This window comes from Proteiniclasticum ruminis DSM 24773, assembly GCF_000701905.1.
Taxonomy (GTDB): domain Bacteria; phylum Bacillota; class Clostridia; order Clostridiales; family Clostridiaceae; genus Proteiniclasticum; species Proteiniclasticum ruminis.
The window spans coordinates 57,672-147,148 of sequence record NZ_JNKC01000007.1; the positions used below are offsets into that span (position 1 = coordinate 57,672).

Genomic DNA, 89,477 nt, shown 5'->3' on the forward strand with positions numbered 1-89,477 from the left:
TGAGAAATGGCAGTGGTGAGAAATACGGAGGATGCGCCATCCCGGATTTTCCGGTCCGCCTCTCGTCTTAAAATTCCTCGAGCCCTTAGGATATCCTCCAGAATATACTCGTCCTCTCCAAAGACAAACCCAGATTCAAGAAGCGCTGGATTTTTTATCATCCTTTCTTTCAGATGAAGAAGATATCTTTTGTATTCTTCCCCTTCTGAGCTTTCCGGAAACTGAGGTTTTCTTTTCAGAGAAAGAAAGAGAGAAAATGGAACGCCCAGAAGAACCCCAAAGAGGAGAATCACAAGGACCAAAGCAGTGTATCCAATATAGGGGTGTATGCTGTATGCATTCCGGTAAAGCGTTCCCGTTTCATTGAAAAGGACCAAGAGAAAAAGAAGAAAAAGCGCAAGCGAAAGGAAGGTCAGTCCTTTTTTCAAACTGCTCCACAAGTCTTCCAATGTATCACATCCTCACTATTTTCTTTCAGTATAATCTAATCTCTGCCTTTTTCACAATAAATGTAAAAACAAGAAGAAGATCCCCAAAAAAGAAGAAGGATGAACGTGCCATCCTCCTTTTCTTAAGCCTTATAAACTACATCTTCTCATATTCTTTTTCAAAGGTTTTGGTGCTTCTCACAGTATCCAGCGGCCTTACAAGACCCTCAATCTCTTCTCTCTGCCCCTCAAAGTAAGGTGGAAGCGACAGCTTTTCTCCTACGGTTTCATAAGGCTCATCCTGCATAAAGCCAGGACCGTCTGTGGCCAGCTCAAAGAGAATACCACGATCCACATTGGCATAAAGAGAACCAAAATAGAATCTCTCCACAAAACCGGAGTTTCTGAGTCCAAATCCCTGGTACCGCTCAATCCATTGTTCCAGCTCTTTTTTGTCCTCTACTCTGAATGCCACATGGTGCACTGTACCATAGCCTTGTCTTGCAAAACCTGATTTCTGATCTTCTTCTACAATGACGCTGGCTCCGTTTCCGCCTTCTCCCATCTCAAAGAGGTGGAAGGCATTTTCAGACGCGGTTTCTCTCATCATGTACACCTGTTCCAGAACCTTTTTGAAATAGCTGTACTCCGGAATTCTAATGAAGATCGGTCCAAGTCCTGTGATGGCATACTCCAGTGGAATGGGTCCTTTTTCCCAGGGTGTTCCTGATGCGACTCCTTCATTCTTCTCATCAGATATGAGCATATACTTCTGATCATCAAAATCCGAGAAATAGAGGACTTTTTTGCCAAAGAACTCCGTGATGCCTTCCTGAGAAATGTTCAACCTGCTGAAGCGGGCTTCCCAGTATCTTAAAGCTTCATCTGTTGGTACGCGGAAAGATGTTCTTGCAATCTCATTGGTCCCATGGGTACCTTTCGAGATGCCAGGAAAATCAAAGAACGTCATGTCGGTTCCTGCACTCCCCTTATCGTCTGCAAAAAACAGATGGTAAGTCTGGATGTCATCCTGATTCACTGTTTTCTTTACAAGTCGAAGCCCTAAGGTGTAGGTAAAAAACTCATAGATTTTTTCTGCGCTGCTGGTGATGGCGGTGACGTGGTGTATTCCTTTTAACTGATTCATTGTTCATTCCTCCAAATTTTCATTTTTATCACATATTGTCATATTTTTTTACTCTGGCCTTTCCAAATGGATCGTCTCTCCCAAAGTGCTGTAGTTTGCTCCTGCAAGCCTCGCAACAGGATCAAACGCATCCATTCGGATTCTTCCTTCGTCATGGATCTCCTCAGAAAGATGCGCATAAACCACTTTACCAAGAAGAAAATCTGCAGTGGTTTTTCCATCTTCTTTTATCTCCAGATGGTCATAGAGTATACATTCCATCCGGACCTTGGCCTCCGAAACTCCTGGCACAGAAATTTTCGTGCTCTTCTTGATACTGAGACCTGTTTTCTCGATCTCGCTTTCTTCCGGCGGCAGAGAAGCGGCGCTCCCATTCACTGCAGTGAGATTCGTCTTATCCACACCATGAACCACAAACTCTTTCTGGCACAGAATATTTCTGGCCGTATCCTTCATGACTCCGTTTTTTCGTTGAATGGAAAGAGAAATCAAAGGCGGCACCGTGGATACAATACTGAAATAGCTGAAAGGTGCTCCGTTAAGCACTCCTTTCTCCGATAGGGAAGTCACAAAAGCAATGGGTCTAGGCACTATGGTGCCTGTGAATAGCTTGTATACCTCCCGCTCCGATAGAGTGCTCAAGTCTTTTTCAATCATTTTGTTACCTTCTCTCTCAGCGGTATGAGGTGTTTCGTGAGCTCTTCTCTTCTTTTCTCATACTGTACTGGCAGTTTCAGAGTCTCGCCCAGAAAGGAAAGAGGTTCATCCACTGAAAAACCAGGGGTATCTGTGGCAATCTCAAATAGGATTCCTCCCCCTTCTCTAAAATAGATGGCGTTGAAGTAGTTTCTGTCCTTCACTTCGGTCACATAATGCCCCTTATCCGCCACATGACTTTGCCAGGAAAGATGGTCCTCGTCGTCCTGGGCTCGAAAGGCGATGTGATGCACTGTCCCCACGGAGAACTCTCCCCGCTCATAACTTCTCTTGTCCACATCGATAATGTTTCCAAGATCCGCTTCACTTCTGAACCTCACATAGATCTCATCTTCTTCACCTTTCTCATACCCCATGGTTTCTGAAAGGGCTCTCATGGTCTTCTCTGGGGCTACGGATAAAAGCACAGCACCTGAAAACCCGAGAATCCCTACACTGGCATCCTGTGATCTCTGAGGTAGCTTTTTTTCCGTTAACTCCAGATGGAGTCCATGAACATCCTGAAATCCAAGATACCGTTCGCCAAATCTTTCGGTATAGTCAGAAGAGATCCCAAATGCTTTCAGTCTTTCTTCCCAGTAGGATAAGGATCCTTCGGGCACCGCATAGACCGTGGTTCCGACCTGTCCCCCACCTTTTCTTCCTTTTCTAGCACCAGGCCAGGGGAAGAAGGTGATGATGGTGCCTGGATCTGCGGTCTCATTGCCAAAATAAAGATGATATGTACCAGGATCATCAAAGTTCACCGTCTGCTTCACCAGTCTAAGGCCCAGCACCGTCTCATAAAAGTGAAGATTCTCCCTGGGGTCCCCAACGATGGCGGTGATGTGATGGATTCCTTTTGTTTTTTTCATAGTGCTCACTCCATTAATTCAAACTCGTATATCTCTAATTCGAGATATTATGGTAAATTTTTTAAACTTCTTTTGCATGAAAACCAAGCTTTTTCAGTTGGGTTAACAGCACTTCCTTCTCTTCCAGCGGAAGACCTCCCATGATTCTTGCAATAGTTTCCTGATGCTGTGGAAATATCTCATCCATAAACCTCTTTCCTTCCTCCGTGATTGACGCGAAGGTAATTCTTCGGTCTTCTGGTGAAGGCACTCGCTTTAAGAAATTCTTCTTCTCCAGCTTATCCACCACATAAGTGATGCTGCTGCTGGAAATAAGAACTTTCTCTCCTATCTTCTGAATGGGCTGCTCGCCTTTGCTGTAGATAAACTCCAATACTGCAAACTCCGTGGTGTTCAGTCCATAACTTCTTATGTCTTTCTCCACACTTTTCTTGATGGCATCCAGGGTTCTTGTGAGTACCACAAAGAGTTTCATGGATATCTCTTCCTCTTTTCTTGTCACTATGCCCATATGGATCCCCCTTTTTTATCTTCAATTCATTTATCTTTGATTCGAGATAATTGTACCCAATTTGATAGATTCTGTCAAGCGTTTTTTCTCAGTGAAAAAATGAAGTAAAAAAGAGCTCAGTAAAGGCCAAGCTCTTCTTTCTTACTAGTGTTGATCACTGAGCAGCGTATTCTGTTTATTTCGCAAGTTTCATGAGGTTTTCGTCTTCTCCCACGCTGTCCATACCATAAATACAAAGTACCCGGTCAAATCCATTTTCTTCCAGATAATCAGAAAGAGGCAGATTGAAGTAGCGAAGATCCAGATAATGGACTTCCTTGAAGGTATCCACCAGAAATGGCGACATAGCATTGGCATTGCTGTCTTTGAGCACCAGCACCTTCTCGTCATAAAGCGCATCCTCATTTCTGATTTCAATGAGGGGATCATTTCCGTTTAAGTAAGCCGCATATTTATCTCTGGTGCTGAGCCTTTCCTCAAAGATGATCCGGTCCTCCTGGATTTCTGTAGCCGGATAATACACCTTCAGGTCAGCTGCCTCTGCTTCATAATAGATAAAGAGTTCGCTGCCTGCGATGTTTCCTCTGAACTTGGAATAAAAAGTCCCTTGGAATCCGTCCACCAGCACAGGATCATAGGAATCAAGCTTTACAGGCTGAAGGTCCATGCTGTCCATGAGCGCTTTGTACCCTTCATAGGCTCCACTCTGTGTCCAGTGGTGGTCTGTTCTGAAATATATTCCCTCTTCCCGGTGGGGCGACAGCACTTCTATGCCGTGGGGTGCACCTGTGGGCTTCAGTGTCTTCATGATCTCCTCGTAATACTTTTCCTCCTTCAAAGGGGTGTAATATTTGGGAAGATTCTCAGTCAGCACCAGCTGGGATGGAGGAACAATGAAGATGCCGATGGGCAGACTGCTTTCATCGCTTAAGGTGATCAGGGCGTCTAAATTCTTCCTGAAGATGGTTTCCTGATAGTTTTTTGGCTTACCAAAAAGATATCCGCCTTTTCCGTAGTAGATGCCATTATTCTCTTTTTTCTGAAGCAGAACCTCAACATCCGACTTCAGATTGATGAAGTTCTCCCTCAGTGGAAACTGGTCTTGCACAAAGGCTTCCAGACGCTCTGCCAGTACTCCGGATTTCAGAAGTTCTTTATCAATTTTCACAGTAGATGTTAAATATCTGTTTTCAAGATCCGAGAATATCCTTCTCTCCAGCAGCACATTGCTAAGAAGGGGCACAAACAGAAGACCTAACAGGATGATGAGATATATTCTTTTGTTTTTTATCATAGCAGTCTCCTAAAACCTGAAATATAAGAACGGATTATATGCGCCATCTACGATGTAAGCCAAACAAAGAATAAAAAGAACGCCTTCCAGTGCTGCAAAAATCACATGGCTTCCTTTTTTCATCTTAAGTCTCCGATAGGTTCTGTAGGGGTAAGGGGTTGAAGCCACAGCAAGAAGTAAAAACAGCAGACTGTATCGGGACGTATAAAAAGGAAACAGGCTGTCGCTGAAGGCATTCTGGAAAAGCATCGCTTTCAGGTACCCGAAAAGGTGAGAAAGGTCTTCCAGAGCAAACACTGCAAAACTGAGCCCCAGAATGGTCAGTGTATAGAAGCGCCTTACAGCTGAATTTGTTTTGGACAGCAGCTCTAGAAGAAATGTCTTCTCAAAAAGAAGAACAACAGCAAAAACAGCTCCCCACAACAGATAGTTCCAGGCAGCGCCATGCCAGAATCCTGTCAGGAGCCAGACAATGGCGATGTTTCTAAGCGTCTTCACCTTTCCTTTCCGGTTTCCTCCCAAAGGGATATAAACATACTCCCGGAACCAGCTGCCAAGGCTCATGTGCCATCTGCGCCAAAACTCAGTGATACTTTGGGATGTAAGGGGATAATTGAAATTCTCCAGAAAATCAAACCCAAAGATCTTTCCAAGCCCGATGGCCATGTCGGAATAGCCGCTGAAATCAAAATAGATCTGAAAGATAAAGGCCGCCACGCCAAGCCAGGCAGTGACAAAGGACAGATCCCCCACGGGAAGTGACCTCACCTCTTCCCATAACAGTCCGATGCTGTTTGCAAGAAGAACCTTTTTTCCGAGCCCCAAAATAAAGCGTTCAATGCCTTCTCTAAGCGTGCTCTCTGTGATCTCCCTGTTCATGAGCTGCTTTTCCACGTCCTTATAAATGACGATGGGACCTGCGATGAGCTGGGGAAACATGGACACATAAGCGCCAAAGGTGATGAGATTCTTCTGGGCTTTTGTGTTGCCGCGATAGACATCAATGCTGTAGGACATGGTCTGGAACGTGAAGAAAGAGATGCCCACAGGAAGGGCGACTCTCAAAAGCGGGATCTCCCACCCAAATACAGCATTCATGTTGGTCAGGAAAAAATCTCCATACTTAAAAAAGCCCAAAAGCCCCAGATTCAGCGCTATGGAAAGGATAAGAAATAATCTGGTCAGCATCTTATTTTCTCGGAACTTCTCAATGAGCAGTCCATTGGTGTAATCAATAAGGATGGACAGAATCATCATAGTTATGTAGATGGGTTCTCCAAAACCGTAGAAGATGAGACTGACCAGAAGCAGCAGACCATTTCTTGCTTTCTTCGGTACTGTATAATACAGCAGTATGGTGATGGGCAGAAAGTAAAAAATAAAAGTGATACTGGAAAAAACCATCAGGAGCTCCTCATTTCCGTGAAAAAAAGCTTATACTCACATATAAGCTTTTTTCTTCATGCATTTTTTATTTCTTATGTTTTATTTGAAAAAATTCTGGAAAATTTCTTTTGCATCCGCTGAGTTCTCATGGATGATGAAAATAGCATACTTGCCGTTGGATTCCGCATAGTAATTTTTTGCGTTCTCATACTGGTCTGGAAGATACTGCTCAAAGCTTTTCTGAACATCTCCAGCTCGTTTTTCAATTGCAGCCATGACTTTCTCCATGTCTTTCGCATCTTTCACTTTAAAAACTGAATGTTCTTGTGTCGTGACGTTCATCATCGGCACATTGGCATCATATTCTTCCAGAATGGATGCATCCAGTCCATAAAACTGCTGAAGGGTTTCAGCATCCAGCTTGATCATAGCGCCGAACTCCAACTTTTCTGTGACCTTCTGGGTGATTTCCTCCACCTTCACGTTCACATCTTCATTCCCAGGTGTTTCTTCTGCTTTTTCTCCGCAGGCTGTCAGCCCAAGTACCATTATACTGGCTAAAGCCAGCCCCAGTAATTTCTTTTTCATATAATCCTCCATAATTCATAATTCATTTATTGTTCGTGATACAAGAAGTATTATACGGCGTCTTCTTCCATCCAAGGGTTACAATGCCGTAACATCAGAGTGACAAAATTCTTTCTAGAAAAAGAAACCATCTCTTTCTCAAAATAATCCATGAGCTATGTTATACTATTTTCATAGTATAACAGATAAGGGGTGCATAAGGGTGAAAGTTGGTTTTATTGGTCTTGGTATCATGGGAAAACCCATGGCGATGAATCTCATGAAGGCAGGTCACACTCTCAAGGTCTACAACAGGTCTAAGGGTGCCGTGAAAGAGCTTGTGGCCTTGGGTGCCGAAGAAGCAATATCCCATGGAGATGCAGCGGTAGGTGTGGATGCCCTCATCACAATGCTTCCAGACTCTCCAGATGTCCGCTCTGTCATGATCGGCGAAGAGGGGGTCATAAAGTACGCAAAAGAAGGACTTCTTTATATTGATATGAGTTCTATCCTTCCGGAGGTTTCCAGAGAAGTAGGCAATGCTCTGAAAGAAAAGGGGATCGATATGCTGGATGCTCCAGTATCCGGAGGCGATCTTGGCGCCATTGCCGGAACCTTGGCCATCATGGCAGGCGGAGAAGAAAGCGCCTTTCAAAGAGCCCTGCCACTTTTTAAGGCCATGGGCAGCTCCTATGTCCTGGTGGGACCTCTTGGCAGCGGAAACACCGCAAAACTCACAAATAATATGATTGTAGCCGGAAACATAGCCATCCTTTCAGAGGCTCTGATGCTGTGCAAAGAGTCCGGTACAGACCTTACGAAAGTGCTGGATGCCATCAGGGGAGGATCTGCTGGTTCTGCTGTTCTTGAAACAAAATCTCCGAAGATTTTGAAAGAAGACTATAAGCCGGGCTTTAAGATTGACCTTCATATCAAGGACCTGAAAAACGCACAGATTACCGGTGGAAAACTGGGACTTCATATGCCCATTACAGACCTCACCTCTTCCATGTATGAGGCGCTCAGCAAGGAAGGACTCGGTGATATGGACCACAGCGCTCTCTTTACCTATTTTGAGAAAAACCATCATGAGAAAAATTCCTGATTCCTGGAAGAAAACGGTGAGTTCCAAGAATAATGCAGTGATGTTTCTGCTGCTTCTGGGATTCTTCGTCGGTATCAGCTTTCTCTCCGAACTCTACGGAACGGGCAGCATCTGTCTTATTTATAACACCACAGGTGTTCCATGTCCTACCTGTGGCATGACCAGGTCTTATCTTGGGCTCTTTCGAGGGGATCTAAACAGTGCACTTCTGTTCCATCCTTTGTTTTTTCTGGTGCCTGTTCTCTTCTATGCGTTTCTATTCCAGAAAAAGAAACTGATGGTTGGCCTCTTTATCCTATTTCTTCTTGTATACATATACCGTATGATTGTTTATTTCCCGCATACAGAGCCAATGATCTATCAAAGGCACTCCTTGTGGGGACGAATCATAAACTTAATGGGGAAGGTGTTTTAAATTGAAAAGAAATGTCGTCACATCTATTATTTTGAGTATTCTTACCTGCGGAATCTATTCCATCATCTGGACTGTTTCTCTGAACAACGAAGTGCAGAGAATGAATGGGGATGAGGAAGACGGGCTTTCGGTGCTTCTACTCAGTATTCTCACCTGTGGAATCTACTTCCTCATCTGGAACTACCGAATGGGGCAGCGGATCGAGAAAGCAGGAGGAAGAAATGAAGGCATCATCTATCTGCTTTTGGCCGTATTTCAGCTGAGTATTGTTTCTCTTGCTCTCATGCAGGTGGCCTATAATGACCTTCTGGACAGAGGTGCTGGAGCCAGCGGAAGTTACTAAAAAAAAAGCGTGGAGGGATTCTCCGCGCTTTTCTCAATGTATGAAAAGGAGATTATTATGCGAATCTTTATTGATGCGGATGGATGTCCTGTGGTGCATGAAACCATTGACCTGGCACAAAAAATGAACATCCCTGTTACAATTGTGAAAAATTACGCCCATGAGCTTCAAAACGACTATGCGGAGATTGTCACCGTAGATATCTCAAGGGATGCAGCGGATTTCTACATCGCCAACCATCTGAAACATGAGGATGTGCTGATTACCCAGGATTATGGTCTAGCGGCTCTTGCTTTATCCAAAAAATGCAGAATCCTGACTCAGAATGGTCTCCTCATCACTGACCACAATATTATGAGGCTTCTGGATGCCAGGCATGTGAACCAAAAAATGAGGCAGACCAAAAAGATTTATACAAAACATAAAAAAAGAACGGCTGAAGATGATGAACTCTTCAAAGCCGCTCTGTTAAAGCTTCTTAAGGAAGTCTAATTGCCTAAATTACAGCTGAGGTTGATGTCCACCCTAAGATTATCATGGCCCAAAAGCTCACTGAACCGGTCGAAGAGAGCTCTTCTTAAGGGTTCATCCTCCTCCTGATTCACATGGGCTTTATCATAGAAAATCCCCGTAATCTTATCATTTCGGATATCCACACTGAATTTCCCTTGAAAATCCTTGTAGGTTTCCCGCATGTTATTCAGCACATCTTCAATAGCGTACTTCAGATAGCGTTCCATCTGATAGGGTTTGATCTCTTCTTCGTGGATGTGATTCTCTTTCAGAAACCTGAAGTACCCTTCCTTGAACAGATCATTCATCGGTATTTCCAGAAGATAGTTTATTTTTACAACTGTACTCAATATTCTCACCTCATCTATAATTTTAGCACGGAAATCTGAATGCTTCATGAATGAGCTTTGAACCCTTTGTTTAGTTTTTTATCAATCTTATATTGAAAGGACTGAGTTTTATGATACGTTTTGGAACTGTTGGCACAGGTTTTATCACCGAAGCCTTCATTAAAGGCGCACACAAAAGCGGAGCCATGGAGCTTACTGCCCTCTACTCCAGGGATGAGGAAAAAGCGCAGCAGTTTCTTCATTCCATGGGTCTGAAGGTACCAGTCTTTACCTCTCTGGAGGAGATGGCCTCCTCCCAGCTCATTGACGCAGCTTATATTGCAAGCCCCAATGCCATGCACAGCCCACAGGCGAAGGTCTTTCTTACACATGGAAAGCATGTACTGGTGGAAAAGGCAGCTGCATCCAACAAGAACGAACTGCAGGAAGTTCTGGACCTGGCTGAAAAAAATCATCTGGTCTTCATGGAAGCCATGAAATCGCTGACTATGCCAGCCTATGTGCTCCTGAAAGAGCTTCTGCCAGAAATTGGACAGGTTCGGAAGTACATCGGCAACTACTGCCAGTACTCCTCCAGATATGACAGGCATAAGGCCGGTGAATTTGTGAACACCTTTCAGAAAGAGTTTTCCAATGGTTCCCTTCTGGATATTGGGATCTATCCTCTTTATATTGCAGTGGACCTATTCGGAAAACCTGAGAAGATTTCTGCCCAGGCCACAATTCTTCCGGAAGGAGGGGTGGATGGTTCCGGTTCCATTTTGCTGTCTTATAACGATATGGAAGCGGTGATCCTGCACTCCAAGATCAGTCATTCCTATCTTCCTTCTGAAATCCAAGGGGAAAAAGGCAGTATCCTCATCGACCGTATTGGAAGTCCCACAGAACTGACCCTCATCAGACGGTCCGGAGAAAAAGAAGTATTCCGGCCTGAAACTTTCGAAGAGGATATGGCCTATGAGGCACTGGAGTTTTCTGAAACCATCCGAAGGGGAGCATCCTTCTCCCCAGTGAACAACAAGGCCTTGGCGCTGACAGTCCACGAAATCATGGACGAAGCAAGAAATCAGATTGGTCTTGTGTATCCCAGGGATTTGATCTGATCCAAACAAAAAAATCCCTGTCAGAAAATGAAGTTCTCATTTTCTCATAGGGATTTTTCTGATTTCATAATTATACAAGAATAGCTGCAAAGACAGAGCCCAGCATACCCAGAAGGATTACTGCCGCAATGATCTTTGCCATAAGATCTCTTTTTTTGTACATTCTGTTCCACCTCTTTTCTTAGTCTATAAAGGTCACATTGGGTCTTCTATAATAAACAAACTGAGTGGAGGGCGCCGATGGAGAAAACTTTTTTCCGTTGAGATCTCTATTGTTCCTCTTCAGAATATTATTAAATGAAATCACAACTCTCCCTTCTGGAAGTCCTTCTGCTTTATATTGAACGCCTCCTGCATGGATAAACACCTTATCCCCTTCTATTTCCCCGAGATAGATTCCAATATTATTTACTTTGCTTCCCTCAGGAATGATGGTAAAGCCTAAATCTCCAGGTTGAAGCTCATTCTCCATAATAGAAGTGGAATTCTCCCAGATTTTTGTTGCCAGAGGACCTGTACTGTTGCTGCCCGCACTGAGTGCTTTTCCGCTGAGGTTATAATATACCCAGTCCACAAAAGCAGCAGAGCCTAAGGGACCTTCTGGTTTTCCATGATTCAGCGACTCCAGTCCCAAAGAATAAGGATGATTGATCAGAGTTTGCGAAAGGGCCACAAGGCCTTTTCTTGAAACAGTTCCATCGTCACTAAGAACCTCCACATACTCGGTGCTCCCCTCGTACTGTACACGATGATCAAAGAAAAGTTCAAAAAGACCCTTCTGGTCCATCATGAAAATTATCGCTACCAAAAGCGCCATAACGAAAAATCCCACCCACAATCTGCGTTTGCGGCGGTTCCTCTTCCGTACTTCCTGTATTCTTTTCACCCGCTCGTTCCCATGAAATTTCAGACGGTCTTCCACTCTCTTCACCTGTACCTTATTTTACCACTTGATCCTATTAGACAAAATTAAAAAACCTGATTGCTCAGGTTCTATTCTACAGAGGATTTATTAACTTGTCTTTAAACTACTCTTGTGAACTTTTGAATTTTGGTCTAAAAATAATCATCCAGAGGACAACCATGACAAGGAGTGTGCTGAGAGCGGCAAGTAAAGCCTGAATATACACTTCTTGGGAGCCAAAAGAATCCTGCTCCAATTCTTCAAAAGATATGGCCATCTGAGAGGAAGCTTCAACTGAGCTAAGCAGTATTCCTGATATATATGCAATCCATCCCAAGGGGCTCACCTCCGTTTCTTGTTCCCATCTTAGCAAAATTTTTCTGCTTTTTTGTTAACGAAGGTTAAACATTCACAAAACGCCCCATAAACATTATAAGAACAAAATTCTTCTGTTCGAACAGATCGAGCCGCTGGTCTTTGGTTTTTTCCGGTTCTTTGTAGCTGCAAGATAGTATTCCACCTGACAAAAAAGCCTCTTTTTTGAGCTTTTGTTCATCAGCACTGCATCAGCGTGACGATCCTGAAAGGCTTCCCCATTCTTTCTGTAAATCACCATCCGCTTCCTTATGCTCTCCTTAGTATCTCCCCTATGCGCCATTCGTTTTCGAAGATCCCTGGGACTGCTGGCAATGTAGAAGATCTTCACCTTTTCCCCGTAGAGCTTCTTGAACGCAAGTGCTCCATGGATCTCAATCACTGCAAACACATCTCCCAGCTTTGTTTTATCTTCCACTTCTTTTTTAGATACCCCATACCAGTTCCCCGCATAGGCGCTCGCTTCTACCTTCTTGGTCTGCTGAAAAGTAATTTCATCCACAAAATGATAAGAACCCCCCTGGACTTCACCTGGACGGGGAAGTCTTGTGGTGTGGGAAACCAGTTCCTTCATGCCTTTTTCCTTCAGGTACTCCCCCACCAGTGTTTTCCCTGAACCTGAAGGCCCCATGACAATATAAATCATAATTTCTCCCCCTTAATGAAACCACAATGATCCTAAACAGGTACAGTTCCTGATGACTGGGATACAAAGACTATTTTTATTTTCCAGCGGTTTTTGCTATAATGTGTTATTAAGAACTAGTATATCAAATTTTAAAAAAATAGGAGTTGATTTTTTTGGACCCGAGTTCGTGGCAGATTATTTTATTGGTAACTCTTGTGATTTTATCCGCATTCTTTTCCTCAGCTGAAACTGCCTTTACCGCAGCAAACCGTCTGAAACTAAGGCATATGGCAGAAGAAGGAAGCAAGAGTGCAAAAAGGACGCTGAGACTGATTGAAAATCCTTCCAAGCTCATCAGCGCACTGCTTATCGGTAACAATATCGTGAATATTTTTGCCTCCTCTCTGGCAACTCTTGTAGCCATTGATTTGTACGGCATAAGTGCCACTGGTATTGCCACCTCTATCTTGACTATTATCATCATCATATTCGGTGAAATCACACCAAAATCATTTGCTACACAACATGCAGAAAAAGTTTCCATGATGTTCTCTAAACCAGTAGGCATTCTCATGACCCTTCTTACTCCTTTTGTCATTACTTTTTACAGCATCTCCTCCTGGATCATCAAGCTCTTTGGTGGAGATATCAGCCATAGTCATCCTCTGGTCACAGAAGAAGAGCTGAAAACCATGGTGGATGTGGGCAGCGAAGAAGGCGTTTTTGAACAGGAAGAAAAGGAAATGCTTCATAATATCTTCGACTTTGGAGACCTTCAGGTCCGGGATATCATGGTTCAGAGAGTGGACATCACGGCTCTGGATGTGGATGCTACCTACGAAGAAGTTCTGGAGATTGTCAAGGATGAACAGTTTTCAAGATTTCCGGTTTATCGGGAGGATATTGATGACATCATCGGTATTCTCAATGTGAAGGATCTTCTGTTCCTCACCGAAGTAGAGAAACAAGGGTTCAAACTCGAAAATTACATCAGAGAACCTTACTTTGCTTATGAGTTCAAAAGAATCACAGATCTTTTCAAAGAACTGAAAAAGACCCGTACACATATCTCCATCATACTGGATGAGTATGGCGGTACGGTCGGCATCGTCACCATCGAAGATCTTCTGGAGGAGATTGTCGGTGAGATTGATGATGAATATGACGACGATAAGGAAACAGATATCGAAACCATCCGGAAGAATGAGTATATGGTATCCGGATCCTACCGATTGGATGAACTCAATGAACTCATCGGAACCGATATCGAATCGGAGGAATTTGACTCTATCGGAGGTTACCTCATCGGAATCCTCGGCACTTTCCCCGCCAGCGGAGAAGTCATTGAAGCAGATGGAATCCGCTTTGTGGTGGATGAAGTGGACAAAAACAGAATCAAAAAAATCCGTATGATTCTTAAGCCCAAACAAACTGAATTCTAAAGATAAAAGGAAGCCACACCGGCTTCCTTTTCATTTGAGCTGTAACGGTTTTTTGAACTTTCAAACTTTTTTATGTAAACGTATTGACAAACTTATACGTACAGGTTATATTCGAAGTGACTCAACTTGTACGTATAAGTTAAAAATAAGGAGGATTACAATGGGAAAGTACACTGAAGATGCTAAAAAAATGCTCGAACTCATCGGTGGCAAAGAAAACATTTCAGCAGTCTCACACTGTGTGACCAGAATGAGATTTGTTCTGGTGGATCCATCCAAAGCGGATATCAAAGGGATTGAAGCCCTGAAAAGTGTAAAGGGAAGCTTCACCCAGGCTGGACAGTTCCAAGTGATTGTCGGCAATGATGTCGCAAACTTCTACAACGATTTTGCAGCGGTATCCGGCGTGGAAGGCGTGTCAAAAGACGCAGCGAAGCAGGCGGCCAAAGGCAACATGAACTTAGCACAGAGGCTCCTTGCGAATCTGGCTGAAATATTTGCCCCTCTCATTCCTGCACTGGTGGTCGGCGGTCTTATTTTAGGTTTTAGAAATTTTCTGGAAGCAGTGCCCATTCTTAATAATGGTCAAGACACCATCGTATCCCAGTATCAGTTCTGGTCCGGTGTGAATCACTTCTTGTGGATCATCGGTGAAGCCATTTTCCACTTCCTGCCTGTAGGCATTACCTGGTCCGTAGCGAGAAAATTCGGTACGACTCAGATTCTAGGTATTGTATTAGGTATTACCCTGGTATCTCCACAGCTTCTGAACGCCTATGGCGTTGCTGGCGGAGCAGAGATTCCTCAATGGGACTTTGGATTCTTCCAGATAGATATGATCGGGTACCAAGCCCAAGTTATTCCAGCCATGCTGGCCGGATTCACTCTGGTGTATCTGGAGAAATTCTTCAAGAAAATTGTGCCTGAATATCTTTCCATGATTCTCGTTCCTTTCTTTGCCCTCATTCCAACGGTACTTCTTGCACACGTAGTGCTTGGCCCCATCGGCTGGGTCATCGGAGATGCTATTTCATCTGTAGTCTATGGTGGGCTCACATCCGCCTTCGGATGGCTATTCGCCAGCGTATTCGGATTCCTCTATGCGCCACTGGTCATCACAGGACTCCATCATATGACCAATGCCATCGATCTTCAGCTTATGAACGAGTTTGGTGGAACCAACCTCTGGCCGATGATTGCTCTTTCGAACATCGCTCAAGGGTCTGCAGTTCTTGCCATCATCTTCCTGCATAGTGGAGACAAAGAAGAGCAGCAGATATCCATCCCTGCAGCCATATCCTGCTACATGGGAGTTACAGAACCTGCCATGTTTGGTATCAACATCAAATACATCTATCCCTTTGTTGCTGCCATGATTGGATCGTCACTTGCTGCCATCGTTTCTGTCAGCTCCGGCGTAATGGCGAACTCCATCGGTGTGGGTGGTCTTCCTGGAATCCTATCCATTCAGCCTAAATATATGTTTATGTTCGGCATTGCTATGTTAATCGCGTTTGTAGTTCCAATCATACTGACCATCCTCTTCCACAAGAAGGGCATTCTCAAAGGCAAAGGAATGGACCTGAAACTGAAGTATTTCTAAAGAACAAAAGGAGTGAACTCTCTTGATGAATTTTAACGACAAGGTCATCTATCAGATTTATGTGAAATCCTTTATGGATTCCAATGGAGATGGTCTTGGCGATATCGCTGGGATCACCAGCAGACTGAGCTATCTGGAGAAGCTGGGGGTAGATTACCTCTGGCTCACTCCCGTTTTTATCTCCCCCATGAATGACAACGGCTACGATGTGGCGGACTACAGAAAAATCGATCCATCCTTCGGTACCATGGAGGATCTGGAAGAGCTCATAGAAGAAGCAAAAAAACGAGGCATGGGTATCATGCTGGACATGGTTTTCAATCATACTTCCACCGCCCATGAATGGTTTCAGAAGGCTCTTTTGGGAGACCCAAAGTATAAAGACTACTATATCTTCAAAAAAGGGGCAGACGGTGCTCCTCCCACAAACTGGGAGTCTAAATTCGGCGGGAACGCCTGGGAATATGTGCCTCAGTTTGATGAGTACTATCTCCATCTCTTCGACAAGACCCAGGCAGATCTCAACTGGGAAAATGAGGAAGTCCGGAAAGAGCTTTATGATATTGTGAACTTCTGGCTGGACAAAGGTGTCAGCGGATTCCGGTTTGATGTGGTGAATCTCATTTCGAAACCGGAGACTTATGAAAATGATGACCTGGGTGATGGCAGACGTTTCTACACCGATGGACCTAAAATCCATCAGTATCTGAAGGAGCTGAACCGGAAAAGTTTTGGCCAGAAAGAAGACTCTTTAACCGTTGGTGAAATGTCTTCCACGTCTCTGGAAAACTGTGTGAGATATTCGAACCCTTCCGAGAAGGAGCTCAGCATGGTGTTCAATTTCCATCATCTCAAAGTGGATTATGAAAAAGGTGACAAGTGGTCACTGAAGCCCTTTGATTTTCAGGAGCTGAAAGAGATCTTCGACCACTGGCAGACCGGCATGCAGAAGCATCAGGGAAATATGGCCCTCTTTTACAACAATCATGACCAGCCCAGAGTGGTTTCAAGATTTGGCAATGACAAGAAGTATCATAAGGAATCCGCAAAAATGCTGGCCACCTCCATCCATATGCTCCGGGGTATTCCCTATATTTATCAAGGGGAGGAATTCGGCATGACCAATGCCTATTTCACTTCCATTCATGAATACCGGGATGTGGAAAGCACCAACTACTATGAAATCCTCCGAAAAGAAAGGCTTCCTGAAGAGCAGATTCTAGAAATTCTGCAGGCTAAATCAAGGGACAACGGTAGAACCCCTGTATTGTGGAATGACGAGGAAGGACGTGGCTTTACGCATGGCACTCCTTGGATTCCTTTCGCAAAGGGTCCTTCTGTCAGTGCAGAGAAAGATCTGAAAGAAGAGGACTCTATCTTCTCTTATTATCAGAAGCTCATAAAACTCCGAAAATCCAACCCTGTAATACAGGAAGGCACCTATGAGATCCTCGAGAAAGACCATCCATCCCTCTTCTGCTATGTAAGAGCCCTGGGGGAGAAAAAGGTCCTGGTGCTGAATAATTTCTATGACAAGGAAGAAGAATTCTCTCTCATAAATCACGGTTTTCCTCCAGTAGATGAAAGAAACGTACGTCTTCTACTGACAAACTACAATGAACTCTGCACAAAAGATGAAAAAATCTGTCTGAGACCCTATGAATCTGTGATTATTAGCGTTGAGCCTTAATACCTGAAGTGGTATGATGGATTGGGTGATATGTATGGCAAAGTATTCCATATTGTACAATAAAATACAGAAGGATATTGAAGATGGACGCTTGAAACCAGGAGAACAGCTTCCTTCCGAAAAAGAACTGATGGATGAGTATGACCTGTCCAGGGACACGGTGAGAAAATCTCTCAGTCTTCTTGTCACGAACAATTACATCAGAAAGATCAAGGGAAAAGGCTCTTTTGTCCTGGAGATGAATAAGTTTGATTTCCCTGTGGCAGGGCTTATCAGCTTCAAGGAAATGGCGGCGAAAACTGGAATGACCAGTTATTCGACAGCAGTCATTCGGCTTCAGCTGCAGAAATCTGCCACCTTTCCCACAAAAGCGCTGGATGCTCAGGAGATCCGCTCCATTTGGGAGGTGATCCGGGTCAGGACCATAAACGGCAGGAGAGTCATACTGGATAAGGATTATTTTTATCAGGATGTGGTTCCAGAGCTGACAGAAGAAATCTCTTCCAACTCTATCTATGAGTATCTGGAGCAGAATCTGGGGCTTAAGATCGGCTTTGCGCAAAAGGAAATTGTCATGGAAAAAGCCACTGCAGAAGACCGCCTTCTATTGGATCTTCATGATTATGACATGGTCGCTGTGGTCAATACACTGGTCTACCTTGTGAATGGAAAACTGTTTCAGTTTACCCAATCCAGACACTGTCCGGATAAATTCAAGTTCATAGATGTGGCCAGAAGAAACACACCATAACTGAAAATAGAGAATAAAACGACCAGGACCGGCATTTTATGAATGCCGGTTTTTTCTAGACCACAGGCAGAAGATACACTACAATAAGAACTATACAAAAGGAAAGGAGCTGCAGAATGGATGCCTTTTATGAAGAAGCTTTAAAAGAAGCCCAAAAGTCCTACAGCCTCAGGGAAGTGCCCGTAGGTTGTATCATTGTAAAAGATGCTCAGGTCATCGGACGAGGGCATAATACCATGGAAAAAGACCATGACCCTTCCTGCCATGCTGAACTCCACGCCATCAGAGATGCGGCTAAATCCTTAAAGAACTGGCGCCTTACCGGCTGCACCCTTTATGTGACCTTGGAGCCCTGCCTCATGTGCGCAGCAGCCATTAAGAAATCCAAAATCAGGAAGGTGGTCATCGGCGCCATTGAGCCCCGGGAAGGTGCTTTTGGCAGTGTACTTTCCATTAATGATCTGCCCCCTTACTATCATCATGTGGACTGTGTATTCCTTCACGATGATGCATCACAAAAGCTCATCAAAAATTTCTTCAAGGAGCTTCGAAATGATTCAGCTATATGACAGAACAACAAAAAAACTGGAAGAAGAAAACGTCCTGGGGGGTCGGTTTCTGTCTCTTCTCTATGAAAAACCCTATGGAAAACCCCTTCTATTCTTTGTGAAAAGAAAGTTCTTTTCTGCATTTTACGGTAAACTCATGGACACCAGATGGTCCAAGAAACTGATCCCCTCCTTCATGGAAAACAACGGAGTGAAGTCTTCAGAGCTTCTCGAGCCCCTTTCTTCATTCCAGTCCTTTAATGAGTTCTTCGCCCGAAAACTGAAAAAAACTGCACGGCCCTTTGATGCAGCTGGTGACATCCTCATCAGCCCTGCAGATGCCAGACTACTTGTATTTGAAAATCTCAGAAAAGATGCTGTCCTCCAGGTGAAGGGCCTTACTTATGAACTGGAGGACCTCTTAAAAGACAAAGACCTCGCAGATCTTTTCGACGGTGGGACAGTTCTTGTATTCAGGCTCAATCCTCTGGATTACCACAGGTTTCATTTCATGGACAGCGGTACGGCAAAAGAGACGAAGTCCATCCATGGGCTATACTACTCGGTGAATCCTGTGGCACTGAAATCCATACCGAGGCTGTATATTGAAAACAAGCGGGCTTTGACACTTTTTGAGAGTAATCACTTTGGCCCTGTTCTATATGTGGAAGTGGGCGCTACCAATGTAGGCAGCATCATTGAGACCTATGCTCCTGATGTCCCTGTGGAGAAAGGTGCTGAAAAAGGATACTTCAAATTCGGTGGTTCCACTGTGATTTTATTTTTTACAAAAGATACAGTGATGGTAGACCAGGATATTCTGGACTTTTCCCTTGAGGGAATCGAAACCCGAGTACTCTTTGGAGAGACCATCGGAAAAAGAAAAAATTAAAGAACTGTTCATTTACTTTTTTTCTTTCTGATAGAAGTTAAGGCTAGAATTGAACTAAAAAGGTGGGATTGCTTATGTATGGACTGGCTCTTGGCGGAGGTGGCTCCCGAGGTTCTTATGAAATCGGAGTTCTAAAAGCCTTAAAAGAACTGAATATAGAAATCGGCGCCATTACTGGCACATCCATAGGCGCCATCAATGCTGCGGCTTATCTGATGAATGACTTTACACTGATGGAAGAGATCTGGATGTCTCTCAACAGAGATACTCTCATTAAATTTGAGTCACAGCTGGTTCCCGAAGTGATCCGGCAAAGAGGCTTTGATTTTGAAATTCTTCTCTCTCTTCTCCATGAGATTCTTGATGAGGAGACCATTCGGAATCATCCCACGGATTTGGGGATTGTGACGTACAATCTGACAGCCCGGAAACCTGTGGTGCTCTTTAAAGAGGAGATCCCCCAGGGAAAACTCATCGATTATGTGGCAGCCAGCGCAAATCACCCCAGTTTCCAGAGGCTTCTCATTGATGGGGATGCTTATATTGATGGAGCGGTTTTTGACAACATCCCTGTACGTCCACTTTACGATAAGGGCTATACAGAGATCATCGCAGTGAATCTCCATACTTTTGGAGACCGCCGAAATCTAAGCGGACCTTATCACCTCATAGAAATCGAGTCTGACAATCCTTTGGGATCCATTCTCTTTCCTGATCCGGAAACCATCCGTAATAATATGACCTACGGCTATCTCGATACGCTCCGTGCTTTCAAAAAGCTTTATGGTGCTACGTATTACTTTGAACGTCTCGATGATTTTGCTCTTCTTTCCTCTCTCAATGCGGAAGAAGTCAAAGCCCTCAAAGAAACCATTCATCCATTTTTCCTCAATAAAACCTTGGAGAAATATCAGAAACTACTCTTTACAGACTATTCTCTGGCTCAGGCAGCGCTGGAGATCACTGCAGAAGCACTTGAGATCAGCCCGCTTAAAGTATATAGACATCAGGGCGAGCTTCTGGATGCGATCTTCGGTAAAATCCAGGAAATGGTCCAGGGAGAAGACAAAATCCCATGGAAGGAAAGAGCTGTTTTCAGGGATCTGGACCCTGCAGCACTCACAGCCTTAGCTGTAACAAACCCAAAACTTGCCATTGCCAATCTGTTTATCAAAATGATCCAAAATAGAATCTTAGGAGGTTCCTAGTGAAATTCATTGATTTGAGAAGTGATACCGTCACCCATCCCACCGAAAAAATGCGTCAGCTCATGGCATCAGCACCAGTAGGCGATGATGTCTACGGAGATGATGAGACTGTTATAAAACTGGAAGAAGAAACAGCACGGATCCTTGGGAAGGAAGCCGCTCTTTTCGTTCCATCTGGTGTCTTTGGCAACCAGCTCTCCATCCTGACCCATACTGAAAGAACCAACGAAATCATTCTTGGTGAGAACTCCCATATCATTGCCCATGAGGCAGGCTCTGTGGCACTGATTTCAAACGTCCAGACCAGAACGCTGAAGGATGATCTGGGGGAACTGGATCCGAAAGAAGTGCAGAAAGCTGTCCGAAAAGGAGAAGACATTCATTTCCCAAAAACCGGACTCATTTGTGTGGAAACAGCACACTCCACCGGAAATGTCGCCTCACTGGAAAATCTGAAGAGCATCTCTGAGATAGCAAAGACCTATGAGATACCCGTTCATCTGGATGGCGCAAGACTCTTTAATGCGGCAGTGCATCTTAAGGTGGATGCAAAGGAAATCGCCCAGTATGCAGACAGCATTTCTCTCTGTCTTTCAAAAGGTCTGTGTGCACCTGTGGGCTCTGTGGTTTCGGGTTCAAAAGAATTCATTGCCAACGCCAGGAAAAACCGGAAGATTTTAGGTGGAGGTATGAGACAGGTGGGTATTCTCGCCGCTGCAGGTCTGGAGGCTCTGGAAATGAGGCATAGACTGGATGAGGATCATGAAAACGCCAGATATTTCGGCGAAGAGCTTCATAAAATCCCCGGAATCTCTGTACGGCTCGATGAGATCAAAATCAATATGATTTTCTTCACCATAGAAAAAGAAGGTTTCCAGGAGTCAGATCTTGTAGCACATATGAAAGAGCACGGGATTCTTATGAACGGCAGTGATGAGGGTGTTTTCCGCTTTGTGACCCATTACTATGTCACAAGAGAGAGGATAAACCAGGTTCTTCAGATCCTTCGTGAATATTTTCAATAGAACTGTTTGAAAAGAAGGCTCAGTTATGGTATTATAATTGAGTCATGCAGTGGTAGCTCAGCTGGATAGAGTAACCGGCTACGAACCGGTCGGCCGGGGGTTCGAATCCCTCTCACTGCACCATAGAATCCATGAAGTATTATCTTCATGGATTTTTTTGTTTCCTTAAATCTGTTTTCTAAACATCATTTCCTGTACTTTAAATGAGTAAGAAGAACGTCCCCCTGTGGTAGAATACTCTCTAGTAGAATGATATGAAAAAGGAAGAAGTATATTGAATAAATTATGGACTAAGGACTTTAAAATCATCACCATCGGGTCCATCATCTCCATGCTGGGAAATTCTGTAGCTGGTTTTGCCATTGGACTCCTGGTTCTGGATCTGACAGACTCCACGCTCTTATTCTCACTTTTTATGGTGGTTTATAACCTGCCTAAAATCGTGGCCCCACTTTTTGCTGGCCCCTATCTGGACCGGTTCTCCAGAAAGAAAATGATTTACACACTGGATTTTATGTCCGCCTTCATTTATGTGATCATGTTCTTTTTGCTTTATGTGAAGTGGTTCAATTACCCTGTGTTTCTATTCATCGTGCTTCTCATCGGAACCATTGACGGTATCTATTCAGTAGCCTATGAAAGCTTTTATCCCAATCTTGTTTCGGAAGGGAATTTTTCCAAAGCATATTCCATTTCTAGCATGATTTATCCACTGGCAAGCTTGATGCTTCCCATCGCTTCCATTGTTTATGAGAGCTCAGGATCAGCTGCTCCACTTTTTGCTTTCAATGCAGTAACTTTTTTCCTGGCTGCAATCTTTGAAACGCAAATCGGATATAAAGAGAACCACATCAAAGAAAATACAGAAGACGCCAAAAAAGGCTTTTCTCTTATCTCCTACAAGACTGATTTCAAAGAAGGTCTGGATTACATGCGTGCAGAAAAGGGACTTTTGGTCATCACCATCTACTTCTGCATCACCATGTTTGCTGGAGGTGGCCTCCATGTGCTCCATCTTCCATTCTTCAAGAACAATCCGGAGCTTTTTTCAAACATCCCTCTGGTAAACTCCGTAACCCTCTATACCATCATCAGCAGTTTCGGTGTTCTGGGGCGGCTCATTGGAGGAATGATCCATTATAAGTACCACTATCCGGTACCCAAGAAATTTTTGATTGCCCTATGCGTGTATACGAGCATTGCCTTTCTGGAAGCGTTCCAGCTCTACTTCCCAGTGGTGCTCATGGCAGTGAGTTTCTTCCTCATCGGGATTATGGGTGTCACCTCCTTTAATATCAGGATTTCTGCCACCCAGTCATATGTTCCGGATGATAAAAGAGGCCGCTTCAACGGAACATTCCAGATGATTGTATCCGCTGGTAACATCTTAGGACAGCTTCTGGCTGGTTTTCTCGGAGAAATCTACCCCGAGCGCCATGTCATTATTGGCCTCATGAGCATCAATATGCTGGCCATCTATTTCATTATGTACAGGAAACGGGAATACGTAAAAAAAATCTACAACAGAAGAGTCTGATCTTCTGCTGTAGATTTTTTCCTTTATGGCTTCTTTCTCTCTTTCAGTTCTTTTTCAATCCTTACGATGTACTCATTCATCTTCTTCAGATCCTCTTGAAGTTCCACGGAATTCACAACAGGCATCCCATCATGATCCACCTCACCATAGACCTCAATGTCTATCATGGCTGTCAGGAGCTCTTCTGTCTGGTCTTTTGCCGCCCTCAGATATTTTAGAAGATCAGCGATCTCATGTTCTTCGAAATACACTCTTTTTCCCTCGTTTCTTTTTGATTCTATTCTAGCACGATTTTCTCAGGGAATCCTTCTTAGAAATATTTTAACGATGAACGAGAGCGTTTTGTGGTATATTGAAAGAAGCGATATCGATTTTTATCGTATGGCGAAGCAATTATATTAACATCATAAAGGAGGACTTCTGGAAACAAGAAATCCAGAGATAACAGCGATGAATAAATTTAAGATTTTAACTGATTCCGCATGTGACCTACCCTTTGAACTACTGGAGCAAAATGACGTGGATGTCATCGGTCTTATTGTGAATTATAATGGGAAAGAATATGTGGAGGACAACTGGAAAAGTGTCGACATAAGCAGCTACTATACCTCTTTGAAAGAAGGCGCTACCCCTACCACAAGCCAGATTACGCCAAACCGTTTTTATGACTATTTCAAGCCTTACCTGGAAAAAGGCATGGACATCCTCTATGTAGGATTCTCTTCCTCTCTCAGTGGTACATACAGCGCTGCTAATGTAGCTAAGAGTATGCTTCAGGAAGAATTTCCAGATAGAGAGATTCTACTCATTGATTCCATGTGCGCTTCCGCTGGTTTTGGTCTTCTGGTGCTAAAAGCAGCAGAGCTCAAAAGAGAAGGCTATGCCCCAACAGAGATTGCTCAAAAATTGGAAGCGTTGAAATATAACGTCAATCATATTTTTACTGTGGACGATCTCAACCATCTGAAGCGGGGTGGAAGAATATCAGGCTTCTCTGCTACCATGGGCACCATGCTTTCCATAAAGCCCATTCTCTACATGAGCAAAGAAGGGAAGCTTCTGAATATTGATAAGGTAAAAGGAAGAAAAAAATCCATCCATGCACTGGCCGATTATCTGGAAAAAGGAAAAACAGAGGGTCTGACAAAAACAGTGCTCATTGCTCATGGAAACTGTGAAGATGATGCAGCTCTTCTTCGGAATCTCATTCTGGAAAAGAAGCTTTCCGAAGACGTCACCTTGGTTCCACTTGGTATGGTCATCGGTGCCCATACCGGCGCCAATGTCATCAATATGGTCTTTTTTGGTAAAGACCGCGAAGAAACGATAAAGAAATCATAGAATAACCCCTGGAGCTCCAACGGAATGTGCTGGAACTCCAGGGGTTTTTTATCTTCCGAACTTATACTTCTTCTGCGTATATGCTGATGAGGTTCTTCAGAACCGCCACCGCTTTCTCCATGGATTCTACAGAAATAAACTCAAATCTTCCGTGATAATTTTCTCCACCTGTAAAAAGGTTCGGACATGGAAGTCCCATATAAGAAAGCTGAGCTCCATCGGTACCTCCGCGGATGGGCTTTATAATAGGTTCTACGCCAGCCATCTCCATGGCCTTTTTTGCATGTTCAATGAGATACATATGAGGCTCCACCATGGTTCTCATATTCTTGTACTGATCTTTGATTTCTACAGTAACAGTTCCCTCTCCATATTTCTCATTGAGTGCAGATGCAGCTTCCATCATCTGCACCTTTCTTCCTTCGAAGGTATCCTCAAAGAAATCACGGATGATGTAGTACAAAGAAGTCTCCTCCACATCCCCTTCAATATCGTTCAGGTGGAAGAATCCTTCATACCCTTCCGTATGTTCAGGTGTGTCCTTCCGGTCGAAAGAATCCGCATATTCCATGGCCACAAAAATTGAGTTCTTCATCTTGTCTTTTGCTGTTCCAGGATGCACATTTCTGCCCTTCACCGTCACCTTGGCTGAAGCCGCGTTGAAGTTCTCATACTCCAGCTCGCCCACAGGCCCACCATCCATGGTATAGGCAATCTCCGCGCCAAAGGCTTCCACATCAAAATGATGTGGACCTCGGCCAATCTCTTCATCCGGTGTGAATGCCACATGAAGATCTCCATGAGGCACTTCAGGGTTATGGAACAGATATTCCAGAACTTCCATGATTTCTGCAACTCCTGCTTTATCATCTGCTCCAAGAAGTGTAGTTCCATCTGTCAAAAGAAGGTTCTCCCCCACATAGCCTTTCAGCTGAGGAAAATCAGATTCTTTCATGACGATCTGAAGCTCCTCGTTCAGCACAATATCTCCACCTTCATAGGCAAGAATCCGAGGATTCACATTCTTTCCGCTCATATCCGGTGAGGTGTCCACATGAGCCAGCAGCCCAAGCTTCTTTAGGTTCTTACCGGTATTGTTTCTTAAAAACCCAAAGAGATACCCGTTGTCATCCAAAGCAGTCTCCAGCCCCAAGGCCTCCAGTTCTCTCTTCAGCTCTTCCACGAGGACTCTCTGTCCCTCGGTGGAAGGTACAGTTACACTGTTTTCGTCGGATGTGGTTTCATACTTCACATACTTAATCAGCTTGTCTACAACACTCATTTTAATCCCTCTTTCTCATATATTCTTCTTATAGTAGGACAGATTCCTTTTACTGGTCTAGAACGTCGGTTTGTAGATTCTGCGTCTGTCCAGAGAGAAAATACTCTCGGATATGGCGCCAGGCTCCAAATCCCGAACCGCTAGAGTGAAATCAAACACCCGGGCATCGATCATATCAATATGGTGAAGAAGTTCTGCTTCGAGAAACATCGGTTTCACAGGACTTCCATATTCAGGCTCATAGTGGTGGGAAAGAATCATATGCTGCAGAAGCATCCTTTTCTCTTCCGGTGTATTCAGACGGTCACAGATTCTGTCCACATTCTTGACTCCAAGGCTGATATGGCCCAGAAGATTTCCTTCCAAAGTGTACTCCTTCACGATGCCAAGCTCAGAAGAATCCATCTCATTGATTTTTTCAAGATCATGAAGAATGATCCCTGCAAAGAGAAGGTCTGTGTTTACTGCTGGATACACCTTCGAAATCTGATCTCCAAGTTTCAGCATGGTCAGGACGTGGTAAAGCAGCCCCGATCTGATGGCATGATGATTCCTTTTTGCCGCCGGATAGAACATCAGCTTCTCCTTCTTTTCTTCAAGGGCCATACGAACCACCTGATGAATATCCTGATCTTCAATCCTTTGAAGATATCCTTCAATATCCCGGAGCATATCGGTATTCTTAAGCGGAGCGGATTCCACAAAATCTTCCGGTATCACGCCGTCTTCGTCTGAAGCTTTTCTGATCCTGTCCACTTTGAACTGATTGTTGTTCATATAGCTCGTTACAGTACCCCGAACTTTTACCAGGTCCCCTTCTGTAAAATATGTTTCTACATCTTGGGGAACTTCCCAAAGTTTTCCGGAGATTTCACCTGTCTTATCTCCAAATATAAAGTCCAGATACTTTTTGTCGTTTGAGTTTGTAGTCTTCAGATCTACTCTTTTAATGATAAAATAACAATCTACACGATCGCCTACAGCTAAATCGCGGATTTTCTTGCTGCTAAATTCCATTTATTTCTCCTTCAATTAAAATTAGGGTATAATTTAAGTATACACGAAACACTGGCCGAAAACGAAAGAATCTTAACCAAATCTTTATCGATGAAAGGTAGGCGGTAACATGGACATCAACCTGCCAAAGGGCGTCCGATACATTCTGAAAGAGCTCAGCACTCATGGCCATGAGGGTTATGTAGTGGGGGGCTGTATTCGTGATGTCCTCATCGGTATCGCGCCTAAAGACTATGATGTAACCACTTCTGCCACACCTGAGGAAGTCATGTCCCTATTCAAAAAAACTGTCCCAACGGGTCTGAAGCACGGTACCGTGGAAGTACATACCCATGACGGTGCTTATGATGTGACCACCTACCGTATGGACGGTGAGTATGAAGCTCACAGATACCCCAAAAATGTCATCTTTGTAGATGATCTAGTGGAGGACCTGAGAAGAAGAGACATCACCATCAACGCCATTGCCTATAATCCCGAAAAAGGTATTATAGACCCTTTCAACGGTACTGAAGACATCCATCATAAGATTATTCGGGCAGTAGGAAATCCAATCCTTCGTTTTAAGGAAGATGCCCTTCGCATCTTAAGGGCAGTGAGGCTCTCCACCACCCTGAATTTCAACATAGAAGAAAACACCCTGAAGGCCATGGTGGAAACCATGGATGGCCTCAGGTTCATCAGCGAGGAAAGAATCCGGGAGGAGCTGAATAATATCCTTCTTTCAAAGAATCCTGCCCGAGGAATCCGTATGCTCTTTGATTTGGGGATCATGAAATATGTCCTTCCCGAACTCATGACCATGTCCGGATTTCTTCAGCATAATCCCCATCATGATAAGGATGTTCTAGGACATACCCTGGAGGTTTTAACTCATGTGCCTGCAGATCTTCCAGTGCGTCTTGCCGCTCTTTTCCATGACAGCGGAAAGCCTTCCACTTTCACCATGGATGAGAAGGGCATCGGACACTTCTACGGCCATGAGAAGCGGTCAAGAGACATCGCTCATGAAGTGCTGATGCGGCTGAAATATGATCATAAAACCATCCGTAAAGTTGAAACCCTGGTTTACTTTCATATGACCAGCACCGATATGAAAAATGAAGTGAAGCTGAAGAAATTCATAACCAAACTGGGGTCGGAGAATCTCAACGGTCTCATTGATCTTAAGATTGCTGATTTCATTGGAAAGCCTGAAGGAAGCGATGATAAACTCTTTGAAATCAACAGCTTCAGAAATAGGATTGAACACATCATAAACCGTGGCGATCCTCTCACTGTGAGAGATCTTGCGGTGAACGGAAAGGATGTTCTGGCGCTTGGTATCCGTGAAGGACAGGAAGTAGGGCGCATCCTGGAAGCACTTCTTGAAAAGGTCCTGAAAAACCCTGATGACAATCATAAAGAAATACTACTTGAATATGCTCGTAAGGAGATTTACCGATGACAACAAATGTTACAAATACTGTTTTAACCATGCTGATTCTGGGTGTGCTGGGTTTTATCCTGAAGAAAACCAAGGTTACCGATAAAAGAACAGATAAATTTATCTCTGTTCTACTCGTAAACTTCTGTACCCCTGCCCTGATGATTCACATCACACTGACAAATTTTTCCTTATCCTTTTTTAGAGAATCTTACCTTGGAATTCTACTTGCCATGTTGACCATGATTCTGATGAACATCATTGCCTGGGGAGTATCAAAGGCTCTATCACTGAAAGGAGTAGAGCAGGGTGCATTTGTTTCCATGTCTACCTTCTCCAATACAATTTTTGTAGGACTGCCGCTCATTACAGGAATATTTGGGGACTCCGCTGTTCCATATCTGATGCTGTACTATATCGCAAATACGCTGACTTTTTGGACCCTTGGCATCTATCAGATCGTGAAAAGCAATGGAAGTTCCTTCAGCAGCAAAAATATCCTGAAAATACTCAATCCCCCCATTCTTGGATTCATTGCGGGCATGGCGCTCCTTTACTATAACGTTACTGTCCCCACTTATCTCTTTAGCAGCATCGAGTATCTGAAAATACTCCTGACGCCTCTATCTCTCCTTTTCATGGGCAGTGTCATAGGAGACTTGAGTCTTAGGAATGCTGGAAGTCCAGTAGCCTCTGTCCTCATCCTCATCATGAGGTTTATTCTGTCTCCTGTCATCAGTCTGCTTCTTCTGAAGGCTTTTCAGATGCCTGTGGAGCTCATTAAAGTGTTCATTGTCTGTGCCGGTCTTCCTGTGATGCAGAACATTTCCATTGCTGTAGGTCGTTATGGTGGAGATCCTTCCTACTCTTCTTTCATGACCGCACTCTCTTCTGCAGTCTTCATTTTTATTATTCCATTTTTCCTGAAATTATTCACTTTCATTTAGGATGAGTACCTCATCCTTTTTTTTTGCACCCAAAAAGAACGTATGTTGTTTTTTATTGCCCAGAAAGAACGTATGTGCTATAATTTACTCAAATGTTAGGAGGGGTATGTATGGAACTTCTAGAAAAAATTAGAATTCTTGCAGATTCAGCGAAATATGATGTATCCTGTTCCTCCAGTGGAAGCAGCCGTTCTGCAATACCTGGCGGTGTAGGCAACGCTGCTGCTGCAGGTATATGTCATAGTTTCACTTCAGACGGAAGGTGCATCTCCCTATTGAAAATACTTATGACCAACTACTGTATTTACGACTGTGCCTATTGCCAGAACCGGATCTCCAATGATGTGGAACGCGCCGCCTTTGAACCGGAAGAACTGATTCAGCTGACCATGGGATTCTACAGGCGAAACTACATCGAAGGACTCTTTCTCAGTTCAGGGGTAATTATGAGCCCCGATCATACTATGGAAAGAATGATTCGCATCATAAAAACCCTTCGGCAGCGGGAGCGATTCAACGGTTATATTCATATCAAGCTTATCCCTGGAGCCAGTCCCCACCTCATCCATGAAGCCGGGCTTTATGCGGACCGAGTCAGTGTCAATATTGAGCTGCCTGAAGAAGAAAGTTATAAAAGCATCACACCTCAGAAAAACAGAATTGAGATTCTAAAACCTATGAAGCAAATCGCCACGAATATCCTTGCAAATAACGAGGAAAAGAGAATCTTACATAGAACTGAGGACTTTGTTCCAGCAGGACAAAGCACTCAGCTCATCATTGGTGCTACACCGGCCAGCGATGGTAAAATCCTTTCACTCAGCCAGAATCTCTACAAGAGCTTTCAGCTGAAAAGAGTCTATTACTCCGCCTATGTGCCTGTCAGTACCCACGCGCTTATGCCGAAGCTTTCCAATCCTCCCCTTCTCCGAGAACATAGAATTTATCAGGCAGACTGGCTGCTCCGGTTTTACCGGTTCTCTGCAGAGGAACTCTTGTCAGACGGAGAGAATTTTGATACGAATGTGGATCCAAAAACCCAATGGGCTCTTTCTAATATGGCTCTATTCCCCATGGAGATCAATCGGGTCAGCTATGAAATGCTGCTACGTATCCCAGGAATCGGACTCACCTCTGCAAAGCGGATTCTTCGGGCTAGGAAGCTTTCTCCCATTACCTATGACGGACTCAAAAAAATGGGTGCTGTGATCTCAAGGGCTAAGCACTTTATTCTGATTTCTGGAAAATACTATGGAAACTTCTCTCTTAGACCAGATCTCATATATGAAGCCATCAGTGAGAAAAAAGACCAGATCCAGATGAACTTATTTGGAGAAATCGATGAATCCCTTGGACTCCACAACCCTGAAGAAAACCGAGTATTTACAGAGAAAGATAAGATCAAAAAGCTTCTTCTGGAAAAGACCATCATCAAAAACTCTTTGGCAGGTGGATTATGATGGATGTCATGTTGTTTGATGGTTCAATGGAAGAGCTTCTGGTGGCCGTTTACAAAGTTTATGTTGATAAACTTCCACCAGTTCTCTTTCGGGAAGATCAGTTTACCCCCAATCTCATTGATCATCCTCTAAAGATCCAGTTTCTGGAGGAAGAATTTGAGAGAGTCCGAAGATCCATGCTTGAGAAGTTCTCCGAAGAAGCTTTGGATATCATCACCTACGGATTAAACCACAGTTCTGTTCAAGCTCCAACGATGATTCTGAAATTCATCATCAAGTGTTTTGAAAATCCCAAAAATGCCTTCCGTTATCAGGACTCTTTTATCATGGAATGCACTAAGCTTTCTCGGCAAGTTTCCTTGGAAAGTCATCGTTTCAAGGGATTTGTCAGATTCAATCAGTTCGGAACGGTTTTCATGGCGAAAATCAATCCAGATCATCATATCCTTCCCTTCATCGCAGACCATTTTGCAGAAAGATTTGGTGATATGAACTTCATCATCTATGATGAGAAAAAGCAGGAAGCCCTATTATGTCAAGATGGCAGATGGATCATCCAGAAAAATTTAGCCCTGAACGAAAATCTCTTTCAAATAGACACTACCACTGAAGCATGGCAAATCTATTTTAAAAATATCACTATTTCCGCCAGAGAAAATCCTGCTCAGCAAAAACGATCTATGCCCGTTCGATATTGGGTAAATCTACCAGAGACAGAATCCCCTTAACTGTTTTTTTTTGAGACCTTCTATACAAATCCATTGAACTTATTCATCAAAACCTCTTTCTGAATATTTTCGCGTTTTTTATGATTTAATTATAACTCATTAAAAATTATCAGTAAATTTCACAAATTTCGCATCAGCAGGGTATGCGTACATGTACAGTCATACACTTTGTTCAAATGGGATTAGAGAAAATCACTTAAATATCACGTTGAAACACCTTAATCGTTTAAGGCGTTTTGAAAGGTTTTGTTAAACATTAAACTATTCCTTGAAAATAATAAAAAACAAAGAAAAATCCAGAGCCGGGAAGTCGCTCCCGCTCTGGATTTTCCTTAGTCTCGTTCGCTTTCGGTTCGTTTCTCGGAACTAATCAGCAAATTCAATATGTAATTATTGAGTGAGCGATTATCACCTTTAGCCTCAGAAGTTAGTTCTTCTTTGAGATCCTGAGGCAGAGTCAGAAGTATCCGAGTTTTATCTTTACCAACAGCCATATAAAAACACCCCTATCTTTATTGCGTGATAAATTATAATCTTATTATACTTCAAATTAAAAAAATATTAAAGAAAATGTTTTTAGTTTATACATATTTCTTTAGAATTTTCGACGGAGTAGAGATAACTCTCTTTTACTTTTAGACCAGTTATGGACATTAATGCTTCACTGTAATAGTCCAACTGCTCTTTATACCGGTCAGTTAGAACCTTTGCAGCATCTTTATCTATCACACGGTCTGTCTTGTAGTCCACGATAACAAGCTCATTATTTTCTCGGAAATAGCTGTCAATGACTCCCACAACCATAACTTCACTCTCGTCGAAATATAATATAAATTTCTGTTCTCTATACAAATTTCCTTCAAGTTCCGCTTTCTGCATCCTTTTTCCAAGATCGCTTTCAAGCAATTGCAGGATCTTCCAAGGATTCACTGCAGAGACTTCCTCTTCTGTCATGAGCTCTCGAAGGACGAGACCCTGCAGATCATTTTTGATTTCTTCCACTGAGCCGCTCTGAAGGGAGATATACTGCATGGCCTTATGAAATGCGGTTCCTCTTTCAGTCGCCTTTAGTCCTTTATCTTTCATCAGGAATCTGGGCCTTTCCAAAAACTCATCCTTAATGATGGGCTGCGTATTCTCTGTCTCTTCTCCAAGAGCCCTCAATTTCTTCAGCTCGGTCACAGAAATCTTTGATCCCCTCTTTGTGTCTTTTTCAAACTTATACTGGAAGGCAAGCCTTTGCTGTACCAGAAATGCCGATGCTGGATCCCTGGTCTCGTGAAGTGTGAAAACTCCTTCTTCCGTTCCTTCCTCCTCAATCTGGTCCAGCATTACACCTTCTTTCGTGTGAACAAAGAGCTGCAATGCTACATCCTTACCAAAGGAGTATCTCTCCCCGTCTGCTCTGTTTTCGGAAAGCGCATGATGCTTTAAGAAAATACTCATCATCCAATCCAGATAGGAAGACCCTTTTTCCACTTTTTCGGAAGACAGTCTGAACCCTTCTCCCTGGGATAGCGTGGTCCATTTTTCCATACTCTTTTCAAGACTCTTGACTTGGCCTGTAATAATGAGCTTCTCTTTTGCTCTTGTGAGTGCAACATAAAGTATTCTCATCTCTTCCGAGAGACTTTCCAAGAGCCTCTTTCGTTTGATCCTCTCTCTGATGAATGTGGTGTTTTTGATGTTTCTTTCCATATCCACATAACTTGGACCAAATCCTAGGGACTCATGAAGAATCATAGATTTATTCAGATCCATTTTATTGAATCTTTTTGATGTATGTACCAGAAAGACTACCGGAAATTCAAGCCCCTTCGATTTATGAATGGACATGATTCTCACCAGGTTCTCATTCTCTCCCAGCATCTTTGCAGCACCATAGTCACCTGAGCTCTTCTTTAGCTTATCGATGAATCGGATGAAGTTAAAGAGCCCTTTCAGAGTTGTCTCCTCAAACTGCTTGGCACGCTGGAACAGCAGCTTCAGGTTTGCTTGTCTCTCCAGACCATCGGGCATGGCAGACACGTAATCCAGATAGGATGTATCCGTATAAAGGTACCAAATGAACTCATCCAGCTTCATAAAGCGTGACTTCAACCGGTATAGTTCCAGTTTTATCTTGAACTGATCCACTTTTTCTGAGAGCGCTTTTTCAAAAGATCCACTTTTCAGATTATGGAACAAGAATTCATCCTTATGAACTTTTCTGATTTCCACAAGCTCTTCCTCACTAAAGGAAAACAGTGGACTTCTTAACACGGAGAGAAGGGGAATATCCTGCAAAGGATTATCAATCACTTTCAAAAGTGAAAGCATGGTTCTGATTTCAATGGTGTCAAAGTATCCCGTAGAGCTGTCACTGTAGGAAGGAATATTATTCTCATGCAGTGCCTCCAAAAAGATATTGGCGGTTCTGGATGTCGCTCTCATGAGTATGACGATATCCCTGTACGTTACTGGCCTTTTACCCTTGATCTCTTTATCAAAAACGAGAAATCCGCTTTTTATGAGCTCATTGATTCTTCCAGCCACAAGCCTAGCTTCCACTTCAATGGACTTATACGCAGATAAATCCAGTTCACCTTCCTCCTCTGCATCATCTTCTGAATCCTCCAGAGCGCTCTTTTCCTCTAAAATCAACAGCTCCACAGGTTCTGCCTCTTTTACCGCAATCCCGTCTCCCTCAGCTTCCTCATAATAGGTAGCTCCATAGATGAGCGCTTCCTCCTTCGTGTACTCCAGCTCTCCAACCTTCTCACTCATGAGCCCTTCAAAGATGAAATTCACCAGAGAAAGAATGTTGTTCTGGCTTCTGAAGTTCTTATATAGAAGAATCTTCTTGCCTCTATCATTTCCATCTTCACTGTAGGCTTTATACTTTTCCATGAAAAGCTCAGGTTTCGCCTGACGGAAGCGGTAGATACTCTGTTTCACGTCACCCACCATAAACACATTGGGATTCTCTTCCTCTTTACGGGAGACCATGGTGATCAGCACTTCCTGAACTTCATTGGAGTCCTGATATTCATCCACCAGCACATCTTCATACTTTTCTTTGTAAAATTTGGCCACATCAGAAGGCCCTACTCCGCCATCTTCTTCCACGGTCAGTATCTTCAGTGCCAGATGTTCCAGGTCTGAAAAGTCGAGAAGACTCTTCTCGCGCTTCTTTCGGCTGTACTTCTTCATAAAAAGCTCCGTAAGGGACTTCAACGCTTGAAGATGAGGGTAGATGACCTTCAGCATCGCAAGATGCTCTTCTTCCGTTTCCGCAAAGTAATTCGCCTTCAGACCTTTGACGGCATCTTTGACTTCTTCACGAAGACCTTTGACCATTTCAGCCAGAACTTTATCATACCCCTTCTTTCCACGCTTCAGCATTGACCACTTAAACCCTTCCAGATGATCTTTGATTTCATTGAAAGAAGGTTTATTTTGCAATATGGAAAGAAGCTCTTCCAGAAGGATTCGGTCCTCCCTCAGGGTTTCAGCATAGGGAAAAAGTAGCGCATCATCTTCTGTTAAAGAAATACCTTTATCAATATGGTTCAGATAAGGTTTAAGGGTTTCCTGGAGTTCTTCCATAAACTCTGCCACCAAAGGAATTTCTGTAAAAGATTTGCCTGATACATCGAATAAAGCGACCTTCTCCTCCAGCCACTCATATGGCCACGGATGACTCATGATGAAATGATAGAGATTAAGGACCAGTTCTCCAAGCTCTTTGTCATCCCGTTTTCCGCCATAGGCGTCCACGAGAGAAATGAACTCTTTGCTGCCGATCTCATAGGATTCTTCCAGAGCCTCTTCCAGAGCTTCTTCTCTCATGATGGCCCCTTCTGTTTCATCTGCAATTCTAAAGCCAGGGTCAAGTCCGATTTCATGAAAATGGCTTCGAATCACTTCCAGGCAAAAAGAATGGATGGTCATGATGCTGCTTCGGTTTAATAAAGTCAGCTGCCTTTCAAGATTTCTGTTGCCCGAATCTTCTTCCAAAGCTTTGATCACCGCTTCACCAATCCGCTCTCTCATTTCCGCAGCTGCTGCATTGGTAAAAGTCATCACAAGAAGCGCATCAATATCCACCTGATCTTTAGTGATTCTCTGGATGATTCGTTCTACTAGAACCGCTGTCTTCCCTGAGCCGGCCGCTGCAGAAACAAGAAGGTTTGTATTTCTTGTTTCAATGGCACTTAACTGTTCTTTCGTCCACTGGTTACTCAACGGCATTCTCCCCTTTCTTCATTTTCTCCCATAGTTCTTCAATGGTCAGCGCCTTCAGATTTCTGTACTGATTCGCTTTTATTTTCCCGTCAAACTGGCAAATACTCTTATAGGTGCAATAGGTGCATGGTATTTTATCCTTATCCTTATAGGGTTGAATGGAGATATTCCCATCAAAGAGTTCTTTCAGAATTCTTCCAATGGTTTCCAGCACGTACTCACGTAGCACATCAAATTCCTGCTCTGTAAGAATAATCTCCTCATTCTTCTCTTTCCTGTTGGAGGAAGAAACCACTTCTCCCTCTTTGTTGATCTTCGCAGGTACCACCAATGAAAATGTATCAATATCCTCATCCATGGAGCGGATCACTTTGGCATCTTTAAGTAGAAGGCCCTTGAGTCTTAAGTTCTCCAAAACCTTTCTTTCAATTTCCTCATCGGTCATTCTTACATTTCCGGAAATCACTGGGTTATCCATTTTAAAATAAAGAACCGCACCTGGTACCGCCTTTTGGGACTGCAGACTCTCCCAGTTTCTGAGAACTACATCCAGGTAAACCAGCAGCTGCAGCTGCAGACCATAAAATACATCCTGGAGGGAAACATCTTTCGCAGAAGACTTATAGTCAATGATTCTGATATAAGCTTTCCCGTCCATTTCCATGACATCGATACGGTCAATTCTTCCACGCAGCAGTGCATCCTCTCCAGTATCAGGGATTTCGATGGATAATGCCGGCAGTTTTTCTCCGTCTTTACCGAATCCAAGTTCATTGAACATGGGCACAAACTTTCCCTTCGCTATCTGAGCCGTGATGGTTTCTACGGACCGGTTTATGATTTTCTTCACTTTTTCTCCCATATGTTTGTACCTGGGAGAACTCTTGTAGATCGCATTTGTTTTTTCTATCGCCTCATCAACAAGGCGGTCCACAGCATTTCTGATATAGGTTTTGTCCACCGTAGACAGATCCCTCTCCATCCCTCTCAGATCTTCCGTAAACTGATCGATGACTTCATGCATCAGGGTACCCACATCAGGCGCTGTTACCTCATGCATGACTCTATCTTTTGCCTTCAGCCCGTATTGGATATAATACGCAAAAGGACAGGAGGTGTAACGCTCAAGTCTTGAAACACTTAAGTACAGCTGTTCCCCATAGAGTTCTTTCACAGAGGTCCTGGAAAGCTTCTCCGTTACATTGGTGTAGGAAAGTCCTTCTCTTGAAATTTTCAGACGCCCGCTGAACTCCTCATGATTTTGAAACCACTGGTACACCTCACCCCAAAGAGGATTCACTTCATCCCCTTGGTAGTTTCTTCTCATCTCTTTAATGAGTTCATTAAAAGTAGCTGTTTTACTTTCCACCTCTTCTAGCGTGCCGCTTTTTCTGTCCATTGGATTCACGTAAGCATTCTCCATAAGTTTTGGAAAAAGCTTCTTCAAGCGTCCAATGACCAAGGATGGTCTTTGGGACTTGCCATCCAGATCTGATCCCGGATAGGAAATGGACAGAAAATCTCTTGGTATGGAAAATGCAGTGTAGACTAAAAACTGCTCATATATCGAACGGAGTTTAGAATCCACAAGAAAGTTCAAACCTTCCGCTTTCAGTTTTTCCAGATCATGGTCGGTAATGATTCCTTCATCAGAAACCGTTTTGGGGAATATTCCATCATTCACACCAAGAATGTATAGTCCTCTTATGTTGTCACTTTTCACTCTAGCCACATCTCCAAGGATCACCTGGTCCAAAGTCAGGGGAATGAGCGCAATCTTATGACTGACCATGGCCTGCTGAAGAATGTCTCCATAGACCTCCAGAGACAGCTTTTCTTTTCCAAGCACCTCTACCAGATCATCAAAGATGGTGATGATTCCCTTCAGGGTCTCTTCATGCTCTTTCAGAACCTCCAAATCCTCAAGGGTTGAAACAAAACTTAGGGAGCGGCTTAAAACGCCATGGGCCTCCAGATGCTCATAAAGAGCTGCAGAAATATCTTCTGCAGTGGACGCATTCTCCAGCTGAACTCTCAAAGGCTGATACACAGAAGCTATTTTTTCTCTGATTTCGTTGGTCTTTTCCAGATACTCCGCTTTCATCTCTTCAGGCACAATATTCGGATAAGGATAAACAAAAGGTTTTTCATATGTTCCACCTTTTATTCCGTTCGCGAGAACATAATTTTCTAAAAGATCCACTTCTTCTTTCTCCAAATGGGAGAGTCCAGTTTTAAGCATCTTGAAAAGCGCATCATAAGTAAACCCTTCTTTTGCAATATCCACCAGGGCAAGAATATATTGAGAAATAGGACTTCCGTCCATTTCCCTTCTCTTATCTAGAAATACGGGAATCTCATGTTCACGGAAAACGGAGATCAGTATACTCTCATACGCATCAATATTTCTGCAAAGAATCGCTAAATCACGGTATCTCAGTGTATCATCCTCCCGGACTCTTCTGCGGATGTCCAGCGCGATCTTCTCCACCTCATCATAGCTGTTCTGGGCTTTGTAGATGGATACAGAATGAGGCACCTCATTGTAGGTTTTATTGGGATATCTGAAATACTCCCGCTCCAGATGAGCCAGTTCAGTATTTCCATTAAATCTCAATGGCACCTCATCAGAAAGAATCAGGGGTTTCTCGATGGAGACCTGAGCTCTTTCAGCAACCTGAAACAGTTTATCTTCCGTATCTTTTGTAATTTGAAATACATCTCCCGTTTCCCCTTCCTTATCCAGGGTCAGCGTCATCACAACCCGCCGCACATTCCTCATAAGATGTTCAATAAAATTCAGCTGCACAAGAGAGAAATCATTGAACTCATCAATGAATACCTCTGCATTCTTCAGAAAATCTGCCTTCTCCATGCGCTCTCCAGCAAAAGTCATTTCATCCATAGAATCCACATGACCTTTATGGACTTCTTTTTCATATGCTTCAAAAAAAAGCAGGATATCGCCAAACTTCTGACTGAGTTCTGCATCTCCTGATGCTTCCACAGCCTCTCTCAGTTTCTCTGGATCCAGATTGTTACGTTTCATCTCATCTGCAAGATTCTTAGCCAGTTCCACAAATCCAGGCTTCCTTGCCACGTTGCGGAAAAGAACAAGATCTTCCTCCACATCTGTCAAGGTCTTGGTCATGAGCATGCTCTTTCCCAGATCTGAAATCAGATCATGGGTAGCGCCACCTGCATTCTGGAGTATTTTACGGATCATGGTGGAAAAGCTGTAGACGGTGACATGAAACACATTTTCCTTGCCAAGTTCTTTCAAAAGCTTCTGCTCCGCACGAAACGTATACTGATCCGGTACCAGAAGAATCATACTTCTTTCAGGGACCTCTTTCCTTCTTCTCTTAATTTCTTCGTATATTTCTCTGGTTTTGCCACTTCCTCCACGTCCATAGATCAGTTTAAAACTCACAAAACCACCCCTTTCTCACATTTTTGCCATCAAGTCCATTATACTATAAGAGGTATCCCAAAATACGTACACAAATACACCTGATTGGAATACATTTTCATACTGATATTTTCCTTTCATCTCCTCATCCTCATTCAGATCCACCTCGGAGGCGTCGGAGAAACACAGAATAGGCAATTTCTATTGACAGTTTGTCCTTTGCCTTGTTATAATGTGTTTTGTGGTAATTGAATATTAGATTGCTTCAGTTGTGGAGAACTACTCAAGTGGCCGAAGAGGCGCCCCTGCTAAGGGCGTAGGTCGGGTAACCGGCGCGAGGGTTCAAATCCCTCGTTCTCCGCCATAAAACCATCTCGTTATGAGATGGTTTTTTTGTTTCTTTCTCCAGAAGCAATCCATACTGAAAACAGAAAAACCTTGAAAGGCAAATTCCAGGGAAAAGAAATCGACCCAAGCTGACTTATATATTTTATCTGCAGCCAGACAGAATCATTCTTGTCCTGAGGGAGCACCCTTAAGATCTGTATAAGAGAATCAATTCCAGATTATCCTATAAAAAAGCCACCTGCATGGAGTATCACTCCTCAGGTGGCTTTCAGCTTATCAGTTTATTTCTGAGCGCTCAAGAAAGCTTCAATTTCTTCCTTCGTAGGAAGCGATGGCTGTGCTCCAAGCTTTGTACAGGTAAGAGCTCCAGCAGCATTGGCAACTCTTGCCGCCTCTCTAAGATCCTTTGTTTCCACAAAAGCTTTGGCAAGAACACCTGTGAAGGCATCTCCGGCAGCAGTTGGATCTACTGCATTGATCTTGAATGGAGGGACGATTTCATCATATTCTTCCCCATACAAATATGACCCATTTGCACCCATCTTTAGCACAATATACTTGGCTCCGTTTCTTTCTTTTAGAAGCTTTGCCGCCTCTCGTGCACTTTCATGGTCTTTAGGGTAAATACCAACTAAAGCTTCTGTTTCTGTCTCATTTGGTGAAAGGATTGTTACTGGTGGGAGACTTTCCAGGTCATACTTCTGGGCAGGTCCTGCATCAAGAACCGTGATTATCCCCTTCTCATTGGCAATTTCTATTGCTCTCCTGTTTGTTTCAAATGGGATCTCGAACTGCAGAAGTACTGCATCAAAAGGATCTCTGAATGCTTCTTCCAGCTGATCTGGAGGTGTATTCATATTAGCACCAGGGAAAATAATCAATCTGTTCTGGCCGCTGTCTTCCAAAGTGATGGCAACAAATCCGGTATTAGCTCCTTCTCTTTCAATGACGTAGTCTGTTTTTATGCCGGCTTCTTTCCACTTGTCCAGAAGATACTGTCCATTGGCATCTTTTCCTACCGTTGAGTAGCAGGCAACCTCTGCTCCTGCTCTTCTTGCTGCCACTGCAGCATTACTGCCTTTACCACCAGGTGCATTGCTGTAATCATGGCCCAGAACACTCTCACTTGGCTTAGGGGCCCTTTCACAGCGCAAAATCAGATCCATCATGACACTTCCAACCATCAGTATACGTGCAGACATTTTCCTACCTCCTAATAAATAAATTCACTTTGGCTTTACAGTATCATAATGAGAAATTTCCGTCAATTTGCACTCTCCTCTCAGATGAAGGTGCACCACAATTTGAAAACACGTTCTCTCATTGAGACACAAGCATTTTAGAACTACAAATCTTCTCTTGTGATCTGCTTCCAGGGTTTGGACACAGAAATTTTATATATTGCTGTGCCGATTGCTTCCTTATTCGATGAATCATAGGAGTTTGAAATTTTTCATGCAACAATTTGCGATATGACGCCATTTGAAAACCTTTTTATTTTTCAAAATGGTAATTTAAAATAAAATACTTGCATTATTTTTTTAGGCATTGTAAGATGACAACAATAATTTAACTGCATTGAAAAGAAATAGTATCTTATGCAAAACTATCAGAGAGTTTTTGGTTGGTGTGAAAAAACAGTGGCGCATTTGGGAACACATCTTTGAGCTGTACCTGCAAAATTTCCAGAAAAGTAGTGGGTACCGGGAATCCTTGTCATCCGTTATCAAGACTAGAGTATGATTGTACTCGATGAGGTCAGGCACCGTGAGGTGTTTGATGAAATAAGGTGGAACCACGAAGAGATATCGTCCTTAGTCAATTTTGACTAAGGGCTTTTTTTTATTTCAAAGAAGTTAAATCAATAAAAAGGAGGACACTATCATGAAAAAACTAATTCCAATTCTACTCGGACTCTTACTTCTCGCAGGTTGTGCAGGAGGCGCAAAAGACGAGGATACCTTTGATGCTTTGATGGAGAAAGGTGAAATTATTGTAGGGCTTGATGATACTTTTGTACCCATGGGGTTCAGAAACCCTCAAGGTGAGCTCGTTGGGTTCGATGTGGATCTGGCTAGAGAAATCTTCACGAGAATCGGTCTGACGCCTAAATTCCAGCCCATTGACTGGTCACTTAAAGAAAGTGAACTGAACAGCGGAAACATTGATGTGATTTTCAATGGATACACCATCACCGATGCCCGCAAGGAAAAGGTCAACTTCTCCACTCCCTATATGGAGAACACACAAATCATCATCACCTTGGCCAGCTCCGATATCAACACCAAAGAAGATCTCAAAGGAAAAGCTGTCTCAGTTCAGAAAGAGTCCAGCGCCTACGATGCGGTTTCAAAGGAAACTGACATCTACGAGTACCTGAAAAATGGTGAACTAATTACTTTTGACTCCAATCTGGACCTGTTTCTTGATCTTGAAGCAGGAAGAAGCGATGCCATTGTTCTAGATGAGGTCTTTGCAAGATACGTTCTTCTCAGTAAGAATATTGAAGACTACAGAATTCTTGAAGATAATTTTGGAGAAGAAGAGTATGGCATCGGCTTCAGAAAGTCTGATAAGACCCTTCTTGAAAAGACCAATGAAACTCTAGCGGAACTCATAGAAGACGGAACCTTCGATGAGATTAAAAAGGTGTATATCAATGATTGATATGATCATAACGAGTTATCCTTTGCTTTTGGAGGGTCTTTCCCAGACCCTCTTCTACTTCATCACCACCATGATCACATCCGGACTTCTTGGACTTCTCGTGGCGTATCTTTATACCCTGAAGCCCCTGAAACCAGTGCTGTCCTTCTATATCTCCGTGGTACGAGGAACTCCGCTCCTTCTTCAGCTGATTTTTATCTATTTCGGTCTTCCTTACTTCGGTATCACACTAAGCAGAATGAATGCGGCTCTTCTCGGGTTCACCTTCAACTATACCGGCTATATTGCTGAAATTCTTCGGGGTGGAATGGAGAGTATACCGAAAGACCAGAAGGATGTGGCTTTTGTTCTTGGATTCAGCAGAAGATACACTTTTTTCCGGATTCTTCTGCCTTTAGGGATCCGAAACAGTTTCCCTTCTTTAGCCAATGAAGTGCTGGTGCTCCTGAAGGACACTGCACTGATCTATGCTCTCGGGCTCAGTGAACTGATCAAAGTCTCAAGAACCCTGGCCAACATTTATGTTTCAGGTACCCCTTTCCTCATTGTAGGGCTGATCTATTTTACTTTAAGCTTCTTCTTGGAGAAAGGACTCAAGAAACTTGAAAAACGAATGAGGAGGGTTACATTATGATATTCCAGGCAAAAAACATCAAAAAAACCTATGGCGATCTCACCGTACTTGAAAATCTGTCCTTTGAGGTGGACAAGAATGAGATTGCTGCGATTCTGGGCCCTTCAGGAATCGGAAAATCAACCCTCTTGAAATGTATTGTTCAGCTGGAGTCCATTGACAGCGGATCTTTCATCCTCAATGGAGAAACACTCACAGAGAAAAACAGGACTCAAGTGGGCCTGGTCTTTCAGTCTTCCTCTCTCTTTCAGCACAAAAATGTGCTGGAAAACCTTCTGATGGCACCACGCTATCATAAACTGTATGACGATAAAGAACTGCTTTCCATGGCAGACAGCTATCTGCAGGATTTTGGCCTGCTCGATAAAAAGTTTGCATACCCCTCAGAGCTTTCAGGGGGACAGAAGCAAAGAATCGCCATCATCAGAGCCCTTCTTTTGAAGCCCCTTCTACTGTGTTTTGATGAACCCACCAGCAGTCTGGACCAGGAGAATAAAATGCTTCTTCTGGACATTCTGCAAAAAATCAAAAAAGATCATGCGATCCTCATTGTCTCCCATGATGAGGACTTCATCGAGAAGATTGCGGACACAAAGATTCAGCTTCGTTAGTTTTTTTACATATTTTTAAGAAAATCAGCTATACTTGAAATAGAGAACACTCTATAAGGACGTGATGTATGTGACTTTGATTGCTTATTTTCTCTATTTCATTATTTATAGTTTTCTAGGATGGCTTTATGAATCTATTTTATGTTCCATCACTGGAAAAAAGCTTGTGAACAGAGGTTTTCTCAACGGTCCCGTCTGTCCTGTCTATGGATTTGGTGCACTATTGATTGTACTGGTTTTCTACGGAAAAGAGACCAGCCTCCTTCCACTTTTTCTCTCCAGTATGGTTCTGACCAGTGTCGTGGAGTATTTTACTGCCGTTCTATTGGAAAAACTCTTCCATGCCCGGTGGTGGGATTATTCCGGACGTCCTTTTAATATCCATGGCAGGGTTTATCTGACTGGAGCTTTGGTTTTTGCTACCTTATCTGTGTTCATCATAAGATTCCTCCATCCTTTTGTGGAGTCCATGATTGGAACCTTATCCACTGGTTCAAAAACCACCATCTCGTTTACTCTTTTCCTCATTCTTCTGATCGATCTTTTCATCACCGTCAGGCATCTTCTTCTCCTGCGTCTTCGCATCAGCGCTGTACGGGATGAGTTTGACAGACTGGTGAAAGAAGGAGAGCTGAAACTGGATGAACTGCGGCAGATCCTTCAGACCAAATTGGAAGGCACAGTGCTGTATACCGATCGGGTAAAAGCTCTGTTTCAGAAAGGCCGCTATCAGAACAGGCGAATTTTCAATGCCTTTCCAAACCTTACCGCTTTAAAGAACAATGAGATATTCAGCAAGCTCAAAAGCAGTTTTCTGGAAAACAAGAAAAAACTGGATGACAAGATCCGAAATTTCAATAATCATCTGTGAGAAGCTCCATCGGGGCTTCTCTTTTTCTTTTGGTTTCCGACCTCCAACCCCATAGAAGTCAAAGGATCCATGAACTTTGTTACAAATAAATGAACAATATACAGATTGACCGTAAATTTAATTGTATGCTATTGAATTTTGTGTTCGGTTAGTTTATAGTAAAGACATACAGTTAATAACCGCTCCCACTACAGGGAGTTTTCTAGATAATAAATAATCGTTGAAAACAAAATTGGAGGAATGAAAGAATGAAACATGAATTACCAAAACTACCTTATGAGTACAGTGCACTGGAGCCTTATGTGGATGCAGAGACCATGGAGATCCATTACAGCAAGCATCATCAGGCTTATGTGAATAATCTGAATGCAGCTCTTGAGAAGTATCCAGAGCTACAGGAAAAGGACATCAAGGATCTCGTTGCAGATCTTAATGCAGTTCCAGAAGATATCAGAGGCGCTGTAAGAAATAATGGTGGCGGACACCTCAATCACTCCATGTTCTGGAAGATGATGAAGAAAGCAGAAGGACAGGCTCCAGAAGGAGAGCTCCTGACAGCGATCAATGAGAAGTTCGGAAGCTTTGATGAATTTAAGAGCGTATTCGCAAAGGCTGGCGCAACAAGATTTGGATCAGGTTGGGCATGGCTGGTAGTAAAGGATGGAAAGCTTGATGTGGTATCCACACCAAACCAGGACAATCCGATTACAGACGGACTTACACCAATCCTGGGACTTGATGTATGGGAGCATGCATACTATCTGAAGTATCAGAACAGAAGACCTGAATACATTGAAAACTGGTTCAACGTAGTGAACTGGGACGAAGTTGCAAAACTTTACAGCGAAGCAAAATAAGTAACCCCTCAAATTGATATATATTTTAACTGGCCTATGATGAAAAATCCTGCTGTTCCCCCGGCAGGATTTTTTTTTGCCTTATTTTTTGGGCTGTTCCCTCACAGAATCCCTCTGAGGAAGAAGATTCCAAAATCACAGAAAATGCATGAAATGAAATACAGAATATGAGACGAAAATACAGATGTTCCTTTCCTTTCAAAACCTTCTGTCAATTTTACGGTAAGATAAGGATAACTAATGATTTCTGGAGGAGTATATGAGAAAGATTACACTAGATGAGTTTAAAAATTATACCTTTCTGTCTGGGATAGACCATGCCCCAGGCGGTAAATTTGCCGCATTTGCAGTGCACAAAGTGGACCTGGATGGCAACAAATATCTTTCCAACCTTCATCTCTACGATGCGGAAAAAAACGCAGTCAGAAAACTGACTTCTTTCAATAAAGAGTCTGCTTTTAAATGGCTGAACGAAGAAGAGATTGTTTTTTCGGCCATCCGTGAGGAGAAGGATCAGGAAGACAGTGAGTCCCTCAAAGAATTCACCCAGGTTTATAAAATACATATACATGGTGGTGAAGCGGATAAATTCATCCGTTTCAACAAGAGAGTCTCCAGCTATGAGTTTTTGCAAAACGGCATGATTCTGGCATCTGTCTACTTTGACAACAATGCCAAGGATCAGCTGAGCCTGGATGAGAAAGAGCTCTCTATAGAGCTGAAGAGACTTAAAGAAGAAAAGGATTATGAAGTGCTGGAAGAGATTCCTTACTGGTCCAATGGAGGAGGTTTCACATCCAAAAAAAGAAACAGACTCGCTTTATTTGACCATGAAGGAAATTTCCAGAAGTACCTTTCTTCTGAATATACTGATGTAGAACTGATTAAACTCAGCAAGGACAAAAGCCATGCTGTGATCCTGTCCTCTACATTCACAGATAAAATGCCTCTGTATAATGAACTGTCCATTTTTGATGGTGCCAATGTGCTGCCTCTAGAAACCAAAGGACTTTCCCTGTCCTATGCTGATTTTCTAAGTGATACAACACTGATTCTCACCGCTACTGATATGAAATATCTGGGCATCAATGAAAATGGAAAGTTCTACAAATATGATCTGGAAAAAGGAGAACTCACACTGCTCACAGAAGACCTGGATATGTCCCTTTACAGCTCCATAGGCAGTGATGCACGATACGGTGGGGGAAAACAGCGTGGAGTTTATAACGGAGAGCTTTACTTCACAACAACAAAGGGAACAGATTCCCATCTGATGAAAGTGAATGGAGAGGGAGAACTTACAGAAGTGCTGGCAGAGGAGGGTTCTGTGGACTCCTTCAGCATTGAAGAAGGACATCTTCTCTATATCGGCATGAAGAATACTTCTCTTCAAGCGCTTTACGCTTTAGAAGACAGCTCCTCCAGGAAGATCACAACCTTTAATGATTGGATCCATGAAGAACTGAAACTTTCCATCCCTGAAACACTCTCTCATCCCCTAGAGGATGGCAGAACCATCGATGGTTTTATTCTGAAACCTGCTGAGTATGAAAAAGGGAAGAAATATCCTGTGCTTCTTGAAATCCACGGTGGTCCAAAAACGGTCTATGGATCGGTCTTCTATCATGAACTTCAGTATTTTGCCAGTGAAGGATACTTTGTTATTTTCTGCAATCCAAGAGGAAGCGATGGAAAAGGAAATGACTTCTCCGACATCAGAGGGCTCTACGGTGCCATTGATTACGAAGATCTCATGAACTTCACAGACCTCTCTTTAGAAACCTATGAGGATATGGATCCGTCCAATCTGTTTGTCACTGGAGGTTCTTATGGTGGCTTCATGACCAACTGGATCATCGGACATACCCACAGATTCAAGGCTGCAGCTTCCCAAAGAAGCATCTCCAACTGGATCTCCATGTTCAACACCACAGACATTGGATACTACTTTGCAGATGATCAGACTGCTTCTTCTCCATGGGAAAACCACGAGAAGATGTGGGACCAGTCTCCGCTGAAATATGCAGATCAGGTAAAAACACCGACCCTGTTCATTCATTCAGAAGAAGACTACAGATGCTGGCTCACGGAAGGTCTCCAGATGTTCACCGCGCTCAAATATCACGGCGTGGAATCAAGACTTTGTATGTTCCGGGGTGAGAACCATGAACTCAGCCGCTCTGGAAAACCAAAGCATAGAGTCCGAAGGCTTACGGAGATTGATGAATGGTTCAAAAAGTTCCAGCCTAAAGAAAGCTAACGACGCATATCTCTAACACTCCTATATAGTTGAACTGGCTTCCCGGCCAGTTCATTTTTTTCATCATTGACAAACCGATCTCATTTCCCCTATAGTAATAAAAATCAGATAATTAAAGACAGGTGGTGGAGTTCTTGAATAAAAACAAGTTTCGTAACCTTCTCAGAAGTGCTGATGCCAGCATCCCTTGTGATACAGTGTTTACAGGTGGAAAAGTGCTCAGCGTATTCAGTGGAGTTCTGGAAGATGTTACATTTGCAGTAACCGATGGGATGATTGTGGGTTTTGGCGAAAGCTATGAATCCAATCACGTGGTGGACCTGAACGGAAAAATTGTTGTGCCCGGTCTCATCGATTCTCATATCCATATTGAATCCACTTTGGCTACCCCAAAGGAGTTTTCAAAAGCCGCCATCAGACATGGCATCACAACCGTCATCATGGACCCTCATGAGATCGGAAACGTTCTTGGCACCAAGGGTTTGGATTTTATGCTGGAGTCCTCGGAAAATCTTCCTGTTACTTTTCAGATGATGCTGCCCTCCTGTGTTCCCGCAACCATTCATGAAACTTCAGGTGCCATCCTTCGTGCAGAGGATCTGGCTCCTTACTATCAGAATCATCGTGTATCGGGGCTTGCAGAAATGATGGATCTTACTGGAGTAAAAACCACTCGAGATGATATCCTTCATAAACTAATGGATGCTAAAAAGCACCGGAAAACCCTGGATGGTCATGGGGCAGGTCTTACTCCCATGGACAATAACCTTTACCGGGTGGCAGGCATTTCAACAGATCACGAATGCACTACGGTAGTAGAAGCCAAAGACAGACTTTCCAAAGGGTTCTATGTCCATATCAGAGAAGGCTCCGTGGCGAAGAACTTTGATACTCTTTTGCCTGTAGTAAATAAAAACAATCATCACCGCTTCACCTTCTGTACCGATGACATCTATATTGATGATCTTTATGAAAACGGCAGTATTGACGCCATGATACGGAAAGCCATTTCATCCGGACTGGATCCCATAGATGCAATAAAAATGGCTACCCTCAATCCAGCCACCTGCTATCACCTCCAGGACTTGGGTGCAGTGGCACCAGGATACCAGGCGGATTTTGTAGTTCTGGAGAATCTGGAAAGCTTCCTTATTCACTCTGTGTATCAGAAGGGCCACTGTGTGTTTCAAGAAGAAGAGGTGATCTTCCCTTATGAAAACCACCCATTGCCAGCTCTTCCCCGCACAGTCACATTAAAAAAACTGACTCTGGAGGATCTTTCCATGGTATCAGGTACAGGAGTCCTGCATGTGATTGAAATATTATCCAACAGCCTTCTTACAAACCATCTGGTGCTGGAAACGCCAATAAACCAGGAGGTGTCCGTAGGCCCTGCAAACGATCTGGCAAAACTCTTTGTCATGGAACGTCATGGAAACCACGGCAATATGGGAAAAGGCATTGTCAAAGGATTCAAAATGAAAAGTGGTGCAGTAGCCACCACCATCGCCCACGATTCCCATAATCTAGTAGCTTTGGGTGTCAATGACGAAGATCTTCTCCTTGCCGTCCGAAGGATCGAGGAAATCGGTGGTGGACTGGTTCTTGTGAAGAATAAAAGAATACTGGCTGAACTCCCCCTTGAAATCGGCGGTCTCATGTCCAGTGCTCCCTTAGAGGAAATCACAGAAAAGCTTCATAAAGTCCGAGAAATGGAGAGGGTGCTCTTTGATAATCTGGACTTCAACCCCTTCCTGACTCTGTCCTTCCTCACACTCCCGGTAATCCCCACATTAAAAATTACGGACAAAGGACTTTTTGACACAGATCAGCAGACTTTCATCACCTTTGATGAAGATTTACAGTAAAAACTAAAGTGGATATGAGAAAAGACCTGGCACGCCAGGTCTTTTCTTTCTATAATATCCTTATTCTTTCAAATAACTGAGATCTTCTATTGGTATCTCTCTTTCCATAGACTCCGGATCTTCCATCCAGAGAAACAGCTCCTTTTCCAAAAAGCTGTAAAAGCGATCCCAGGATATGACTTTAAAGTTATGTGGAACATCCACAAGAGATATGGCCGAAAACTCATCTTTTCCATCTGTTTTACGAAGCATCAGTTCTACACCTTTATAGTCCAGAACCAGTATTCTTTGGGAGCTCATATCTTTGTGATCGAGAATTCCATGTTCGTTGCAGAACTTACAAAGATATTCAATGAGAGTCTCTCCCATACTGTCGATGCTGGTGACAGAGTATCGTCCGGCAATCCATCTGTACCATACATCATGGAGATTGATGAAATTAAAAAACTCATCATGATGGCTCAGCAGCCGCTTTAACGCTTTGATTTCCATCATTCTTTTTTCTTTTATCAGTTCTCTTCTTTTGTTCTCTTGAACTTCCATTTCTTTCACCTCAGGCCATTTTTAATATTCTAAAAATTCTCATACCTAAGTATATCATACTTCATGAAAGATAATAATAAAAACACGATAACATTATGTGAAAGTATTGTTTCAACCTCGATCTTATATATGAATGTCGAAGGAATCAAAGTTTTATAAAAAAAGAAGGACGAGAAATCAAATCCTGTCCTTTCTGTACACAAAATATCTATAATTTTTTCGCAAGTTCAACTTTTAGGGACTTCCCTTTGATCTTCCTCTCCTGGAGTCCTTTTAAAGCTAGGGTTCCCTTCGCATTCAGAATATCAATATAGGACCCTTGGTCCTCCACGGTGATGATTCCAATATCCTCTTTGGAAATACCCTCTATGGAGCATAGTGTTCCCACAATATCAATGGCTCTGATTTTCTTTTTCTTCCCACCATTGATGTAGATCTTTGTAATATCCTCATGGATGCTTTTCTTCTTTGGTCTTGATCTTCTGAGGTTCTTCTGGAACTCCCTGAATCCATCTTTTTCTTCCCGGAAGGGTTTATAGTCCATTTCCTTGGGCTCATCAAAACGGTATCCTACAAACTCCTCCACTTCATGCACTTTTCTTTCATCATATTCAGTGACAAAGTAGATGGCTTGCCCCTCTTTGAAATGCCTTCCCACTCTTCCCTTCCGATGCACATAGCTTTCTTTTTCAACCGGAAAGTCATAACTGAGTGAGATTTCAAGAAAGGACACATCAATGCCTCTTGCTGCCACATCGGTGGCAACCATATAAGGCACTTCCTTCTGTTTGAATCTTTTCATAGCCAGCTCCCGATCTTTCTGAAGCATGCCTCCATGAATCTTCAGCGCATCCACATTGGCCTCTTCCAGCTTTTTATGGAGTTTTCCACACTGTTCCTTGGTGTTGACGAATATAATCATTCCTTGGGGCTTTCTTCCATAAAGCAGTGAAAGAAGTGCCTTGAATTTATCCTTTTCTTCTACTTTATAATGGGTTTCCGTGATTTTCAGCTCTTCATCGGTGGTAGCCACAATGGTTTTATAATTGGGCGCTACAGATTCTGCCAAGGATTTGACTTCTTCTGTGATGGTTGCCGAAAACATCATGGTCTGCTTAACCCTCGGCAGATGTCCTATGATCTCCATCATTTCATCGTTAAATCCTTTATCCAGAAGCTCATCCACCTCGTCAATGATGAGGGTGTCGATTCGCTCACGGTCTATGGTTCCTCTTTTTAAGTGATCCAGCACTCTTCCGGGCGTCCCGCTGATGGCCTGATATCTGCTCTTCATATCCAGAAGCTGCTCTTTCATGGGCTGTTTTCCGTAAAGTGCCACACAGCGGAGCTTCTTGTATCTGCCCAGTGCATCATACTCATTCTTGATCTGAATGGCCAATTCTCTGGAGGGTGCCAGAATCAATGTATTGGCCTTCTGCTCTTCCCAGTCTGTTCTCTCGAGAACAGGCATAAGAAAGGCTATGGTCTTTCCACTTCCTGTGGAAGAAGCGCCCAGAATGTTCTCTCCTGCCAAAGCCAGCGGCGCCACTTTTTCCTGAATTTCCGTAAGCTTCAGAAATCCCAGAGTATTGACCGCCCTTAAAATCTCCTCGTCCATTTTTATGTCTTTAAATTCCATTTATTTTTATCTCCTATAGCCGCCTCATGCAGCTCCATATTACCTTTCAATCTTGTATCAAAAAAGCATCCCTTCATTATATGCAATTCTACGTTACATTGCAAATTTCTTTTCACTCACCGCTTTTGCTTTTCGATTGACTTTCAATTAGTTTCCAGTTTATATCTCCATCAGGATCCCTTCCTCAGAGACGAAATTTCAGAAAGAATTCAATCTAATTATACTGAATAAATGTTATACTATTAACTGTGTATTTTAAGTAATTGCACCCATTTTTAACTATCGAGGTATAATTTATGAAAAATAATAATCAGTTATTTACCATCCTAAAAGGTATCGTCATAGGGATTGCTAATATCATTCCGGGAGTCAGTGGAGGTACTATGGCTATTTCTATTGGTGCTTATGATGAACTTATCGGTGCTGTAAATAACATGCGTAAAGACTGGAAAAAGAGCTTTTTTACACTTCTTCCGTATGGAATTGGTATGGTTCTTGGAATTGGGCTTCTGTCTTTTGTCATAGAGAGTGCAATGAAAAATTATCCTTTTGTGACAGCCAGTCTGTTCCTTGGATTAATACTCGGAGGCGTTCCGATGCTTGTAAATAAAGCTAAAGCCTACCAGGTTAGAGTACCAGAGGTTCTGTCATTCGTTCTGATGGCAGGCTTGATTGTTCTTATGACTTTCACTAAAACCTCCGATGCGGTATCCGGTCCATTTTCGCTGGATCCTATTTCCCTGTTCCTGCTCTTCGTGGTAGGAATCATCGCTGCCGCCACCATGGTCATTCCTGGAGTCAGTGGGTCTATGGTCCTTATTCTTCTAGGATACTACAACAGGATTCTGGAAACTCTTTCCAATTTCATACGAGGACTGCTCTCCTTAAATATTAACGTAATACTGGACAATTTTATTCCGCTCTTTCCCTTCGGTATTGGCGTGCTCATTGGTATAGCATTGGTGGCAAAGCTCATTGAATGGCTTTTTGAAAACTATCCTTCCCTTACTTACGCGGGAATCATTGGTCTGGTTGCTGCATCCCCTGTTGCCATATTTAGTGAAATCAGTTTTTCCTCCCTTGGAATTTTTACTGTTGCAGCCTCCATCCTTGCCCTTGCTTCTGGTTTTTATATAGCTATGAAACTCGGAGAGAAGTGATCCGTTGATGTGAACTCCCCTAGTCAAGAAATGAGAGCCTCGTCGGTAATTTCGTAAAATGCAAAGGATTTGAAACATAATAAAAAAACACCCCGGAAGCTCCGCTTCTGGGGTGTTCTGCTATGAGGGTTATCAAAAAAGTATCAAGTCACCTAGGCCAGACGACTTTATCCTTCTCTAATCCATATGGGATCCGCCATTGATGTCAATGTCTTCACCAGTAATATAGGATGCTTCCGAACTGGCGAGGAACGTAATCGTTGAAGCAATCTCCTTGGTTTCACCAGGTCTTCCTATAGGAATGCCTTCTATGACCTTCTGAGCCATCTCTTCTGGCATGGACTTCCAGATATCTGTATTTACAAGGCCAGGAGCCACACAGTTCACTGTAATGCCATCCTTTGCCACTTCTCTTGCGAGATTTTTGGAGAATCCAAGAACTGCTGCTTTAGAAGCTGAGTAATGGGCTCCGCCGAAGACACCGCCACCTCTTTTTCCTGAGACGGAAGACAGATTGATGATTCTTCCCCATCCCTTTTCCTTCATTGGTTTCATCGCTGCCTGTGTCATGAGGAAAAGTCCAAACATATTCACATTGAAAATTCTTTTCATATCTTCCAGTGTCATATCTTCCACTGTTACTTTTTGGGAAATGCCTGCATTATTCACCAGAATATCCAAGCTTCCGAAAGTCTCCAGTGTTTTCTCCACCAACGCATTGACAGAAACTTCGTCTGTGACATTGAGGATGGCGCCCATAGCATTTCCACCAGCAGATCTGATTTCTGCTACGACTTCATCAATACCTTCCTGGTTCATATCTGCAATGACAATGGAAGCTCCCTGCTTTGAAAGTGACATGGCGATTTCTCGGCCAATTCCTCTTTTTGATCCGCTGCCTGTAACAACAGCAACTTTACCTGTTAAATCAAACATCTTTTGTTCTCCTTTACTTCTTTAGAAGTTCTTTTGCTTTTTGGACAATATTTTCTACGGTAATACCATTCATTTCGAGAAGCACCTCGTAAGGTGCAGACTGGCCAAACTGATCCATGACACCGATTCTTCTGACTGTTGCTCCACCTTCTTCAGCCACAACCTCAGACACTGCGGATCCTAGGCCATTGATGATGTTGTGGTCTTCAACGGTAATGATCTTACCTGTTTTTACAGCTTCCAGAACCGCATCACGGTCTAAAGGCTTAATGGTGTGCATATCAAACAGTTTTGCAGAGATCCCCTCTTCCTGAAGCTGCTTCCAAGCAGAAAGCGCCAGATGAACTGTATCTCCATTGGCGATGATGGCCAAATCTTCACCATCCTTCAGCTTCTTGGCCTTTCCAATCTCAAAGGTCTCATTTTCATCGTAAATTACTGGAACCGCATCTCTTGTAAATCTCAGATATACAGGACCATAAATCTTCGCAGCCTGTTCCACCAGTTTCTTGGTGGAGTAGAAATCTGCTCCCATGATCACAGTCATGTTGGGGAAAGTTCTGAGAACACCCATATCTTCTATAGCCTGATGGCTTGCACCGTCATTTGCCGGTGTCAGCCCCCCATGGGAGCAGGCGATCTTCACATTCAGATTCGGATAGCAGATGGTCTGACGGATCTGTTCTCCCATTCTTAATGAACCAAATACAGCGTATGTGGTGACAAAAGGGATTTTCCCGGCTGTTGCCAGTCCAGCTGCAAGTCCAGCAGCATTCTGCTCTGCTATACCAACATTCAGGTGCTGGTCTGGGAGTTCATTCATGAAAGCTGTGGTCTTGCAGGAGTTTCCGATATCCGCATCGATCACAACGATATTGTTATGTGCTTTTCCAAGCTTCAGTATTTCTTCACCAAAAGCTTCTCTTGTTGCTCTTTTCATCACTTCCATCTTAAAATCCTCCCTCAACTTCCTGAATCGCCTGTTCATACTGCTCTTTATTCGGCGCTTTTCCATGCCATCCCACAACATCTTCCATGAAGGAGACACCCTTGCCTTTTACAGTATCAAGAACAATACACTTCGGTTTGCCATTCTTATTTTCACGGATGCTGTCAAACATGTCCACCAGCGCTTCCATATTATGTCCATCGATTCTCTGGGTCTCAAAGCCAAAGGACTCAAATTTTTTCTCCAGATCCTGAGTCGGCATGATGTCTTCACAGACACCGTCACACTGAAGTCTGTTGTCGTCCACAAATACCACCAGATTATCCAGCTGATACTTTACTGCGGTTTGTGCTGCTTCCCATATTTGACCTTCCTGGCATTCTCCGTCTCCCAAGAGGACGTAAGTCCTATACCCTTTTTTATCCATTTTTCCTGCCAGCGCCATACCCACACCTGCGGAAAGTCCTTGTCCTAAGGATCCTGTAGAGATGTCTATTCCAGGAGTTCTCTTCATATCCGGATGCCCCTGGAGAATGGATCCCTCCTTTCTCAGCGTATAAATCTCTTCATAGGGGAAGAATCCCTTATGAGCCAGAGCACTGTACTGAATTGGGCATACATGACCCTTGGACAGGATAAAACGGTCTCTATCTGCCCACTTTGGATTCTTTGGATCTACCTGCATTTCTCTGAAATAGAGTGCAGCCATGAGATCCGCAGCAGAGAGGGATCCACCCGGATGTCCGGATTGTGCTGTATATATCATTTCCAAAGATGTTTTTCTCAGTGATTTCGCAATATTCTTCAGTTCTTCTACAGATGGCTTCATCATTATTATTCCTCCTTAGGAATTTTCATTTGTTCGTTTCAGTAATCTACATGAGGTTCGTCAGAAATAAGGATACTTGTGGTACATAAGTAACAAGAATAAGTATGAGGAGCGACATAAGGATCAACGGAATCGCCGCTTTCGATATCTTCGCTAAGTTCACTTTTCCGATACCGCAGGCCACATAAAGGTTCACCCCAACAGGAGGCGTCACAAGTCCAATAGCCAGGTTCACGATCATCACCACACCCAGATGAATCAGATTCACGCCCAGCGCGTTTGCCACAGGCAGAAACAGTGGTGTGAAGATATAGAGTGCAGAAGTGGAATCCAGAAATGCGCCTGCAATGAGAAGGATGATGTTCACGATGATGAAGAAAATTACTGTACTTCCTCCTGTGAAACTAATGAACATAGTGCTGATGGCGTTTCCTATTCCAGATACAGTAATCACCCAGGCAAAGAGACTTGCGGTTGCGGTGATCAGCATAACTACAGAGGTTTGTGAAGCAGAATCTACAAGAAGTCCATACACATCCTTCAGATTGATGCTCTTATAGATGAAGATGCCCACGACAAGTCCATAGACTGCTGAAACTGCAGCAGCTTCAGTTGGTGTGAAGATTCCGCCATAGATTCCACCTAAGATGATGACTGGCATGAGCAGACCCCAAAAAGCGTCTTTAAAAGCGAGCCATCTGTCTCTTCCTGATGTTTTTGGCAGCGTCTTCAGCTGAAGTTTTCTGCCTACTAGAAGAGCTACAATCGCCAGGCCCAGTCCCATCAGTATTCCTGGAATAACACCTGCGATAAAAAGAGTACCAATGGATGCTCCAGCAATGGATCCGTACACCACAAAGGTGATGGACGGTGGAATGATTACACCGATGGCACCTGCTGAAGCCATAAGAGCTGAGGAGAATTCTGTGGAGTATCCGGTCTTCGCCATGGCCGGAATGAGGATCATGCCAAGGGCTGCAACGGTTGCAGGACCCGATCCTGATATGGCTGCAAAGAAGCACGCTACGATGACCACCACCATGGCCATACCACCCTTTAGATGTCCAACAAATGCTTCTGCAAGGTCTATGAGTCTCTTGGAGATTCCGGCTTTTTCCATGATATTTCCACCTAGAATAAAGAATGGAATCGCCAGAAGCACAAACTTACTAGATGCCGCATACACGTTCATGGGTACTACAATAAAATCTATATTCTCAACGATGAGTGCAGCTAGAGAGGATAATCCTAAGGTTATGGCAATCGGCACATTCATGAGGAGAAGTACAACAAAGGTTGCAAATAATACTACTGTTGTCATTTTCTATACTTCCTCCTTTACCGCTTCAATGGTTTTTTGGATAAATCTCAGAAGAAGAAGAATTCCTCCGAATGGTACAAATGCACCAAAGATCCACTCGGGCAGCTGCATTCCGGCAGTGAGCTGTTCCAGGCGATACTCGTTATATGCCATAATGACACCAAAATATACAAGAATACCCGTGAAAAGAACGCCCAGCAGGTTCGCAACAATGTTCAAGCTCTTCTGCCATTTTGCTGATAGATTATCCGTCACAAGGTTCAGTCCAAGGTGCGCATTGCGCTTTGCGGCAAGAGATGCACCCGCTAGAGTCAGGAGAACAAAGAGGTTTGTTGTAATCTCATCTGTAAAGGACAGAGATGCTTTGAAGACAAATCTGGAGATTACATTGACAAACGCAAGGATGGTCATCGCCAGGAGACACCCCGCTGATAGAATTTCTTCAAAATGATCTAGTATCTTTTTCATCTGGTTCTCCCTCCTATTCCATCAGGCCAAAAGCTGCTGCTGCTTCTTCGCCGTATTTATCAACAAAATACTTCTGAAGATCTGAAATCTTCTCTTTGAAGGGCACAAGTTCTTCGCTGGATAGCTCAGTCACTTCCATACCAAAGGATCTGAACTTTTCAATCAGTTCCCGTTCCTCTTTCTCCACCATATCTCTTCCCCATTCGCAGGCTTCCAGGGCTTTTTCATGAAGAAGTTTCTGCGTCTCTTCAGGCAGCTCATTGAATTTCTTTGTGTTCATCACAAAAAGATAATTTTCATAGGTATAATTCCAAACAGTCATATACTTCTGTATCTCATACATATTCGCTGAATTGGTCACACTGAATCCATTTTCCTGACCGTCGATGGTTCCCTGCTGAAGGGCTGTGAACACTTCGCTCCAGCTCATGGCCACTGGATCTGCACCGAAGGCTCTCCAGAAATTCATATACACTTCTCCACCAGGAACTCTGACCTTCAGCTTTGCCACGTCATCCGGTGTTTTAACCGGTCTTTTGCTGTTAGTGATCTGTCTGAATCCATTATGTACAGATCCCATATAAGTAAGCCCTTTATCTTCCAGAAGCTTTCCATAATACTCTCCGCCTGAAGCGTCAATCACTTGTCTTGCCTGTGAGTAGTCATCGAATATCCATGGAATTGTACCTACGAGCAGCTTCTGATCAAGAACTGCCATGGCACTGGAAGCGTATGCGGCTATTTCAGTAGCGCCCTGGGCAACCATTTCCACGCCTTTCGTTCCATTACCTCCCGCAAGCTGGTCATTGGTAAATACTTTGATTTCAATATTTCCGCCTGATGCTTCTTTGACAAGTTCAGAAAACTTTATTGCTGTTTTTGTATCGGTGGCAATATCTGTTCCATTGACTGTCATTCTTAATGTCATTTTAGGATATAGCTTCTCATCTCCAGTCCCGTTATTATCAGATGCGCCAACGCATCCGCTGAACAGTGGTAACGAAACGAGAAGCATCAGCGCGAGTGCGCTTATCTTCTTTTTCATATCATGTATCCCCCTAAACATTTATACTCTTTTCAGGCTATATGCCTCTTTTGATTTTTCATTGTTCTTCGAGTAATTCTCAAAGTCCTTTGCTAGAATCCCCAGCTGCAGTACACCAATAACACACAGCTCACTGATTCTTGCAGCAGGCACGTCACTTAGAGATAGTGTTTCCCTAGATGTTGAGAAAAGAAGAATGTCCGCTTCATCAGACATGGGTGTCTTCTGATAGCCTGTGATGCATATGATTTTTGCTCCATTTCTTCTTGCCTGCCGCATTGAATCCAGCGTATTTTTCGTTCGTCCACTATGGATGATGGCGATGACCACATCCTCTTCTGTTAAATGTGTAGCTGCCATAACCTGCAAGAATGCATCGGTTTCCACAACACAAGGCAAACCCAGCTGCAGCAGCAGATTATAAGTACTGAAACAGATGGATCCCGATCCACCTTCGCCGATGATTAAGATCCGTCTGGCAGATGTTATGGCATCGATGGCTTTTTCCATCTCCTGATTGTCTATCATCTGCATGGTGTCATCGATGATCATCTGATTGATCTTTGCGAACTTCTGTTTTATTTTTGCAATATCATCTTCTTCATCGATGGCTTGTTCTATTCCATAGGAAGAGAGAATCTGATTCTCCATATAATATTTGAGTTCGTTATATCCTCTAAAGCCTATGGCCTTACTGAAACGGATGATAGAAGCGGGACTTGTTTCACATCTTTCAGATAGCTCCACTGTTGTTAGTCCTGCAATCTCATCCTGATGACTCAGAATATAATCCGCAATTCTTTTTTCTACTGCACTATAGGAATTATAGTATGCAATAATGCGATCAATGGTTTCAGTGTTGTTTCCCCGGGTATCAAACTTATTCATCGGCTTCTCCTCAAAGTATACTTTGTAATTTATTTCATGAAATATCGCGCTTACAGGAAATGTTTTTCCTAGCCACAATTTATATCGTTTTCATAACTCTGTCAATTTTTGTTATTTATTTAACAATTCATAAATCGGAGTAACATCAGATATTCTGAATTCATTTACACTTTTGTTTCCTATTCATTTTATGGATTTATCATTAAACAGCACTGCTATTTCGAAAGTTGAATTATTAGACATTATGGTTGCGATTTTTATATACTTCTTGAAAACCATTACCTCTCTATTTCATTGTCATTTCTTGACATGAAACGTTTCACGCATTTTCTTATAAAATAAAAATAGAAATAGAAATACAGCAAAAAATTGAGCACCTATCGTCCCAGATCCTCATGATTGGGTCAACCTGACGATGAAACGTTTCATGATTCAGGTCCGATCTCTTTCCGGAACGAATGATGCTTGTGGCAAAAATATCGAAAAATCCCCTTCTCACTAATAAGGATTGATAATAATTTATCAATCCTTATTTCAGTTTATTTCATTATCAGTGACATGTATTTCTCTTTATTCAAGCCATCCGCTTTATTTTACCCACAAAAAACTGCGTCTGTATTTCAGCTTCGTTTCACTGAAGCAATCAGACGCAGTTTTTAAGATACTATTTCATTTTAGGTAAAGTAGAAACTTTTTGATCTTGGAGACACTTCTCAGATCCTCCATACAATAATCTTTTCGATCGATTCTCCTTCCAAGCCGAACCTCAAGATACATAATCAGATTCACCATGGATAGGGAATCTAAAAGACCGTTATCCAGTAGATCCATGTCCTCTTCCAGCTCCATTATATCCAACCCAAAAATCTCAAGCAGTGCATCAGTTGCGATTTCATTTCGTTCCACGTTCTTCCCCCCTCGTTGTTTACTTACCGTAAGAATATAACGCCTCATGATGAAGTCTCATGGCAAAACGGTCAATTTTACCGCTGCTGTTTTGGGGAAAGACATCCATTCCTATAATTTTCTGTGGAATCATATACGATGGAAGTCTCTCTTTCAAGCCTTTCCTGATGTCCAGAAACAGCTTTGACCGGTTCTCATAAGTTGAAGTGAGGGTCACATAGGCCACAAGAAACTTCACAGTACCTTCCTTATCCACAACAGGCCTAACCACGCTCTGATGTATCCATTCTTCCTCATTGAGTGCGCTCTCCACTTCCTCCAGCTCCACACGGTTCCCGCCAATTTTGACTCTGTTGTCCAATCTGCCCAGATAATAATAGAGGCCTTCTTTTTTTATCATAAGGTCTTTGGTCCGAAAACCTCTCCTGCCAGAATCCGTGACAAAAAAGGTGCGCTTTGTTTCCTCTTCCAGTTTATAGTAGCCATCACAGAGTCTTCTTGAAAAAATAACCAGTTCACCTTTTTCTCCTTCAGGTACCAGGTTTCCTTCTTCATCCACAAGGACTGCATCTATAGAAGGAACTGCTTTACCTAGAGGAATCCTCTCTTCAATAAGCTCATCTACCGCGTCCTTTGTCAGTGTGCAGCCAATGGCGACCGTGGTCAGTTCTGTAGACGCATACTGAATCTTCACTGTGATCTTTGGAAACCTTCTAAAGACTTCCTTCACAAGCTCTTTTCCGCAGACCTCTCCTGCTAAAGCGATGGATTTCAGCTGAGGAAGATGAGATGCAGAGAACCTCTCATCCATGAGGAGCATACTGCAGGAAGTGGCAATGAGCCCCAGATACTCCGGTTGAATCTTAAGATATTGATTCAGAAGCTTTTCAGGGTCTTTCTGATACTCTGACGGGACCGCATAAAGCGTTGATCCCATGAGAACCATGGTTCGATAGACATGCTGCATATGAGCTGAAAACATATAGGAGAAGTTGTTCATAACCTTTTCTTGATGTCCCCCTATATAAAACTCCTCCGATGCAAGAAAAAGATTTTCCAGATCACCCAGCGCATTCATCACGCCTTTAGGATTTCCGGTACTCCCGGAAGTATAGAGCAGCGCCATCATTCCCTCATAAGAAAGCCAGGACTCTTCGGAAACCTTCTCCTTCCTGTACTCATATATAATCTCCAGAAGTTCTGATTCTTTTATCACAGGGACTTCTTTTTGACCGAGATCCCCATCCGAAAATGAAATCACTAAGGAAGCTTCTGAATCTTTCAAGATAAATAGAGCTCTTTCCTTTGGTAAGGATGATGTAAGAGGCACATAAGCTCTTCCCGATTTCAGGCAGGCAAACATCACCGTGAGATACTCATTCTCCTTATCGCCAAGAATCATAACCTTTGCCTTTGGCTCCAGTGTTTTTAAAAAATATGAAGCCAAGGCATCCGAACGCTCATGGAGCATTTTAAAAGTCATCCTATTACCATGGATATCCACAGCACATACATCACTGGACTGTGCTCTTTTTCTCAGCATCTCCAAGATCATAAGAAATCCCCTCCCTATCCACAAAGAACTCCTTCATCCGGCAGTCTGAACGTTCCAGCACCTCCCGGACGAGGTAACGATAAGATACCAGAAGACTTTTGATGTCCTCCTCCTGGAATCTTTTTTTCTGATACCGGAGTTCAAAAGAGATCTCTTTGTTTTTCGGCATATCAAATATTGCTGCATAAAACTGAGAGACATTGGTATTGGACCAGAACATTCTTCCCTTGGGATAGCTTTCCTGGAACACCGCTTCATAATCCATATAGGAGAACAGAATCCAATTGAAATTAAAGTTGAGACCATGAGAAAGGCATAGCCCATAAGATAGAGGGGTCACATCCAGTGTGCTGAACCTTATATGGCGGAGCATCTCCAGATTCTCTTCATAGTTTCTTTTCGCAAAGGACTCAAATGTTTCCTCCGGATTCACTTCAATGAGAAGCGGCGGAGAGTTCATCATGCACCCCATGGTCTGCCTGCTTCTGCCATCCATTCTTCCATAGTTCAATGTACCTAAAGTGAAGGTGGTGTTCCCTTGAATCCTATATATAAGAAGTGCTGCCATAGACTCCAAAAGACTCGGCATAGAAACCTGCAGCTCTTTATGAAGAGCAGTGAGCCCTTCATAAAGGTCTCCCCTTAGAAGAATAGATTTTGAAACGCAGTCAATCTTCATGGATCTTTTTCCTCCTGGAAAAGAAAAATCCCGTCTCATTCTGAGCTTTTCTTTCCAGTAGGTCTGATCTTCCTTAAATGCTTTGCTTCTTCTATACTCTTTTTCTTTCTCTACAAACTCTCTGTAAGAACCGCTTATTGTAGGAGGCACCGGCTGATTCTCCTCATAACACCGGTTCAGCATGCGGATTTCTTTCGCCAGAAGCTTCATACTGTAGCCATCGGTGAGGAAGTGATGCATCTGAATCCATAAAGTCAGATCCCCTGAAGCTCTTCTCAGCACCTTTATCGAGTAGAGCTGATCTTTCAGAAGCCGGATTCCCCGGTCCTTTTCTTTTTGAAGCCAGTTCTCATACTCTTCGTCCGTATAGAAAGGCAACACTTCAAATTTCTCCGTCTGAAAAGATCGGATGTACTGCCGCCAGCGCCATGGGAAACGGTACACAGGTACCAGGCGGAAACAGTCATTTCTCGAAATAAGATCATTCCCGATCCTCTGAAGTCTCTCTACAGTGCCTCCTTCCCATTCAAAAGCACAGGTCAGCGTATTCAGTTTCGACAGATTCTTAAAATCAGTCTGGGAGATCATCCCTAAAATCAGTGTGTATTGTGCCATAGAAAGTGAAAACAGATCTTCCATAACTTTGTTTCCCCCTAGATAAACAGAAAAGCAATCGGAACCCAAAGAGCAAGGAGTATGGCCCAGATGGTGGATACAACAGTTCCCGCTGTAAAGAGCTCTTTCATTGTATAGGATCCTTTGGTATAGGAAACCATGACTACAGGATCAAAAGGAATCAGGAGAACACAGCTGGCCATGGCTGCCACAATAAAACTGATCATTCTGGGATCATATCCATAGGATTCTGAAAGCGCTGCAAAGCTTGAAGCATAAAGAACCACAATGGCCGATGCGGTGGGTATAAGAAGATGTGTCCAGTTCACCAGTAGAGCGATGATTAAGAGAAAAACCAGAAGCACTGTATTGGTGAAATACGGCGATATGGCCGTCACAAGAAAAGCAGTCACCCCTGTTTCCACTAGAGCTGCACCTACAGACAATATGGCGCTGCAGATGAGAATGGTGTCCCATCCGCATTCCCTGGAATACTCCTTCCACGTGAGCATATCCAAACCAGGAAGAAAAAAGACTGTGAGTGTCAGTACCGAAACCATCGTCACATTTAGCCATGGGACCCAGGAAGTCATTACCCAGAGAACAAATGTCACAAGTAGAATCATCAAGGCTTTTCTATCGTATCTCGAGAGCTTCTCGTGATTGTGCATCTCCCTAAGAACTTTCTGCATGGTGTCCTCTTCCACAGGTTTCACCTTGAAAAGCAGAGTCAGAATTGGTACAGAAAGGAAAATTAGGATCAGAGCCAGGGGAATTCCCAGCAGCATCCATTCTGTAAATAGAACCTTCTGTCCCGTGGCTTCCTCCACCAAACTAATGGACAGTACATTCAGTGAACTTCCGGCAGGCGTCATCATTCCTCCAAAAACAGCGCCAAAAGGCACGGACATCATCATTGCTTTTCCTAAAGGACTCTTTCCCATATCCTCTCCCATCGAATGAAGCACTCTGGCTGCAAGTCCTGTCATAATAACTGCACAGGGCACATTGGAAACCACAGAGGAAATGAGCGCAGTGCCCAGCATAAAGGCACCCACCACATAAAGGGGGCGGCCATGAGACTTTGCCAGGAGAAAAACAGCAAGCCTTTCTGGGATAGAAGACTTCAGTAGAACCATGGAGATGCCATAACAGGCCATCAGAAAAAGAAAAAGTGTGGTCATGGAACTCTTCAAAGCCTGATCAAAGGTGACCACACCAAGAAGTGGAAGCAGAACCAGGACCAGCGGCGCAACGATTCCAGGAGGGATGGGTTCTGTAATGAGCATAAGAAGAGCTGCGGCAAGGATGGCAATACCTCGGAAAGACTCCATAGAAAGAGCACCTGTATCAGAAACAAGAAGCGCAGTGACTAAAATGAGGACAGTTCCAATGACTCCGATAACTCTTTTCTTTTCTGCTTTCATAAGATCCCGCCTACAGTTTATTCTTCGAATGGAAAAATATTATATCTTGTAAGAAAATTTTACGTTTTATGTCGTATAATGTCAAATATTTAACGACTAATAAACAATGGAAGATATTAATTTTAAATTAAAATAAATATCTTTGTATTCACAAATTATTCAGTTGTGAATATTTGTGATTCCATAAGATTCATGGCGTTTTTTTCTTGTAGCTATTCTATTCTCTTCAACTGTATAATAAATTATCAAACACTATAAAGGAGATCTGCCATGAAGGCATTACTTCGTAAAGTAATTCTTCTCATTCTATTAAGTCTAATGATGATTCCCCTGTCATCCAATGCATCCGGAGAGACGAGGAAAAAGGTGGGAACAGTACAGGAATACACGGAAGCTTTCCCCAAAGCGGCTGTCTTTTCCGGGTCCTTCTTGTCCGCTGAAGCCTCCAGGGTTAATCCCGGGATGTATAAGGAGGCTGATTATCAGAAAATCAAAAGCCGGTTTCTTCAAGCTGTGACGGCTTATGAAGACACTATTGCATTAGAGGAGTTTCATCTTACCAGCAGCCAGGCTTTTGAAATCTACTACAGACTTTATAATGAAACACCTCATTTTTTCTATCTCAGCTACAGCACCTCAGCTCTGATCAGTGAGCACAATGAAGTTCTTCAGCTGAACCTGGATTATTATTATCCCAAGTCCATGATTCCTGATATGAAACGGAAGCTGGAGGAAAAGATTACCTTGTTTCTTTCAGATCTTGATGAAACCTGGACCGATTTTGAGAAGGCGCTCTATGTCTATGACAAGCTGATTCTGGAAACCAGTTATACCGCAGGGGAAAAGGACTCCCTTTATACTGTATATGGTGTATTTACAGAAAACCAAGCAGTTTGCCAAGGGTATGCGTCCGCATATACGCTCATCATGAGAGATTATCTCGGAATCGAGACCCACTACATCTATTCAAAAGAGATGAATCACGCCTGGAACCTGATCCGTTTGAACGGACAGTACTATCATGTGGATGCCACCTGGGGAGATCCCCAGCCCGATGAGCCAGGAAGAGTGAATCACAGGTTCTTTCTTCTTAGTGATGACGCCATGAGAAAGACAGAGCCCGCTCATAAAAACTGGAACGCTCCCTACCTATCCACTGACACCACGTATGATGAATCTTCCTATAAAGCCATCCAAACGGGTTTGATTCCAACAGATCAGGGGTGGATCGGCATTGATGGAGATGGCGCTCTATATTTCTATAATTTTAAAAGAGGTGTTTTCCGTTATGGAAATCATCTGACCAGATTGTGGTCTCCGATAAAGGATGAAACAGTGTACTATACCAAAAATTACAGCACACTTCTGAAATCTCAGAACACCATCTATTTTCATGATCACGACTCCATATATTCCATGGATCCCATCACAAATAAAACCCTAAAGATCTTCACCAAGAGCCCACAGGATGGTTTCATCTACGGGATGTCAGCCAAGGGCTCTGATCTGACCTACTATCTGAAAAAAGAACTGGATCAGCAGGAGTATCTCTTGAAAACTCTGGATCTAAGACCATTTTCTTTCACCATGGGCATAGAAAAACAGCACTCTTTGAGACTTCAGTGGATGTCAAGGTCTCTTCTCATAAACTGATGGATCTTCTGATTTATAAAAGAAAAAAACGCCAGTGAAAATTCACTGACGTTTTTTTCTTTGGAGCTACTAGCCGGAATCGAACCGGCGACCTGCTGATTACGAATCAGCTGCTCTACCGACTGAGCCATAGTAGCAAACCCGTATCATCGATACCTATATATCTTAAGGGATTCAGAAAAATTTTGCAATGGTCTGAAGAAAAAAGCATGCTGTAAACCAGAGATATCTGATCACAGCATGCACTTCTTCTAATCTAACTCAACTTCCACAAGGTTCAGCCTGTTCATGAGCTCCTTCGTTTCCATCATAGAAACCGCATCATGTACATAGGTCTTGAACGTGCGGATGCCTTCTCTTTCCTTCATTCTTTCTTCTGCCATCTCAGAGGCTACGCCCATGACAGCGCACCCAACAGTAGCACTTAAGAAGTAGTCCTTTGTGAGACCTGAATAGGTCGCCATGATGGCAGCCACAGAAGATCCAGCTCCGCAGATTTTCTTCAGTTTGGCATCTCCATTGGATACTTTGGCCATTCTCTTTCCATCGGTGATGATATCTGTTTTCCCTGTCATCACCACCACCGCGCCCAGCTTTTCTGCAAGCTCGATGCAGTACTTCTCGGCTCCATTTTCATCCTCAAAAGAGTCGATGCCCTTGTTTTTTGTTTCATATCCTAAAATAAACTTGATTTCACCAAGGTTCCCTTTGAGAATATCCACCTTCACCTCTTTCAGAAGATGCTCAATGGCATACTTTCTGAAAGAAGAAGCGGTGATGGCTGCAGGATCCAGAATTACAGGCACATGAACTCTATTGGCAGTTTTTCCTGTCAACGTCATAATGTCCAGATACTCCCTGTTGATGGTGCCAAAGTTCATGACCACCGCTTGGGACTTGGAATACTCCACCATTTCATGAGCTTCCGAGATTTCATCCGTCAGCACCGGTGAACCTCCGGAATGAATGCACATATCCACCAAATCCAGTACGGTCACATAATTGGTCAGAAAGCAGACCAGAGGATATTTCTCCTCGAATTTCTGTGCGTAGAGCTTCTCTACATGATTTCTCAGATTCATTCATTACTCCTTATACTGCAATCTCTTCAACTGCAACATCTACAATATTCGCTCTTTCTCTTACAGCATCATTGCTGAGAATGGAAAGAGTATCCAAAAGATGATGCTTGTAGGTATAGTATCCTTCGCCTTTTTCTACCATGGTATCCGCAATCTCACCAGCAATACCCATGATGATGACACCAGTCATGGCGCTGTAGAAGTAATCCTTTGTAACACCACTGAAAGTACCCACAAGAGCTCCGATGGTGCATCCGGTTCCGATGACCTTAGGCAGGTTCTTGGAGCCGTTCTTGATTCGTACAACCCTTGTGCCGTCGCTGATGACATCTTCAATGCCAGTCATGGCAACCACGCAGTTGTATTTTTTCGCCAGAGCAACCACATACTTTTCTGCTTCGCTTTCATCCTCATTGGAGTCTACGCCCTTGGAAGTAGTCTCCACACCAAGACATGCCTTCACTTCCGCCAGATTTCCTTTGATGACAGAAATCTTCAGCTCCTCCAGCATTCTTCTGATGGATGCGGAGCGGAAAGGTGTCGCACCTGCTGCAACAGGATCCAGTATGATTGGAATGTTAAGCTCTGTCGCTTTCTTCCCTGCTTCAATCATAGCATTGACCTGCTTATTGGTTACGGTTCCGATGTTGAACACCAAAGCATCTACCTTCGCATACTCCACCACCTCAGCAGCATCGATAGGATCATCTGTCATAACAGGAGTTCCTCCGAAATAAGATGTGATACTGGTCAGCTCATTGGCTGTCACATAATTAATAAGAAAGTCCACCAGGGGGTTCTTTTTCTTTGCTTCATCCATAAGATGAATGATCTGATCTATATGGCTCATTTTCATTTCCTCCGAAATTTTCGTTTTTCATAGTGCAACCTCTGCACGAGAGCACATTATATAGAACCTCCCTCCTGAAAATCAATCTCGTCTCAAAAAAATCACAGAGTTTTTATACTAACTTCATCACTTTCTCTCCATATTTGTTTTTTTATAGAGGCTTACAGGAATTATTTCCCTTCTGGCAAAGCAAACTGCCTGAACCTCAGCCGAAAAAGACTTCCTCAATTTTTACATTATAGAACCACCTGAGCCGAAAAATTGATAAAATATGAATTGGCATTAAATAGTTAATTATTTAACATATTCAGTTGTAGATTCTATATGGAAACCAATATAAACGTAAAAATCCGACTCTGCAAATTGATTCATATTTGCTGAATATTTTAGTGTTATTGCTATATTTATTAAAATGAAACCGTTTAATTTTACTTTTATCATAATATTGATATTTATTTAACAGAATTATGGAGAATTCCATTGACGATACTATTTTCTGGTGCTATTCTTATATTGTCAATAATTTAACAGAGGATGTGGATGTAATGACACCAATCACCACCGTAGAAGAACTCCAGATTGCCATGGAAGATCTCAGAAAGCAGCAGCAAAGCTATGCAACTTACACCCAGGAACAAGTGGATGAGATTTTCAGACAGGCTGCGCTGGCTGCCAACAATCATAGAATCCCCCTGGCCAAAATGGCTGTAGAAGAAACCGGTATGGGCATAGTAGAAGATAAAGTAATCAAGAATCACTTTGCCTCTGAATATATTTATAATCAGTACAGAAACGATAAAACCTGTGGAGTCATCGAAGAGGATCTTTCCTTCGGTATCCAAAAAGTGGCTGAACCTATCGGCGTAGTCGCTGCCGTAATCCCAACAACGAATCCTACTTCAACCACCATCTTCAAAGCTCTTTTGGCTTTAAAGACAAGAAATGCCATCATCTTCTCCCCACATCCTAGAGCTAAGAACTCCACCATCGCAGCAGCAAAGGTCATTCTTGATGCCGCAGTGAAAGCTGGTGCTCCCGAAGGCATCATCCGATGGATTGATGCTCCATCTCTGGCCATGACCCAGACTGTCATGTCATCTTCTGATATCATTCTTGCCACAGGGGGTCCTGGCATGGTGAAAGCAGCTTACTCTTCAGGTAAACCTGCCATCGGCGTAGGTGCTGGAAACACGCCTGCCATCATCGATGAGACTGCTCACATCAAAATGGCCGTAAGCTCCATCCTTCTTTCCAAGACCTTTGATAACGGAGTCATCTGTGCTTCCGAACAGTCCATCATTGTCATAGATAGTGTTTACGACGAAGTGAAAAAGGAACTATCAGATCGTGGTGCCTATCTTCTGAGCTCCGAAGAAACCGAGGCAGTAAGAAAGGTGATTCTCAAAAACGGTGCTCTCAATGCTGATATTGTAGGACAGAGCGCGTATAAAATCGCTGCTCTTGCAGGTCTTGAAATTCCTGAAAACAGCAAGGTGCTCATCGGTGAAGTGGAAGAGATCACAGAGGAAGAGCCTTTCGCTCATGAAAAACTGTCTCCTGTTCTTGGTATGTACCGAGCTTCCACCTTCGAGGATGCTCTTGACCAGGCAGATGCTCTTGTGAAGCTGGGTGGATTTGGACACACCTCGGTGCTCTATACCGATCAGATCCGTTCCAAGGATCGTATGGATGCTTTTGGAAGACGCATGAAAACCGGAAGAACCATCATCAATATGCCTTCCTCCCAGGGAGCCATCGGAGATATTTACAATTTCAGACTTGCACCTTCTCTAACTCTTGGATGCGGAAGCTGGGGCGGAAACTCTGTCAGTGAGAATGTTGGAGTAAAGCACCTTCTGAATATCAAAACCGTTGCTGAGAGGAGAGAGAATATGCTGTGGTTCAGAGTTCCCCAAAAAATCTATTTTAAATATGGTGCCTTGGAGGTAGCTCTTCGGGAACTAGGTGAGCTGAAAAAGAAGAAGGCCTATATCGTAACAGATAAAGTTCTCTACAACCTGGGGTACTGCAATCAGATGATTAAAGTGTTGGAGGAACAAGGGGTTGATTTCAAGATCTTCATGGACGTAGAACCAGATCCAACCTTAAGAACCGCTAGAAAAGGCGCTGAAGAAATGCTCAGTTATCAGCCTGACGTCATCATCGCACTAGGTGGAGGCTCTCCCATGGATGCAGCCAAAATCATGTGGACCCTTTATGAGCATCCAGAAGTGCGGTTTGAAGATCTTGCCATGAGATTCATGGACATCAGAAAGAGAATCTATCCATTCCCTAAGCTTGGTGAGAAGGCTACTTTCATTGCAGTGCCTACCACTTCCGGTACGGGTTCTGAGGTGACTCCTTTTGCGGTCATCACCGATGAAGTCACTGGAATCAAGTATCCATTAGCAGATTATGAACTGACGCCGCACATGGCCATCATTGACACAGAGCTCATGATGAACATCCCTAAAGGACTCACAGCAGCTTCAGGGTTTGATGCTCTGGTTCATGCCATAGAAGCCTATGTTTCAGTGCTGGCGTCTGAGTATACCAACGGTCTTGCTTTAGAAGCCATCCGTTTGATCTTCAAGTATCTGCCTCTATGCTATACAGAAGGACAAACCAATGAAAAGGCACGTGAGAAGATGGCTCATGCTTCCACCATGGCTGGTATGGCCTTTGCCAACGCATTCCTTGGAGTGTGCCATTCCATGGCCCATAAGCTGGGAGCTTTCCATCATATTCCTCATGGACTTGCCAACGCACTGCTCATCAACGAGGTGGTTAAGTTTAACGCAGAGGAAAGCCCAACCAAAATGGCTGCTTTCCCTCAGTACAAATATCCAAATATCACCTACCGTTATGCAAGAATTGCCGATTATCTTCAGTTAGGTGGAACTACGGATGAGGAAAAAGTGGAGCTTCTCCTGAATGCATTAGACAACCTGAAGGATCAGCTGGAAATGCCAAAAAACATTGAATCCATGGGAATATCTGAAAGCAAATTCTTGGAGTCCTTGGATGAAATGTCACACCTGGCCTTTGACGATCAGTGTACTGGTGCAAATCCAAGATATCCCCTTATTTCTGAGATCAAGGAAATGTATCTGAATGCATTCCACGGAAAGTAATAGAGTATAAAATGAACCGGAAAGACAGGCTTTGTCTTTCCGGTTTTATTTCACTCTTCTCTATGATGTTTTTTTATAAAACATATACTTTATTGCGATAGGTCAGCTCCAAGGCAATCTCATCCAGCTCTAGAGGTTCCACAATCTTTCTCATGCCATCAATGAGCTCTCCTACTGTGGTGTACTTGAGACCCAGATGCTGATGATAATCTTTCAGGGTTACAAGCCAAGTGGCTTTATGATTTGTCATTTCCACATAATACACAGTCTTCTTATCTCGATAATGAAATTTCAGCCGAAACATATCTTTCGTCGTAATACTAGAAAGTTCAACTGGGATCTCTTCCGGCCTGATGACTTGGAACCTGATATAGAACTCCAAAGGACTTATGTTTTCATCCACTTTCCCTTCCGAGAAAAGTTTCCATCTGTTGGCCAAGATATTATAGGATGCCTCCATCTCTTTTCTGCTGCTGTAGACTGCATAAAATGGTGGATCCAACGGACTGATCTGGCCATTGTCAATAAGACTTCCATCCGCATTTCTGAATCTCTGAGCAAACTCAACCTTATTCATAGTCCGATAATCTGTGTTTCCGACGATAAACTCCATATCAGTGCCATTCAGATGAGGCATCGCTTCCACTTCAAACGCCTTTTCAACAATTCCGATTCTCAAGAACAATCTCCCCCAATTGTCACATTATATTATTTGTATATCCTAATATCCATGTGTGATTATTTACAGCAATTCTACGAAATATCTCGGAATTAATCTAGCCTCAGGTTTATCTCTTGAAAAACATCATCTGACATTGCTTGAGCAGATGATCTCTTGAAACTCTGAATCTATCCTATGATTGCAAACAATCTGAACTTGCCGTCTTTTACAGTGAAGTACAAATTTATATACTCACTGATATGTTTTGATTCACCCGCAACAAGAAGTTCATATTTGAACTCAGCGTAAATCATTACGGAATCTATCCTGCCCAATTCAGGAAATGCTTCGGAGTAATGCCCGTATCTAGGAAAGTAGCGAACCTGACTGAAATCTATACCATCATAACTTAGTATTACTCTCTTGCTCAGCAAATCATATTTTTTCTTTATTGCGTATCTGAGGTCTTCCTCTACAGCCTCTTCAATAATTCCGCTTTCTATTAGCGTTTGTGCTGCATAATCAGCATCTTTATCATGTGTTATCGCATTATGGATTGCAGAATAAATCTGAAGAACCGTATCCTGCAGTACATCTTCATATTCAAGAATGTTTTCCATTAACTTATGCTCTTCGAATTGGTATTCTTCAGGAGGGGTCTGTGTTAAAATTTCGGACAGAATGGTAAGATAGACAAAAAGGCCGAAAGGAGTCGAAAACCATGTCTGGGAAGAGAAAACGGTATGATGAGGAGTTTAAAAGAATGCCGTTAAACTAAGTTACGCCAGTATGAAAACAATTAGGGATATAGCCAGTGATTTGGGTGTAGCTGAAGCAGTTCTATCATGCTACTCTTTGAATTATCTATAAGCTCTGGTGTCTTTTTATTAGGTCTATTTTTTTAAGTTACTGCATAAGGTGGCAGTAGAATATTCGAGAACCTTTTATTTAGATTTTTATTTAAAACAACACGAAAACCTCCAAAATCCCGAAGAAGTTCGGGGTTTTGGAGGTTGAAAATCGGATATAATGAAATGGTCACTGTTGCATTTGTAAAATTGGAGGTATAAAATGAAAAAATAGCAAGCCTTATTTTGTCTCTGATCATGGTTCTTTCCATCTCCTCTACTGCAGTAGCATCTGAATCCATTGCAAGCCTATCAGAAGTTTCTGAAGCTTATGGGATTCCAATGGACATCCTTAAATCATTAGATAAAGAGACTATTAAATCATACAGAACTAATGTCGCAAACGAAAAACACTTTTCATCAAATGAATCATATATAAAAGTGACTATAGATGAAAATAATGAAATGCACATGGAAGAAAGCTCTCTTTCTGAATATCTTATGGAATCTCAGCTAATGAAATCTGATACGGGTGTATCCATCAATAGCAGTACTAACACAAATAGAGGCTGGATAAATATTTTCACATCTGTTTTTGAAAGGACTGCTACAACAGGAAGAGCTACTGCTAGTTTTACTTGGCTTACCCCCCCATCTCCTCGAATGAGAGCTGTTGTGGGTATTGGTCATAGAAATGGAGTCGTGATTAGTAATACTACAAGCGGTTATTACTATCACACTTCCCCAGATAAAACTTATAAATATACCTTCAATGCAAGTGATATTGGCGAGTCAGGTGGTGGTACTACTGCAAATTATAGACTAACTACATCTAACTATTTAAGTGAAGCAAGAGATTTCACATTTATCCAAGTAAACTTTATGAAAGAGGGTAACTCTGAAGGGGCTACAGCTAATTACGCCCATCAGAAAATCCAAATTTCATGGACGCCTACGTTTGCAATTAGTAGGGATGGTATGTTCAGCTTATCTGGTGGCATATCTTTTTTAACTTATTATAAACAAACACTAGGTGGATACGCTAGTATTAGTTGGGAATAATCAAAGGAGTTTGAAAATGCAGTATATAAGTGGTTTCGTTAACATATTCCTTTTCCTCATCATTGTTTGGTTAGGTCGTCTCGATATGCAATCAGCAGTCTATCAATTTCCAGCATTATTTGCGGTAATTATCGGATGGATTGCCATTATTAAGTCAAAGAAAAAAAACAAAGCATCATAATATAGGGGTTAATACATATAAAATGGGATGTCAACTTCAGATGGTTTTCCAGATATTTCCGACTCGATTCCAGCAGTCGTTCTGCCGCTCTTTTGCTTCTCGCAAATACAACAATATCGTCCGCATAACGGACTACCGGCACTCCTCTGCGCTCCATCTCCTGATCGAACTCGTTCAGGTAGATGTTTGCCAGAAGTGGCGATAACGGGCCACCTTGCGGTGATCCTTCCTCTGTTCTGCAGAAGATGTTGTTCTCCATGACTCCGCTCTTTAGGTATTTCTTAATGAGCCCTATCACGCGGGTATCCTGGATTTGCTTTCTCAAAAGGTTCATCAGTAGTTCGTGGTTTAAGGTATCGAAATACTTGGACAAGTCGACTTCCACCACTTGGGTGTAGCCGTCATCAGCATATGTCTTTACCTTTTGCATGGCTTGTTGTCCACTTCTTCCCGGGCGGTAACCATAGCTGCCGTCCGAGAACCTGGGCTCGAAGATGGGTTGAAGCTTTTGAGCAATCGCCTGCTGAATAATGCGGTCAATGACCGTGGGTATTCCTAACTTTCGCTCACCGTTTCCATCCGGCTTGGGAATAGACTTACGTCGCACCGGGTTGGGCTTGAAGCTTCCATCCCGGATGCTCAACAGAAGTTCTTCCTTATGTTCCTTGAGCCACGGCAATGCTTCCTCAACGGTCATCCCGTCGATTCCAGGCGCGCCGTGGTTTCTTTTGACCCTCTTATAATCCTGGTTCAGGTTGTCCCTATCCAGTATTTCTTCCAGAAGGCCGGTTGCACCGTCCCTTTCTTTCCTTTCCCGAGAGCCGGTGCTCCGCGCTCCCGCATACTCTTGACGTTCCACGCTATCCCTTTGCGGGCAGCCCTTTCGGTACTATGACTTCTGCTGACTTCTCACAGCAAGCTTTACTCCATCTTTCGGATTGATCCCTACCGGATGTCTGTGAGACCTCCCCGGGTAAGAGCGATAACCTTCATTCCATCTAGCCGCCTCATTTACCGTATGGGATTCGGGTAGCATTGGACTTTCTCTTGTTGCGCAGAGTCGTCCGTCCCAATTCGACCTTGTATGAGATTTCTGTTCGTCGGCCCAGAACTTTGCCCATCAGAACTCGGCGTTCTGACATCCGGCTTCCTTCAGATTCCACCTCGCGGTGGACACCCTTGCCTTCGGCTAACGCTTCCTGCTACCGAGCGCGTAGTGGACTTTCACCACCAAGTTATCGCCCATGCCGGGCGCACGCAAAAAAGGAAACCCTTGAAAGCATTATGCCTCAAGGGTTTCCTTTTTCTCTAAATATCATATGGCGGAGAGAGTGGGATTCGAACCCACGGTACCCGCAAAGGTACGCCGGTTTTCAAGACCGGTGCCTTAAACCAACTCGACCATCTCTCCATGATCTAGCGACATTAGTTATTATAGCAATTATAGATTTGGGTGTCAATGAAAAAATGAGAGGCTCCGTTAAGAAAAACACAGCCTCTCAGACTTCACTTACTTGATGAGCTCTTCTCCCTTAAGATAAGGTCTTAGGGATTCTGGAATGGTCACAGTACCATCCTCGTTCTGGAAGTTTTCAAGGATTGCCGCCATGGTTCTACCAATGGCAACGCCTGAACCGTTCAGTGTATGCACAAACTGAGGTTTATCTTTTGCGGTTTCCTTGTACTTGATATTGATTCTTCTGGACTGGAAATCCTCAAAGTTTGAACAGCTGGAGATTTCTACATACCTGTTGTAGCTTGGCATCCAGACCTCAATATCATACTTTAATGCTGCAGTGAAACCTAAGTCACCTTTACAGATTCTTACCACTCTATATGGCAGACCTAATCCCTGAAGCACTCTTTCCGCATCTTCCACAAGCTTATTCAGCTCTTCATAGGAATCTTCTGGCTTTGTGAACTTCACAAGCTCCACCTTATTGAACTGATGCTGACGGATGAGGCCTCTCGTATCTCTACCAGCAGAACCTGCTTCTGCTCTGAAACAAGCAGAATATGCCACATGCTTTATTGGGAGCTCTTCTCCTGAGAAGGTCTCATTGCGGTACATATTGGTCACAGGAACTTCTGCAGTCGGAATCAGGAAGTAGTCATTTTCTGTGAGCTTAAAGGCATCTTCCTCAAACTTAGGCAGCTGGCCAGTACCTGTCATGGACTGTCTGTTGACCATAAATGGAGGCATCACCTCTTCATAGCCATGATCTGTATGGGTATCCAGGAAGTAGTTGATGATGGCTCTTTCCAGTCTTGATCCATAGCCTTTCAGGAAAGTAAATCTTGAACCGGTGATTTTTCCGGCTCTCTCAAAATCCAGAATATTGAGGTTTGTTCCAAGGTCCCAGTGTGCCTTTGCTTCAAAGCTGAAACTTCGAGGCTCTCCCCACTTTCTGATTTCGACATTGTCTTCATCTGTGTCTCCATCTGGCACTTGGCTGTTTGGGATATTAGGCAGACGCAGCATAATGAACTCAATGGCTTCATCAATTTCGCGCACTCTGTTATCCAGGTTCTTGATGGTTTCTCCAAGATCCTTCATTTCTGCCATGATCTCGGTCACGTCTTCTCCAGCTTTCTTCTTTTTAGGGATTTCTGCTGATACCTGATTTTTTCTAGCTTTTGCTGTTTCTACTTCCACCAGGGTTTCTCTTCTTTCCTCATCCAGTGAAACAACCTTGTCTATATCGGAGAGATCAAGGCTCTCTCCTCTATTGCTCATGAGCTTCTTGATTTCTTCAGGGTTTTCTCGGATTCTCTTAATATCCAGCATAACAATTCCTCCATTTTTTTAATTTTTTATAATTTTTTATAATAAAAAAGAGCCAGATCAATTCCCAAGGGACGATCTGACTCGTGGTGCCACCCTACTTTAATAAAGCGATGCGCTTTATCCTTCAAAAAGATAACGGTCTTCTCCGTACTGCATTACCAGTCCCTCCAAGGTGGATTCCATAAATGCCTCTTGCAGATTTGCACATGACCATCTGCTCTCTAAAAAGTGACATTACTGTACTAACCTTATCAACGGTTTAATTCAATTCATTATATCCCTTCCCCTTGAAAAGGTCAACTCTCAATGGTTTTCGTCACTATGATGTTGACTCCCGTGTTGAGGATATTGCTGCAGATGATGTCTCCGCGCTCCAAGGGAACGCCCACATAGATTCTTGAAAGAACCTTCGACACTTCAATAAAGATGTCCCGCTCCATGGGCTGGTCGCTTTTCACAGGAACCATATGATGGGTCTCAGACCCTTTAATCCTGATAATGCTTGTATAGTACTCTTTTTTCATGATGCTCTCCTTCTAGCGGCCATCAAATTCCTTGATTCTGGCGAAGACCACTTGAGAATTCTTCTTGTCGTTCATGATCTCCAATGGACTTTTGTGAAGCTCTCTGGCCAAAATCCCGATGATCTTTGTCAAGCAGTAAGACCCCTGGCATCTGCCAAAAACAATACCTGTTCTTCTTCTTACACCTTCCACGGTTCTCGCCCCCATGGGTCTTCGAATAGAGTCTACAATTTCCCCTTCTGTGACATTGGAGCAGAGGCAGATCATTTTTCCGTATTTCGGATCAATGGAAATGATCTCATTTCTTTCTTCATCCTCCATCTCCCTGAAACGGTAGTACTTTCTTCGCTTGCTTTCATAATCACTGTTTGGTTTTGCTTTAAAGTGCTTCAGAACCATATGGAGCGCATCCTCCGTAATGGCTGACAGGACATTGTCCACCGCATAGTTTTTTGCCTGAATATGGATATATCCCTCTGTCTCAAACTCCTGGTCGATCTGGATGGGTTCTGTCCAGTTCCGGCTTTCATTGATGATGTCTACTCTCTCAGGAGGAAACGGCCCAATGACACTCTCCACTTCTTTCTTCATCTGGGAGAACTCTTTGGATGTGCTTGTTTTAAGGCTTGCCAGAAGCTTATTGGTGGACGTGGGGACTAGACTTATGACTTCTCCACTTGCCTTGTACTCCTTGATGATATGCTTGATCTCATTTTGAAAATCTTTTTCTACCAGCATATGTTCAATGATATCATGGGGTCCCACCATCTCTTCATCTTTCTTGATGGAGTAATGGTCTCCAAATGTGGTTCTAATAACAACTCTAGCTGTGTACTTGTTTTTATTCGTGGTTACCTTAATGCCGCCTCTAGGCTGATTATGGATGTCAAGCACTTCTTCTTCCAGGCGGAAGCTCACTCCATTGTCATAGGCGATCTCCGCCATGGCCGTGGCATAGTCATAGGGCGAAATCACCCCAGTATTCATAGAGTAGATGACATTTCTGTCTTCTTCCTTGATATGGTGATTCATCTTTCCCGCTTCTTTACCCGTTAAAAGTGAAATTCCCTGAATTCCTCTTCTTACCGCACGGTCATAGACCCTCACCGCTTCCTCTTCTGTGGGATAAATGGTAAAGGAAGGCACTTTTTCATAAAATACATCCAGCTCCTCCGATAGCGCATCCAGTTTCTGGTTGCTTCTTCGGATCAGCTGATAGATATGGTCCTCTTCTATGTCTTTCCCATCTAGGATAAGAGAGGAGTTAAAAAGAGCCACATCTTCCGCTATATCAAAGTTCTTCTCAATGAGTCCAATATTTAGATTGTACTTGCACAGCTCATAGGCCATGGCACAACCCACCAGTCCTCCTCCAAGAATAATTACATCATAATCCATATGATTTCTCCCCTTACTTATCAGTTCAGCATTTCTTCCAGGACTTTCTGAAGTTCTTCCATGAGCCGACCATATTCTGCCCAGTTTCCAGCTCTCTGAGCTGTAAGCGCTTCTGCAAAAAGATCATTGGCCTTTCTGGCTAATGTCTCATCCACAGGCCCCTCTGGACCTTCTGAGGGCTCTTCCAGATTCATGCTGAAGAGTTTTCCAATGGCATTGTTAAAAGTATCTGAAATGACAATCTGATTGTCATTGGATACGATAAATCTTTTCACTTCCGGTATAGAATTCTCCCCTTCTGCCACAAGATAAACCGGCACCACATAGAGAAGGCTGTCCTCTATGGGCGTGATGACCATATCTCCAAACTCGACTTTTGATCCACCGCTGTCAAGAAGAGACAGCTCCTTAGAAATCTCCGGATCCTGGTTGAGCTTGTTTCTGAATAGATACGGACTTGATACAGTCTTCTGAGGAGGGAACTTATACTCCACCAGCTGACCATAGTGGTCTTTCTCCATACGCACGTTGACGATGGCCACCATATTTTCCTTGCCCTTCACTGTATAGTACTCCGTGAACACCAGCTCCAGATCGTCCTCATCTCCAAAGGATGTAAAGAGAGAGTAAGGATCCTGTTGAACCTTTTCCTGAGAATTGGATGAAGTCACAGCAGATTTCTGCCAAGTGTCTTCTCCATTGTAGAAGATTCCAGGATCTGTCACATGATATTCTTCAAGCACTGTAGTCTGAATGGCGAAGAGATCCTCCGGATACTTGATATGGTCTCTCAGCACTTCAGGCATTTCATCCAAATCTTTGAAGAGGTCTCCAAAAATCTTATTGTATGTGATGGCAATAGGGTCATTCTCATCCGCCAGATAGAAGTTGACTTCTCCAGTATAGGCATTGATGGTTACTTTGACGGAATTTCTGATATAGTTGATGCCTTCATAGGTTCTGGCATTGGGATACTTGTCTGTGGTGGTATAACCATCCATCATCCAGTAGACCTGATTATCCGCAAGTACAATGTACGGATCTTCATCATAATGAAGAAACGGTGCAATGGTTCTCACGCGGTCCACGATATTTCTTTTTCTTATGATTTTCGAATTGCTGTCAATAAGGGAAGAAATCAGGATCTTCGGTTCCTTTTCCTCTATGGCGTAAAGAATCCTGTTCAAGAAGCTGAGCTTGATGCCAGCGCCGCCAGTATAGCGGTAGGTTTCATTTTCTCCGCCTCTAGGATGGTCAAACTCATCCGTTCTTGCTCCTGTAATGATGTAATCTGAAACCATCTCACCAAAATAAATTCTTGGATTCTCCACGGAAATGTCCGTGAGGTTTGTGGTTGGGATATCCTTCATGAGAAAATCAGGCTGTCCCTGGGAAGTCACGGTGCTGGAGTCCGATAGCACCACACCATATCCATGGGTATAAAAGAGATGGATATTCTGCCATGTGGCAGGGGAGATGACGCTGCGGTCGATCTCTCTCGGAGCCAGAAACACCTGCTTCTTTTCTCCATTGATCATATACCGGTCCACATCCACGTCATTGAAATCATAGTAAGAACGGATGACCTGTGCCTGCTTGATGAAATCCAAGGTATGTCTATAGGAGTTCACCTTGATGCTGTCTACTACATTTCTGTTTTCTGTCACTTCCTGAGGTGTAATATTCTGGTTTGCTTCAAACTGCCTGATCTCCACATCCTGAATCCCGAAAGCTTGCCTAGTCATATTGATGTTGTTGAGAATATAAGGTCTCTCCCTTTCCAGCTGATTGGGATTGACGATGAGGCCTTCAACACCCACATACGCAACAACTCTAAGAAGGCTTAATCCAAAAATCAGAAGGATTGAATACCCGATGAGATTGATTTTTCGCTTTTGAACCGCGTAGGCCACCACAAGTGCAGAAACTGCAGAGATGACCGCCATGATTCTTAAAATCGGCACATTCACATTCACATCTGTATAGCCAGGCCCGTACACAACTCCGGACTCATTAAACATCACCAGGAAGGAGTCCAGATAATAACTCACAGCAAGAAGAATCAGGTAAAGTGAAATGAGCATGGCAAGGGCTTTTCCAGCAAATTGGATAAAGCCATTCTTCAGCACATGAAGAATCCCACGGAGATTTCTGAAGTTCATTCTGTTGAAAGAGCTTTTTGCCGCAATGATCAGGTAAATGACTACCGTGAGAATGATCAGTAAGACCACTACGGAAAGAGCCATGAAAACCAGAAACTGGTATAGCGGCATTCTAAAAACATAGAATGAGATATCTTTCCCAAAGACCGGATCCACGACATTAAAATCTACACCGTTGATGAACTGAAGAATCAGATACCAGTTGTCCTTGGCCAGTCCATAGGAAACGATACCAAAAAAAACTGCAACAGCGATGTACACAAAACGGTTTCTTATTTTAATCTGCTCTGGGGTCTTTGGCGGATAGGAAACCTGATCATATTTTTTTGCAATGCTTTTATAGTAAAAGATTGAAACAAAATAAAAAACAAAAAAAATGGGTATGGTGAGCCCTGCTACGGAAAAGGCTCTTGTCAGATATGTTCTGGTATAACCCACCTCTCCAAACCACTGAAGTGTGGCGATGAGATGTGTGGAATTGAAAAGAAGAATTAAGAAAAGCAGCAGGAATCCCAGAACCAGATAAATATTCTTCTTTCCCTTGAACACATTTTTAAAGCGAAAATTAAAGTTTGGTTTGATGTCGATTTTCATAGCTTTTCCTCCATATGATGTACTTGATTTCTAATTACAGTCATCTGCTTCTTTCAAAAGTGTGTGTATTCTTATAAACTCGGAGTCCTTCCCGTAGATTTTTCTGAGATTTTCAGTGGTTTCATGATGTGTTCTTATCAGCTGCTCCTCCATGCTGTCTTTCTTAAAAATACTTTCTGAAAGAAGAAGATCAGCTCCCCGCTCCGCATGATGAAGATAGGACATCATAAAAGGCCTTTTCTGAATATAAGATACTCCAGAAAGTCCGGTTTTATGCAAAAGCACCGCCACACTCTTCTCTATGAGATGAAGCGGCCTTTCCACTTTTCCGATGTCATGCAGCAGCACCGCTTTTACCAGATCCTTTGAAGTCTTTCCATGTAAGCTTTTTATAAAAGCTTTTGTCACAAGTTCACTGTGGATCTGTTCTGATTTTTTCAGTGTTCTGAAAAGTTTCTGTTCACTCTCAGTGAGCGTACTATTTATGAACTTTTCATCTGACTCCATAAAGATATAGAGGATATTTTTAAAGAACTGAACCACCCGTTTTCGCATACATACTCCATATAACAACTTCAAAATATTAATTACTATAACTTACACTATTATTATAAGCTAAAAATCCGCATAAAAACCTTAAGTTCAGAGAATATTCATGAGGTTCCCTTCTCAAAAATCCCCTAAGAAACAGCACTTGGGGTATAATAAAAGAAAAGCTATGATTCTAAATTCGGAGGTGCTTTATGAAAGTCTTTAAAAAACAAATTCCAGTGAAAACAAAAAGCAGACAGGAATTTTATGAAATCACAGATGATATCCGAAAAGCTGCTGAGGAATCGGGCATTAAGGAAGGGATTCTTACTGTGTTCTCTCCTCACACCACTGCTGGACTCTGCATCAATGAAAATGCGGATAAAGATGTACTGACAGATCTGATTTACGGTCTGGATAAAGCCTTTCCCGATGATGCCAAATTCAAGCATATGGAAGGGAACTCCCATGCTCATCTGAAATCCATCAATCTGGGATCAAGCCTCAGTCTTATTGTCAGTGATGGTATCATTGAAATGGGAATCTGGCAAGGAATCTTCTTCTGCGAGTTTGATGGCCCCCGGGACCGCTCTGTGAAGGTTCATATCATGGGGGAATAACATTCTGCTGAAAAATAAATATAAGAAAAAAGTCCGAATATGAATTCATCACATTCGGACTTTTTTATGGTGGAGATAAAGAGACTCGAACTCTTGACCCCCTGCGTGCAAGGCAGGTGCTCTCCCAGCTGAGCTATACCCCCGTAAATGGTGGACCTTCAGGGACTCGAACCCCGGGCCGACCGGTTATGAGCCGGTTGCTCTAACCAACTGAGCTAAAGATCCAATAACTGGCGACAACCTACTTTCCCACAGGGCTTCCCCTGCAGTATCATGGGCTCCATTAGGCTTAACCGTCGTGTTCGGAATGGGAACGGGTGTAGCCCTAACAGATATAGACACCAGATTTACGTAAATTACGGCAAGCCGTAAATTTACTATACAAAACGTTTGACAATCCTTTGCCTCAACGTATTGATTTCCAAAAATTTAGCACAATTTTTGAGAACAATCATTATTATAAGTCTTAGTCAAAGGACTGTCAATAGGTTTTTTAATAATATTTCTAAAGAGTTACATCCTGAATCAAAGCCTTTTTCAAGACATAATGAAACTCTTTAGAAGCCAATGGTTATCAGGGTTCAGCCTGTTGGAGTCCTTAAAAATTCAATGCTCCGCTCAAGTATTCCATTCATCTGCGCGATGAGGATTCCATAGTTTGTTACTGGCACTTCAAAAGAATCAGCAGATGATATTCTGCTTTTCATTTCTCGTTCAGAGAGCATACAGCCTCCACAATGAATGACCAGATCGCAGGGCTTTGTATCCAGATCAAACTCCTGCCCATTGGTATGATGAAACTCAAACTCTTTACCTGTGTAGGCCTCAATCCACTTCGGAAGCTTCACTGTACCAATATCATCACACTGCTTATGGTGGCTGCAGCCTTCTGAAATAAGGATTCTGCTGCCTTCTGGCAAATCTTTCAGAACCCTAGCGCCAGCCACTGCTTTTTGAAGATCTCCCTTGTATCTTGCCATAAGGATGGAAAAGCTTGTAAGCGCCACATCCCTTGGCACCATTTCTTTTACTTCCTGAAATGCCTGGCTGTCAGTAATGACAAGCCGGATATGAGACTGAAATTGTCTCATGGTTTCTTCCAGTTCTTCTACCTGTACCACCATGATTTTTCCGTGATAATCGAGAATTTCTCTTAAAACCATCTGCTGTGGAAGAATGAGTCTTCCTTTAGGTGCAGCGGAATCAACAGGGACCACAAGAACCACAAGATCTTTGGGGTGGAGAAGGTCTCTTATGATATATTTCTCCTGCTTTTTTAAAGACAGCTTTGTTCCAATGGCTTCTTTCAGAGCATAGATACTGCTTTCATCATAGATACTGACAGGTATGAATGTTTCCTGCGTCTTAAGGGTTTCTGTGAGAAGATCTTTTTTATTCATCACCTTGAGAAACGGTACGTTCTTATTCTCAAGATGCTTTATAAGCTCTTTCAGTTTCAAATCATCTTCTTCTCCAGGCTGATAGATGACTAGAGCACAGTCGGTTTTTTCAAGGATCCTATAGGTTTGCTTTATCCGTTCTTTTCCCAGAATACTAGTATCATCAAGACCTGGTGTATCCATAAGTACTACTGGTCCCAATGGAAGAAGCTCCATGGATTTCAGCACTGGGTCTGTCGTGGTGCCTTTTTCTTCTGATACCACAGCAAGATGTTGCCCAGTGATGGCATTCATTAGGCTTGACTTGCCGGCATTGGTCTTTCCAAAAAGGCCGATATGGATTCTCTCTCCTCTAGGTGTTTCGTGTAATCCCATAACTCATTTCTCCTAAAACCTGAAGTCTCTTTTCCCTTCATTAATATCTACTAGGTTTTGTGCTGCGCGTTCCTTCACTCTTGGATTGGTGACTTTATCCAGCTCTTTTGCAATCATTTTTTCACCTAATACCCTTGTTTCCTCACTGGCATAATCCATGAGATATTCTTTCAGAGTGATCAGTGCGTTCGGATGGCAGCAGTTGATGATCTGTCCGCTCTTTAAAAGCATCATGAAGCGGTCTCCTGTTCTACCCTCTCTATAGCAGGCGGTGCAGAAACTTGGCACATGGCCCATTTCCATAAGCCAATGGACGATCTCATCCAGTGACCTTTTGTCACTTACATCAAACTGTTCTGACTTATGGTCTTCCAGCTCCAGTTTGTCATATCCTCCCACGCTGGTCCTGGAACCACCACTGATTTGGGATACACCAAGCTTCAGTACCTTTTCTCTGCATGCCTGGCTTTCTCTGGTAGAGATGATCATTCCAGTATAGGGCACTGCAATACGGATACAGGCGACTATTTTTGCAAAAGTCTCGTCATCAATTCCATTATTGAAAGACTCCGCATCAATATCATCCGCATGCCGGATTCTTGGAACACTGATGGTATGAGGTCCCACGCCATAAGCTGCTTCCAGATGCTCTGCATGCATCAGAAGCCCTGTAAGCTCGTATCTGTAGCGTTCTAAACCAAAGAGGACCCCAATCCCTACATCGTCAATCCCGCCTTCCATAGCCCGATCCATGGCTTCTGTATGATAGGTATAGTTGTGTTTGGGTCCAGTGGGGTGGAGCATTTCATAACTTTCCTTATGATAGGTCTCCTGGAAGAGAATATACGTACCAATCCCTGCTTCATGGAGCTTTCTGTAGTTTTCCACACTGGTGGCCGCAATATTGACGTTTACTCTTCTGATGGCACCATTCTTGTGCTTCACATCATAAATAGTTTTAATGCTCTCAAGAACATATTCTATGGGACTGTTGATGGGGTCTTCACCTGTCTCCAATGCCAGTCTCTTATGCCCCATGTCCTGAAGAGCCATGACCTCACGCCTGATCTCCTCCTGGGTGAGTTTCTTTCTGGCAATATGTTTGTTCTGGAGATGATAAGGACAGTACACACATCCATTGACACAGTAGTTGGAAAGATAAAGTGGTGCGAACATGACAATTCTGTTTCCATAAAATCTTTCCTTGATTTCTTCTGCCAGCTTGAAGATTTTTTCATTGAGGTCTTCAAACCCGCAGTCCAGAAGCACCGCTGCTTCTCTATGGGAAAGACCGTTGCCCAGCCTTGCTTTTTCTATTATGGATTCAATCAGTGCTCTATTACCACTGTTTTCTTCTGCATAGGATAAAGTTTTTAAGATTTCATCGTGACTGATGAATTCCTCTGCCTTTTTCGATTTCACATCATACATGTTCCTTGCACATCCTTCATATTCATTTTTCTGAAATCACTTCATTTATTCCTGATCATTGCCCTGTTGGAGTCCCCTCTGTGAACCACCACCTGAAACCCAATGCTGTCCATGGACTTTTCCAGCAGCGAAAGACTCTCCGCCGCTTCACATCCGGTAAAAGCCTTATTGTCATATAGAAGGTACTTCTTTCTCACGTCTGTGGGGGAAAGATTGGGCATAACGACATTGGCCCCTGCCTCCATTCCAAACTCTCTTCCTCTAGGGTCAATGGTTCCAAGAGAAGTGGTAGATGGTATGAGTGCATCCGGCATCATCAGGCGGATGATGGATAGGAGCATCAGCGTAAGATCTAAGGAACCATGCTCAAAGTCTTTGAACACTGATTCATGATGGGGTACAAAGGGTCCGATACCCACCATTTCAGGGTTCAGCTCTTTCAAAAACAGAAGATCCTTTACGAGGGTGCTACTGTTTTGAAAAGGAGAACCCACCATAAATCCTGTACCTACCTGATAGCCAATTTCTTTTAGGTCCCATAAATGCTTTATTCGCACCCGCAGGTGTTCCCCTTTAGGATGCAGTTTACCATAATGCTCTTCATCTGCAGTTTCATGCCGAAGGAGATATCGGTCTGCACCGGCCTCATAGAGCTTCTTATAGCTTTCTTTCGATCTCTCCCCAAGAGAAAGGGTAATGGCACAATCGGGATACGATTTTCGTATAGAGGATACAATTTCAGTCATGACCTCATCAGAATAGTAGGGATCTTCTCCTCCTTGTATCACAAAGGTTCGAAAACCTAGTTCATATCCTTTTTTGCAACAGGAGAGGACCTCTTCCTTTGAGAGTCTGTAGCGCTCTGCATTCTTGTTCTCCCTGCGGATTCCGCAGTAGAGACAGTCACAGACACAGTAGCTTGTGAGCTCTATGAGCCCTCTTATATAGACTTTATTCCCAAAAACTCTTTCCCTGACTTTTCTTGCCCTTTTCATGGCATAGCTTAAGTCTTTTTCTGTAAAAGTATCCAGAAGGATCATCAAATCCGCTTCTGAAAGGATTTGATCATTTTCTAACTTAATCAGCCGTTCCAGATTGTTCATCTACTTTTCCCTCTTGCTCTTGGCATAAATGGTTTTCGTGGATACTCCATCAAGCATGCCCAGTTTTCCAGATAAGGTGCTGATAATATCCATTGGAGCATCTACCGCCACTGAAATGATATTCATAGATTTTTCCTTATACGGTATACCCATCCTGCCGATGATGTATTTTCCATACTCATGGAGTATCTGGTTGAGCCTTTCTGCTGACTCATATTTTTCCACTACAATCCCAATAAGTGCTACTCTTTCCTCCATAATTCCCTCCATAAAAAAATACGCCAAAAAGGCGCATAAAATCTTAACAATCTTGTGCTACGCCTTCTTCTTTAGGATTCCCCTTCAGAATCAGTACATCATAACAATTTAATGTTCAAGATAAGGCATCCCTCGTCTCTTACAAGTGTCATTATATCATTCTTTTTGTTAAATTAATATCAATTTCTTTGACATTTATACTATGGAAAAACCTTTCTTCTCTCCAGGAAGAAAGGTTTTTATTGCTATTTCAATAATGTATCGTAGGTTTCAAGCTGGACAAATTCAAATCCTCTCCTTCTAAGATCCTCCACAACCAGCGGAATCCCCTGAGAAACCTCAGAATGAGGCTGATTCATGTGAAATAGGAATATTGATCCTTCTTTTGCATTATAAGAGGACTTTAGCATCTGTTCTTTGGTAAATGTAGCTCCAGCATCTCCCAGCACATCGAAGTTCACTGCCTTCAGCTGTAACTCATCTAATATCATCACGGACACATCATCATAATATGCTGTACCAGATCGGAAGTATTTAGGCGCACGACCTGTCATCTCTTCAATCAAGCGATGATTCACAACAACTTCTTCCACTACTTCCGAAATACCTTCCGTACCCTTGATTCCATAGATGGATTGCCCATTGATGCACAGAGGCCGATGTTTAGTACCGTGATTTTCCATTTGGAACAGTGGATTGGAGGCAAGGAAGAGAAACTGCTCTTCATTCGCTTCAATCCATCTTGAGTTTATAAAAAGGGTCACGGGTACTTTTTCTTTTATCAGATATTCTATTAGGGCTTCATCATATCCGCTGCCATGAGTTCCGCCGCAAGCATCAAAGGTGAGTGCAACCACTTTGTCACTGGTCACAATCGACGTCTTTACACCCTCTATATTCTCTCCAAAATCCAAAGGATCTCTTTTGGAATATTGCTCTTCCAACAATTCTTTGATTTCTTCCATGGGTTTCTCAAGAAGCATTACATCCTTCTCTGTTTCAGCTTCATTATTCTCTGAGGGGACTCCTTCAGGCTCCACTGGTCTTTCATATGTAGGAGATTCTACTGGAGATATAGGGTCTACTTCGATATTTGAGGTGCAAGCGCTGGTGAAAATCAAAATCATACTAAACAGAAGCCCTAAGAATATTTTTTTCATACTTCCTCCAATTTCCTGCAAAAATGCAACCATAATATATCCAGTGTTATTTCATTTTAACAGCTTCACCGGTATCCAGATTTCATTTTTCCTAAAGAATCCCGGCGTAAATGGTGGATTATAATATGCCATCCTAGCATCACCAGTGATTTCCCATCCTTTTTCTTCAATCCAGTTTTTGAGTCTATCTTCCTGTTCTTTCTCTATTCTGCTATTGGATACGCCAGAATAGGTGATGGTTGCATAATACCCCTCTTCGGTCTTTTCTATGGTAAGCCTCTTGTCCTTTGGCAGAGGAATGTCATGTAGATGTTCTTTCGGAACGACAAAAGCCATGGTGTAGACCTCTTCTTCTTTTTTCTCTATCACTGGCACTGTCATGCTGATCTTGGCCTCTTTCTCATTATTCTTGGAAATATACCTAAATAATGTCTGAAACCCTCCAGAATTCATCGGATCTTCATTTTCCTTATACTTCACCACATGAAACTCCTGATATTCTCGTAGCTCGAAGGCTCCCTCTTTTTCTTTTACTCTATATTCCGGACTTTCATATCTTCCCATTTTTTTACCTTTTCTCCTCTTTTTTATCAGTTTCTACTTAATAAACATAATCAATAATCTTTCATTTTTCCTTCATCAGATCTCTTTCTAATGCTATAATTATACTATGTAAAATTGGGAGGTAGAGTATTATGGATCACTACAATATGGTATTGGACTTTTTCAAAAACGCTGCTGAGCCTGTGAATGCAGGTAAAGTCGCAGAAGGTACCGGTGTCGACCGTAAGGAAGTCGACAAAATCATGAAAAAACTGAAAGAAGAATCCGTTATCGTCTCACCAAAGAGATGCTACTGGGAATTCAAGAAATAAAACTTAAAGGATCACCATACAGTTCCTGCTGTATGGTGGTTCTTTTTCTTATTCTACTCTTTTTTGAGACAACAAAAAAGCCCTAAGCTTACGCTTAGAGCAGTGTAACTGGCGACGACCTACTTTCCCACAGGGCTTCCCCTGCAGTATCATGGGCTCCTTGAGGCTTAACCGTCGTGTTCGGAATGGGAACGGGTGTAACCCTCAGAGATATAGACACCAGATATTCAGTTTTGGAAAGATCTGCATCTTTCAAAACTGCATACAGAGATTGTAAAGAATTTAAGTTGTTCTTTTTTTTGATTAAGCCCTCGATCTATTAGTATGAGTAAGCTGAATACATTACTGCACTTACACCTCTCACCTATCAACCTCGTGTTCTTCAAGGGATCTTACTGACTTACGTCATGGGAAATCTTATCTTAGGGTAGGCTTCACGCTTAGATGCTTTCAGCGTTTATCCTGTCCCAACTTAGCTACCCAGCTATGCTCCTGGCGGAACAACTGGTGCACCAGAGGTTGGTCCATCCCGGTC

The 89,477-nt window shown here is 43.0% G+C and carries 79 protein-coding genes, 6 tRNA genes, 3 rRNA genes and 2 other annotated features (1 of these 90 only partly in view); of the genes, 34 read left to right on the plus strand and 54 right to left on the minus strand.

Annotation, left to right across the window (positions count from 1 at the left end; genetic code table 11):
• The 8 genes from T487_RS0109535 to T487_RS0109575 form a co-directional block, all read right to left on the minus strand.
• A protein-coding gene (locus T487_RS0109535; RefSeq protein ID WP_176758094.1) for a DUF697 domain-containing protein crosses the window boundary here: on the minus strand, positions 1–428 show its start. 508 nt of this gene lie to the left of the window's left edge; only the first 428 of its 936 coding nucleotides appear in the window; its start codon is at positions 426–428; the stop codon falls past the left edge of the window.
• Between the two features lie 157 nt (positions 429–585).
• Entirely contained in the window at positions 586–1,575 is a 990-nt protein-coding gene (locus tag T487_RS0109545) for a ring-cleaving dioxygenase (protein WP_031576760.1), read from the minus strand.
• 48 nt (positions 1,576–1,623) lie between these two features.
• The gene (locus T487_RS0109550) at positions 1,624–2,232 is read right to left on the minus strand and encodes a flavin reductase family protein (protein WP_031576762.1); all 609 of its coding nucleotides are present in this window, start codon (positions 2,230–2,232) and stop codon (positions 1,624–1,626) included.
• Entirely contained in the window at positions 2,229–3,146 is a 918-nt protein-coding gene (locus tag T487_RS0109555; RefSeq protein ID WP_031576764.1) for a VOC family protein, read from the minus strand. Before T487_RS0109555 ends, T487_RS0109550 begins: the two co-directional genes overlap by 4 nt.
• Positions 3,147–3,207: 61 nt before the next feature.
• Positions 3,208–3,657: a MarR family winged helix-turn-helix transcriptional regulator gene (locus tag T487_RS0109560; protein WP_031576766.1), complete on the minus strand. Its 450-nt coding sequence runs from the start codon at positions 3,655–3,657 to the stop codon at positions 3,208–3,210.
• A gap of 175 nt (positions 3,658–3,832) precedes the next feature.
• On the minus strand, positions 3,833–4,951 hold the full coding sequence (locus tag T487_RS0109565; RefSeq protein ID WP_031576767.1) for a DHHW family protein: 1,119 nt from the start codon (positions 4,949–4,951) through the stop codon (positions 3,833–3,835).
• A gap of 9 nt (positions 4,952–4,960) precedes the next feature.
• On the minus strand, positions 4,961–6,355 hold the full coding sequence (locus T487_RS0109570) for an MBOAT family O-acyltransferase (RefSeq protein ID WP_031576768.1): 1,395 nt from the start codon (positions 6,353–6,355) through the stop codon (positions 4,961–4,963).
• Between the two features lie 81 nt (positions 6,356–6,436).
• Positions 6,437–6,925: a DUF4358 domain-containing protein gene (locus tag T487_RS0109575; RefSeq protein WP_031576769.1), complete on the minus strand. Its 489-nt coding sequence runs from the start codon at positions 6,923–6,925 to the stop codon at positions 6,437–6,439.
• Between the two features lie 202 nt (positions 6,926–7,127).
• On the opposite strand from T487_RS0109575, the gene T487_RS0109580 reads away from it, so the two are divergent.
• Genes T487_RS0109580 through T487_RS0109595 form a run of 4 tightly spaced genes read left to right on the plus strand, consistent with a single transcriptional unit; the run spans position 7,128 to position 9,259 of the window.
• Entirely contained in the window at positions 7,128–8,009 is an 882-nt protein-coding gene (locus T487_RS0109580; protein ID WP_031576770.1) for a 2-hydroxy-3-oxopropionate reductase, read from the plus strand.
• Positions 7,993–8,424, plus strand: coding sequence for a DUF2752 domain-containing protein (locus T487_RS0109585; RefSeq protein WP_051651642.1), 432 nt, complete (start codon positions 7,993–7,995; stop codon positions 8,422–8,424). The genes T487_RS0109580 and T487_RS0109585 overlap by 17 nt, the downstream gene beginning before the upstream one ends.
• Before the next feature lies 1 nt (position 8,425).
• Positions 8,426–8,767 (plus strand): DUF4234 domain-containing protein, encoded by a 342-nt coding sequence (locus tag T487_RS0109590; protein WP_031576774.1) that lies wholly within the window; start codon positions 8,426–8,428, stop codon positions 8,765–8,767.
• A gap of 57 nt (positions 8,768–8,824) precedes the next feature.
• Positions 8,825–9,259, plus strand: a complete 435-nt coding sequence (locus T487_RS0109595; RefSeq protein WP_031576776.1) for a YaiI/YqxD family protein — start codon at positions 8,825–8,827, stop codon at positions 9,257–9,259.
• Here T487_RS0109595 and T487_RS0109600 read toward each other — a convergent pair.
• A complete protein-coding gene (locus T487_RS0109600) occupies positions 9,256–9,630 on the minus strand; it encodes a hypothetical protein (protein ID WP_031576777.1) in 375 nt (124 codons plus the stop codon). The two genes, T487_RS0109595 and T487_RS0109600, sit on opposite strands and share 4 nt — an antisense overlap.
• Before the next feature lie 110 nt (positions 9,631–9,740).
• Here T487_RS0109600 and T487_RS0109605 point away from each other — a divergent pair, with 110 nt between their 5' ends.
• On the plus strand, positions 9,741–10,733 hold the full coding sequence (locus tag T487_RS0109605; RefSeq protein ID WP_031576779.1) for a Gfo/Idh/MocA family protein: 993 nt from the start codon (positions 9,741–9,743) through the stop codon (positions 10,731–10,733).
• A gap of 181 nt (positions 10,734–10,914) precedes the next feature.
• Here T487_RS0109605 and T487_RS0109615 read toward each other — a convergent pair whose 3' ends face one another.
• The 3 genes from T487_RS0109615 to T487_RS0109625 all read right to left on the minus strand — a co-directional run bounded on the left by T487_RS0109615 (position 10,915) and on the right by T487_RS0109625 (position 12,658).
• Positions 10,915–11,655, minus strand: coding sequence for an NlpC/P60 family protein (locus T487_RS0109615; RefSeq protein ID WP_031576781.1), 741 nt, complete (start codon positions 11,653–11,655; stop codon positions 10,915–10,917).
• 106 nt (positions 11,656–11,761) lie between these two features.
• Positions 11,762–11,974 (minus strand): hypothetical protein, encoded by a 213-nt coding sequence (locus T487_RS0109620; RefSeq protein WP_031576784.1) that lies wholly within the window; start codon positions 11,972–11,974, stop codon positions 11,762–11,764.
• A gap of 93 nt (positions 11,975–12,067) precedes the next feature.
• Entirely contained in the window at positions 12,068–12,658 is a 591-nt protein-coding gene (locus T487_RS0109625; protein ID WP_051651643.1) for a guanylate kinase, read from the minus strand.
• 155 nt (positions 12,659–12,813) lie between these two features.
• Here T487_RS0109625 and T487_RS0109630 point away from each other — a divergent pair, with 155 nt between their 5' ends.
• The 10 genes from T487_RS0109630 to T487_RS0109675 all read left to right on the plus strand — a co-directional run bounded on the left by T487_RS0109630 (position 12,814) and on the right by T487_RS0109675 (position 23,336).
• The gene (locus T487_RS0109630; protein WP_031576788.1) at positions 12,814–14,082 is read left to right on the plus strand and encodes an HlyC/CorC family transporter; all 1,269 of its coding nucleotides are present in this window, start codon (positions 12,814–12,816) and stop codon (positions 14,080–14,082) included.
• A 160-nt stretch (positions 14,083–14,242) separates the two neighbouring features.
• Positions 14,243–15,685 (plus strand): PTS system trehalose-specific EIIBC component, encoded by a 1,443-nt coding sequence (gene treP, locus T487_RS0109635; RefSeq protein ID WP_031576790.1) that lies wholly within the window; start codon positions 14,243–14,245, stop codon positions 15,683–15,685.
• A gap of 22 nt (positions 15,686–15,707) precedes the next feature.
• Entirely contained in the window at positions 15,708–17,375 is a 1,668-nt protein-coding gene (gene treC / locus T487_RS0109640; protein WP_423219170.1) for an alpha,alpha-phosphotrehalase, read from the plus strand.
• A 34-nt stretch (positions 17,376–17,409) separates the two neighbouring features.
• Positions 17,410–18,126 carry a trehalose operon repressor gene (gene treR / locus T487_RS0109645; protein ID WP_031576794.1) on the plus strand — a complete coding sequence of 239 codons (717 nt, stop codon included), beginning with the start codon at positions 17,410–17,412 and terminating at the stop codon, positions 18,124–18,126.
• Positions 18,127–18,242: 116 nt separating this feature from the next.
• The gene (locus tag T487_RS0109650; protein ID WP_031576795.1) at positions 18,243–18,695 is read left to right on the plus strand and encodes a nucleoside deaminase; all 453 of its coding nucleotides are present in this window, start codon (positions 18,243–18,245) and stop codon (positions 18,693–18,695) included.
• Positions 18,679–19,566, plus strand: a complete 888-nt coding sequence (locus T487_RS0109655) for a phosphatidylserine decarboxylase (protein ID WP_031576798.1) — start codon at positions 18,679–18,681, stop codon at positions 19,564–19,566. Before T487_RS0109650 ends, T487_RS0109655 begins: the two co-directional genes overlap by 17 nt.
• Before the next feature lie 74 nt (positions 19,567–19,640).
• The gene (locus T487_RS0109660; protein WP_031576800.1) at positions 19,641–20,774 is read left to right on the plus strand and encodes a patatin-like phospholipase family protein; all 1,134 of its coding nucleotides are present in this window, start codon (positions 19,641–19,643) and stop codon (positions 20,772–20,774) included.
• A complete protein-coding gene (locus T487_RS0109665; protein WP_031576802.1) occupies positions 20,774–21,799 on the plus strand; it encodes a threonine aldolase family protein in 1,026 nt (341 codons plus the stop codon). Before T487_RS0109660 ends, T487_RS0109665 begins: the two co-directional genes overlap by 1 nt.
• A 46-nt stretch (positions 21,800–21,845) precedes the next feature.
• Positions 21,846–21,922 (plus strand) — tRNA-Arg (locus T487_RS0109670).
• A gap of 151 nt (positions 21,923–22,073) precedes the next feature.
• The gene (locus T487_RS0109675) at positions 22,074–23,336 is read left to right on the plus strand and encodes an MFS transporter (RefSeq protein WP_031576804.1); all 1,263 of its coding nucleotides are present in this window, start codon (positions 22,074–22,076) and stop codon (positions 23,334–23,336) included.
• Between the two features lie 23 nt (positions 23,337–23,359).
• Here the strand turns inward: T487_RS0109675 and T487_RS0109680 are convergent, their stop codons facing one another.
• Positions 23,360–23,587 (minus strand): hypothetical protein, encoded by a 228-nt coding sequence (locus T487_RS0109680; protein ID WP_031576805.1) that lies wholly within the window; start codon positions 23,585–23,587, stop codon positions 23,360–23,362.
• A gap of 199 nt (positions 23,588–23,786) precedes the next feature.
• On the opposite strand from T487_RS0109680, the gene T487_RS0109685 reads away from it, so the two are divergent.
• On the plus strand, positions 23,787–24,677 hold the full coding sequence (locus T487_RS0109685) for a DegV family protein (RefSeq protein ID WP_031576806.1): 891 nt from the start codon (positions 23,787–23,789) through the stop codon (positions 24,675–24,677).
• Between the two features lie 61 nt (positions 24,678–24,738).
• On the opposite strand, the gene pepT is transcribed toward T487_RS0109685, so the two are convergent.
• Together pepT and T487_RS0109695 are read right to left on the minus strand one after the other, a co-directional pair.
• On the minus strand, positions 24,739–25,959 hold the full coding sequence (gene pepT / locus T487_RS0109690; protein ID WP_031576807.1) for a peptidase T: 1,221 nt from the start codon (positions 25,957–25,959) through the stop codon (positions 24,739–24,741).
• 57 nt (positions 25,960–26,016) lie between these two features.
• Positions 26,017–26,976, minus strand: coding sequence for a 3'-5' exoribonuclease YhaM family protein (locus T487_RS0109695; RefSeq protein ID WP_031576809.1), 960 nt, complete (start codon positions 26,974–26,976; stop codon positions 26,017–26,019).
• 109 nt (positions 26,977–27,085) lie between these two features.
• Between T487_RS0109695 and T487_RS0109700 the strand changes: the two genes are divergently transcribed.
• The 4 genes from T487_RS0109700 to T487_RS0109715 all read left to right on the plus strand — a co-directional run bounded on the left by T487_RS0109700 (position 27,086) and on the right by T487_RS0109715 (position 31,537).
• Positions 27,086–28,423 carry a CCA tRNA nucleotidyltransferase gene (locus T487_RS0109700; protein WP_031576811.1) on the plus strand — a complete coding sequence of 446 codons (1,338 nt, stop codon included), beginning with the start codon at positions 27,086–27,088 and terminating at the stop codon, positions 28,421–28,423.
• A complete protein-coding gene (locus tag T487_RS0109705; protein WP_031576812.1) occupies positions 28,420–29,349 on the plus strand; it encodes an AEC family transporter in 930 nt (309 codons plus the stop codon). The genes T487_RS0109700 and T487_RS0109705 overlap by 4 nt, the downstream gene beginning before the upstream one ends.
• A 110-nt stretch (positions 29,350–29,459) precedes the next feature.
• Positions 29,460–30,809, plus strand: coding sequence for a putative DNA modification/repair radical SAM protein (locus T487_RS0109710; RefSeq protein WP_051651644.1), 1,350 nt, complete (start codon positions 29,460–29,462; stop codon positions 30,807–30,809).
• Positions 30,806–31,537: a TIGR03915 family putative DNA repair protein gene (locus tag T487_RS0109715; RefSeq protein WP_081827610.1), complete on the plus strand. Its 732-nt coding sequence runs from the start codon at positions 30,806–30,808 to the stop codon at positions 31,535–31,537. Before T487_RS0109710 ends, T487_RS0109715 begins: the two co-directional genes overlap by 4 nt.
• Positions 31,538–32,113: 576 nt before the next feature.
• Here the strand turns inward: T487_RS0109715 and addA are convergent.
• Positions 32,114–35,764: a helicase-exonuclease AddAB subunit AddA gene (gene addA, locus T487_RS0109725; protein WP_051651645.1), complete on the minus strand. Its 3,651-nt coding sequence runs from the start codon at positions 35,762–35,764 to the stop codon at positions 32,114–32,116.
• Positions 35,757–39,197 carry a helicase-exonuclease AddAB subunit AddB gene (addB, locus tag T487_RS0109730; protein WP_031576819.1) on the minus strand — a complete coding sequence of 1,147 codons (3,441 nt, stop codon included), beginning with the start codon at positions 39,195–39,197 and terminating at the stop codon, positions 35,757–35,759. Before addB ends, addA begins: the two co-directional genes overlap by 8 nt.
• A 252-nt stretch (positions 39,198–39,449) precedes the next feature.
• Here addB and T487_RS0109740 point away from each other — a divergent pair.
• A tRNA-Ser gene (locus T487_RS0109740) sits at positions 39,450–39,540 on the plus strand.
• A 265-nt stretch (positions 39,541–39,805) separates the two neighbouring features.
• Here the strand turns inward: T487_RS0109740 and T487_RS0109750 are convergent.
• Positions 39,806–40,726, minus strand: a complete 921-nt coding sequence (locus T487_RS0109750; RefSeq protein WP_031576820.1) for a PfkB family carbohydrate kinase — start codon at positions 40,724–40,726, stop codon at positions 39,806–39,808.
• Positions 40,727–41,093: 367 nt separating this feature from the next.
• Positions 41,094–41,343: a binding site (T-box leader), on the plus strand.
• Positions 41,344–41,408: 65 nt separating this feature from the next.
• Between T487_RS0109750 and T487_RS0109755 the strand changes: the two genes are divergently transcribed.
• The 7 genes from T487_RS0109755 to ade all read left to right on the plus strand — a co-directional run bounded on the left by T487_RS0109755 (position 41,409) and on the right by ade (position 49,292).
• Positions 41,409–42,191 carry an amino acid ABC transporter substrate-binding protein gene (locus T487_RS0109755; protein ID WP_031576821.1) on the plus strand — a complete coding sequence of 261 codons (783 nt, stop codon included), beginning with the start codon at positions 41,409–41,411 and terminating at the stop codon, positions 42,189–42,191.
• Positions 42,184–42,825, plus strand: a complete 642-nt coding sequence (locus T487_RS0109760; RefSeq protein WP_051651646.1) for an amino acid ABC transporter permease — start codon at positions 42,184–42,186, stop codon at positions 42,823–42,825. The genes T487_RS0109755 and T487_RS0109760 overlap by 8 nt, the downstream gene beginning before the upstream one ends.
• The gene (locus T487_RS0109765; protein WP_031576824.1) at positions 42,822–43,436 is read left to right on the plus strand and encodes an ATP-binding cassette domain-containing protein; all 615 of its coding nucleotides are present in this window, start codon (positions 42,822–42,824) and stop codon (positions 43,434–43,436) included. The genes T487_RS0109760 and T487_RS0109765 overlap by 4 nt, the downstream gene beginning before the upstream one ends.
• A 76-nt stretch (positions 43,437–43,512) precedes the next feature.
• Entirely contained in the window at positions 43,513–44,307 is a 795-nt protein-coding gene (locus T487_RS0109770; protein ID WP_162178245.1) for a putative ABC transporter permease, read from the plus strand.
• A gap of 248 nt (positions 44,308–44,555) precedes the next feature.
• Positions 44,556–45,164, plus strand: coding sequence for a superoxide dismutase (locus T487_RS0109775; RefSeq protein WP_031576828.1), 609 nt, complete (start codon positions 44,556–44,558; stop codon positions 45,162–45,164).
• Positions 45,165–45,423: 259 nt separating this feature from the next.
• Positions 45,424–47,424, plus strand: a complete 2,001-nt coding sequence (locus T487_RS0109780) for an alpha/beta hydrolase family protein (protein WP_031576830.1) — start codon at positions 45,424–45,426, stop codon at positions 47,422–47,424.
• A gap of 134 nt (positions 47,425–47,558) precedes the next feature.
• Entirely contained in the window at positions 47,559–49,292 is a 1,734-nt protein-coding gene (ade, locus tag T487_RS0109785) for an adenine deaminase (protein ID WP_031576831.1), read from the plus strand.
• Positions 49,293–49,352: 60 nt separating this feature from the next.
• On the opposite strand, the gene T487_RS0109790 is transcribed toward ade, so the two are convergent.
• Both T487_RS0109790 and T487_RS0109795 read right to left on the minus strand, forming a co-directional pair.
• Complete coding sequence (locus T487_RS0109790; protein WP_031576833.1) at positions 49,353–49,835, minus strand: hypothetical protein; 483 nt, start codon at positions 49,833–49,835, stop codon at positions 49,353–49,355.
• 208 nt (positions 49,836–50,043) lie between these two features.
• Positions 50,044–51,474 carry a DEAD/DEAH box helicase gene (locus T487_RS0109795; RefSeq protein ID WP_031576835.1) on the minus strand — a complete coding sequence of 477 codons (1,431 nt, stop codon included), beginning with the start codon at positions 51,472–51,474 and terminating at the stop codon, positions 50,044–50,046.
• A 296-nt stretch (positions 51,475–51,770) separates the two neighbouring features.
• On the opposite strand from T487_RS0109795, the gene T487_RS0109800 reads away from it, so the two are divergent.
• A complete protein-coding gene (locus tag T487_RS0109800) occupies positions 51,771–52,634 on the plus strand; it encodes a DUF368 domain-containing protein (RefSeq protein WP_031576837.1) in 864 nt (287 codons plus the stop codon).
• A 177-nt stretch (positions 52,635–52,811) separates the two neighbouring features.
• Here the strand turns inward: T487_RS0109800 and T487_RS0109805 are convergent, their stop codons facing one another.
• From T487_RS0109805 to T487_RS0109855, 11 genes are all read right to left on the minus strand, one after another.
• Positions 52,812–53,570: an SDR family NAD(P)-dependent oxidoreductase gene (locus T487_RS0109805; protein ID WP_031576839.1), complete on the minus strand. Its 759-nt coding sequence runs from the start codon at positions 53,568–53,570 to the stop codon at positions 52,812–52,814.
• A 13-nt stretch (positions 53,571–53,583) separates the two neighbouring features.
• Positions 53,584–54,519, minus strand: a complete 936-nt coding sequence (locus T487_RS0109810) for a transketolase family protein (protein WP_031576841.1) — start codon at positions 54,517–54,519, stop codon at positions 53,584–53,586.
• Between the two features lies 1 nt (position 54,520).
• Positions 54,521–55,351, minus strand: a complete 831-nt coding sequence (locus tag T487_RS0109815; RefSeq protein WP_031576843.1) for a transketolase — start codon at positions 55,349–55,351, stop codon at positions 54,521–54,523.
• Between the two features lie 43 nt (positions 55,352–55,394).
• Entirely contained in the window at positions 55,395–56,669 is a 1,275-nt protein-coding gene (locus T487_RS0109820) for a TRAP transporter large permease (protein WP_031576844.1), read from the minus strand.
• Positions 56,670–56,672: 3 nt separating this feature from the next.
• A complete protein-coding gene (locus T487_RS0109825; RefSeq protein WP_031576846.1) occupies positions 56,673–57,137 on the minus strand; it encodes a TRAP transporter small permease in 465 nt (154 codons plus the stop codon).
• A 13-nt stretch (positions 57,138–57,150) separates the two neighbouring features.
• On the minus strand, positions 57,151–58,182 hold the full coding sequence (locus T487_RS0109830) for a DctP family TRAP transporter solute-binding subunit (RefSeq protein ID WP_031576847.1): 1,032 nt from the start codon (positions 58,180–58,182) through the stop codon (positions 57,151–57,153).
• Positions 58,183–58,203: 21 nt separating this feature from the next.
• Positions 58,204–59,070 carry a MurR/RpiR family transcriptional regulator gene (locus T487_RS0109835; protein WP_031576848.1) on the minus strand — a complete coding sequence of 289 codons (867 nt, stop codon included), beginning with the start codon at positions 59,068–59,070 and terminating at the stop codon, positions 58,204–58,206.
• A gap of 669 nt (positions 59,071–59,739) precedes the next feature.
• On the minus strand, positions 59,740–59,976 hold the full coding sequence (locus tag T487_RS0109840) for a phosphopantetheine-binding protein (protein WP_031576849.1): 237 nt from the start codon (positions 59,974–59,976) through the stop codon (positions 59,740–59,742).
• 19 nt (positions 59,977–59,995) lie between these two features.
• Complete coding sequence (locus tag T487_RS0109845; protein ID WP_031576851.1) at positions 59,996–61,531, minus strand: AMP-binding protein; 1,536 nt, start codon at positions 61,529–61,531, stop codon at positions 59,996–59,998.
• Entirely contained in the window at positions 61,491–62,849 is a 1,359-nt protein-coding gene (locus tag T487_RS0109850) for a condensation domain-containing protein (protein ID WP_031576852.1), read from the minus strand. The genes T487_RS0109845 and T487_RS0109850 overlap by 41 nt, the downstream gene beginning before the upstream one ends.
• A gap of 14 nt (positions 62,850–62,863) precedes the next feature.
• Positions 62,864–64,252 (minus strand): SLC13 family permease, encoded by a 1,389-nt coding sequence (locus tag T487_RS0109855; protein ID WP_031576853.1) that lies wholly within the window; start codon positions 64,250–64,252, stop codon positions 62,864–62,866.
• A 270-nt stretch (positions 64,253–64,522) separates the two neighbouring features.
• On the opposite strand from T487_RS0109855, the gene T487_RS15960 reads away from it, so the two are divergent.
• Positions 64,523–65,905 (plus strand): transglutaminase domain-containing protein, encoded by a 1,383-nt coding sequence (locus T487_RS15960; protein WP_031576854.1) that lies wholly within the window; start codon positions 64,523–64,525, stop codon positions 65,903–65,905.
• Between the two features lie 61 nt (positions 65,906–65,966).
• Here T487_RS15960 and T487_RS0109865 read toward each other — a convergent pair.
• The 3 genes from T487_RS0109865 to thiM (T487_RS0109875) form a co-directional block, all read right to left on the minus strand.
• Positions 65,967–66,042: transfer RNA gene (locus tag T487_RS0109865), tRNA-Thr, on the minus strand.
• Positions 66,043–66,156: 114 nt separating this feature from the next.
• Positions 66,157–66,987 carry a hydroxyethylthiazole kinase gene (thiM, locus tag T487_RS0109870; RefSeq protein WP_031576855.1) on the minus strand — a complete coding sequence of 277 codons (831 nt, stop codon included), beginning with the start codon at positions 66,985–66,987 and terminating at the stop codon, positions 66,157–66,159.
• 10 nt (positions 66,988–66,997) lie between these two features.
• On the minus strand, positions 66,998–67,837 hold the full coding sequence (gene thiM, locus T487_RS0109875; protein ID WP_051651650.1) for a hydroxyethylthiazole kinase: 840 nt from the start codon (positions 67,835–67,837) through the stop codon (positions 66,998–67,000).
• A 545-nt stretch (positions 67,838–68,382) separates the two neighbouring features.
• Here thiM (T487_RS0109875) and adhE point away from each other — a divergent pair.
• Positions 68,383–70,971 carry a bifunctional acetaldehyde-CoA/alcohol dehydrogenase gene (adhE, locus tag T487_RS0109880; protein WP_031576858.1) on the plus strand — a complete coding sequence of 863 codons (2,589 nt, stop codon included), beginning with the start codon at positions 68,383–68,385 and terminating at the stop codon, positions 70,969–70,971.
• A 73-nt stretch (positions 70,972–71,044) separates the two neighbouring features.
• On the opposite strand, the gene T487_RS0109885 is transcribed toward adhE, so the two are convergent.
• The gene (locus T487_RS0109885; RefSeq protein ID WP_031576859.1) at positions 71,045–71,650 is read right to left on the minus strand and encodes a hypothetical protein; all 606 of its coding nucleotides are present in this window, start codon (positions 71,648–71,650) and stop codon (positions 71,045–71,047) included.
• Positions 71,651–71,820: 170 nt separating this feature from the next.
• Positions 71,821–72,252, minus strand: a complete 432-nt coding sequence (locus tag T487_RS0109890) for a hypothetical protein (protein ID WP_031576860.1) — start codon at positions 72,250–72,252, stop codon at positions 71,821–71,823.
• A gap of 486 nt (positions 72,253–72,738) precedes the next feature.
• Between T487_RS0109890 and T487_RS0109900 the strand changes: the two genes are divergently transcribed.
• Entirely contained in the window at positions 72,739–73,542 is an 804-nt protein-coding gene (locus T487_RS0109900; RefSeq protein ID WP_162178246.1) for a hypothetical protein, read from the plus strand.
• A 149-nt stretch (positions 73,543–73,691) separates the two neighbouring features.
• Here the strand turns inward: T487_RS0109900 and ltrA are convergent, their stop codons facing one another.
• The 7 genes from ltrA to T487_RS15965 form a co-directional block, all read right to left on the minus strand.
• Positions 73,692–74,582 carry a group II intron reverse transcriptase/maturase gene (gene ltrA / locus T487_RS0109910; RefSeq protein WP_081827613.1) on the minus strand — a complete coding sequence of 297 codons (891 nt, stop codon included), beginning with the start codon at positions 74,580–74,582 and terminating at the stop codon, positions 73,692–73,694.
• 461 nt (positions 74,583–75,043) lie between these two features.
• Positions 75,044–75,134 (minus strand) — tRNA-Ser (locus T487_RS0109915).
• Positions 75,135–75,233: 99 nt separating this feature from the next.
• Complete coding sequence (gene serS / locus T487_RS0109920) at positions 75,234–76,511, minus strand: serine--tRNA ligase (protein ID WP_031576864.1); 1,278 nt, start codon at positions 76,509–76,511, stop codon at positions 75,234–75,236.
• Between the two features lie 64 nt (positions 76,512–76,575).
• Positions 76,576–76,775: a binding site (T-box leader), on the minus strand.
• A gap of 32 nt (positions 76,776–76,807) precedes the next feature.
• The gene (locus T487_RS0109925; RefSeq protein ID WP_031576865.1) at positions 76,808–77,035 is read right to left on the minus strand and encodes a DUF1667 domain-containing protein; all 228 of its coding nucleotides are present in this window, start codon (positions 77,033–77,035) and stop codon (positions 76,808–76,810) included.
• Between the two features lie 12 nt (positions 77,036–77,047).
• Positions 77,048–78,433: an FAD-dependent oxidoreductase gene (locus T487_RS0109930; RefSeq protein ID WP_031576866.1), complete on the minus strand. Its 1,386-nt coding sequence runs from the start codon at positions 78,431–78,433 to the stop codon at positions 77,048–77,050.
• A 20-nt stretch (positions 78,434–78,453) separates the two neighbouring features.
• On the minus strand, positions 78,454–81,189 hold the full coding sequence (locus T487_RS0109935) for a UPF0182 family membrane protein (protein WP_051651651.1): 2,736 nt from the start codon (positions 81,187–81,189) through the stop codon (positions 78,454–78,456).
• Positions 81,190–81,219: 30 nt separating this feature from the next.
• Positions 81,220–81,744 carry a hypothetical protein gene (locus T487_RS15965; RefSeq protein ID WP_051651652.1) on the minus strand — a complete coding sequence of 175 codons (525 nt, stop codon included), beginning with the start codon at positions 81,742–81,744 and terminating at the stop codon, positions 81,220–81,222.
• Positions 81,745–81,932: 188 nt separating this feature from the next.
• Here T487_RS15965 and T487_RS0109945 point away from each other — a divergent pair, with 188 nt between their 5' ends.
• Complete coding sequence (locus T487_RS0109945) at positions 81,933–82,340, plus strand: secondary thiamine-phosphate synthase enzyme YjbQ (RefSeq protein WP_031576871.1); 408 nt, start codon at positions 81,933–81,935, stop codon at positions 82,338–82,340.
• A gap of 67 nt (positions 82,341–82,407) precedes the next feature.
• Here T487_RS0109945 and T487_RS0109950 read toward each other — a convergent pair.
• From T487_RS0109950 to T487_RS0109990, 9 genes are all read right to left on the minus strand, one after another.
• Positions 82,408–82,483: transfer RNA gene (locus T487_RS0109950), tRNA-Ala, on the minus strand.
• A gap of 5 nt (positions 82,484–82,488) precedes the next feature.
• Positions 82,489–82,565, minus strand: a tRNA-Ile gene (locus T487_RS0109955).
• Positions 82,566–82,568: 3 nt separating this feature from the next.
• Positions 82,569–82,686: ribosomal RNA gene (rrf, locus tag T487_RS0109960) — 5S ribosomal RNA — on the minus strand.
• Positions 82,687–82,921: 235 nt separating this feature from the next.
• Positions 82,922–84,115 (minus strand): [FeFe] hydrogenase H-cluster maturation GTPase HydF, encoded by a 1,194-nt coding sequence (gene hydF, locus T487_RS0109965; RefSeq protein ID WP_031576872.1) that lies wholly within the window; start codon positions 84,113–84,115, stop codon positions 82,922–82,924.
• Positions 84,116–84,127: 12 nt separating this feature from the next.
• On the minus strand, positions 84,128–85,546 hold the full coding sequence (gene hydG / locus T487_RS0109970; RefSeq protein ID WP_031576874.1) for a [FeFe] hydrogenase H-cluster radical SAM maturase HydG: 1,419 nt from the start codon (positions 85,544–85,546) through the stop codon (positions 84,128–84,130).
• 41 nt (positions 85,547–85,587) lie between these two features.
• The gene (hydE, locus tag T487_RS0109975; RefSeq protein ID WP_031576875.1) at positions 85,588–86,649 is read right to left on the minus strand and encodes a [FeFe] hydrogenase H-cluster radical SAM maturase HydE; all 1,062 of its coding nucleotides are present in this window, start codon (positions 86,647–86,649) and stop codon (positions 85,588–85,590) included.
• Positions 86,650–86,907: a TM1266 family iron-only hydrogenase system putative regulator gene (locus T487_RS0109980; RefSeq protein WP_031576877.1), complete on the minus strand. Its 258-nt coding sequence runs from the start codon at positions 86,905–86,907 to the stop codon at positions 86,650–86,652.
• A gap of 245 nt (positions 86,908–87,152) precedes the next feature.
• On the minus strand, positions 87,153–88,067 hold the full coding sequence (locus T487_RS15465) for a polysaccharide deacetylase family protein (protein ID WP_036909367.1): 915 nt from the start codon (positions 88,065–88,067) through the stop codon (positions 87,153–87,155).
• A 51-nt stretch (positions 88,068–88,118) separates the two neighbouring features.
• Positions 88,119–88,631 (minus strand): SOUL family heme-binding protein, encoded by a 513-nt coding sequence (locus T487_RS0109990; protein ID WP_051651653.1) that lies wholly within the window; start codon positions 88,629–88,631, stop codon positions 88,119–88,121.
• Between the two features lie 131 nt (positions 88,632–88,762).
• On the opposite strand from T487_RS0109990, the gene T487_RS0109995 reads away from it, so the two are divergent.
• Positions 88,763–88,942 carry a MarR family transcriptional regulator gene (locus T487_RS0109995; RefSeq protein ID WP_031576882.1) on the plus strand — a complete coding sequence of 60 codons (180 nt, stop codon included), beginning with the start codon at positions 88,763–88,765 and terminating at the stop codon, positions 88,940–88,942.
• Positions 88,943–89,048: 106 nt separating this feature from the next.
• On the opposite strand, the gene rrf (T487_RS0110000) is transcribed toward T487_RS0109995, so the two are convergent.
• A 5S ribosomal RNA gene (rrf, locus tag T487_RS0110000) occupies positions 89,049–89,166 on the minus strand.
• 75 nt (positions 89,167–89,241) lie between these two features.
• Positions 89,242–89,477: ribosomal RNA gene (locus T487_RS0110005) — 23S ribosomal RNA — on the minus strand; the annotation flags it as partial.

Excerpts from the sequence above, each read along its gene's own strand:
- T487_RS0109760 (WP_051651646.1), top strand. The coding sequence starts at position 42,184 with ATGATTGATATGATCATAACGAGTTATCCTTTGCTTTTGGAGGGTCTT.
- T487_RS0109565 (WP_031576767.1), bottom strand. The coding sequence starts at position 4,951 with ATGATAAAAAACAAAAGAATATATCTCATCATCCTGTTAGGTCTTCTG.
- T487_RS0109930 (WP_031576866.1), bottom strand. The coding sequence starts at position 78,433 with ATGGATTATGATGTAATTATTCTTGGAGGAGGACTGGTGGGTTGTGCC.
- T487_RS0109625 (WP_051651643.1), bottom strand. The coding sequence starts at position 12,658 with ATGATTTATATTGTCATGGGGCCTTCAGGTTCAGGGAAAACACTGGTG.
- T487_RS0109715 (WP_081827610.1), top strand. The coding sequence starts at position 30,806 with ATGATGGATGTCATGTTGTTTGATGGTTCAATGGAAGAGCTTCTGGTG.
- hydG (WP_031576874.1), bottom strand. The coding sequence starts at position 85,546 with ATGTATGATGTGAAATCGAAAAAGGCAGAGGAATTCATCAGTCACGAT.
- T487_RS0109650 (WP_031576795.1), top strand. The coding sequence starts at position 18,243 with ATGGATGCCTTTTATGAAGAAGCTTTAAAAGAAGCCCAAAAGTCCTAC.
- T487_RS0109685 (WP_031576806.1), top strand. The coding sequence starts at position 23,787 with ATGAATAAATTTAAGATTTTAACTGATTCCGCATGTGACCTACCCTTT.
- T487_RS0109585 (WP_051651642.1), top strand. The coding sequence starts at position 7,993 with ATGAGAAAAATTCCTGATTCCTGGAAGAAAACGGTGAGTTCCAAGAAT.
- thiM (WP_031576855.1), bottom strand. The coding sequence starts at position 66,987 with ATGAATCTGAGAAATCATGTAGAGAAGCTCTACGCACAGAAATTCGAG.
- T487_RS0109765 (WP_031576824.1), top strand. The coding sequence starts at position 42,822 with ATGATATTCCAGGCAAAAAACATCAAAAAAACCTATGGCGATCTCACC.
- treR (WP_031576794.1), top strand. The coding sequence starts at position 17,410 with ATGGCAAAGTATTCCATATTGTACAATAAAATACAGAAGGATATTGAA.
- T487_RS0109935 (WP_051651651.1), bottom strand. The coding sequence starts at position 81,189 with ATGAAAATCGACATCAAACCAAACTTTAATTTTCGCTTTAAAAATGTG.
- adhE (WP_031576858.1), top strand. The coding sequence starts at position 68,383 with ATGACACCAATCACCACCGTAGAAGAACTCCAGATTGCCATGGAAGAT.
- T487_RS15960 (WP_031576854.1), top strand. The coding sequence starts at position 64,523 with ATGAAGGCATTACTTCGTAAAGTAATTCTTCTCATTCTATTAAGTCTA.
- pepT (WP_031576807.1), bottom strand. The coding sequence starts at position 25,959 with ATGAGTGTTGTAGACAAGCTGATTAAGTATGTGAAGTATGAAACCACA.
- T487_RS0109980 (WP_031576877.1), bottom strand. The coding sequence starts at position 86,907 with ATGGAGGAAAGAGTAGCACTTATTGGGATTGTAGTGGAAAAATATGAG.
- T487_RS0109925 (WP_031576865.1), bottom strand. The coding sequence starts at position 77,035 with ATGAAAAAAGAGTACTATACAAGCATTATCAGGATTAAAGGGTCTGAG.
- T487_RS0109750 (WP_031576820.1), bottom strand. The coding sequence starts at position 40,726 with ATGTCTGCACGTATACTGATGGTTGGAAGTGTCATGATGGATCTGATT.
- T487_RS0109890 (WP_031576860.1), bottom strand. The coding sequence starts at position 72,252 with ATGGAAAACATTCTTGAATATGAAGATGTACTGCAGGATACGGTTCTT.
- T487_RS0109845 (WP_031576851.1), bottom strand. The coding sequence starts at position 61,531 with ATGATCTTGGAGATGCTGAGAAAAAGAGCACAGTCCAGTGATGTATGT.
- T487_RS0109850 (WP_031576852.1), bottom strand. The coding sequence starts at position 62,849 with ATGGAAGATCTGTTTTCACTTTCTATGGCACAATACACACTGATTTTA.
- T487_RS0109995 (WP_031576882.1), top strand. The coding sequence starts at position 88,763 with ATGGATCACTACAATATGGTATTGGACTTTTTCAAAAACGCTGCTGAG.
- T487_RS0109945 (WP_031576871.1), top strand. The coding sequence starts at position 81,933 with ATGAAAGTCTTTAAAAAACAAATTCCAGTGAAAACAAAAAGCAGACAG.
- T487_RS0109655 (WP_031576798.1), top strand. The coding sequence starts at position 18,679 with ATGATTCAGCTATATGACAGAACAACAAAAAAACTGGAAGAAGAAAAC.
- T487_RS0109900 (WP_162178246.1), top strand. The coding sequence starts at position 72,739 with ATGGTTCTTTCCATCTCCTCTACTGCAGTAGCATCTGAATCCATTGCA.
- T487_RS0109545 (WP_031576760.1), bottom strand. The coding sequence starts at position 1,575 with ATGAATCAGTTAAAAGGAATACACCACGTCACCGCCATCACCAGCAGC.
- T487_RS0109805 (WP_031576839.1), bottom strand. The coding sequence starts at position 53,570 with ATGTTTGATTTAACAGGTAAAGTTGCTGTTGTTACAGGCAGCGGATCA.
- T487_RS0109990 (WP_051651653.1), bottom strand. The coding sequence starts at position 88,631 with ATGGGAAGATATGAAAGTCCGGAATATAGAGTAAAAGAAAAAGAGGGA.
- T487_RS0109855 (WP_031576853.1), bottom strand. The coding sequence starts at position 64,252 with ATGAAAGCAGAAAAGAAAAGAGTTATCGGAGTCATTGGAACTGTCCTC.
- T487_RS0109835 (WP_031576848.1), bottom strand. The coding sequence starts at position 59,070 with ATGAATAAGTTTGATACCCGGGGAAACAACACTGAAACCATTGATCGC.
- T487_RS0109815 (WP_031576843.1), bottom strand. The coding sequence starts at position 55,351 with ATGATGAAGCCATCTGTAGAAGAACTGAAGAATATTGCGAAATCACTG.
- T487_RS0109800 (WP_031576837.1), top strand. The coding sequence starts at position 51,771 with ATGAAAAATAATAATCAGTTATTTACCATCCTAAAAGGTATCGTCATA.
- T487_RS0109780 (WP_031576830.1), top strand. The coding sequence starts at position 45,424 with ATGAGAAAGATTACACTAGATGAGTTTAAAAATTATACCTTTCTGTCT.
- T487_RS15965 (WP_051651652.1), bottom strand. The coding sequence starts at position 81,744 with ATGCGAAAACGGGTGGTTCAGTTCTTTAAAAATATCCTCTATATCTTT.
- T487_RS0109555 (WP_031576764.1), bottom strand. The coding sequence starts at position 3,146 with ATGAAAAAAACAAAAGGAATCCATCACATCACCGCCATCGTTGGGGAC.
- T487_RS0109550 (WP_031576762.1), bottom strand. The coding sequence starts at position 2,232 with ATGATTGAAAAAGACTTGAGCACTCTATCGGAGCGGGAGGTATACAAG.
- T487_RS0109710 (WP_051651644.1), top strand. The coding sequence starts at position 29,460 with ATGGAACTTCTAGAAAAAATTAGAATTCTTGCAGATTCAGCGAAATAT.
- T487_RS0109560 (WP_031576766.1), bottom strand. The coding sequence starts at position 3,657 with ATGGGCATAGTGACAAGAAAAGAGGAAGAGATATCCATGAAACTCTTT.
- T487_RS0109755 (WP_031576821.1), top strand. The coding sequence starts at position 41,409 with ATGAAAAAACTAATTCCAATTCTACTCGGACTCTTACTTCTCGCAGGT.
- T487_RS0109790 (WP_031576833.1), bottom strand. The coding sequence starts at position 49,835 with ATGGAAGTTCAAGAGAACAAAAGAAGAGAACTGATAAAAGAAAAAAGA.
- T487_RS0109695 (WP_031576809.1), bottom strand. The coding sequence starts at position 26,976 with ATGGAATTTAGCAGCAAGAAAATCCGCGATTTAGCTGTAGGCGATCGT.
- T487_RS15465 (WP_036909367.1), bottom strand. The coding sequence starts at position 88,067 with ATGAAAAAAATATTCTTAGGGCTTCTGTTTAGTATGATTTTGATTTTC.
- hydF (WP_031576872.1), bottom strand. The coding sequence starts at position 84,115 with ATGGGATTACACGAAACACCTAGAGGAGAGAGAATCCATATCGGCCTT.
- T487_RS0109595 (WP_031576776.1), top strand. The coding sequence starts at position 8,825 with ATGCGAATCTTTATTGATGCGGATGGATGTCCTGTGGTGCATGAAACC.
- T487_RS0109605 (WP_031576779.1), top strand. The coding sequence starts at position 9,741 with ATGATACGTTTTGGAACTGTTGGCACAGGTTTTATCACCGAAGCCTTC.
- T487_RS0109570 (WP_031576768.1), bottom strand. The coding sequence starts at position 6,355 with ATGGTTTTTTCCAGTATCACTTTTATTTTTTACTTTCTGCCCATCACC.
- serS (WP_031576864.1), bottom strand. The coding sequence starts at position 76,511 with ATGCTGGATATTAAGAGAATCCGAGAAAACCCTGAAGAAATCAAGAAG.
- T487_RS0109830 (WP_031576847.1), bottom strand. The coding sequence starts at position 58,182 with ATGAAAAAGAAGATAAGCGCACTCGCGCTGATGCTTCTCGTTTCGTTA.
- thiM (WP_051651650.1), bottom strand. The coding sequence starts at position 67,837 with ATGAGCCATATAGATCAGATCATTCATCTTATGGATGAAGCAAAGAAA.
- T487_RS0109795 (WP_031576835.1), bottom strand. The coding sequence starts at position 51,474 with ATGGAATTTAAAGACATAAAAATGGACGAGGAGATTTTAAGGGCGGTC.
- T487_RS0109820 (WP_031576844.1), bottom strand. The coding sequence starts at position 56,669 with ATGACAACAGTAGTATTATTTGCAACCTTTGTTGTACTTCTCCTCATG.
- T487_RS0109775 (WP_031576828.1), top strand. The coding sequence starts at position 44,556 with ATGAAACATGAATTACCAAAACTACCTTATGAGTACAGTGCACTGGAG.
- T487_RS0109575 (WP_031576769.1), bottom strand. The coding sequence starts at position 6,925 with ATGAAAAAGAAATTACTGGGGCTGGCTTTAGCCAGTATAATGGTACTT.
- T487_RS0109700 (WP_031576811.1), top strand. The coding sequence starts at position 27,086 with ATGGACATCAACCTGCCAAAGGGCGTCCGATACATTCTGAAAGAGCTC.
- hydE (WP_031576875.1), bottom strand. The coding sequence starts at position 86,649 with ATGAACAATCTGGAACGGCTGATTAAGTTAGAAAATGATCAAATCCTT.
- T487_RS0109705 (WP_031576812.1), top strand. The coding sequence starts at position 28,420 with ATGACAACAAATGTTACAAATACTGTTTTAACCATGCTGATTCTGGGT.
- T487_RS0109660 (WP_031576800.1), top strand. The coding sequence starts at position 19,641 with ATGTATGGACTGGCTCTTGGCGGAGGTGGCTCCCGAGGTTCTTATGAA.
- T487_RS0109825 (WP_031576846.1), bottom strand. The coding sequence starts at position 57,137 with ATGAAAAAGATACTAGATCATTTTGAAGAAATTCTATCAGCGGGGTGT.
- T487_RS0109810 (WP_031576841.1), bottom strand. The coding sequence starts at position 54,519 with ATGGAAGTGATGAAAAGAGCAACAAGAGAAGCTTTTGGTGAAGAAATA.
- treP (WP_031576790.1), top strand. The coding sequence starts at position 14,243 with ATGGGAAAGTACACTGAAGATGCTAAAAAAATGCTCGAACTCATCGGT.